The sequence below is a fragment of the Micromonospora sp. NPDC093243 genome, assembly GCF_044753725.1.
In the GTDB taxonomy this organism is placed as follows: Bacteria; Actinomycetota; Actinomycetes; order Mycobacteriales; family Micromonosporaceae; genus Micromonospora.
Window position 1 is genome coordinate 427,267 of the sequence record NZ_JBIVNT010000002.1, and the last position, 113,101, is coordinate 540,367.

At 72.5% G+C, this 113,101-nt stretch carries 103 protein-coding genes and 1 tRNA gene (1 of these 104 cut by a window edge); 57 read left to right on the forward strand and 47 right to left on the reverse strand.

Going from position 1 to position 113,101, the window contains the following annotated elements; translation table 11 throughout:
• From ACIP9D_RS06785 to ACIP9D_RS06845, 13 genes are all read left to right on the forward strand, one after another.
• Window positions 1–435 carry the 3' portion of an NADH-quinone oxidoreductase subunit C gene (locus tag ACIP9D_RS06785; protein WP_350868089.1) on the forward strand. 303 nt of this gene lie to the left of the window's left edge, so only the last 435 of its 738 coding nucleotides appear in the window; its start codon lies beyond the left edge, outside the window; it ends in the stop codon at window positions 433–435.
• Window positions 432–1,760, forward strand: coding sequence for an NADH-quinone oxidoreductase subunit D (locus tag ACIP9D_RS06790; RefSeq protein WP_350868087.1), 1,329 nt, complete (start codon window positions 432–434; stop codon window positions 1,758–1,760). Before ACIP9D_RS06785 ends, ACIP9D_RS06790 begins: the two co-directional genes overlap by 4 nt.
• Window positions 1,757–2,914 (forward strand): NADH-quinone oxidoreductase subunit NuoE, encoded by a 1,158-nt coding sequence (gene nuoE, locus ACIP9D_RS06795; RefSeq protein ID WP_350868085.1) that lies wholly within the window; start codon window positions 1,757–1,759, stop codon window positions 2,912–2,914. Before ACIP9D_RS06790 ends, nuoE begins: the two co-directional genes overlap by 4 nt.
• Window positions 2,911–4,227: an NADH-quinone oxidoreductase subunit NuoF gene (gene nuoF / locus ACIP9D_RS06800; RefSeq protein WP_350868083.1), complete on the forward strand. Its 1,317-nt coding sequence runs from the start codon at window positions 2,911–2,913 to the stop codon at window positions 4,225–4,227. Before nuoE ends, nuoF begins: the two co-directional genes overlap by 4 nt.
• Window positions 4,227–6,734 (forward strand): NADH-quinone oxidoreductase subunit G, encoded by a 2,508-nt coding sequence (locus ACIP9D_RS06805; RefSeq protein WP_350868081.1) that lies wholly within the window; start codon window positions 4,227–4,229, stop codon window positions 6,732–6,734. The genes nuoF and ACIP9D_RS06805 overlap by 1 nt, the downstream gene beginning before the upstream one ends.
• Window positions 6,731–8,083 carry an NADH-quinone oxidoreductase subunit NuoH gene (gene nuoH, locus ACIP9D_RS06810; RefSeq protein ID WP_350868080.1) on the forward strand — a complete coding sequence of 451 codons (1,353 nt, stop codon included), beginning with the start codon at window positions 6,731–6,733 and terminating at the stop codon, window positions 8,081–8,083. Before ACIP9D_RS06805 ends, nuoH begins: the two co-directional genes overlap by 4 nt.
• Window position 8,084: 1 nt before the next feature.
• On the forward strand, window positions 8,085–8,726 hold the full coding sequence (gene nuoI, locus ACIP9D_RS06815) for an NADH-quinone oxidoreductase subunit NuoI (RefSeq protein ID WP_350868078.1): 642 nt from the start codon (window positions 8,085–8,087) through the stop codon (window positions 8,724–8,726).
• The gene (locus ACIP9D_RS06820) at window positions 8,723–9,493 is read left to right on the forward strand and encodes an NADH-quinone oxidoreductase subunit J (RefSeq protein ID WP_350868076.1); all 771 of its coding nucleotides are present in this window, start codon (window positions 8,723–8,725) and stop codon (window positions 9,491–9,493) included. The genes nuoI and ACIP9D_RS06820 overlap by 4 nt, the downstream gene beginning before the upstream one ends.
• A gap of 58 nt (window positions 9,494–9,551) precedes the next feature.
• Window positions 9,552–9,869, forward strand: coding sequence for an NADH-quinone oxidoreductase subunit NuoK (gene nuoK, locus ACIP9D_RS06825; protein WP_350868074.1), 318 nt, complete (start codon window positions 9,552–9,554; stop codon window positions 9,867–9,869).
• 11 nt (window positions 9,870–9,880) lie between these two features.
• Entirely contained in the window at window positions 9,881–11,839 is a 1,959-nt protein-coding gene (nuoL, locus tag ACIP9D_RS06830) for an NADH-quinone oxidoreductase subunit L (RefSeq protein ID WP_350868072.1), read from the forward strand.
• A gap of 64 nt (window positions 11,840–11,903) precedes the next feature.
• Window positions 11,904–13,439, forward strand: coding sequence for an NADH-quinone oxidoreductase subunit M (locus tag ACIP9D_RS06835; protein WP_350868070.1), 1,536 nt, complete (start codon window positions 11,904–11,906; stop codon window positions 13,437–13,439).
• A complete protein-coding gene (nuoN, locus tag ACIP9D_RS06840; RefSeq protein WP_350868069.1) occupies window positions 13,436–14,989 on the forward strand; it encodes an NADH-quinone oxidoreductase subunit NuoN in 1,554 nt (517 codons plus the stop codon). The genes ACIP9D_RS06835 and nuoN overlap by 4 nt, the downstream gene beginning before the upstream one ends.
• A 151-nt stretch (window positions 14,990–15,140) precedes the next feature.
• Entirely contained in the window at window positions 15,141–16,214 is a 1,074-nt protein-coding gene (locus ACIP9D_RS06845; protein WP_350868067.1) for a polyprenyl synthetase family protein, read from the forward strand.
• 143 nt (window positions 16,215–16,357) lie between these two features.
• On the opposite strand, the gene ACIP9D_RS06850 is transcribed toward ACIP9D_RS06845, so the two are convergent.
• Window positions 16,358–17,539, reverse strand: coding sequence for an MFS transporter (locus tag ACIP9D_RS06850; protein ID WP_350868065.1), 1,182 nt, complete (start codon window positions 17,537–17,539; stop codon window positions 16,358–16,360).
• A gap of 154 nt (window positions 17,540–17,693) precedes the next feature.
• Here ACIP9D_RS06850 and ACIP9D_RS06855 point away from each other — a divergent pair, with 154 nt between their 5' ends.
• The gene (locus ACIP9D_RS06855) at window positions 17,694–18,476 is read left to right on the forward strand and encodes an IclR family transcriptional regulator C-terminal domain-containing protein (RefSeq protein ID WP_350868063.1); all 783 of its coding nucleotides are present in this window, start codon (window positions 17,694–17,696) and stop codon (window positions 18,474–18,476) included.
• Between the two features lie 81 nt (window positions 18,477–18,557).
• Here ACIP9D_RS06855 and ACIP9D_RS06860 read toward each other — a convergent pair whose 3' ends face one another.
• Window positions 18,558–20,687 carry a PhoX family phosphatase gene (locus tag ACIP9D_RS06860; RefSeq protein ID WP_350868061.1) on the reverse strand — a complete coding sequence of 710 codons (2,130 nt, stop codon included), beginning with the start codon at window positions 20,685–20,687 and terminating at the stop codon, window positions 18,558–18,560.
• A gap of 252 nt (window positions 20,688–20,939) precedes the next feature.
• On the opposite strand from ACIP9D_RS06860, the gene ACIP9D_RS06865 reads away from it, so the two are divergent.
• Window positions 20,940–21,434 (forward strand): sigma-70 family RNA polymerase sigma factor, encoded by a 495-nt coding sequence (locus tag ACIP9D_RS06865; RefSeq protein WP_350868814.1) that lies wholly within the window; start codon window positions 20,940–20,942, stop codon window positions 21,432–21,434.
• Window positions 21,431–22,120, forward strand: a complete 690-nt coding sequence (locus ACIP9D_RS06870; RefSeq protein ID WP_350868059.1) for a zf-HC2 domain-containing protein — start codon at window positions 21,431–21,433, stop codon at window positions 22,118–22,120. Before ACIP9D_RS06865 ends, ACIP9D_RS06870 begins: the two co-directional genes overlap by 4 nt.
• Before the next feature lie 12 nt (window positions 22,121–22,132).
• Here the strand turns inward: ACIP9D_RS06870 and rarD are convergent, their stop codons facing one another.
• The 4 genes from rarD to eccE all read right to left on the reverse strand — a co-directional run bounded on the left by rarD (window position 22,133) and on the right by eccE (window position 26,074).
• Window positions 22,133–23,068: an EamA family transporter RarD gene (gene rarD, locus ACIP9D_RS06875; RefSeq protein WP_350868057.1), complete on the reverse strand. Its 936-nt coding sequence runs from the start codon at window positions 23,066–23,068 to the stop codon at window positions 22,133–22,135.
• Window positions 23,065–23,577 carry a GNAT family N-acetyltransferase gene (locus tag ACIP9D_RS06880; RefSeq protein ID WP_350868055.1) on the reverse strand — a complete coding sequence of 171 codons (513 nt, stop codon included), beginning with the start codon at window positions 23,575–23,577 and terminating at the stop codon, window positions 23,065–23,067. Before ACIP9D_RS06880 ends, rarD begins: the two co-directional genes overlap by 4 nt.
• Window positions 23,578–23,668: 91 nt before the next feature.
• On the reverse strand, window positions 23,669–24,055 hold the full coding sequence (locus ACIP9D_RS06885) for a phage holin family protein (protein ID WP_350868053.1): 387 nt from the start codon (window positions 24,053–24,055) through the stop codon (window positions 23,669–23,671).
• A 108-nt stretch (window positions 24,056–24,163) separates the two neighbouring features.
• Window positions 24,164–26,074 carry a type VII secretion protein EccE gene (gene eccE / locus ACIP9D_RS06890; protein ID WP_350868051.1) on the reverse strand — a complete coding sequence of 637 codons (1,911 nt, stop codon included), beginning with the start codon at window positions 26,072–26,074 and terminating at the stop codon, window positions 24,164–24,166.
• 200 nt (window positions 26,075–26,274) lie between these two features.
• Between eccE and ACIP9D_RS06895 the strand changes: the two genes are divergently transcribed.
• Together ACIP9D_RS06895 and ACIP9D_RS06900 are read left to right on the forward strand one after the other, a co-directional pair.
• Window positions 26,275–26,595, forward strand: a complete 321-nt coding sequence (locus ACIP9D_RS06895) for a WXG100 family type VII secretion target (protein WP_350868050.1) — start codon at window positions 26,275–26,277, stop codon at window positions 26,593–26,595.
• A gap of 32 nt (window positions 26,596–26,627) precedes the next feature.
• Entirely contained in the window at window positions 26,628–26,921 is a 294-nt protein-coding gene (locus tag ACIP9D_RS06900; RefSeq protein ID WP_350868048.1) for a WXG100 family type VII secretion target, read from the forward strand.
• Window positions 26,922–27,124: 203 nt separating this feature from the next.
• On the opposite strand, the gene mycP is transcribed toward ACIP9D_RS06900, so the two are convergent.
• Window positions 27,125–28,387 (reverse strand): type VII secretion-associated serine protease mycosin, encoded by a 1,263-nt coding sequence (gene mycP, locus ACIP9D_RS06905; protein WP_350868046.1) that lies wholly within the window; start codon window positions 28,385–28,387, stop codon window positions 27,125–27,127.
• Between the two features lie 153 nt (window positions 28,388–28,540).
• On the opposite strand from mycP, the gene ACIP9D_RS06910 reads away from it, so the two are divergent.
• Together ACIP9D_RS06910 and ACIP9D_RS06915 are read left to right on the forward strand one after the other, a co-directional pair.
• Window positions 28,541–31,543, forward strand: coding sequence for an SseB family protein (locus ACIP9D_RS06910; RefSeq protein WP_350868044.1), 3,003 nt, complete (start codon window positions 28,541–28,543; stop codon window positions 31,541–31,543).
• On the forward strand, window positions 31,540–31,905 hold the full coding sequence (locus ACIP9D_RS06915) for a hypothetical protein (protein ID WP_350868043.1): 366 nt from the start codon (window positions 31,540–31,542) through the stop codon (window positions 31,903–31,905). The genes ACIP9D_RS06910 and ACIP9D_RS06915 overlap by 4 nt, the downstream gene beginning before the upstream one ends.
• Before the next feature lie 33 nt (window positions 31,906–31,938).
• Here ACIP9D_RS06915 and ACIP9D_RS06920 read toward each other — a convergent pair whose 3' ends face one another.
• From ACIP9D_RS06920 to acs, 6 genes are all read right to left on the reverse strand, one after another.
• Window positions 31,939–32,871, reverse strand: coding sequence for an alpha/beta hydrolase (locus ACIP9D_RS06920; protein WP_350868041.1), 933 nt, complete (start codon window positions 32,869–32,871; stop codon window positions 31,939–31,941).
• 152 nt (window positions 32,872–33,023) lie between these two features.
• The gene (locus ACIP9D_RS06925; RefSeq protein WP_350868039.1) at window positions 33,024–33,509 is read right to left on the reverse strand and encodes a hypothetical protein; all 486 of its coding nucleotides are present in this window, start codon (window positions 33,507–33,509) and stop codon (window positions 33,024–33,026) included.
• Between the two features lie 123 nt (window positions 33,510–33,632).
• Window positions 33,633–36,059: an immune inhibitor A domain-containing protein gene (locus ACIP9D_RS06930; RefSeq protein WP_350868811.1), complete on the reverse strand. Its 2,427-nt coding sequence runs from the start codon at window positions 36,057–36,059 to the stop codon at window positions 33,633–33,635.
• Between the two features lie 324 nt (window positions 36,060–36,383).
• Complete coding sequence (locus ACIP9D_RS06935) at window positions 36,384–38,690, reverse strand: immune inhibitor A domain-containing protein (RefSeq protein WP_350868037.1); 2,307 nt, start codon at window positions 38,688–38,690, stop codon at window positions 36,384–36,386.
• A gap of 392 nt (window positions 38,691–39,082) precedes the next feature.
• The gene (locus ACIP9D_RS06940; protein ID WP_350868035.1) at window positions 39,083–41,875 is read right to left on the reverse strand and encodes an immune inhibitor A domain-containing protein; all 2,793 of its coding nucleotides are present in this window, start codon (window positions 41,873–41,875) and stop codon (window positions 39,083–39,085) included.
• 267 nt (window positions 41,876–42,142) lie between these two features.
• Window positions 42,143–44,134, reverse strand: coding sequence for an acetate--CoA ligase (acs, locus tag ACIP9D_RS06945; RefSeq protein WP_350868033.1), 1,992 nt, complete (start codon window positions 44,132–44,134; stop codon window positions 42,143–42,145).
• A 177-nt stretch (window positions 44,135–44,311) separates the two neighbouring features.
• On the opposite strand from acs, the gene ACIP9D_RS06950 reads away from it, so the two are divergent.
• Entirely contained in the window at window positions 44,312–45,058 is a 747-nt protein-coding gene (locus ACIP9D_RS06950; RefSeq protein ID WP_350868031.1) for an oxidoreductase, read from the forward strand.
• Between the two features lie 55 nt (window positions 45,059–45,113).
• Here ACIP9D_RS06950 and ACIP9D_RS06955 read toward each other — a convergent pair whose 3' ends face one another.
• The 6 genes from ACIP9D_RS06955 to ACIP9D_RS06980 form a co-directional block, all read right to left on the reverse strand.
• A complete protein-coding gene (locus ACIP9D_RS06955; RefSeq protein WP_350868030.1) occupies window positions 45,114–45,746 on the reverse strand; it encodes a TetR/AcrR family transcriptional regulator in 633 nt (210 codons plus the stop codon).
• A complete protein-coding gene (locus tag ACIP9D_RS06960) occupies window positions 45,641–46,978 on the reverse strand; it encodes a methyltransferase (protein WP_400449602.1) in 1,338 nt (445 codons plus the stop codon). Before ACIP9D_RS06960 ends, ACIP9D_RS06955 begins: the two co-directional genes overlap by 106 nt.
• A gap of 128 nt (window positions 46,979–47,106) precedes the next feature.
• Window positions 47,107–48,003, reverse strand: a complete 897-nt coding sequence (locus tag ACIP9D_RS06965; protein WP_350868028.1) for a hypothetical protein — start codon at window positions 48,001–48,003, stop codon at window positions 47,107–47,109.
• A gap of 359 nt (window positions 48,004–48,362) precedes the next feature.
• Entirely contained in the window at window positions 48,363–49,166 is an 804-nt protein-coding gene (locus tag ACIP9D_RS06970) for an HAD-IB family hydrolase (RefSeq protein WP_350868026.1), read from the reverse strand.
• Window positions 49,167–49,631: 465 nt separating this feature from the next.
• Window positions 49,632–50,924: an MFS transporter gene (locus tag ACIP9D_RS06975; protein ID WP_350868024.1), complete on the reverse strand. Its 1,293-nt coding sequence runs from the start codon at window positions 50,922–50,924 to the stop codon at window positions 49,632–49,634.
• Window positions 50,921–51,460 (reverse strand): helix-turn-helix domain-containing protein, encoded by a 540-nt coding sequence (locus tag ACIP9D_RS06980; RefSeq protein ID WP_350868022.1) that lies wholly within the window; start codon window positions 51,458–51,460, stop codon window positions 50,921–50,923. The genes ACIP9D_RS06975 and ACIP9D_RS06980 overlap by 4 nt, the downstream gene beginning before the upstream one ends.
• Before the next feature lie 311 nt (window positions 51,461–51,771).
• On the opposite strand from ACIP9D_RS06980, the gene ACIP9D_RS06985 reads away from it, so the two are divergent.
• From ACIP9D_RS06985 to ACIP9D_RS07020, 8 genes are all read left to right on the forward strand, one after another.
• The gene (locus tag ACIP9D_RS06985; RefSeq protein ID WP_350868020.1) at window positions 51,772–52,218 is read left to right on the forward strand and encodes a glutaredoxin domain-containing protein; all 447 of its coding nucleotides are present in this window, start codon (window positions 51,772–51,774) and stop codon (window positions 52,216–52,218) included.
• A gap of 191 nt (window positions 52,219–52,409) precedes the next feature.
• Entirely contained in the window at window positions 52,410–53,513 is a 1,104-nt protein-coding gene (gene ssd / locus ACIP9D_RS06990) for a septum site-determining protein Ssd (protein WP_350868018.1), read from the forward strand.
• A complete protein-coding gene (locus ACIP9D_RS06995) occupies window positions 53,510–54,721 on the forward strand; it encodes a TadA family conjugal transfer-associated ATPase (RefSeq protein WP_350868016.1) in 1,212 nt (403 codons plus the stop codon). Before ssd ends, ACIP9D_RS06995 begins: the two co-directional genes overlap by 4 nt.
• A 572-nt stretch (window positions 54,722–55,293) precedes the next feature.
• Window positions 55,294–55,962: a hypothetical protein gene (locus tag ACIP9D_RS07000; RefSeq protein ID WP_400449480.1), complete on the forward strand. Its 669-nt coding sequence runs from the start codon at window positions 55,294–55,296 to the stop codon at window positions 55,960–55,962.
• Window positions 55,962–56,813 (forward strand): type II secretion system F family protein, encoded by an 852-nt coding sequence (locus ACIP9D_RS07005; protein WP_400449482.1) that lies wholly within the window; start codon window positions 55,962–55,964, stop codon window positions 56,811–56,813. The genes ACIP9D_RS07000 and ACIP9D_RS07005 overlap by 1 nt, the downstream gene beginning before the upstream one ends.
• 27 nt (window positions 56,814–56,840) lie before the next feature.
• Window positions 56,841–57,008 carry a DUF4244 domain-containing protein gene (locus ACIP9D_RS07010; protein WP_076470820.1) on the forward strand — a complete coding sequence of 56 codons (168 nt, stop codon included), beginning with the start codon at window positions 56,841–56,843 and terminating at the stop codon, window positions 57,006–57,008.
• Entirely contained in the window at window positions 57,005–57,373 is a 369-nt protein-coding gene (locus tag ACIP9D_RS07015; RefSeq protein ID WP_350868014.1) for a TadE family type IV pilus minor pilin, read from the forward strand. Before ACIP9D_RS07010 ends, ACIP9D_RS07015 begins: the two co-directional genes overlap by 4 nt.
• Window positions 57,370–57,759 carry an Rv3654c family TadE-like protein gene (locus ACIP9D_RS07020; protein ID WP_350868013.1) on the forward strand — a complete coding sequence of 130 codons (390 nt, stop codon included), beginning with the start codon at window positions 57,370–57,372 and terminating at the stop codon, window positions 57,757–57,759. The genes ACIP9D_RS07015 and ACIP9D_RS07020 overlap by 4 nt, the downstream gene beginning before the upstream one ends.
• Window positions 57,760–57,853: 94 nt before the next feature.
• On the opposite strand, the gene ACIP9D_RS07025 is transcribed toward ACIP9D_RS07020, so the two are convergent.
• The 3 genes from ACIP9D_RS07025 to ACIP9D_RS07035 form a co-directional block, all read right to left on the reverse strand.
• On the reverse strand, window positions 57,854–58,432 hold the full coding sequence (locus ACIP9D_RS07025) for a hypothetical protein (RefSeq protein ID WP_350868011.1): 579 nt from the start codon (window positions 58,430–58,432) through the stop codon (window positions 57,854–57,856).
• Window positions 58,433–58,680: 248 nt separating this feature from the next.
• Window positions 58,681–58,887, reverse strand: coding sequence for a hypothetical protein (locus ACIP9D_RS07030; protein ID WP_350868009.1), 207 nt, complete (start codon window positions 58,885–58,887; stop codon window positions 58,681–58,683).
• A 113-nt stretch (window positions 58,888–59,000) separates the two neighbouring features.
• The gene (locus tag ACIP9D_RS07035; RefSeq protein ID WP_350868007.1) at window positions 59,001–61,394 is read right to left on the reverse strand and encodes a DEAD/DEAH box helicase; all 2,394 of its coding nucleotides are present in this window, start codon (window positions 61,392–61,394) and stop codon (window positions 59,001–59,003) included.
• 140 nt (window positions 61,395–61,534) lie between these two features.
• On the opposite strand from ACIP9D_RS07035, the gene ACIP9D_RS07040 reads away from it, so the two are divergent.
• The 6 genes from ACIP9D_RS07040 to topA all read left to right on the forward strand — a co-directional run bounded on the left by ACIP9D_RS07040 (window position 61,535) and on the right by topA (window position 69,567).
• Window positions 61,535–61,891 carry an STAS domain-containing protein gene (locus ACIP9D_RS07040; protein WP_350868005.1) on the forward strand — a complete coding sequence of 119 codons (357 nt, stop codon included), beginning with the start codon at window positions 61,535–61,537 and terminating at the stop codon, window positions 61,889–61,891.
• Window positions 61,888–62,325, forward strand: coding sequence for an ATP-binding protein (locus tag ACIP9D_RS07045; protein ID WP_350868003.1), 438 nt, complete (start codon window positions 61,888–61,890; stop codon window positions 62,323–62,325). The genes ACIP9D_RS07040 and ACIP9D_RS07045 overlap by 4 nt, the downstream gene beginning before the upstream one ends.
• A 328-nt stretch (window positions 62,326–62,653) precedes the next feature.
• Window positions 62,654–65,014, forward strand: coding sequence for a sodium-translocating pyrophosphatase (locus ACIP9D_RS07050; protein WP_350868001.1), 2,361 nt, complete (start codon window positions 62,654–62,656; stop codon window positions 65,012–65,014).
• Window positions 65,015–65,139: 125 nt separating this feature from the next.
• Entirely contained in the window at window positions 65,140–65,682 is a 543-nt protein-coding gene (locus ACIP9D_RS07055) for a hypothetical protein (protein ID WP_350867999.1), read from the forward strand.
• Window positions 65,673–66,458 carry a hypothetical protein gene (locus ACIP9D_RS07060; protein WP_400449488.1) on the forward strand — a complete coding sequence of 262 codons (786 nt, stop codon included), beginning with the start codon at window positions 65,673–65,675 and terminating at the stop codon, window positions 66,456–66,458. Before ACIP9D_RS07055 ends, ACIP9D_RS07060 begins: the two co-directional genes overlap by 10 nt.
• Before the next feature lie 298 nt (window positions 66,459–66,756).
• A complete protein-coding gene (topA, locus tag ACIP9D_RS07065) occupies window positions 66,757–69,567 on the forward strand; it encodes a type I DNA topoisomerase (RefSeq protein WP_350867997.1) in 2,811 nt (936 codons plus the stop codon).
• 57 nt (window positions 69,568–69,624) lie between these two features.
• On the opposite strand, the gene ACIP9D_RS07070 is transcribed toward topA, so the two are convergent.
• From ACIP9D_RS07070 to ACIP9D_RS07085, 4 genes are all read right to left on the reverse strand, one after another.
• Window positions 69,625–70,125, reverse strand: a complete 501-nt coding sequence (locus tag ACIP9D_RS07070; protein WP_350867995.1) for a MarR family transcriptional regulator — start codon at window positions 70,123–70,125, stop codon at window positions 69,625–69,627.
• Between the two features lie 106 nt (window positions 70,126–70,231).
• Entirely contained in the window at window positions 70,232–71,863 is a 1,632-nt protein-coding gene (locus ACIP9D_RS07075) for an anibiotic ABC transporter (RefSeq protein ID WP_350867993.1), read from the reverse strand.
• Window positions 71,860–72,759 (reverse strand): ABC transporter ATP-binding protein, encoded by a 900-nt coding sequence (locus tag ACIP9D_RS07080; protein ID WP_350867991.1) that lies wholly within the window; start codon window positions 72,757–72,759, stop codon window positions 71,860–71,862. Before ACIP9D_RS07080 ends, ACIP9D_RS07075 begins: the two co-directional genes overlap by 4 nt.
• Before the next feature lie 95 nt (window positions 72,760–72,854).
• Window positions 72,855–74,171: a D-arabinono-1,4-lactone oxidase gene (locus ACIP9D_RS07085; protein WP_350867989.1), complete on the reverse strand. Its 1,317-nt coding sequence runs from the start codon at window positions 74,169–74,171 to the stop codon at window positions 72,855–72,857.
• A gap of 225 nt (window positions 74,172–74,396) precedes the next feature.
• On the opposite strand from ACIP9D_RS07085, the gene ACIP9D_RS07090 reads away from it, so the two are divergent.
• Window positions 74,397–74,972 (forward strand): TetR family transcriptional regulator, encoded by a 576-nt coding sequence (locus ACIP9D_RS07090; protein WP_350868806.1) that lies wholly within the window; start codon window positions 74,397–74,399, stop codon window positions 74,970–74,972.
• A gap of 203 nt (window positions 74,973–75,175) precedes the next feature.
• On the opposite strand, the gene ACIP9D_RS07095 is transcribed toward ACIP9D_RS07090, so the two are convergent.
• Window positions 75,176–76,384: an amino acid deaminase/aldolase gene (locus ACIP9D_RS07095; protein WP_350867987.1), complete on the reverse strand. Its 1,209-nt coding sequence runs from the start codon at window positions 76,382–76,384 to the stop codon at window positions 75,176–75,178.
• 148 nt (window positions 76,385–76,532) lie between these two features.
• Here ACIP9D_RS07095 and tmk point away from each other — a divergent pair, with 148 nt between their 5' ends.
• From tmk to ACIP9D_RS07125, 6 genes are all read left to right on the forward strand, one after another.
• Complete coding sequence (gene tmk, locus ACIP9D_RS07100; RefSeq protein ID WP_350867985.1) at window positions 76,533–78,875, forward strand: dTMP kinase; 2,343 nt, start codon at window positions 76,533–76,535, stop codon at window positions 78,873–78,875.
• A complete protein-coding gene (locus tag ACIP9D_RS07105; protein ID WP_350867983.1) occupies window positions 78,875–80,113 on the forward strand; it encodes a DNA polymerase III subunit delta' in 1,239 nt (412 codons plus the stop codon). The genes tmk and ACIP9D_RS07105 overlap by 1 nt, the downstream gene beginning before the upstream one ends.
• A 141-nt stretch (window positions 80,114–80,254) precedes the next feature.
• Complete coding sequence (locus tag ACIP9D_RS07110; protein ID WP_350867981.1) at window positions 80,255–80,584, forward strand: YbaB/EbfC family nucleoid-associated protein; 330 nt, start codon at window positions 80,255–80,257, stop codon at window positions 80,582–80,584.
• 1 nt (window position 80,585) lies between these two features.
• A complete protein-coding gene (locus tag ACIP9D_RS07115; RefSeq protein WP_350867979.1) occupies window positions 80,586–80,891 on the forward strand; it encodes a hypothetical protein in 306 nt (101 codons plus the stop codon).
• Window positions 80,891–81,577, forward strand: a complete 687-nt coding sequence (locus tag ACIP9D_RS07120) for a hypothetical protein (protein ID WP_350867977.1) — start codon at window positions 80,891–80,893, stop codon at window positions 81,575–81,577. Before ACIP9D_RS07115 ends, ACIP9D_RS07120 begins: the two co-directional genes overlap by 1 nt.
• A 320-nt stretch (window positions 81,578–81,897) precedes the next feature.
• The gene (locus ACIP9D_RS07125) at window positions 81,898–82,734 is read left to right on the forward strand and encodes a regulatory iron-sulfur-containing complex subunit RicT (protein ID WP_350867975.1); all 837 of its coding nucleotides are present in this window, start codon (window positions 81,898–81,900) and stop codon (window positions 82,732–82,734) included.
• Window positions 82,735–82,866: 132 nt separating this feature from the next.
• Here ACIP9D_RS07125 and ACIP9D_RS07130 read toward each other — a convergent pair whose 3' ends face one another.
• A complete protein-coding gene (locus ACIP9D_RS07130) occupies window positions 82,867–84,654 on the reverse strand; it encodes a metallophosphoesterase (protein ID WP_350867973.1) in 1,788 nt (595 codons plus the stop codon).
• A 144-nt stretch (window positions 84,655–84,798) separates the two neighbouring features.
• Between ACIP9D_RS07130 and ACIP9D_RS07135 the strand changes: the two genes are divergently transcribed.
• Window positions 84,799–84,872 (forward strand) — tRNA-Thr (locus ACIP9D_RS07135).
• A 17-nt stretch (window positions 84,873–84,889) separates the two neighbouring features.
• On the opposite strand, the gene ACIP9D_RS07140 is transcribed toward ACIP9D_RS07135, so the two are convergent.
• The gene (locus ACIP9D_RS07140; RefSeq protein ID WP_400449494.1) at window positions 84,890–85,393 is read right to left on the reverse strand and encodes a tyrosine-type recombinase/integrase; all 504 of its coding nucleotides are present in this window, start codon (window positions 85,391–85,393) and stop codon (window positions 84,890–84,892) included.
• A gap of 361 nt (window positions 85,394–85,754) precedes the next feature.
• Between ACIP9D_RS07140 and ACIP9D_RS07145 the strand changes: the two genes are divergently transcribed.
• A complete protein-coding gene (locus ACIP9D_RS07145) occupies window positions 85,755–86,249 on the forward strand; it encodes an NUDIX domain-containing protein (RefSeq protein ID WP_210779583.1) in 495 nt (164 codons plus the stop codon).
• A gap of 476 nt (window positions 86,250–86,725) precedes the next feature.
• Here ACIP9D_RS07145 and ACIP9D_RS07150 read toward each other — a convergent pair whose 3' ends face one another.
• Window positions 86,726–87,079 (reverse strand): hypothetical protein, encoded by a 354-nt coding sequence (locus ACIP9D_RS07150; protein ID WP_350867970.1) that lies wholly within the window; start codon window positions 87,077–87,079, stop codon window positions 86,726–86,728.
• A 173-nt stretch (window positions 87,080–87,252) separates the two neighbouring features.
• Here ACIP9D_RS07150 and ACIP9D_RS07155 point away from each other — a divergent pair, with 173 nt between their 5' ends.
• The gene (locus ACIP9D_RS07155) at window positions 87,253–87,633 is read left to right on the forward strand and encodes a VOC family protein (protein WP_350867968.1); all 381 of its coding nucleotides are present in this window, start codon (window positions 87,253–87,255) and stop codon (window positions 87,631–87,633) included.
• Between the two features lie 50 nt (window positions 87,634–87,683).
• Complete coding sequence (locus tag ACIP9D_RS07160) at window positions 87,684–88,067, forward strand: hypothetical protein (protein ID WP_350867966.1); 384 nt, start codon at window positions 87,684–87,686, stop codon at window positions 88,065–88,067.
• Here ACIP9D_RS07160 and ACIP9D_RS07165 read toward each other — a convergent pair whose 3' ends face one another.
• A complete protein-coding gene (locus ACIP9D_RS07165) occupies window positions 88,068–88,256 on the reverse strand; it encodes a hypothetical protein (RefSeq protein WP_350867964.1) in 189 nt (62 codons plus the stop codon).
• Between the two features lie 411 nt (window positions 88,257–88,667).
• Between ACIP9D_RS07165 and ACIP9D_RS07170 the strand changes: the two genes are divergently transcribed.
• Window positions 88,668–89,123, forward strand: a complete 456-nt coding sequence (locus tag ACIP9D_RS07170) for a hypothetical protein (protein WP_350867962.1) — start codon at window positions 88,668–88,670, stop codon at window positions 89,121–89,123.
• Here ACIP9D_RS07170 and ACIP9D_RS07175 read toward each other — a convergent pair.
• On the reverse strand, window positions 89,116–89,577 hold the full coding sequence (locus ACIP9D_RS07175) for a hypothetical protein (protein ID WP_350867960.1): 462 nt from the start codon (window positions 89,575–89,577) through the stop codon (window positions 89,116–89,118). The two genes, ACIP9D_RS07170 and ACIP9D_RS07175, sit on opposite strands and share 8 nt — an antisense overlap.
• A gap of 111 nt (window positions 89,578–89,688) precedes the next feature.
• Between ACIP9D_RS07175 and ACIP9D_RS07180 the strand changes: the two genes are divergently transcribed.
• Window positions 89,689–90,066, forward strand: a complete 378-nt coding sequence (locus ACIP9D_RS07180; protein WP_350867959.1) for a nuclear transport factor 2 family protein — start codon at window positions 89,689–89,691, stop codon at window positions 90,064–90,066.
• A gap of 38 nt (window positions 90,067–90,104) precedes the next feature.
• Here ACIP9D_RS07180 and ACIP9D_RS07185 read toward each other — a convergent pair whose 3' ends face one another.
• From ACIP9D_RS07185 to ACIP9D_RS07200, 4 genes are all read right to left on the reverse strand, one after another.
• On the reverse strand, window positions 90,105–91,061 hold the full coding sequence (locus tag ACIP9D_RS07185) for an alpha/beta fold hydrolase (RefSeq protein ID WP_350867957.1): 957 nt from the start codon (window positions 91,059–91,061) through the stop codon (window positions 90,105–90,107).
• 32 nt (window positions 91,062–91,093) lie between these two features.
• On the reverse strand, window positions 91,094–92,575 hold the full coding sequence (locus ACIP9D_RS07190) for an MFS transporter (RefSeq protein ID WP_350867955.1): 1,482 nt from the start codon (window positions 92,573–92,575) through the stop codon (window positions 91,094–91,096).
• Window positions 92,572–93,198, reverse strand: a complete 627-nt coding sequence (locus ACIP9D_RS07195) for a helix-turn-helix domain-containing protein (protein WP_350867953.1) — start codon at window positions 93,196–93,198, stop codon at window positions 92,572–92,574. The genes ACIP9D_RS07190 and ACIP9D_RS07195 overlap by 4 nt, the downstream gene beginning before the upstream one ends.
• A gap of 73 nt (window positions 93,199–93,271) precedes the next feature.
• Window positions 93,272–93,889 carry a pyridoxamine 5'-phosphate oxidase family protein gene (locus tag ACIP9D_RS07200; RefSeq protein ID WP_350867951.1) on the reverse strand — a complete coding sequence of 206 codons (618 nt, stop codon included), beginning with the start codon at window positions 93,887–93,889 and terminating at the stop codon, window positions 93,272–93,274.
• 157 nt (window positions 93,890–94,046) lie between these two features.
• Here ACIP9D_RS07200 and ACIP9D_RS07205 point away from each other — a divergent pair, with 157 nt between their 5' ends.
• From ACIP9D_RS07205 to ACIP9D_RS07215, 3 genes are all read left to right on the forward strand, one after another.
• Window positions 94,047–94,553 carry a DUF2231 domain-containing protein gene (locus ACIP9D_RS07205; RefSeq protein WP_350867949.1) on the forward strand — a complete coding sequence of 169 codons (507 nt, stop codon included), beginning with the start codon at window positions 94,047–94,049 and terminating at the stop codon, window positions 94,551–94,553.
• Between the two features lie 76 nt (window positions 94,554–94,629).
• Entirely contained in the window at window positions 94,630–95,175 is a 546-nt protein-coding gene (locus ACIP9D_RS07210; protein ID WP_350867947.1) for an Hsp20/alpha crystallin family protein, read from the forward strand.
• A gap of 5 nt (window positions 95,176–95,180) precedes the next feature.
• The gene (locus tag ACIP9D_RS07215; protein WP_350867945.1) at window positions 95,181–96,302 is read left to right on the forward strand and encodes a glycosyltransferase family 9 protein; all 1,122 of its coding nucleotides are present in this window, start codon (window positions 95,181–95,183) and stop codon (window positions 96,300–96,302) included.
• 7 nt (window positions 96,303–96,309) lie between these two features.
• On the opposite strand, the gene ACIP9D_RS07220 is transcribed toward ACIP9D_RS07215, so the two are convergent.
• Together ACIP9D_RS07220 and rfaE2 are read right to left on the reverse strand one after the other, a co-directional pair.
• Complete coding sequence (locus tag ACIP9D_RS07220; RefSeq protein WP_350867943.1) at window positions 96,310–97,188, reverse strand: glycosyltransferase family A protein; 879 nt, start codon at window positions 97,186–97,188, stop codon at window positions 96,310–96,312.
• On the reverse strand, window positions 97,185–99,068 hold the full coding sequence (gene rfaE2, locus ACIP9D_RS07225) for a D-glycero-beta-D-manno-heptose 1-phosphate adenylyltransferase (RefSeq protein WP_350867941.1): 1,884 nt from the start codon (window positions 99,066–99,068) through the stop codon (window positions 97,185–97,187). Before rfaE2 ends, ACIP9D_RS07220 begins: the two co-directional genes overlap by 4 nt.
• Before the next feature lie 167 nt (window positions 99,069–99,235).
• On the opposite strand from rfaE2, the gene ACIP9D_RS07230 reads away from it, so the two are divergent.
• Both ACIP9D_RS07230 and ACIP9D_RS07235 read left to right on the forward strand, forming a co-directional pair.
• Window positions 99,236–99,778, forward strand: coding sequence for a type 1 glutamine amidotransferase domain-containing protein (locus tag ACIP9D_RS07230; RefSeq protein WP_350867939.1), 543 nt, complete (start codon window positions 99,236–99,238; stop codon window positions 99,776–99,778).
• A gap of 183 nt (window positions 99,779–99,961) precedes the next feature.
• Window positions 99,962–101,638 (forward strand): MDR family MFS transporter, encoded by a 1,677-nt coding sequence (locus ACIP9D_RS07235; protein WP_350867937.1) that lies wholly within the window; start codon window positions 99,962–99,964, stop codon window positions 101,636–101,638.
• Window positions 101,639–101,872: 234 nt separating this feature from the next.
• Here ACIP9D_RS07235 and ACIP9D_RS07240 read toward each other — a convergent pair whose 3' ends face one another.
• A complete protein-coding gene (locus ACIP9D_RS07240; protein ID WP_350867935.1) occupies window positions 101,873–102,364 on the reverse strand; it encodes an NUDIX domain-containing protein in 492 nt (163 codons plus the stop codon).
• A gap of 83 nt (window positions 102,365–102,447) precedes the next feature.
• Here ACIP9D_RS07240 and ACIP9D_RS07245 point away from each other — a divergent pair, with 83 nt between their 5' ends.
• A complete protein-coding gene (locus ACIP9D_RS07245; RefSeq protein ID WP_350867934.1) occupies window positions 102,448–104,097 on the forward strand; it encodes a fatty acid--CoA ligase in 1,650 nt (549 codons plus the stop codon).
• Between the two features lie 180 nt (window positions 104,098–104,277).
• Here the strand turns inward: ACIP9D_RS07245 and ACIP9D_RS07250 are convergent, their stop codons facing one another.
• The 7 genes from ACIP9D_RS07250 to ACIP9D_RS07280 form a co-directional block, all read right to left on the reverse strand.
• Entirely contained in the window at window positions 104,278–105,291 is a 1,014-nt protein-coding gene (locus ACIP9D_RS07250; protein ID WP_350867933.1) for an NADPH:quinone reductase, read from the reverse strand.
• 153 nt (window positions 105,292–105,444) lie between these two features.
• On the reverse strand, window positions 105,445–106,098 hold the full coding sequence (locus ACIP9D_RS07255) for an HAD family phosphatase (protein ID WP_350867931.1): 654 nt from the start codon (window positions 106,096–106,098) through the stop codon (window positions 105,445–105,447).
• 75 nt (window positions 106,099–106,173) lie between these two features.
• Entirely contained in the window at window positions 106,174–106,998 is an 825-nt protein-coding gene (locus ACIP9D_RS07260; RefSeq protein WP_350868804.1) for an SCO6745 family protein, read from the reverse strand.
• Window positions 106,999–107,183: 185 nt separating this feature from the next.
• Complete coding sequence (locus ACIP9D_RS07265; RefSeq protein ID WP_350867930.1) at window positions 107,184–107,840, reverse strand: FKBP-type peptidyl-prolyl cis-trans isomerase; 657 nt, start codon at window positions 107,838–107,840, stop codon at window positions 107,184–107,186.
• A gap of 136 nt (window positions 107,841–107,976) precedes the next feature.
• Window positions 107,977–108,615 (reverse strand): DUF4241 domain-containing protein, encoded by a 639-nt coding sequence (locus ACIP9D_RS07270; RefSeq protein WP_350867928.1) that lies wholly within the window; start codon window positions 108,613–108,615, stop codon window positions 107,977–107,979.
• Window positions 108,616–108,727: 112 nt separating this feature from the next.
• Entirely contained in the window at window positions 108,728–109,072 is a 345-nt protein-coding gene (locus tag ACIP9D_RS07275) for a thioredoxin domain-containing protein (RefSeq protein ID WP_350867926.1), read from the reverse strand.
• Window positions 109,045–109,434 carry a MerR family transcriptional regulator gene (locus ACIP9D_RS07280; protein ID WP_350867925.1) on the reverse strand — a complete coding sequence of 130 codons (390 nt, stop codon included), beginning with the start codon at window positions 109,432–109,434 and terminating at the stop codon, window positions 109,045–109,047. Before ACIP9D_RS07280 ends, ACIP9D_RS07275 begins: the two co-directional genes overlap by 28 nt.
• Before the next feature lie 119 nt (window positions 109,435–109,553).
• Here ACIP9D_RS07280 and ACIP9D_RS07285 point away from each other — a divergent pair, with 119 nt between their 5' ends.
• Window positions 109,554–109,946, forward strand: coding sequence for a PPOX class F420-dependent oxidoreductase (locus tag ACIP9D_RS07285; RefSeq protein WP_350867924.1), 393 nt, complete (start codon window positions 109,554–109,556; stop codon window positions 109,944–109,946).
• Between the two features lie 4 nt (window positions 109,947–109,950).
• On the opposite strand, the gene ACIP9D_RS07290 is transcribed toward ACIP9D_RS07285, so the two are convergent.
• Window positions 109,951–110,973, reverse strand: coding sequence for a Ku protein (locus tag ACIP9D_RS07290; RefSeq protein ID WP_350867922.1), 1,023 nt, complete (start codon window positions 110,971–110,973; stop codon window positions 109,951–109,953).
• A gap of 85 nt (window positions 110,974–111,058) precedes the next feature.
• Between ACIP9D_RS07290 and ligD (ACIP9D_RS07295) the strand changes: the two genes are divergently transcribed.
• Both ligD (ACIP9D_RS07295) and ligD (ACIP9D_RS07300) read left to right on the forward strand, forming a co-directional pair.
• Window positions 111,059–112,000 (forward strand): non-homologous end-joining DNA ligase, encoded by a 942-nt coding sequence (gene ligD, locus ACIP9D_RS07295; protein WP_350867920.1) that lies wholly within the window; start codon window positions 111,059–111,061, stop codon window positions 111,998–112,000.
• Window positions 111,990–112,904 carry a non-homologous end-joining DNA ligase gene (gene ligD / locus ACIP9D_RS07300; RefSeq protein WP_350867918.1) on the forward strand — a complete coding sequence of 305 codons (915 nt, stop codon included), beginning with the start codon at window positions 111,990–111,992 and terminating at the stop codon, window positions 112,902–112,904. Before ligD (ACIP9D_RS07295) ends, ligD (ACIP9D_RS07300) begins: the two co-directional genes overlap by 11 nt.
• Window positions 112,905–113,101: the final 197 nt, after the last annotated feature.

Genomic DNA, 113,101 nt, shown 5'->3' on the forward strand with positions numbered 1-113,101 from the left:
ACCCTGCACGTCCGCCCGGAGCGGATCGCCGAGGTCTGCCAGGTGATGCGGGACGATCTCGCGCTCCGCTTCGAGCTCTGCTCCTCGGTCTCCGGCGTCGACTACCTCGGCGCCGACGCCCGCCGCCTGCACGTGGTCTACCAGCTCACCTCGATGACCTACCGGCGTCGGGTCCGGTTGGAGGCGGCCGTCCCCGCGGAGGACCCGCACCTGCCCAGCGTCACCTCGGTCTACCCGACGGCGGACTGGCAGGAGCGGGAGGCGTACGACATGTTCGGCATCGTCTTCGACGGCCACCCCAACCTGACCCGGATCCTCATGCCGGACGACTGGGAGGGGCACCCGCAGCGCAAGGACTATCCGCTCGGCGGCGTACCCGTCGAGTACAAGGGCGCCGAGATCCCGCCGCCGGACCGACGGAGGTCGTACCAGTGACCACTTCGAACTACGCGACCGAGCGCGAGACCAGCGAGGGTCGGGTCTTCACCGTCACCGGTGGCGACTGGGACAGCGTCGTCTCCGGCACCGACCCGATCAACGACGAGCGGATCGTCGTCAACATGGGTCCGCAGCACCCGTCGACGCACGGCGTGCTCCGGCTGATCCTGGAGCTGGAGGGCGAGACGGTCCGCGAGGCCCGCTCGGTCGTCGGCTACCTGCACACCGGCATCGAGAAGAACCTCGAATACCGCAACTGGGTCCAGGGCAGCACCTTCGTGACCCGGATGGACTACCTCTCCCCGCTGTTCAACGAGACGGCGTACGCGCTGGCGGTGGAGAAGCTGCTCGGCATCACCGACGAGATCACCGAGCGGGCCACCACCATCCGGGTGCTGATGATGGAGCTGAACCGGATCTCCTCGCACCTGGTCTGGCTGGCCACCACCGGCATGGAGCTGGGCGCGATCTCGATCATGCTGTACGGCTTCCGCGAGCGGGAGTACATCCTCGACATCTTCGAGAACATCACCGGCCTGCGGATGAACCACGCGTACGTGCGGCCGGGCGGCGTGGCGCAGGACGTGCCGGACGAGGCAATCGCCAAGATCCGCAAGTTCCTCACCATGATGCCGAAGAAGCTCAAGGAGTACGAGGACCTGCTCTCCGGTCAGCCGATCTGGGTCGAGCGGACCAAGAACGTCGCGGTGCTCGACGTGACCGGCTGCGTGGCGCTCGGCGTGACCGGCCCGGTGCTGCGCTCCGCCGGCCTCGCCTGGGACCTGCGCAAGACCATGCCGTACTGCGGCTACGAGACGTACGAGTTCGACGTCCCGACGCACCCCGACGGCGACGTGTGGGGCCGCTACCAGGTCCGGCTCGCCGAGATCCGCGAGTCGCTCAAGCTGGTCGAGCAGGCGGTGGACCGGCTGGCCAAGCCGGGACCGGTGATGGTCGCCGACCGGAAGATCGCCTGGCCGGCGCAGCTGGCCATCGGCGTCGACGGGATGGGCAACTCGCTGGAGCACGTCGCCAAGATCATGGGTCAGTCGATGGAGTCGCTGATCCACCACTTCAAGCTCGTCACCGAGGGCTTCCGGGTCCCGCCGGGCCAGGTGTACGTCGGCATCGAGTCGCCCCGCGGCGAGCTGGGCGTGCACGCGGTCTCCGACGGGGGCACCCGGCCCTACCGGGTGCACTACCGGGAGCCGAGCTTCGTCAACCTCCAGGCCCTTCCGGCGATGGCCGAGGGCGGCCTGATCGCCGACGTGATCGCCGGTGGCGCCTCGCTGGACCCCGTGATGGGTGGTTGTGACCGATGACCGTTTTCACTGAAGAGACCCGGGAGCGGGCGCGCGAGATCATCGCGCGCTACCCGGCCGACCGGTCCCGCTCGGCGCTGCTGCCGCTGCTGCACCTGGTGCAGGCCGAGGAGGGTTACGTCTCCCCGGCCGGGGTGGAGTTCTGCGCCGAGGTGCTGGGCCTGAACAAGGCCCAGGTCGGCGCGGTCGCCACCTTCTACACCATGTACAAGCGCAAGCCGACCGGTGACTGGCTGGTCAGCGTCTGCACCAACACCATGTGCAACGTGCTCGGTGGCCAGCAGGTCTACGACACCCTCGCCGAGCACCTCGGCGTCGGGCACGACGAGACCACCGCCGACGGGTCGATCACCCTGGAGCACGCCGAGTGCCTGGCGGCCTGCGACTACGGGCCGGTCATGACCGTCAACTACGACTTCTTCGACGGCGTGGACCCGCAGACCGCGGTCGGCGTGGTCGACGAGCTGCGCGCGGGCGGCCGCCCGATGCCGACCCGGGGCGCCCGGCTCTGCACGCTCAAGGAGATGGCGGTGCAGCTCGCCGGCTTCGCCGACGAGCGCGAGGGCGCGGTCGCCGACGGCGGGCCGGGCGAGCCCACCCTGCGCGGCCTGCGACTGGCCCAGCAGCACGGCATCTCGGTGCCGGGCTTCGACCCGAAGACCCCGATCCGGAGCAAGGCCGAGGCCGACAAGGCCGCCGCCGAGGCCAAGGCCAGGGCAGAGGCCGCGAAGCCGGCACCGGCCGCCGCGGTGGCCAAGGGCGGCGACGGCGCCGCCACCCCGACGGGTACGCCGGGCAACGCCGGTGCCGGCGAGCCGGCAGCCCCGGAGCGGGCCACCGGCAGCACCACCCGCGACGTGAAGGCCCCGGACGACAAGTCGCCGGAGATCCGGGCGGCCGAGACGCGGCAGCCCGACGCCTCGACCGCCGTGGCGGACGCCCCCGGCACCAAGGTTCCGGTGGACACCACCGCCCCGGCGTCCCGGGACGCGCAGGCGGCGGAGGCCGCCGGCACGGCGGCGAACCCGCCGGCCGGCGACGGCAAGCCCGCCGGCGACGAGGCCGGGGCGCAGGAGCGCAACCTCAACGAAGCGTCGGCGGACACCGGCGGCGCCGGCCCCGCCGGAGCGAGCGAAACGGGGGTCCAGAAGTGACCACTCCTCGGCCGGAGACGCTGGCCAAGCTGACGCCGGTGCTGACCAAGCGCTGGCTGTCGCCGGACGCCTGGCGGATCGGCACCTACGAGAAGCTCGACGGCTACGCGGCGCTGCGCAAGGCGCTCAAGGCCCACCCGGACGACCTGATCCAGCTGATCAAGGACTCCGGGCTGCGCGGTCGCGGTGGCGCCGGCTTCCCCACCGGTCTCAAGTGGGGCTTCATCCCACAGGGCGACGGCAAGCCGCACTACCTGGTGGTCAACGCCGACGAGGGCGAGCCGGGCACCTGCAAGGACCTGCCGCTGATGACGCACGACCCGCACTCGCTGGTCGAGGGCGTCATCATCGCCTCGTACGCGATCCGGGCCAACCGCGCCTACATCTACATCCGCGGCGAGGCCGTGCACGCCGCGCGGCGGCTGCGCAACGCCGTGCAGGAGGCGTACGCCAAGGGCTACCTCGGTACGAACATCCAGGGCACCGGGTTCGACCTGGAGCTGGTGGTGCACTCGGGCGCCGGGGCGTACATCTGCGGTGAGGAGACCGCGCTGCTGGACTCGCTGGAGGGCTTCCGGGGTCAGCCCCGGCTCCGCCCGCCGTTCCCGGCGACCCACGGCCTGTACGCCAGCCCGACGGTGGTCAACAACGTCGGCACCATCGCCAGCGTGCCGTACATCGTGCTCGGTGGCGCCGACTGGTGGAAGAGCATGGGCACGGAGAAGTCCTCCGGGCCGATGATCTACTCGCTCTCCGGCCGGGTCGCCAACCCCGGCCAGTACGAGTGCTCGATGGGCGTGACGCTGCGCGAGCTGCTGGAGCTGGCCGGCGGGATGCAGCCGGGGCACAACCTGCGGTTCTGGACCCCGGGTGGCTCGTCGACCCCGCTGCTCGCCGCCGAGCACCTGGACGTGCCGCTGGACTTCGAGGGGGTGGCGGCGGCCGGCTCGATCCTGGGCACCACGGCCACCCAGATCTTCTCCGACCAGGACTGCCCGGTCTACGCGACGTACCGGTGGCTGGAGTTCTACCACCACGAGTCGTGCGGCAAGTGCACCCCGTGCCGGGAGGGCAACTACTGGATGGTCCGGGTGTACCGGCGGATCCTCTCCGGTCAGGGCACCCACGAGGACCTGGACACCCTGCTCGACACCTGCGACAACATCCTGGGCCGCTCGTTCTGCGGTCTGGGTGACGGTGCGACCAGCTCGGTGACCTCGTCACTGCAGTACTTCAAGCAGGACTACCTCGATTACATCGAGGGGCGCACGGCGCCGAAGCTGTCGGACAAGCAGCTGGTGGGAGCCCACTAATGACCGACGTAGTTAAGCCGACCGAGACCGTCACGCTCACCATCGACGGCGTCGAGGTCACCGCCCCCAAGGGGGCGCTGCTGATCCGGGTCGCCGAGCAGCTGGGCACCGAGATCCCCCGATTCTGCGACCACCCGCTGCTGGCTCCCGCCGGCGCGTGCCGGCAGTGCCTGGTCGAGGTGGAGGGGCAGCGCAAGCCCGTCGCCTCCTGCACCCAGACCGTCGCCGACGGCATGGTGGTCCGCACCCAGCTCACCTCCCCGGTCGCCAAGAAGGCGCAGGAGGGGGTGATGGAGCTGCTGCTGCTCAACCACCCGCTCGACTGCCCGATGTGTGACAAGGGCGGCGAGTGCCCGCTGCAGAACCAGGCGATGTCGACCGGCCGCACCGACTCCCGGTTCCACGAGCACAAGCGGGAGTACCCGAAGCCGCTGCCGATCAGCAGCCAGGTGCTGCTGGACCGGGAGCGCTGCGTGCTCTGCCAGCGGTGCACCCGGTTCTCCGAGGAGATCGCCGGCGACAAGTTCATCGACCTGATGGGCCGGTCCTCCGCCGAAGAGATCAACATCTACCGGGACGACGCGTACGGCGAGGAGGGCGACGCCGGCGACGTGCCGTTCAACTCGTACTTCTCCGGCAACACCGTGCAGATCTGCCCGGTCGGCGCGCTGACCGGCGCCCAGTACCGCTTCCGGGCCCGCCCCTTCGACCTGGTGTCCAGCCCGAGCGTCTGCGAGCACTGCTCGGCCGGCTGCGCGCAGCGCACGGACTGGCGGCGGGGCAAGGTGCAGCGCCGGCTGGCCGGCGACGACCCGGCGGTCAACGAGGAGTGGAACTGCGACAAGGGGCGGTGGGGCTTCCAGTACACCCGCGCCTTCGACCGGATCAACACCCCGATGGTCCGCGACCAGCAGACCGGCGAGCTGCGTGAGGCGTCCTGGAGCGAGGCGCTCACGGTGGCCGCCGAGGGGCTGCGCGCCGCCCGGGACACCGGGCGGGGCACGGCGGTGCTCACCGGCGGTCGGCTGACCGTCGAGGACGCCTACGCGTACGCCAAGTTCGCCCGGGTCGCGCTGAACACCAACGACATCGACTTCCGCGCCCGGCCGGTCTCCCGCGAGGAGTCCGACTTCCTGGCCAGCTCGGTCGCCGGCGTCACCGACGTGACCTACGCCGACGTCGAGAAGGCGCCGGCGGTGGTGCTGGTCGGGCTGGAGCCGGAGGAGGAGTGCCCGATCCTCTTCCTGCGGCTGCGCAAGGCGTACCTCAAGAAGACGCTGACGGTCTACGCGATCGCGCCGTTCGCCACCCGGGGCCTGGAGAAGCTCGGCGCCAAGCTGGCCCGGGTGGTGCCGGGCGAGGAGGCCAGCGTGCTCGCCGAGCACGCCACGGTCGCCGAGGCGCTGAGCACCGAGGCCGCCATCCTGATCGTCGGTGAGCGGCTCGCCGAGGTGCCGGGTGGGCTCTCCGCCGCCGCGGACATCGCCCGGCGTACCGGCGCGAAGCTGGCCTGGGTGCCGCGGCGCGCGGGTGACCGCGGCGCGGTCGACGCCGGTTGCCTGCCGAACCTGCTTCCCGGCGGGCGCCTGGTCACCGAGCCGGCCGCCCGGGCCGAGCTGGGCGAGATGTGGGACATCGCGGCCGGGGTGATCCCGAGCCAGGCCGGCCGGGACACCGACGGCATCCTCGCGGCGGCCGCCAACGGTCAGCTCGGCGCCCTGGTGGTGGCCGGGGTCGACCCGGCCGACCTGGCCGACCCGCGCCTGGCCGAGCAGGCCCTGGACGCGGTGCCGTTCCTGGTCAGCCTGGAGCAGCGGCTCAGCGCGGTGGCCCGCAGGGCGGACGTGGTCCTTCCGGTCGCCCCGGCGGTCGAGAAGGCCGGCAGCTTCGTGGACTGGGAAGGCCGGCTGCGCACCTTCGACGCCGTGCTGCAGACCGCGGCGATGACCGACGGCCGGGTGCTGGACGCGATCGCCGCGCAGCTCGACGTGCGGCTCGGCACCGCCGACGTGCTCAGCGTCCGGCGCGAGCTGGGGGCCCTGCCGCCCACCCGGACCGAGCGCCCCGCCGCGCCGTCGGTGGCTCCGGTCACCGTGCCGCACCCGGGCGCCGGCGAGGCGGTGCTCTCCACCTGGCACCAGCTGATCGACCTGGGCAGCCTCACCGACGGCGACGAGCACCTCGCCGGCACCGCCCGCCCGCCGGTGGCCCGGCTGGGCAAGGGCACCGCCGAGGCGCTGGGCGTCGCGGACGGCGACCCGGTCACGGTCGGCACCGACCGGGGCGCCCTGACCCTGCCGGCGGCCATCACCGAGATGCCCGACGGCGTGGTCTGGCTGCCGACCAACTCACCCGGCGCCACCGTGCGACGCAGCCTCGGCGCGACGTCCGGCGCGGTGGTCCGGATCTCCGTTCCCGCCCCGACCGCGGCCGTGCCGGCCAACCGGGTGGCGGCGGACGAGGCCGGTCTTCCGGGTCCGCTCCTCAACTCCGGGGGTGTCCAATGAACGCGCTCTACCTGGCGCAGGACCCGACGCTGGCCGACTTCGGCAAGGACCCGTGGTGGCTCGTCGTGGGCAAGGTGCTCTTCGCCTTCGTCTTCGCGGTGCTGGCCACCCTGCTCGGCGTCTGGTTCGAGCGGCGCGTGGTGGGCTACATGCAGGTCCGGCCGGGCCCCAACCAGGTCGGCCCGTTCGGCCTGCTGCAGACCCTCGCCGACGGCCTGAAGATGGCCTTCAAGGAGGACATCCTGCCGCGGACCGCGGACAAGGTCGTCTACTTCTTCGCGCCGACCATCTCGGTGATCTGCGCGGTCACCGCGCTGTCGGTGGTGCCGTTCGGCCCGATGGTGAGCATCTTCGGCCACTGGACGCCGTTGCAGGTCACCGACGTGTCGGTGGCGGTGCTGGTGCTGCTGGCCTGCTCCTCGATGGGCATCTACGGCATCGTGCTCGGCGGCTGGGCCTCCGGCTCCACCTACCCGCTCCTCGGCGGTCTGCGCTCCAGCGCCCAGATGATCTCCTACGAGGTCGCGATGGGGCTGAGCATCGTGGCGGTGTTCATGACCGCCGGCACGATGAGCACCAGCGGGATCGTCGCCGCGCAGGGCGACGGCACCCAGCTGTCCATCTTCGGCACGCAGATCCCGGCGCCCGGCTGGTACGCGATCCTGCTGCTGCCGAGCTTCATCATCTTCTTCATCGCCACCGTCGGTGAGACCAACCGGGCGCCGTTCGACCTGCCCGAGGCGGAGTCCGAGCTGGTCGCGGGCTTCATGACCGAGTACAGCTCGCTGAAGTTCGCGCTCTTCATGCTCTCCGAGTACGTGTCGATGGTGACCATGTCCGCGGTCACCACGACGCTCTTCCTCGGCGGCTGGCGGGCACCCTGGCCGATCACCCTCTGGGAGGGCGCCAACTCCGGTTGGTGGCCGATGATCTGGTTCTTCGGCAAGGTGATCCTGCTGGTCTTCGTCTTCGTCTGGCTGCGTGGCACGCTGCCCCGGCTGCGCTACGACCAGTTCATGCGGCTCGGCTGGAAGGTGCTGCTCCCGATCAACCTGGTCTGGATCCTGGTGCTGAGCGGGCTGCGCTCGATCGAGGACTGGGACACCAAGGGCAGGCTGACGGCGGTCGGCATCGCGGCCGGCGTACTGCTGATCGCCACGCTCTTCTGGCCGACCCGCCGGCCGCAGCTGAAGCCGAGCGTGCAGGAACAGGTCGACAGCCGGCCGCACGGGAGCTTCCCGCTGCCGCCGATGGATCTCCAGGTACCACCGAGCCCGCGCATCACGCGCGTGGTCGCCGAGCGGGAGCCGGCCAACATCGCCGCCGGCTCCGACCCCAGGGAGGTGTGACGTGGGCGCGATTACCGGAACGTTCAAGGGCTTCGGGGTCACCTTCTCGCACATGTTCAGGAAGGTCGTCACCACCGACTACCCGTTCAAGCCGCCGGTGTCGGCGCCGCGCTACCACGGGCGGCACATCCTCAACCGGCACCCGGACGGGCTGGAGAAGTGCATCGGCTGCGAGCTGTGCGCCTGGGCCTGCCCGGCCGACGCGATCTACGTCGAGGGTGGCGACAACACCGATCAGCAGCGTTTCTCGCCGGGTGAGCGGTACGCCAGCGTCTACCAGATCAACTACGCCCGGTGCATCTTCTGCGGGCTCTGCATCGAGGCCTGCCCGACCCGTTCGCTCACCATGAGCAACGAGTACGAGCTGGCCCGGGACAACCGGCAGGACCTGATCTTCACCAAGGAGCAGCTGCTCGCGCCGCTGCTGCCGGGGATGGAGCAGCCTCCGCACCCGATGCGGCTGGGTGAGAGCGAGAAGGACTACTACGTCGGCTCGCTGACCAACCCGGGCACCTCGGCCGGCGCGGAGCGCTCTCCGATGAGCCCCGGCGGGTACGCGGTCGAGGAGCACCCCGGCGTGACGTTCCCGGGCGCCGAGCAGGCGGCCCAGCGGGCCGAAGCGGGCAAGGGAGGCTCGGCATGACCACGCAGACGGTGCTCGCCGCGGCGGGCTCGGTGCCCACCGGCGAGGCGGTCACCTTCTGGATCCTCGCCCCGCTCGCGCTGCTCGGCGGGATCGGGATGGTCGCCGCCCGCAACGCCGTGCACTCGGCGCTCTGGCTGGTGCTGACCATGCTCTGCCTCGGCGTGTTCTACGTCCTGCAGGCGGGGCCGTTCATCGGCATGGTGCAGATCATCGTCTACACCGGCGCGATCATGATGCTCTTCCTCTTCGTGCTGATGCTGGTCGGCCGGGACGCGTCGGACTCGCTGATCGAGACGCTGCGCGGGCAGCGGACGGCGGCGCTGCTGCTGGCGCTCGGCTTCGCCGGCCTGGTCGGCACGGGCCTGTACCGGGGGGTCGAGGGCGTCAGCGCGGTCGGCCTGGCCACGCCGAACGCCGACGGGAACGTGCAGGGCATCGCGCGGCTGCTCTTCACCAAGTACGTCTTCGCCTTCGAGCTGACCTCGGCGCTGCTGATCACCGCGGCGGTCGGCGCGATGGTGCTGGCGCACATCGAGCGGCGCAAGGAGGACAAGCTCGACCAGCCGGCGACGATGCGGGCGCGCTTCGCCCCGGGCAACTACCCCGGTCCGAAGCCCGGCCCCGGCGTCTTCGCCACCTCCTCCTCGGTGGCCACCCCGGCCCGGCTGCCGGACGGCCGGCTCACCGAGCGCAGCACCCCGGCGATCCTGCCGGTACGCGAGCTGACCGCCGAGGAGACCTCGCTGAAGGGCACGGACCGGTGAGCACGAGGAGTGCAGCGAAGCGGAGCCCCGCAGCCGCGAACGGAAGGCAGGCCCAGTAATGGAGAAGTTCTTCTCGGTCGAGCCGAACTACTACCTCGTCCTCGCCGCGGTGCTCTTCACCATCGGCGCCGCCGGGGTGCTCATCCGGCGCAACGCGATCGTGCTGTTCATGTGCGTCGAGCTGATGCTCAACGCGGCCAACCTGACCCTGGTCACCTTCAGCCGGATCAACGGTGACCTCAACGGCCAGATCATGGCGTTCTTCGTGATGGTGGTGGCGGCCGCGGAGGTCGTGGTCGGTCTCGCGATCATCATGTCGATCTTCCGGACCCGGCGCTCCGCGAGCGTCGACGACGCCAACCTGCTGAAGTACTGAGGGGTCCTGCGGTGGGAGAGAATCTGACGAACGCCCCGGTCGAGCCGGCGGGGGCCGTCACCTATGCGGTCGCGGACGGTCTGCTCGGCAGCGTCTGGCTGCTCGTGGCGATTCCGCTGATCAGCGCGGCGATCCTGCTGCTGCTCGGCCGACGCGCCGACCGCTGGGGGCACTGGCTCGGGGTGGCCGCCATCGGCGCCTCGTTCGTGCTGGGCCTGACCTACTTCTTCCAGCTGCGCGGGCTGGAGAACAAGTCGGTCGAGCTGAGCCTCTGGGACTTCATCACGGTCGGTGACCTGCGGGTGGACTTCGGTCTGCTCTTCGATCCGCTGGCCGCGGTCTTCGTACTGCTGATCACCGGGGTGGGCTTCCTGATCCACCTCTACGCGGTCGAGTACATGGCGCACGACGCGGGCCGCCGGCGCTTCTTCGGCTACTTCAACCTGTTCGTCGCCGCCATGCTGCTGCTGGTGCTCGGCAACAACTACGTGATGCTCTACTTCGGCTGGGAGGGCGTCGGTCTGGCGTCGTACCTGCTGATCTCCTTCTGGTACGAGCGGCCGAGCGCCGCCACCGCCGGCAAGAAGGCGTTCCTGATGAACCGGGTCGGCGACGCCGGCCTGGCGATCGGCATCTTCATCATGTTCGCCACCCTCGGCACCACCCAGTACGACGAGGTCTTCAGCGGCATCGGCGCGCTGGCCGGGCCCACCGTGCTGGTGCTCGGCCTGCTGCTGCTGCTCGGCGCGACCGGCAAGTCCGGCCAGTTCCCGCTCCAGGCCTGGCTGCCGGACGCGATGGAGGGCCCGACCCCGGTGTCGGCGCTCATCCACGCGGCCACCATGGTCACCGCGGGCGTCTACCTGATCGCCCGGTCCAACCCGATCTTCTCGGCCAACACCACTCTGCAACTCGTGGTGGTCAGCGTCGGTGCGCTCACCCTGCTGGTCGGCTGCGTCATCGGCGCGGCCAAGGACGACATCAAGCGGGTGCTCGCCTGGTCGACGGTGAGCCAGATCGGCTACATGTTCGTCGGCGTCGGCCTGGGCGGCGCGGCGTACGCGCTGGCCATCGTGCACCTGCTGGCGCACGGCTTCTTCAAGGCCAACATGTTCCTCGGCGCCGGCTCGGTCATGCACGGCATGAACGACCAGGTCGACATCCGCCGCTTCGGCGGCCTGTCGAAGTACATGAAGGTCACCTGGATCACCTTCATGATGGGCTGGCTCGCCATCATCGGCATGTTCCCGTTCTCCGGCTTCTTCTCCAAGGAGCCGATCATCGTGGCCGCGTTCGAGCGGGACGACTGGACGGCGTGGCTCTTCGGCGGCGCGACGCTGCTCGGCGCCGGGCTGACCGCGTTCTACATGACCCGGCTCTTCGTGCTCACCTTCCACGGGCCGAAGCGATGGACCGAGGAGATCGAGCACCCGCACGAGTCACCGGCGCTGATGACCATCCCGCTGATCCTGCTGGCCATCGGCTCGGTCGGGGCCGGCTTCCTGCTCTCCACCTCGGTGCCGGACTGGCTGACCGCCACCGCCGGCCTCGGTGGCGAGCACGGCGAGCACGCCCCGGTCCTCTCGCACGCGGTGATCACCACGCTCTCGCTGCTGGTCACGGTGCTCGGCGTCGGGCTGGCCTGGTTCCTGTTCCGGGGCGGCACGGCCACCGCGCCGCAGCCGGCCGGGGTGCTGGTCACCGCCGCCCGTCGCAACCTCTACACGGACGCCTTCAACGAGGCGGTCTTCGAGAAGCCGGGCGTCTTCCTCACCCGGGCGCTGGTCTTCCTCGACAACCGGGGCGTGGACGGGCTGGTCAACGGCCTCGCCGCGGCGGTCGGTGGTGGCTCCGGCCGGCTCCGGCGGCTGCAGACCGGCTTCGTCCGGTCGTACGCGACCTCGATCCTGACCGGCGCGCTGCTGGTGGTGGCGGCGTTCCTGGCCGTACAGGCGGGGTGGCTGGCGTGATCGACCTCTTCCCGGCCGCCCCCGCCGGCGGACCACGCAGTGACGACGGAGGTAAGGCCGCATAATGTCCAACTTCCCGTTCCTCTCGGTGCTGACCGTGGCGCCGCTGGTGGGCGCCCTGGTGGTGGCCCTCCTGCCACGCCACCGGCCGGAGCTGGCCAAGCAGGTGGCGTTCGTCTGGTCGCTGCTGGTGCTGGTGCTCTCGGTGGTCATGTGGGTCACCTTCAAGGTCGGCGGTGACCGCTTCCAGTTCCGCGAGTCGTACCCGTGGATCCCGAACTGGGGGGTCAGCTTCACCTTCGCGGCGGACGGCATCGCGCTGGTGATGCTGATGCTGATCACGGTGCTGGTGCCGCTGGTCATCCTGGCGTCCTGGCACGACGCCGAGTCGTCGAAGCGTTCGGTGCCGGTCTACTTCGCGCTGCTGCTCATCCTCGAGTGCACGATGATCGGCGTCTTCGCGGCCGCCGACGTCTTCCTGTTCTACGTGTTCTTCGAGGTCATGCTGGTGCCGATGTACTTCCTGATCGGCAGCTACGGCGGCCACCAGCGGCAGTACGCGGCGGTCAAGTTCTTCCTCTACTCCCTGGTCGGCGGCCTCTTCATGCTGGCCGCGGTGATCGGCCTCTGGGTGGTCGGCGGAAAGACCTTCGACTGGCAGGCGCTGTCGCAGGTGGACATCTCCACGGGCACCGAGCGCTGGCTCTTCCTCGGCTTCTTCCTCGCGTTCGCGATCAAGGCGCCGTTCTTCCCGTTCCACACCTGGCTGCCGGACGCCGGTGGCGCGGCCCCGGCCGGTGCTGCGGCGCTGCTGGTCGGCGTCCTCGACAAGGTCGGCACGTTCGGCATCCTGCGCTACTGCCTGCCGCTCTTCCCCGACGCGGCGAAGTGGTTCGCGCCGTGGGCGCTGGCGCTCGGCCTGATCGGCATCATCTACGCCGCGCTGCTGGCAGTCGGCCAGAACGACCTGAAGCGGCTGGTGTCGTACACCTCGATCGCGCACTTCGGGTTCATCGGGGTGGGCATCTTCGCCTTCACCACCCAGGCCGGCACCGGCGCCGTGTTCTACATGGTCAACCACGGTCTCGCCACCGGCCTGCTCTTCCTGGTGGTGGGCATGCTGATCGCCCGCCGCGGCTCGTCGCTGATCAGCGACTTCGGCGGCGCCGGCAAGCTGGTCCCGGTGCTGGCCGGCGTGCTCTTCTTCGCCGGTCTGGCCTCGCTGGCGCTGCCCGGCACCGCGCCGTTCATCTCCGAGTTCCTGGTGCTGATCGGCACCTTCACGGTGAACAAGCCGGTCGCGGTGATCGCCACGCTCGGCATCATCCTGGCCGCGGCGTACGTGCTGTGGATGGTGCAGCGCACCACCCAGGGGACGCTCAACCCGGCGCTCACCGAGGTCGACGGGATGCGTCGTGACCTCAACCTGCGCGAGAAGTTCGTCGTCGCACCCCTGATCGCGCTGATCGTGCTGCTCGGCTTCTACCCGAAGCCGGTCACCGACGTGATCAACCCCGCCGTCCAGGCGACCATGGACGACATCGGCAGGACCGACCCCGCCCCGTCGGTGGGCGGCACCGTCCAGGAGGCGGCAAAGTGACCGAGTTGAAACTGCCGTCGATCGACTACGCGGCGCTCGCGCCGACGTTGATCATGTTGACGGCCGCGCTCTTCGGCGTGCTGGTCGAGGCGTTCGTGCCTCGGCGGCTGCGGCACGTGGTGCAGCTGACCCTGGCGCTGCTCGCGGTGCTCGCCGCGCTGACCATGGTCGTGCTCAACGCCGACGACCGGCTGATCACCGCCGGTCAGGCGATCGCGATCGACGGGCCGACGCTCTTCCTCCAGGGCGCGATCCTGGTGCTCGCCGCGATGGCGCTGCTGCTGATCGGTGAGCGCACGGTGGAGCGGGGCGGGGCCTTCGTCGCCCAGGCGGCGGTGACCGCCGAGTCGGCCGAGGACCAGCGGCAGGCCGAGGGGAAGAACGGCGCCACCGAGGTCTACCCGCTGACCACCTTCGCGATCGGCGGCATGCTGATCTTCGTGGCGGCCAACGACCTGCTGACCATGTTCATCGCGCTCGAAGTCTTCTCGCTCCCGCTCTACCTGCTCTGCGCGCTGGCCCGTCGCCGGCGGCTGCTGAGCCAGGAGGCGGCGATGAAGTACTTCCTGCTCGGCGCGTACGCCTCGGCGTTCTTCCTGTTCGGGGTGGCCCTGATCTACGGCTTCACCGCCGGCACCCCGGGTCGGTCCGCCGGGGTCGACTTCGCCACCATCAACGCGGCGGTCGGCGATTCGCCGGCCAGCCCGGTGCTGCTCTTCGCCGGCATGGCGCTGCTCGCCATCGGCCTGCTGTTCAAGGCGGCCGCCGCGCCCTTCCACGTCTGGACGCCGGACGTCTACCAGGGCGCCCCGACGCCGATCACCGGCTTCATGGCGGCCTGCACCAAGGTCGCCGCGTTCGGTGCCCTGCTGCGGGTCTTCCACGTGGCCTTCGCGGGTGCCAGCTGGGACTTCACCCCGGTGCTCGGGGCGGTGGCGGTGCTGACCATGCTGGTCGGCGCGGTGCTGGCGGTGACCCAGACCGACATCAAGCGGCTGCTGGCGTACTCCTCGATCGCCAACGCCGGTTACCTGCTGGTCGGGGTGCTGGCGCCGTCGAAGGACGGCCTCTCCGGCACGATGTTCTACCTGGTCGCGTACGGCTTCTCGGTGCTCGCCGCGTTCGCGGTGGTGACCCTCGTCCGGGACGCCGACGGGGAGGCCACCCACCTGTCCCGCTGGGCGGGCCTGGGGCGGCGCTCGCCGTTCTACGCCGGGCTCTTCACCTTCATCCTGCTCGCCTTCGCCGGTATCCCACTGACCAGCGGCTTCACCAGCAAGTTCGCGGTCTTCGGGCCGGCGCTCGCGGACGGGCAGGGATGGCTGGTGATCGCCGGCGTGCTGACCAGCATGGTGCTGGCCTTCCCGTACCTGCGGGTCGTGGTGATGATGTGGCTCTCCGAGCCGGGCGAGTCCACCCCGACGGTCACCGTGCCCGGCGGGCTCACCTCGGCCGCGCTGATGATCGGGGTGGTGGCCACCCTGGTCCTCGGTGTCGCTCCGGCGCCGCTGCTCGACCTGGCCACCGGTGCCGCCGAATTCGTCAGATAGGCAACGCGCACGCCCGACGGGGGCTGGTACGCCACGGCGTGCCGGCCCCCGTTCCGTATCCGGTGCACCGAGCGGTGCGGGCACAGTGCGCCCCGGCGCAGCACGCATCCCCCGTCCGGGGCTGGTCGAACGGGTGTGGCATGGTTGAGGCGTGGTGAATCCGGCTGGCGAGCGTACAGGTGCCACCGGCTCCGGCGGTCGTCGGAGCCGGCAGAGCACGGGTCAGTTCGGGGCGCTCGGCCTCTATCTCGCCGATCCCCGGCTCGAGGCGTCCGTGCTGGCGCTGCTCGACGCCGTCGAGGTCGAGCTTCGGGCCAGTGTGGCCAGTGCCGATCCGTTCGTGACGGAGGCGGCCCGGCACCTGGTCGAGGCCGGCGGCAAGCGGTTCCGGCCGTTGCTGGTGGCGCTCGGCGCCCAGTTCGGCGATCCGACCGAGACGCGGATCGTGCAGGCCGCGGTGGTGATGGAGCTCACCCACCTGGCCACGCTCTACCACGACGACGTGATGGACGAGGCGGCCGTGCGCCGGGGGGCGCCGAGCGCCAACTCGCGCTGGACCAACTCGGTCGCCATCCTGGTCGGTGACTACCTCTTCGCTCGGGCCGCGGACCTCGCGGCCGATCTCGGCACCGAGGCGGTACAGCTGCAGGCGCGCACCTTCGCCCGGCTTGTGCACGGCCAGATCGCCGAGACCGTCGGGCCGCGCCCCGGCGACGACCGGGTGGCGCACTACCTCCAGGTGATCGCCGGCAAGACCGGCTCGCTGATCGCCACCTCCGCCCGGTTCGGCGGGATGTTCGGCGGCGCGTCGCCGGAGCACACCGAGGCGCTGGCCGGGTACGGCGAGACCATCGGCGTCGCCTTCCAGCTCTCCGACGACCTGCTCGACATCGCCTCGGAGTCGGTGCAGTCGGGCAAGACCCCCGGCACCGACCTGCGTGAGGGCGTACCGACGCTGCCGGTGCTCTACGCCCAGGCAGCAGACGACTCCGACGCCGCGTCCGTCCGGCTGCGGGAGATCCTCGCCGCCGGCGCGGTGACCGACGACGCCCTGCACGCCGAGGCGCTCGGCCTGCTTCGGGAGAGCCCGGCGCTCAAGCGGGCCCGCGAGACGGTGCGCAGCTACGCCGAGGACGCCCGCGCCCGACTCGCGCCGCTGCCGCACAACCCGGCCCGCCGCGCCCTCGAGTCCCTCTGCGACTTCGTAGCCGACCGCACCAGCTAACCCCCACCCCACCCCCGGGCCCTCCCGGCCCTCCCGCCAACACGCGGTGATCAAGAGAACCGCGTCAGAAACGATCTCCGCGATGACGCGTACCTCTTGATCACCGGGTAGGGGCGGGTCGCGGTGGGGCGGGGGTGGGTGGGTCAGGGGTGGGTGAGGAGGCGGCTGCCGGTGAGCATCAGGGCGGCGGCCAGCAGCATCGAGCCGGCGGCGGTGCTCCACATCGCGGGGTAGCCGGAGTGGGCGGCGAGCGCGCCCAGGCCCAGCGGGCCGAGGCACCCGCCCGCGTACACCCCGGTCTGGGTGATCGAGGTGGCGGCGGCCGGGGCCTGCGGGTGCAGCCGGACCACGGCGAAGTTCATCAGCCCCGGCCAGGCCCAGCCCAGGCCGAAGCCGAGCACGACGCCGGCCACCAGCGGCACCGGGCCGGCCACCGCGAGCAGCCCGAGCCCCGCCGCGCCGACCACCAGCATGCCGGCGATGAGCGCCACGTGCCCGCCCGACCGCCGGTCCGCCAGCCAGCCCGCGCCGACCCGGGCCGCGACGCACACCGCGCTGCCCAGGGTCAGGGTGAGGCCGGCGAGGCCAGGCGCGAGCCCGCGCCCGACCGAGGAGTCCACCACGAAGGTGCCCAGCGCGTTGGCGGCGGCCGCGGCCAGGGTCGCGGCCACCCCGATGACCACCAGCGCGCCCGTGCCACGACCGGCCCGAGCGCCGGTCGCCCGCCGGGCCGGGCCGGCCTCCCGCCGGGGTACGACGAGCAGGGCGGCCAGCGCGGCGCCGGCCGCGGCGACGAACGCCCAGCGCCAACCGGCGGTGAGCGCGATGGTCGGCACCGCCGCCCCGGCCAGCAGGGTGGAGACCGGGATCGCCGCCTGCTTGACCCCGAACGAGAGCCCCTGCCGCTGCGGCGGGACATGCCGGGCCAGCGCGGCGTTGCTGGCCAACTGGCCGAGGGCGTTCGCGATGCCGCCGAGCGCCAGCAGCCCGAGCAGCACCGGGTACGACCGGGCCAGCGCCGCCACGGCCAGCAGGATGCCGGCGGAGAGCAGGATGCCGGCGCGGGCCACCACCGCCGGCCCGTACCGCTCGGCGAGGACGCCGGAGGGGACCGAGGCCAACGCGCCCACCCCGAAGTAGAGCGACACGGCGAGACCGAGCCCGGCGGGGGAGAAGTTGAGGTCGTCGCCGAGCTGCACGGCGAGGCCGCCGACCAGGAAGACCGGCAGGACGCAGGCGATGGTGACCACGATGGCGCTGACGCTGGCCCGCAGGGGCCGGGTGGAAACGGTGTCCGGGGCGGGGGTGAGGGCGGTGTCGGTCATGGTCCGGCAAACCTACGCCGATCGCCTCGACAGCACGGAACGTGTCCGTGGCCGCACGAGCCGTTGATGACGATCTGGCATCCTCGACCCGAACAGTCGTTTCGCACCGGGCCTGTATTTCATATGGTGTAAGTCCCCGGCGGCGGAGGTGGTTGTGCGCGACCCCCTGGCGGAACCTTCGGACCTGATCCGCAGCGTCTCCCGCGCGCTACGAGTGCTCGAGTCGGTCGGTCGTGCCCCGAAGGGGCTGACCGTCAAGCAGATCGCCCGGCGGTGCGAGCTGACCGTCGCCACCACCTACCACCTGGTCCGCACGCTGGCCTACGAGGGCTACGTGATACGCCGCGAGGACGGCACGTACATCGTGGGGCTGGAGGTCGCCGACCGCTACCGGGAGCTGGTGACCGCGTTCCGCGGGCCGCCCGCGGTCGGGGAGACCCTGCGCCGGGCCGCCGCCGACACCGGCTACAGCCACTACCTGGGCCGGTTCGTGGGCGGCCAGGTGGCGCTGACCGCGGTCGCCGAGGGGCCGCGCTCGCCCTACCTGGAGGAGTTGGTTCCCGGCTTCGACGAGGGTGCGCACGCCACCGCCCTCGGCAAGGCCCTGCTCGCCACGCTCACCGCCGAGCAGCGCTTCCGCTACCTGCGCGAGTACGGCATGCGCCCGTTCACCACGGCGACGCTGACCAGCTCGGAGACCTTCGAGGCGGACCTGGCCGCCGGTGACCGGCGGGGCATGCAGCTGGAACTCGGGCAGTTCCGGCAGGGCGTGGCCTGCGCCGCGGTGCTGGTCAGCCCGGACAAGGACATGGAACGCCGGCTCGTGCTCGCCTGCGCGCTGCCGGCCAGCGAGATGATGACCTCGGCTCGGGTGGTGCGGGCCAAGCTGCTCACCGTGGCCCGGTCGGTCGCCGACGGCATCGCCGCCGAGCAGTGAGCCGGGAACGCCGCGAGGCCCTCCCCCGGGCTGGGAGAGGGCCCCGCGGTGGCGGTCCAGCGCCGGACCGCCGGAGGAACGTCAGCTACCCACCGGGCCGCCGTCGAGACGCCAGGTGACCACCACGCCCGGCTTGGCGAAGTCGCCGTCCGGCCACGTCGAGGCGGGCTTCTCCACCGAGGCGCCGGTGATCTCGCCGGGGTGCTGCACCGCGACGAAGACCGAGCGGTTGTCGCCGGTGATGAACGGGCCGCAGGTCTCCGCGCCGAGCGGCACGGTCAGGAACTGCTTCAGGTGACCCCGCTCCGGGCCCTCCAGGGCGGTCGCGAAGAGACCGTCGTTGCTGCCCAGCGCGTTGCCGTCGGTGGAGATCCAGAGGTTGCCGGTGGCGTCGAAGGCGACGTTGTCCGGGCAGGAGATCGGGGAGACCTTGGTCTTGTCGTACCCGGCGAAGTAGGTCGACGCGTCGGTCGGGTCGCCGCAGACGATCGGCAGCGACCAGGTGAACGACTCGGCGGTGTTGTCGCCGCGGTTCTCCACCAGCTCCAGGACCTGCCCGTGCTTGTTGGCGTTGCGCGGGTTCGCCTCGTCCGCCTTCGGGTTGCTGCCGACACCCCGGTTGGTGTTGTTGGTCAGCGCCACGTACACCTTGCCGGTGAGCAGGCTCGGCTCGACGTCCTCCGGCCGGTCCATCTTGGTCGCGCCGACCTTGTCACCGGCGAGCCGGGTGAAGGTGAGCACGTCCGCCGCGGTCATCCCGTCAACGTACGAGCGGTTGCCGCTGACCAGCTTGATCCAGCGACCCCGACCGTTGAAGGCGCCGTCCGAGGGGAGCTTGCCGGAGCCGTCGATCTCGCCGGCGCTGGTCTGCTCCAGCTGGGCGACGAAGAGCGTGCCGGACTCCAGCAGGGTCAGGTTGTGCTTGCGGGCGGCCCAGGAGTCGCCCTTCATGAACTTCTTGTCCGAGACGAACTTGTAGAGGTAGTCGAACCGCTCGTCGTCGCCCATGTACGCGACCACGTGGCCGTCCTTGGCGATGATGACGTTCGCGCCCTCGTGCTTGAACCGGCCCAGCGCGGTGTGCTTGCGCGGGCGGGCCTCCGGGTCGAACGGGTCGATCTCGACGACCCACCCGAACCGGTGCGCCTCGTTCGGGTGCTTGGCCAGGTCGAAGCGCTCGTCCGCGCGCTCCCACTTGCGGCTGCCGCTCGGGTAGCGGGCGGTGGTGGTGATGCCGTAGCGCTCCAGCTTCGGCTTCAGCTCCGCCGGAACGGCGTCCGCGCCCACGAAGTACTGGTTGAAGTTCTCCTCGCCGGAGAGCACCGTGCCCCACGGGGTCACGCCACCGGCGCAGTTGTTCAGCGTGCCGACGACCGTTCGGCCCTTCGGGTCGGCGGCGGTCTTCAGCCAGGCCGAGCCGGCCGCCGGGCCGGTCAGGTCGAACTTGGTGGCCAGCGCGGTGACCCGCCGGTTGTACGGCCGGCGGCCCTTGGCGACCGGTCGCCATTCGCCGGTGCCGTCGACCCGCTCCAGCTCCACCACGGACATGCCGTGCGCGGCCATCGCGATCCGCAGCTGCTCGACCGAGAGGTTGTCCAGGCCGGGGAAGCCGGGGAACATCAGGTCCTCGTTGGTGTACTCGTGGTTGACCACGAGCAGCGCCCGCTTGCCCTGCTTGTCCAGCGGCAGCACGCCGACGAAGTCGTTGTTGTAGCCGAACTGCTTGGCCTGCGCCGCGGCGGTCTGCCGGTGCACGTTGAACTCCGGCGCGCCGGGCACGACCTCGTCGCCCCACTTGATGACGACGGCGTGGTCGTAGCCGTTCGGCACCACCAGGGTGTCCAGCTTGTTCGGCGGGATCGGCTTGAAGGTCAGCGCGCCGTTGCCGACACCCTGGCCGGGCCGGCCCCAGCCAAGGGTCTCGGGCGCCGCCGGCGCGTCGCCGGGGGCGGCCATCGCGGGGGCCGCGCCGGCCAGCGCGCCGGCAGCCGCGCCACCGAAGCCGAGCACCAGCGCGCCGACCGCGCCGGCCCGGACAACACCGCGCCGGGTGACCTCGGTGCTCACCACGTCGCCGAAGTAGGCGTTGTCGGAGGTGTTCGGTACCGGGTGGTCGCAGGCGTTGCCGCAGCGGTAGAGGCAGGTCATGTTGTCACGGCTGCCGTGGCGGGTGGCGCCCAACAGCGGGAGCAGCCGGGGACGGTCGCTCATGGGGAGGAGCCTCCTGATGGGGGTTGGTGGCACGCTGGGCGTCCCGCCCGCGCGCGTACCTGCCGGACGCTAGGAGGGCGTGGTGAGCGATCGTCGGCGTCGATGTGAACCAGACGTGAACAGATCGCCGGCGAACGCCCGTTGACCTCCTGCTGAACCGTTCGGCGTGACCGCACGTATTCCCGGGCGTACGCCCCCGTCGGACTCGCGCCGAGAGCGAGGAGACCCGCCATCAGCGACCACGACGCCCAACTGCTCCGCGCCCTGCACGACGAGCATGCCGAGGCGCTGTACGCGCACGCCCTGCGGCTGGTCAACGGCGACCGGCAGCGGGCCGAGGACCTGGTGCAGGAGACCCTGCTGCGCGCCTGGCGACACCCCGAGTCGCTCGACCCGAGCCGGGGCTCCGTCCGCGCCTGGCTCTTCACCACCGCCCGCAACCTGGCCATCGACGCGTGGCGACGGCGGTCCACCCGGGTCGGCGAGGTCTACACCGACGAGCTGCCGGAGCCGCCGGAGGTGGTGGACGAGGCCGAGCGCGCGGTGGAGGCGTGGACCGTCGCCGAGGCGCTGAACCGGCTCAGTCCGACCCACCGTGAGGTGCTCGTCGAGTGCTTCTACCAGGGGCGCTCGGTGGCCGAGGCGGCCTCTCGGCTGGGGGTGCCGCCGGGCACGGTCAAGTCGCGCACGCACTACGCGCTGCGCTCACTACGGTTGGTCCTGGCGGAGATGGGGGTGACCGGATGACCCGCTGCGAGTTCGCGCACGACGACGGCGCGTACGTGCTGGGTGCGCTCGCCCCCGCCGAGCGGGCCGCGTACGAGCGGCACCTCGCCGGCTGCGCCGAGTGCCGCGAGGCGGTCGCCGAGATCGCGGTGCTGCCCGGGCTGCTCGGCCGGCTCGACCCGGCCGGGCTCGAGCAGTTCCTCCCGCCGCCCTCGGGTCCCTCGCTGCCGACGCTGCTCGACGAGGCCCGGCAGCGCCGCCGACGCGAGCGCTCGGCCGTCCGCCGCCGGTACGCGCTGACCACGCTCGTCGCGGCCGGGTTGGCCCTGCTGGTCGGCGTCGGCACGGCCGCCGTGCTGCCCCGCGAGACCGTGCCGCCGCCGGAGCAGGTGCGGATGGTCGCCATGCAGCCGGTCGCCGGGACGGTGCCGGTGCACGCCGAGATCGGTCTGACCGGCACCGACTGGGGGACCGAGGTGACCATGCACTGCGGCTACGAGCCGCGCACCGGCTACGGCAAGGCGTACACGTTCCGGCTGGTGGCGCACGGCCCGGACGGCGCGACCGAGCAGATCGGCTCGTGGCTGGCCGCGCCCGGCGACGACGTGCGGTTCAGCGGCGTCACCCGGTTCACCGACGCCGAGCTGGTCCGGCTGGAGCTGCTGCGCGCCGACGGCACGGCGGTGCTCAGCTACGACGTCCGCTGACCGGCCGGGGGGTCAGCGGGCGACGGGGACGGTGGCGGTCGCCGCGCGGCGGGCGGCGGCGGTGCTGGCGCGGGTGCGCCGGGCCTGGCGCAGCGCGTCCGCGGTGAAGATGATCAGGGCGAGCCAGACCAGCGCGAAGCCGCCCAACCGGGCCGGCGGCATCGGCTCGTGGAAGATCAGCACGCCGCAGCCGAGCTGGAGGATCGGGGCGAGGTACTGGAGCATGCCGAGGTTGGTCAGCGGCAGCCGGTTCGCCGCGCCGGCGAAGAGCAGCAGCGGAATCGCGGTGGCCGCGCCCGCCAGCACCAGCAGCGCCGTGTGCCCGGCCGAGGTGTGCCCGAAGGTGGCGTCGCCGGAGGCGGCGAGCCACCCGAGGTAGCCCAGCGCGGGGAGCGCCAGCACCGCGGACTCGACGAAGAGCCCCTCGGCGGCGGGCAGCCCGAGCCGCTTCTTCACCAGGCTGTAGCCGCCGAAGCTGACTGCCAGGGTGAGCGCCAGATAGGGCAGCCGGCCGTAGTCGACGGTGAGCACGGCCACGGCCAGGCCGCCGACGGCCAGCGCCACCCACTGCGCGGGGCGCAGCCGCTCGCGCAGCACCGTCACCCCGAGCAGCACGACCACCAGCGGGTTGATGAAGTAGCCGAGCGCGGTCTCCACCACCCGGTCGGAGTTGACCCCGTAGATGTAGGTGCCCCAGTTCACCGCGATCAGCGCCGCGGCGACGCCGATGCCGGCCAGGGCCCGGGGCCGGCGGGCGAGCGCCTGCAGGAAGCCGATGTTGCGCAGCGCGGCGAGCACCAGCGCCACGAAGACCACCGACCAGACGATCCGGTGGGCGAGGATCTCCAGCGGCCCGGCCGGCCGCAGCAGCTTGAGGTAGATCGGGAAGAAGCCCCAGAGCAGATACGCGCCGAAGCCGTAGAGGTATCCCAGGCGGGTCGGGGTCACGCCTCCACCGTAAGGGGCAACTGCCCCGTTCGTTCCTTTCCGGCAGGCGGCGTGACCGGCGTCACGGGCACCGCCGCCTCGCGCCGGTCCAGCTCCATCCAACGCTCCGCAGTCACCGGGGCGAAGCCGACCTTCGCGTACACGCCGTGCGCGTCGTTCGTGGCCAGCAGGATCCGCCGTACGCCGAGCCCGTCGAGGTGGTCGCGGACCGCGCCGGCCAGCCAGGTGCCCAGCCCGTTGCCCCGCTCGCCCGCGTCGACGAAGACGTCGCAGAGCCAGGCGAAGGTGGCCCGGTCGGTGACCACCCGGGCGACCGCCACCTGTGCGCCGTCACTCGGGCGGTACACGCCGTACGGGATCGAGCCGGCGAAGGCACGGGCCACCGTCTCCCGGTCCCGACCCAACGCCCAGTACGCCTCGGTGCTGAGCCAGCGGTGCACCCGGTCCAGGTCGAGCCGGGCCGGGTCGGTGCTGAGCAGGTAGCCGTCGGTGCGGGTCAGGGAGAACACCCCTGTGACGCTAGCCCTGGGCCCCCGGCACCGCGCCGGCCAATTCCCGGACTCTGGTCACCGCCCGCGCTCCGGCCCGCGCCGCGCCTAATCAGTCGCGGTCGAGGATGGCGCCGAGGACCCAGGTGACGACGCCGACGAAGAGCGCGCCCAGCACGGCGGCCGGCCAGAACCCGTCCACGTGGAACGGCAGCCCGGCCTCACCGGCGATCCAGCTGGTCAGCAGGAAGAGCAGCCCGTTCACCACCAACGCGATCAGGCCGAGGGTCAGCAGGTAGAAGCCGCAGCCGACGGTCTTGATGATCGGTTGGAGCACCGCGTTCACCACGCCGAAGATGGCCGCGACGAGGATCAGGGTGACGACCGCGTTGGTGGCGGAGTCGGTGTCCAGCGTGATGCCCGGGATCAGCAGGGTGGCCAACCAGAAGGCGAGCGCCGTGGTGGCCAGTCGGATCAGCAGACCCTTGAGAAAACCCATGGCGGGGATCGTGCCACGGACGGGTCACCGGCGGAACCCGTGGAGATCGACGAACCTGCGGTGATCGGCCGCCGGTCGCCGCTCGGGCGCGGAGCGTCGCGAACCCGGTCAGCGCCGGGACGGGCGACCGACGAGCTGCGACTCGATCGGGGTGACGGAGAGCAGCGCCCAGCGCAGCGCCCGTCGATTGACCACCGCGACCATGTCGTCGCGGATCCGGGTCAGCCACTCGGCGGAGTCGCCGAGCCCGAGCGCGGCGCCGGCCAACGCGGCCTCGCCCGCATCGAGGGGTTGGAGCACCGCCAGGTCCGCCCGGCTCAGCGCGTCCACGTCGGCCGGGGTCAGCTCGTCCCGTACCACCAGGGTGGACCGCCACGGCGGCCCCGGCTCCGGATCGGCCGGCACCGGACCCACGTCGAGGACTACCAGCAGCGGCCGCAGCGGTGTGCCCGGCGCGCCGGGGACCGGTCGGCCGGGCGGGAGCAGCGGGATCGTGCCACCGGGCGCGCCGACGCCCCGCACGAACGGCTCCCAGACGCGTGGGCGGGCGGTCTGCACCACCACCCTGGCGCCGGTGGCCATCGCGCGCAGGGCCACGAGCTGGGCGGCGGGCACCCCGCCGACCAGCAGCACCCGGGTGCCCTCGGGCCGGAACAGCCGGACGGTGACCGCGGCGCCGTGCCGGTTGGCGCCGAGCATCAGCCCTCCGCCGCCGGCGACGAGTTCCAGCCCGTCCAGGGCCGGCACGGGCTGGGCGTACGGGCTGGCCAGCGCCAGTGGCAGCGTGCCGGCCAAGCCGGGCACCTGCTCGCCGTCCAGCCGGCGAACCTCCGCGCCGAGGCCGGTCACCAGTTGACGCAGCGCCTCGGCGGCCAGCGACAGCTCTCCCGACGAGCCGGCGGCCAGGCGTACGGTCAGCTCGGCCGGAGCGGGCGCGGCGGCCGGATGCGGGCCGGCGCTGAGCGAGACGCTGGTGGCGGTCGCCGGCAGCGCCAGCATCCGGGTGATCAGCCGTCGTCCGCCGTCACCGCGCAGATCCGGCCACCGGGTCACCCGGAACGTGGTCTGGAACAGGTCGCCGGTGCGCACCGCCGACCAGCACTCCCGCAGCGGCAGGGCGTCGTGGTGGGCCAGCTCGTCGAGCGCCCGCAGCGCGGTGGCCGTACCCAGTGGACGGGCGGTGAGTGGCCCGAGCCGTCGGACGATCCGGCGCAGCGTGCCGGCGAGCGCCTGCCGCAACTCCTCCGCCGACCATCCGTCGACTCGCAGCGCCCGCACGGCGAGGAGCACCCGTTCCCGCCCGGCCAGCCGCCCATCGGTGAGCTGCCGGTACGACGTGCCGACGGTGCCGGCCGCTGTCGGTACCGGTGCCGGCGCGGCGGAGAGCAGGAGCTGGATCCGGATCGGTGGCCCGTCCGGGGTGGGCGGCGGGAGCAGCGCCGAGGGGGCGGGCAGCATGCGCGGGCCACCGCCCAGCAGGTCACCCGGGTCGCCGATCTCCAGCAGCGCCGTCACGCCGGTAGCGTCGTCCAGCATCGCGGCCGGACCGCCGACCACCTCGGCCGAGCGGACCACGGCACCCGGGTCGACCAGGTCGAGCAGCGCGGCCGGTCCGGCCTCCGCCGGCAGGAGCCGCCTACGGGTCAGGTAGGCGAGGGCGGTGCCGGACCATTCGAAGAGCCAGCGACCGCGCAGCCGCAGCCAGGCCAGCGTGAGCAGCAGCACGGCCGCCAGCAGCGCCGCCGCCAGCGCGGGTGCGCCCCGGCCGAGGGCGGCGAGCGGCAGCGCCACCGCCACCTGCGCGGCGACGATCTGGCCGGCACGGAACCCGGCCGGTCGGCGGGCGGTCCACTGTGGCGGCAACGCGGGCCGGGACGCGGTTGTCGGCCGCCCGGCGGGGACCGGGTCACGCCGGTCGGCCAGCTCGCCCGGCCGGCCTCCCTGGCGTGGGCCGCCGGTGGTCGTCGCCGTCACCGCGCCTCCCACCCGATCACTGGCAGCTACCTGGCTGCCGCACATGGTAAGCGAAGGCCGGGGGTCCGCGTTGTCCACAGGGGAGCGGGCGGGGTAGCAGAAGTGCTATCAGACGGCTACCGTCAGCCACGAGTTTCGCTGACCCCGCGCCCGCCGTGCGCATCATCCCCGGGCGCGAGCGGCGTGTTCCCCCGACGGGCGCGCCGACGGCCAGCCACGCACGACGAGACGAGGTGAGGTCCGGAGTGTCCCAGACCCAGGCGCAGGCCGCGGTGATGCAGCAGACCGCGGCGAAGTTCGAGCAGGTGGACCAGTCGCTGCAATCGATGCTGAGCAGCCTGATGACCGAGTTGGAGGTGTTGCAGCAGGCCTGGCGTGGCGCCGGCGGGCGGTCGTTCGAGCAGGTCAAGCAGCAGTGGGCGCAGGACCAGGCGGCGTTGCAGCGAGCCCTGCGGGAGACCGCCGGCGCGATCCGCACCGCCGGCCAGCACTACGACGCCTCGGACACCGAGGCCGCCGGCCGGGTTGCCGGCACCAACCGCGGCGGCATCCAACTGCCGCTCTAGAACGATCCGATCCAGGGGGAGGGAGATCGCAGGTGGACCACGGTGTGCTGGTCGTCAACTTCGCCGCGCTGCAACAGGCCGGCGCGGACATCCAGAAGGCGCTGAACGCACTCGAGTCGCAGCTCGGCCAGTTGGAGCGCGACGCCGCGCCGTTGGTGGCCGGCTGGGACGGCGAGGCCAAGCAGGCCTACGAGCAGCGGCAGTCGCGGTGGCGCTCGGCGTCGCAGGATCTGCAGGCCATGCTGCGCGACATCAAGCTCGCGGTGGACGACTCCGCGACCGACTATCTGGACACCGAGAAGAAGAACGTCGGTCTGTTCCAGTGAGCCCGGCGCGTGGGACGCCGCAGGGCGACCCGGTGCGGCGCTGAGCCGGATCAGTTGGTGGCGTCGGCCCGGGGACGGGCCGGCGCCACCGTCGTTCCGGCCGCTGCCTCCTGGTCGTCGGGAGCGCTCGGCGCGCTCGGCCGCGCGTCGACTGCTGGCCGGCCGCCGTGACGGCTGGCCGGCATGCCCATGACGCCGGTGGGTCAGCCGGGGTCGGCGGGCCGCCAGCGCCGCCGGCTGCCGCGCGGCAGCACGAGGGCGAGCAGCACGGCCGCACCCGCCGCCGCCGCACCGACCGTCGCCACCGTCATCGCCCGGTCCCGGGCCGCCGCCCGCCGGGCCTGCTGGGCCAGCCGCGCCGGGTCGGCCGGCTCGTCGGCCAGGGCGGCGACGGGGCGGGTCCGGCCGGTCACGCCGTCGGGCGTCTCGGTGACCGCCCGGTACGGGTTGAGCACGCCGGCGCCGTACCCACCGCCCGAGCCGGCCCCCGGCGCGGGATCGGCGGTGGCGACGATCCGTTCGGCCACCTGCGCGGCGGTCAGCTCGGGGCGGTACTGCCGGAGCAACGCCGCGGTGGCGGCGACGAACGGGGCCGCATAGCTGGTGCCCTCGGTCCGCTGGTGGCCCTGCCCGGGCGCGGCGGTCAACACGTCGCTGCCGGGGGCGACCAGGTCGACGTACGGGCCAATCTGGGAGAAGGACGCCCGGGCGCCGTCGGCGGCGATCGCCCCCACCCCCAGCACCCCGTCGTAGGCAGCCGGGTAGGGCCGGGGGTCGCCGCCCTCGTGCAGGTTTCCGGCGGCGGCCACCACCACCACGTCCCGGCCCAGCGCGTAGTCGACCGCGGACCGGACGGCCGGATTGTCCGCGTAGAGCACGACGGAGAGGTTGAGCACGTCGGCGCCGTGGTCCACCGCCCAGCGGATGCCCCGGGCGAACTCGGCGGCGCTGACCGTACGCCCCGACTCCCGGCCCTGGACCACCTGCTGCTCGCTGACCCGGACCGGCAGGATCCTGGCCCCCGGGGCCAGGCCCCGAAACGCGACGCCGGTGCGAGGCGCCGCCGCGATGATGCTCGCCACGCCGGTGCCGTGGCCGGCACAGTCCCGGGTGCCGTCCCCACCCCGGTCGAGCAGGTCCGTGCCGTCGAGCAACCGACCGGCGAGCTGCGGATGGTCCCGGTCCACGCCGGAGTCGACGACTGCCACCGTCACTCCCGCACCGGTGGCGAGCGGCGCCAGCCGCTCCGGCGCGTACCGCTGCTGCGGCCAGGGTGTTGCGGCGACGGCCCGGACGGGGGCCAGCGGCGTCGAGCAACCCGGCGCCATCAGCACCGTGCCGGCGCTCGCCGAGGCCGGTCCTCGGGTGGTCGCGGTGGCCGGATCCCCGCCCCTGACGACGGGTGCGCCGGTCAGCAGTGCGGCCGTCAGCACCGCCAGGACGAGGCGCGTCATCGACCCGGACATCGACGGCCTCCGTATCGTGTCGGCTCCGGGACGCGATGTTATCGCCTCGCCGACGAGCCGGCCGACCGGCGGCGTCCTCGCCATTGTGATCTTGTTACTACCTTGTAGGTTGTAGGCGATGCCTGTGGCCTGTTCCCGGAAGGAGAGGTGGCCGTGACCGAATGGGAGCCGGCCACGGAGGCCGAGGCGGCGATGCGGGACGCGCTACGCGCCAACGACCAGGAACTCTACTTCCGCATTCTGGCCCGGACCGAGCTTCTCCTGCCGGTCTCCACCCCGGCCGTCGGGCAGACCCCGGCGGGCTGGGGCACCTGGACCACCGGTGGTCGCACCCACGTGCTCGCGTTCACCTCCAGCGGCGCGCTGCGGGCGTGCCTCGGAGAGAACTCCGGCGCCAGCCGCCGGGTGCCATACCCCGAACTCGCCGCCGGCTGGCCCAATCCCGAGTGGTGGCTGGCGGTCAACCCCGGTCTGCCCGTCGAGGGCTACCTCCCGGCGTGGTTCGTCGCCCAGCTGTCCCGCGGCGACGTGCGGCTGCCCGGCCGGACCCTGGGCGCCCGGGCTCGGCTGGAGCGGGCGGAGACGTTGGCCCGGGCTCGTGCCGCCGGAGCCCAGCCGGGCCGGGACGCCCAGGCGGGGCCGTCCGCCGGCGGACCGGACGCCGGCCCGCCCGGCCGGACCTCCCCGGGTGGTGCCGTGCCCGTACCCGGCAGCGGCACCCCGGCGGCCGTCGGGTTTCCACCCGCGCCGGCCGCCGCCGCACTGTCGCGCCGTCCGGCGGAGGCGGCGCCGGAAGCCGACGCGACCCGTCCGGGCGCGGGGCGCGCTCAGCCTGACCGGGCGCAGCCGAGCGCCGGTGGCGGAGAGCCCGGTCACCCCGCTGGCCGGCCCGTCGCGCCGCGGTTCGCCCCGCGCGACACGCCCCCGGACCGGCCCGGTCCCGGGTCGGCCTGGCCGTCGTCGGCGTGGCCCGGGCGGACCGCCGATTCCGGCGGACCGTCGCCCGCCAACGGGCGAGTCGCCTCGGTCGGCAACGCCCGCGCCGGGGGCGAGGAGAACGAACCCGGGTCGCGGCAGTCCTTCTTCGAACCGTCGTCCGGGCGCGGCGCGGCGTCGTACCGCGAACCGGCCCGTCCCGGCGACCGGGCGGCGCCCCCATCCCGGTTCGGGCGCAGCGACCAGCCGTTTCCCCGACGCCGCCCGCTGGACGCGCCGTTGGGTGAGGAGCCCACCCGGGCCTTCTTCGCCCCCAACCGCGAGCCGACTCCGACGCCGAGGCCACCGGCGGACGAGCCCCGGGCGGCCCGATCCGCGCCCGGCATCGAGACGACCCAGCCGCTGCCACGTCCGGGCCCGCCGGCCGACGAGGCCACCCGCGCGTTCAGCGTCCGCACCCCGTCGGCCGGGCAGCCCGCCTCGACCGGCCGTCCGCCGGCCTGGGAGCGGGACGGGGAACTGACCCAGCCGTTGTCGTATCGCCGCGCCGAGCCGGCGGAGGAGCTACCACCGTCCATCGCGGAACCGGTCTCCGGTCCGCCCGCGCCGCGCCGCGGCTTCACGCCCATCGTCATCGAGGGCACGATCATCGAGTCCCGGGTGCTGTCCGATCCGCCGGACGCGCCCCCGACGCCCGGGCCGGTCCGGGCACCGGTTCCCGACGACAGCGACCGTTCGCGGCCCGGCGCCGGGCCGGCCGGCAGCGCGAACGGGCGCGGCGGTGCCGACAACGACCGATGGGCCGGCGCGGCAGCGACCGGCGCGCCGAGCGACGCCACGACCGACCTGTGGGGCGCAGCCCGTGCGGGAGGCCCGGGCGCCGAAGCTGCCGGCGTCGCCGGCACCGAGGCCGACGGCGGGGGCGGAACCGGCCGCAGGGGCGAGGCCGTGGAGGCCGACCGGTGGGCCGCCCTCCGCGGTGACCACACCATCGGCGGCGATCTTGGTGCCACCGGCCCGGCCGGCACCGGCGCCTCGGTCGGCTCCCCTCGTCCAAGCGACCCGACGACCGGGTCCGGGGCCGACCTGTGGACACCGCGAGCAGACCGGGCGCCCGCCCCCGCCCACACCGAGCCCGCTGTCCCGCCGGCCGGACCGGCCGACGAAACGCCGCAGCCCGCCGCGGCGGCCGGAGTCGGCGGAGCCGCGGACAAGGCCCCGGAGGGCCGCCTGCCCGTGGAGGAGCCGGCGTTCGACTTCCAGCCGGCGAACGCGGTCGAGGAGGACCTGCTCGGCGCGACGGGCGCCGGAAGCACCGACACCTTCCTCTCGACGCTGCTGCTGGCCCGGGTGCTGCTGCCGGTGTCGCCGGACTCGGCCCCCGGCAGCCGGCCCGGTGAGCCCGGCTTCGTGTGGCGCACCCAGGAGCTGGACGGGGAGACCTTCGTGGTGGTCTACACCTCCCCGGAACGGCTGGCGGAGCAGACCGTCGGCGAGGTGGCGACGGTACCGGTCAAGTTCGTCCAGCTGATCCGCCGCTGGCCGGAGGAGAACTGGTCGTTCGCGGTCAACCCGGGCACCCCGGTCGGCGCCAAGCTGCCCGGTGAACAGATCGTCGGGCTGGCCAACTGGGCCGCCGAGGTCGGCCTGGGCGACGACGGGTACGCCGAGGAGGCACCCGCCGCGGCCGAGCCCGCCCAGCGGCCCCGCCACACGCCGAAGGCCGTCGACCCGACCCGCCCGATCCTGATGCAGAAGGCGATCGCCGCCAGCCAGCTCGCCTACTACCTGGAGCGCGGCTACGACCGCGTCTCCGGCTTCGTGCACCGGGCCAACGAGCTCGCCCACCTCACCACTCCGGCCCAGCTCTACGACGCGCTCGGCCTCGGCTACCCCGAATCACCGTTCTCCCGGGACGCCGAGGAGGTCTACGTGCTGCGCTGGCCGGCGCACCGGCCGAGCCTCTACCGGATCCCCTACGGCGGGCAGAACGAGCCCGCCATGCGGGCGATGGAGGGCTGGGTCATCGAGCGGGCCCCGTTCCGGGGCAACGGGTTCGCCCCCGGCGAGAGCAGCGACGTGGTGGCGGAGTTCAAGGTGGACAGCGCCCGGCTGCCGCACGGTGCGGAGCTGTGGCGGATCGGTGCGGACGGCACCGAGCGGGTGGTCGCGACCCTGGACACCGACGCCCTGCTCTGGCGGGAGGTCGGTGCGGCGTGACTCGCGACGGCTTCGTGGCCCGCTGGCGCGGCCGGGAATACCAGGCCAGCCCGGACGGCGACGACATCCGCCTCTACCAGCCGGAACCCGCCGAGGGCTTCGAGGAGGTCCGGCCGGGTCGGTACGTGCGGGTGCTGCCGGCGGTCGAGGTCGAGGATCTGGTGTACGTGCGCACCACCTGCACCTGGCAGGGGCAACCGTTCATCGTGCTCGGCGAACACGACGGCTGGCTGCGGGTGGAGTACACCGGTGGCCGCTGGCCGGTGGCGCAGGCGATGCGGCTGGAGGTGTTCGACTTCGGCGTCTACCAGGGTTGGGCGCCCGCCGCCGAGGTCACCGACCTGCGTGAGCGGCGGCTGTAGCGGACGACCCGCGCTGCGACCTGGCCGGGCCGGTCAGGACTTCGTCCAGCGCAGCACCTCGCCGAGCACCACCTCGGGCGCCTCGACGTGCGGGAAGTGCCCCACCCCGTCGAGCAGCCGCCACTCGTACGGGGCGACGACGTAGCGCCCGGAGCCCTGGGCGGTACGCGGCAGCGAGGCGAGGTCGACCGCGCCGTGCAGTTGCAGGGTCGGCGTGATCAGCGGCTTCTGCATCAGCCGGACGAAGCGGTAGCCGTGCAGCCGCAGCACCGAGCGGAACGCCCACCGGTAGCCCTCCAGCGCGCAGAACGCCGCCTGCGGGATCCGCATCGCCTCCCGGCAGCGCTGGGCGTACGCCGCGAAGTCCGGCCCGGCCACCCAGTCCGGCCCGCCCCAGCGGCGCAGGTACTCCTCGACGGCCGCCGCGCCGTCCCGGGTCAGCACGTGTTCGTAGCGGGGCAGCTGGAACTTCAACGTCGGCGTGGCGGCGGCGAACTGTCCGCGCGGATCGGCGAAGATCGCCGCGCGCAGCCGCAGCGGGTGCGGCGCGCCGAGCACCACCAGCCGACGGACCAGGGCCGGGTGGAACGAGGCGACCGTCCAGGCGACCATGCCGCCGGCCCCGGAGCCGACCAGGGTGGCCGAGCGCTCGCCGAGGGCACGGATCAGCCCGGCGATGTCGGCGGCGAGCGTGTAGCCGTCGTACCCCCGGGGTGGCTTGTCGCTCGCGCCGTAACCGCGCAGGTCGACGGCGACCGCCCGGTAGCCGGCGTCGGCGACGGCCGGCAGCAGCTCGTGCCACGCCCACCAGTGCTCCGGAAAGCCGTGCAGGAAGAGCACCATCGGCCCGGCGCCGGCTTCGACCACGTGGAACCGGCTGCCGTTCGCCCCGACGAACCGGTGCGTCCAGGGCCCCTCGGTGAGGACGCAGGACTCGTCGACGGTTCCGCCGTGCTGGTCGGTCATGGTCCCAGCCTAGGACCCGGCACCTCGCGGCGGTGCGGGCCGTCAGGTGAGGGGCGCAACGGCCGTCGCGCGCGCCGGCCGGGCGGGGCGACGGGATCCGGGCCGGAGGCGGTGTGCCGGCCGCGTGAACGCGGCGCGGGAGGCCGGGGCGGTCAGTCCGACACGATGCTCATCGGGATGCCGGGGCCGCAGGCGATACGGGCCAGGGTGGGGGTGAGTCGGAGCGTGACGAAGCTGCCGGGGCGCAGCTCACCGGCGTTCGGGCCGTGCAGCGCGTACTCGGTGCCGTCCTCGGCCACCAGGCCGTAGCAGGGGCCCCGGCCACCGCGGGTGATGTGCCCGCTGACCAGGCTTGCGGGTCGCAGGTCGGTGGGCGGGCTCGGCTTGACGGCCGGCGGACGCAGGGTGGGCAGTTCGGTGGCGGACATCGGCGGCCGTGCCGGCGAACCGGTCGACTCCGGTACCGGCGGGCCGGTCGGACCGGGCGTCGGACCGGTGGCCTGCTCCGGGGTCGGCGTGGCGCTCGCACTCGCGGTGGGGGAGGTGGCCGGCGGGGCGGTCGTACCCGCATCGTCGGAGCGGGCACAGGCGGTCAGCGCCAGCACCGGCAGGAGGACGAGGACACCCCGGGGAGACATCAGCACCTCCCTTCGACGCCGCGCCGGTCGCCGCAGTTCCGGGGCCGGCAGAACTTGCTGCGGGGCGGGAACGACAACGGCGCCCGGGAGAACCCGGGCGCCGCCGTCGTCACCGTTGACGAATCAGGAAATGCGGATCTTCATCGAGGTGCCGTCCTGCTCCAGGACCTTCACCTTGACACCGGCTGCGGGGAGCTTGACGCCGTGGTTCGGCAGCTCCTCGTAGAAGTACTTCTTGGTGTCGTCGAAGAGCGGCTCCGCGTCCTGGCCGCGGATGTACTGCGGCTGGCTGTTCAGGTGCAGGGTGAACGAGTCGGCCTTCTTCAGGCTGAACGGCGCGTCGTACACCTGGACCCGGGCCCGCCACGGCTGACCGGTGAGGTTGTAGATCGGGCGCGGGTGCGCGTCGATGTACAGGTTGCGGCCCTCACCCGGGTGGCCGCCCGGGTTGGTCGGCGACACCGGGGCGGTGTTGTTGTCCGCCCAGCGGGTGTTCCAGTACGAGATGAGCAGGCCCTCCTGGTACGCGTAGTGGTCCACCCAGTCCGGGCGGGTGTTCGCGTAGCCGAAGAAGTACGGGCCGGTCTTCAGGTACTTGTCGTACGAGACGTACGACCGGTTGCCCGCGATGTAGTAGTTGTCGAAGAGGCGGGTGTAGGTCGCCCCGACCACCTGCCAGCCGTCAAGCGCCCAGCCGGCGTCGGTCTCGGCGCCGTCGCTGAACACCGTCTGGCCGTCGGCCGTCACGGTGATCGCGTCACCGAAGAAGCCGCCCTCGGAGACGCCACCGTCGGTGACGTAGTGCAGGCGGACCTGCGCGACCTTGCCGGCGAGCGAGGTCAGCGGGATGTTGATGTCCGCCCACGCGCCGTTGCTGCTGCCGTCGAGGGCCGGGCGGTCGGCGCCGTCGACGCCGATCGGCTGGCCGTTGACGGTGCCGTCCAGGTCGGTCCAGGTCTGGCCGCCGTCGGTCGACCCCTCGAAGTAGAGGTAGTCGTAGCCCTCTTCGATGCTGTACTTGCCCTTGAGCGACAACGCCGCCGACGACTTGCCGGTGAGGTCGAACGTCCTCGTCATGCTGTTGTTGAGGTCGTCCTCGTTGCCCGAGAAGTACTGCTTCGAGCCCGCGAACGGGGCACCGTAGTTGAAGGTGTACTCCCGTTGGGGCAGCACCACCACCACACCCTGCGCCTTCTTGGAGTTGTACTCCTGCGGGCCCAGGTCGAGCGTGCGCTTCTGCCCCGCGACGACCACCTCGTAGTCGAGCCAGCCGAGCTGGAGCTTGTTCCACGCGCCCAGGTCGCCACCACGGTCACCGATACCGGGGTCGTTCTTGGCGCCGAGCCGGCTCTGGGCCATCAGGGTCCAGTGCTCGTTGCTGTTGTCCGCCGGTCCGTAGTCGTCCGGCAGGCCCAGGTCGTGGCCGTACTCGTGGTAGAAGACGCTGCGGCCACCGTTCTCCGGCTGGATCGTGTAGTCACGGATCCAGACGCCGGTGTTGCCGATCTCGGTGCCGCCGATCGGGAAGTTCGGCGGGCCGACCGGCGAGCTGTTGAACGCGGACCAGCGGTGGCTCCAGATGGCGTCCTCACCCTGGTGCGGGTCACCGTCGGCCTGGTCGCCGCCGGAGTGGACGATCTGGAAGTGGTCGATGTAGCCGTCCGACTCGTTGAAGTCGCCGTCGCCGTCGTAGTCGAACCGGTCCCACTGGTCGTAGGACTTCATGTCGGCGGCGATCTGCGCGTCGGTGCGACCCTTGGCCTTCTGGTCGGCGACCCACTGGTTGGCGGCGTCGCGGATCAGCAGCCAGGTGTTCGAGCAGACGTTGTCGCCGCAGACCGCCGGGTCGCCGGTCGGGTCGTTGTCGGCCTTCGGGTCGTCGGAGCGACCGTAGCGGGCCTCGTTGTAGGGCACCTTGACCCAGTCGGAGACCATGCCGTCGACCGTGTAGCGGCCCGAGGACTGGGCCTCGTAGTACTGCTTCAGCGACTCGTCGCCCGGGTTGGTGCCGAAGTAGAGCTGGCGGAAGTGCTCCGGGCTGAAGTCCGGCTGCCAGACGGTGGAGTTGTCCACCGCCCGGTTGGGCTCCGGGATCTGGTTGTGCAGCGGCCCCTCGAAGGTGGTCGGCCCGGCGATGTCCGGGTTCATGTCCTTGTCCGGGTAGGACGGGTGCCGCTGGTCGCCGAACTCCGCCAGGATCACGAAGATCTTGTCGGTGCGCTCGCGCTTGAGCTCGACGTACTGGTCCTTCTTGCGCTCGTTGCCGGTGAAGCTACGGGCGGTCGGGCCCGTGCCGGTCGTCTCGCCGACCTTGACGACCGTGCTTCCGTTGCGCTCGATCGGCTTGCTGCGCCCGCTCAGTACGTCACTGAGCCCCTCTTGGCGCAGTTCCCGGCGCTTGTCTTCCAGCTTGTCGGGGAGTTCGTCCTTCAGCGCCTGCGGTTCGGCTGCGGAAGGAGCTGCTGCCGGCAGTTTGGGCTGGGGCGCCGCCGAGGCGGACGGGCCGAAAGCCAGGCCTGTCGCCGTCAGTGAGAGCCCGAGCAGACCCACTGCGACTCTGCGCACGTGGTACCTCCGGTGTGAGGGAACCGGCCCTACGGGGGTACGGACCGGTGGAGATCGATCCCACAGGTGGGACCAATGGTGAACATAGACACTGGCGGGACGGGTGGGAAGATGGACGCGTCGATTTGTTGCAAGATTTTGTTTGCTCCGTCGTCAGCCGTCACACCCCGAGCGCTCCATCAACGTTCGTGAGCAGGGTCGGGCCGGAACGCGCGCACGTGCAGCGGTGCATTTCGATCAAATGGTTCGAGGACCGAAAAAGTGGGGCCGGCGGCGTCTCCGCCACCGGCCCCACGATTGATCGATGGATCAGTTGGTGACCTTCACGACCATGTCGTCGGTCGGGTTGGTGCCCTGCTTGAGGATCTCGATCCGGGTGCCGGTGCCGGCCACCTTCACCGAGTTCTGCTCGTTGTTGGCGGCCCAGTACTGGCCCGCCTTGGTGTCGTCGAACACCGCGTTCGGCTTCAGCTGCGGCACGGTGATCGCCACCCCGTTGAGGCGGAACGTCTGCGCCGGCTTGGTGTAGAGGCTGAACGTGCCGTCGTAGCCGTTGCGCCGGTTGGTGATGGTGCCCTGACCCTTCACCTTGATCGCCTCCGGGCGGACGTCAACCGGCAGGTTGAGGCCGTAGCCGGGGTGCGCCGAGGTGTTGTTGTCGCCGTACGCGTAGTTCACGTACCAGACCAGCATGCCGGGCTGGTTCGAGAACCGGTCCACGAAGTCCGGCCGGGTGGTGCCGTAGCCGAAGTTGTAACCGCCGGTCCGCAGCGCGTCGTCGTATCCGAAGTAGGTCCGGTTCTCGGCGATGTAGAAGCGGGGGTAGACGTCGGTGACCGAGCCGGCCATCCGGGTGAAGCCCTTCGCGCTCCACTCGGCGGCCTGGGTCTCCGCGTCGTCGGTCCACGCGGCCGTGCCGTTCCTGGTCAGCGCGATGTTGTCCAGGAACGCGCCGGCGAAGTGCACGCCGCCGTCGGTCGCGTAGCGGTAGCGGAACTGCACGGTCTGCCCGGCGTACGCGGACAGGTCGTAGGTCAGGTCCACCCAGTTGCCGTTGCTGGAGCCGTCGATCCCGGTCTCACCGGCGTCGACCAGCGAGTTGGTGAGCGAGGTCCAGCTGGTGCCACCGTTGGTGGACACCTCGGCGTAGAGGTAGTCGAAGTCCTCTTCGATGTCGTACTGGGCCTTGGCCGTGATCGACGCGGTGGTCGCCCCGGTCAGGTCCAGCGTGCGGGTCAGCGAGTTCTTCAGGTCGTCCGCGCTGCCGCCCCACCACTCGTACGAGCCCGCGAACGGGGTGTTGTACTCGGTGGTCTGGGTCTGCGCCGGCAGGCTGACCACGACCGCCTGGGCCTTCGGCCCGTCGTTGTCACCGGCCGGGCCGAGCGTCACCTGGGTGGTGCCGCTGTCCTCCTCGACCACGCTGTGGTTCAGCCAGCCGAGGAAGAGCTTCGACCACGGGTCCATGTAGCCCGGGGTCGACCCGATGTCGTCGGTGCCGTGGCTCAGCCAGGAGCCCGAGGACATCAGGCTCCAGAAGCCGACGCCGTTGTCGCCGCCGTCGGTGTCGTAGAGGTCCGGCAGGCCGAGGTCGTGGCCGTACTCGTGGGCGAACACGCCCAGGCCGCCGTTCTCCGGCTCGGTGGTGTAGTCCCGGATCCAGAGGCCGGTGTCACCGATCTGTACGCCGCCGGAGAGGTTGCCGGCCGGGCCGGCGACGCCCTCCAGGTTGGTGAAGGCGCCCCAGCGGTGCGACCAGATGGCGTCCTCGCCCTGGGCGCCGCCGCCGGCCTCCTCGCCCTCGCCCGCGTGCACCGCCTGGAAGTGGTCGATGTAGCCGTCGGGCTCGTTGAAGTTGCCGTCCCCGTCGAAGTCGTACCGGTCCCAGACGTCGAACTGGGCCAGGTACTCCTTGATCTGGGTGGCGGTCTTGCCCGCGGCGACCTGGGAGTCGTACCAGGACGTGGCGCTGTCCTTGATGAAGTTCCAGGAGCCGTCGGCCTCGGAGATGGCGTTGCTGCCGTACCGGGCCTCGTTGTACGGCACGGTGACCCAGTCGGTCACGTCGCCGCCGACGGTGTAGCGGCCACCGGACTGCGTGAGGTAGAAGTCGCGGAACGACTCGCCCTCGCCGTAGAACATGTCCAGGTAGTGCTCGCGGTGGAAGTCGGGCCGCCACATCGTGCTGTTGTCGTCGGTGGCGTTGCCGTCCCAGTTGCGGTCCGGCTCGGGGATCTGGTTCACCACCGGGCCGGCGGCGCCACCGGTACGCGGGTCGGTCTTGTCGCCGAAGTTGACCAGCATGGTGAAGATCGGGTCGACCTTCGGAGCCTGCTGGTACTCGACGAACAGGTCGTCCTTGACCTGGATGACGTTCGAGCCGTTGCGCTTCTGCAGCTTGGCCTTGCCGGTGAGCAGGTCGGCGATGGCCTGCTTGCGGAGCTCCCGGTGCTGGTCCGCCTTCGGGTCAGGCAGGTTGTCGCGACCGTGCTTCGCCTTGTCGGATCCGGGGGTCGGGCCTGCCGCCGGGGCGCCGGAGGCCGGCGTCGCCACGACTCCCGCCGCCAGCAGCGCGGCCGTGGCGGTGGCCAGACCGGCTGTGACTCGTCTCCTCAAAGGTCTCCTCCTTTGTGGATCTGTTACATGACAATGCGTTGCCGAAGCCATCACTGTCATGAGATGCGTCACTCACCCTGGCAGAGCGTTGAACGAATGTCACGAGTCAATTGTTCGATCGCGCTCGACATTCTGGGATGTTTTAGCAGGACAAGTCGGTCCAAACAGGCCGTAGCCTTAGGCAACTGTTCACGTTACGTTTCGATCACGATCACGCAGAGTAGTGGGGATTATGGAGTCCCCAATGGGGAGCGCCACCGCCGCTGAGATCGTCACATTCGCGAGCTACGGCGTTCGGCGCGGGGACCGGCCCGGACGGCGGACGGCCCGCCCGAAGCGATTGCTTCGGACGGGCCGCCCGTTGACCACCCGTCGCAAGGACGGGTGCGCGGTCAGTTCCTCGCCGGCGTCACGTAGATCGTCGCGGACGAGTTGTCCCGCTTCGCCTTCTTGATCGTGAGCGAGACCCCGAAGTTGACGCCCTGGTCACCGGGGTTGCCGGTGCCCAGCACGATCACGCCGCCGCCCAGGGTCACCCCGTAGAACTCCGGCGCGGGCGTGCCGTCCGGGTTGGTGACCCGGGTGGTGTACGGCGCGTTGTTCCGCGACGGCAGCACCACCGAGGCGTCGCTGTCCCGGGCGTACGCCGCGCCGTCCCGCATCTCGATGCCCGGGTACCAGCCCTTGGCGTCCGTGAACGCCTTCACCGGGGGCTGCGAGCGGAACTTGGTGCAGTAGGCGCTGTACGGCTCACCCGCCGCCTCCAGGCACTCCGTGAAGGGGTACGTCGAGTTCAGCGAGAACGCCGCGTTCGACGACTGCGGACGGCTGGGCAGGTTGTCCGTCACCGACGGGTCCTTCACCGCGGCCTGGCCGGTCCGCCGGTACGGGTCGAAGTGCGAGTCGACGATGAGCAACCCGCCCTTCGCGCCGTAGCTCGGCAGCGCGGTGAGCTGCCCGGTGACGTGGTTGACGTCGCCGAGCGCGGTGTCCCGGTACCAGACCAGCATGCCCGGGGCGTTGTACGCGATCCGGTCGACCTTCCACGCGTCGCGCGAGTAGATCGTGTCGTAGGCGTACTTCAGACCCTTGTCGAAGCCGTCGAAGTTGCGCCACTCCGCCAGGTAGTAGTGCGCCTGGGTCATGGTGCCGCTGTCGATGTTCCAACCGCCGCCGGTGGTGTCGACCCAGGTGCCGCCGGTGGCCGTCCAGCCGTTGGCGCCGCCCTCGACGTCGTCGGTCCAGGTGGTGGCCCCGCCGCCGGTGACCGAGAAGTCGTCGGCGAACCAGCCGCGCTCGACGAACGCCTCGTCGGTGGCCTGACGCAGCCGCAGCTGGATCGTCGTCCCGGCGTACGCCGACAGGTCGACGTAGTCGTGCCGCCAGCCGTCGGTGCTACCGGTCAGGCCGTACTTCTTGCCGCCGAAGTCGTTCATCCGGCCGTTCGGGTCCGGGTAGTTGTCCGGCGTGGTGACCACGTTGCCGGCCTCGTCGTAGACCTTCTGCTCGGCCCAGGTGGTGCCACCGTCGGTCGACACCTCGACGAAGCCGTAGTCCCAGTCGGCCTCGATGACGTAGTTGTTCCACATCCAGAACTTGGCGTCCGCCGCCGCGGGCACCGCCACCGAGCGGCTCAGCTTGACGTCGGCCCAGTCCTGGTCGTTGCCGCTGTGCCACATGTTCGCGCCGCTGTGCGGCGTGGCCAGCGTGATCACCTTGTCCGGCAGGTCGACCTTGATGCCGTCCTCGGTGCGGACCGGGGTGCGTGAGGTCTGCCCGAGCTCCACCGTCCGCGCCCGGGAACCGGGGGCCACGGTGAGCGGGTCGGCCCAGCCGAGCACCCACTTGTCCCAGATGCCCATGTGGGTCGGCAGCGCCTGGAAGATCTCACCCGAGTGCGAGCCCGAGGCCATCAGGTCCCAGAAGTCCACGTCGGAGTCGGCGTTGCCGGAGGTGTCGTAGAGATCCGGCAGGCCGAGGTCGTGACCGAACTCGTGGGCGAAGACGCCGACGCCGGCGTCCTCCGGCTGCACGATGTAGTTCGACACCTGGAGGTTGGTGCCCGGGATGGCGAAGCCGCCCGGCACCGAGGAGGAGTGCGCCCAGACCGCGTAGACGCCCTGCGCGCCGCCGCCGCTGGACTTGCCCTTGCCGGCGTGCACCAGCACCAGGTGGTCGATCACGCCGTCCGGCTCGAAGAAGTTGCCGTCGCCGTCCCGGTCGCCCTGGTCCTCGATGTCGTAGTCGGCCCACGGGAAGTTCGGGTTCGTCTGTGCCAGCGTGGTGATCGCGTCGGTCGCCAGACGGCCGGCACCGGCCGGGTTGTCCGGGTGGCCGTTCATCGACTGCTGGCGGCCGGCGACCCAGTTGCCGTTCTCGTCCTGGAAGCAGCGGTTCGCCGCGTACCAGGCCTCCGAGTGCGGAACCGTGATCCACGGGCTGGCCTGCCCGTCCACGGTGTACGCGCCCTTGGACATCTCCAGGTACATGTTGTGCATGGTGCGGCCGGACAGGTCGATGCCGCGCTTGCCGTCCGGACCCTTCAGGTCCTTGCGCACCCGCTCGGTGATGCCCGTCTTGGTGTAGAGCATCTTGTCGTAGTGGTTGGGCGAGAAGTTCGGCACCCACATCGAGTTGTTGTCCTCGTACCCCAGGTTGGCGGGGTTCGGGATGTTGTTGTGCTTCGGCCCGTTCTGCACCGTGCCCGGCACGCAGGTGCGGTCCTCGAACACCGTCCTCGGCACCATGACGTCGGTGAAGTCGTCGTTGGCCTGGTCGTTGAACTCGACCAGCAGCGTCAGCAGCTTCGCCGTCTGGGTGCTGGGGGCCTGCTTGATCTTCCGCGGGTTCTGCTTGGTCCGGATCGACTTGGCCTCGATCTTGGCCAGCTCCCGGGCGGTCACCGGGTTGCCGCGCGCGTACTTGCGGTCGAACGCCCGCGCCTCGTCAGGCGGCGAGGTGTAGACGCCGTCCTTGCCCTTGACCTCGCGGCCGCCGGTGTCCGGCTGCACCTCGGGCTCGGCGTAGTTGATGTAGTGCTCATCGGCCCCGATGACCGCGCGCGGGGCCGCGGTCGTCTGGGCCGCGGCGCTGCCGGTCACGGTCAGTGACGTGGCCGCGAGAGCAACGGCGGGCAGCGCGACGAGTAGGCGCCGGCGTGCCCCGGACTGGGGTTTTTTGTTCATGCCACTCCATTTCTCGGGCATGGCAAAGGAGGACGTCGGCCGACCGATCGAGAGAGTGATGCCCGTCGAACCGGCTCGACGTGCGTGAACCTAAATCAGAACCGACCGGAGCGACAGGGGTCAAAGCTCGCCTATGTCCGTTCAGCTTCTCCCGGCTCCCCCGACCGACCGATATGACAGTCGGCAACCATCTGGGTGGGCGGCCGTAAGACGTGACGGAGGGTGGCGGTCCACCGGACCGCCACCCTCCGAGGTGTACGTCTGCCGTCAGTCCTCGTCGGACTTGCCGCCGCTCATACCCGCCGAGATCAGCTCCATCACCGAGGAGTCCTGGAGCGTGGTGACGTCGCCCAGCGACCGGTGCTCCGCCACGTCGCGCAGCAGCCGGCGCATGATCTTGCCCGAGCGGGTCTTCGGCAGCTCGGCCACCAGCATGATCTGCCGGGGCTTGGCGATCGGCCCGAGGGTCTTCGCCACGTGGTTGCGCAGGTCCGCGATGAGCTGCTCGCCCGCCTCGCCGGCGGTGTCCGCGCTACCCCGCGGGATGGCGAACGCGACGATCGCCTGACCGGTGGTCGGGTCGGTCGCGCCGACCACCGCCGCCTCGGCGACCGAGGGGTGCGAGACCAGCGCCGACTCCACCTCGGTGGTGGAGATGTTGTGACCGGAGACCAGCATGACGTCGTCGACCCGGCCGAGCAGCCAGATGTGCCCGTCGTCGTCCTTCTTGGCCCCGTCGCCGGCGAAGTAGACCCAGTCGCCGCCCGACCCGCCGGCGCCGGCGCCGAACCGGGACCAGTACGTCTCGATGAACCGGTTGTCGTCACCCCAGATGGTGCGCAACATCGACGGCCACGGCTCGCGGAGCACCAGGTAACCGCCGCCACCGTTGGGTACCGACTGGCCCTGGTCGTCCACCACGTCGCCGACGATGCCCGGCAGCGGCGTCATCGCGCTGCCCGGCTTGGCCTCGGTCACGCCCGGCAGCGGGGAGATCATGATCGCGCCGGTCTCGGTCTGCCACCAGGTGTCCACGACGGGGAGCTCACCCCGGCCGATGTGCTGCCGGTACCAGATCCACGCCTCCGGGTTGATCGGCTCGCCGACGCTGCCGAGCAGTCGCAGCGAGGAGAGGTCGAAGCCGGCCGGGATGTCCTCGCCCCACTTCATCATGGTGCGGATCAGCGTCGGCGCGGTGTAGAGGATCGTGACCTTGTACTTGTCGACGATCTCCCAGAACCGGCCCTTGTGCGGCGTGTCCGGCGTGCCCTCGTACATCACCTGGGTGGCGCCGTTGGAGAGCGGTCCGTACACGATGTAGGAGTGCCCGGTGACCCAGCCGATGTCGGCCGTGCACCAGTAGACGTCGGTCTCCGGCTTCAGGTCGAACACCGCGTGGGTCGTGTACGAGGCCTGGGTCAGGTAGCCGCCGGTGGTGTGCAGGATGCCCTTCGGCCGTGCCGTGGTGCCGCTGGTGTAGAGGATGAAGAGCGGGTGCTCGGCGTCGAACGGCTGCGCGGTGTGCTCCGGCGAGGCGGTCTCCACCGTCTCGTGCCACCAGCGGTCCTTCGCGGACCAGGCGACGTCCTCGCCGGTGCGGCGGACCACCAGCACGTGCTCGATCGACGGGCAGTTCGCGACCGCCTCGTCCACGGTCGGCTTCAGCGCCGACGGCTTGCCCCGCCGGTAGCCGCCGTCCGCGGTGATCACCAGCTTGGCGCTGGCGTCCTGGATCCGGTTGGTCAGCGCGTCGGCCGAGAAGCCACCGAAGACCACGCTGTGCGTGGCGCCGATCCGGGCGCAGGCCAGCATCGCGACCGCGGCCTCCGGAATCATCGGCATGTAGATGGCCACCCGGTCGCCCGCGGTGACGCCCAGCTCGGTCAGCGCGTTGGCCGCCTGGCAGGTCAGCGTGTGCAGGTCGGCGTACGTCAGCGTGCGGGTGTCACCCGGCTCGCCCTCCCAGTGGATCGCCACCCGGTCGCCCCGGCCGGCCTCGACGTGCCGGTCCAGGCAGTTGTACGCCACGTTCAGCTCACCGCCGACGAACCACTTCGCGAACGGCGGATTCGACCAGTCCAGCACCTGGTCCCACTGCTTCGACCAGGCCAGCCGGTCGGCCTGCCGCTCCCAGAAGGCCAGCCGGTCGGCCGCGGCCTCGTCGTAGGCGTCGGCCTTGACATTGGCCTCGGCGGCGAGTGCGGCTGGCGGGGGGAACTGGCGCGTCTCGTTCAGCAGATTGGCCAATGCCTCGCTCATCCGTGACTCCTCGTCGCTCGGGGTGACCTGCGTCTTGTCTGGGGGAGAGGTTAGTCCGGCCGGTCGGCGTGGGCGACCGCCGCCCGCCCGTACCGCGCCGAGCGGCCCCCGGCGCGCGCCAAGCTGCACGACGGCCCGGTCGACGTGGCCGGCGGGCCGGGTCGCTAGCGTGACGGGGTGACCACCGACCCGCTCGCCCCGCTGCTCGCGCTCGCCGACATCACCCCCGCCGTCGAGCGCGCCCGCGAGCGCTTCGACCAGGCGCTGCGGCACCGCGCGCTGCGCCGGCACGGCGGCCAGGTCGCCGCCGAGGTCAGCCTCCGCTCCGCGGTGGCCAGCGCGGCCCTGGAGGGGTACCCGCGCGAGCGCGAGGCGGTGCGCGCCGGCACCGTCACCGACCCCGTCGTCCAGGGCGCGTTGCGGGTCGCCGGCGCCCTGCCCGGGTTGACCGACCTCTGGCCGAAGGCGCCGCGACAGGCGCTGGCCCGGCTGCACGTGCTCGCCGCCCGCGACGTCGTAGCCGAGCCGGAGCTGGGGCGGCCGGTGACCGACCCGGTGGTCGGCGCCCGGCTGGACGGCCTGGCCGGGCTGGCCGCCGGCGGCACGAAGGTCCCGCCGTTGGTGCTCGCCGCCGTGGTGCACGGCGAACTGCTGAACCTGCGCCCCTTCGCCGGGCCGTCCGGGGTGGTCGCCCGGGGCGCCGCCCGGCTGGTGCTGCTGTCCAGCGGGTTCGACCCGCGCGGCCTGCTCGCCGTCGACGTCGGCCACCACGAGCGCGAGCCGGAGTACGTCGGCTCGGCAGGTGCCTTCGCCACCGGCACCCCGGACGGGCTGCGCTCGTGGCTGCGGCACTACATGAGCGCCGTCGAGGTGGGCGCCGACCAGCTCACCCAGATCGGCGACGAGATCCTGGCCGAAGCCTGACCAGGCGCACAGCTCGGTACGGGCCGCCTCGCGCGGCGCCGGCGGCTGGGGCGGGTCAGCTCCGGCGTGCCGCCCTGGTGATCTTTGCCTGCAGCGCCCGCCGGGCGATCGGGCCGAGGTCGTCCACGATCTCGATGAGTACGGCGAGCTGGTCGAGCGCCGACATTGCCCGCTCCATCCCGTCCCGGTCCACGCCGCCGTAGAGCTCCAGCCCGACGAACGCGGCGGAGACCGCGCGGGCAAGGCCGGCGACGTCGGCGATCTCGGCGAACGGGGATCCGGCCAGCAGCCGACGCAGGACCGACTCGATCTCGTCGACCCAGAGCTGGAGGGCGGCGCCGGTGGGGGCGGCGAGCCGTTCGTCGCTCTGCGCGCCGGCGAGCATCTGGGCCAGGAACGAGACGTTGCCCAGTTCCTGCTCCTGCTCGTGCAGGGCGCGCCCCACGTCGAGCAGCTCCCGCAGCGAGCGGACCTCGGCCAGCCGCGTCGACCAGTGGGCGACCCGTTCGGCGGTGCCGGCCTGGCAGGCCGCGGTCAGCAGGTCGTCCACGCTGCCGAAGTGGTAGAAGACGAGGGCCTGGTTCACTCCGGCGGCTGCCGCGATGGTGCGGGCCGAGACTCCGGCGATGCCGTGCTCACGGATCGCGGCGATGGCGCCGTCGAGCAGCCGTTGCTTGGTGTCGGACATCCCTCTCCTCGCCGCCTCGCCGGGTGCGGCGGTGCGATCATCGCATCGGTCACCAGCTGCGCGAGCCAGTCGATCCCCGGCAACCGTAGTGTCCAGCCCACCAGGGCCCAGCCGAGGTCGACGTGCTCCAGCGCGCAGGCGACGGCGGCCACCCCCCGTTCCGTGTGGCCGTCGCCGCCCGCGTACTCCGCCCGCCACAGCAGCCGTGGATGCTCCGCGGCGGGCGCGATCGTGAGGTTCACCGGCCGCCGACGTTCGAGGAACCTCCGTGTCGCCTCGCACGGTCCGCAGTCGTCGTCCAGCCACAGGACGGCCGGCGTGCCGGGGTACGGCCGCCAGCGCGGCCACCAGTTCCGGACCTGCCGCCGGTATCCCTGCCAGCGCTGCCCGTACCGGCGGTCCAGGTCGTACTCCTCGTGCGGACGCGCCACCGCCGCACCGAAGGCGACGATCACCACGGCGGCCGCCGCGAGGGCGAGGCTGCGGGTGACCGCGGCGGTGAGCAGCGTCAGGGCGACCGCGCCGACCTGCATGGGGTTGGCCAGGTAGGAGTACGGGCCGGTGGTGACGAGTCGACCAGGCGGATCCCACGGGTACGGGGTGCCACCGCCGCGAGCCGAGAACTCGCGTACCGCGGCGAGCGCCGGCACCGCGACCAGCAGGGCCACCTGCGCGAGGAGCACCAGCCGGGTCGCCGACAGCCCGGTGAGCGCCGCCCAGGAGTCGTCGCCGAGCTCGAAGGCCAGGGTGGGTACGAACCACAGCAGGAGGGCGGTGAAGAGACCGAGCTGGAGGAGGGTCCGCGTACGCAGGTGCCGCCGGTCGGCGCTGAACCGGCCGAGCAGCTGCGCCGGCAGGGCCACGGCGAGGAGCCCGACCACCTCCCCGACCAGCCAGTGCGGCCCGAGCCGGACCAACGGATGCAGCGCGGGCATCGCCACCGCGTCGAGCCAGAGCAGTAGGCCGAGCGCGACCGGCACGGGGAGCACCCGGCGTAGCAGCACGGGCAGCGGGCCCCAGAGCGCCGCCCAGCCGATCCAGAGGTCGACCGGCATGCCCCGGTAGGCGCCCCGCACCGAGGCGAAGGCGAACCAGCCGGTCGCCCGCGCCACGTCGTTGAGGGCGACCACGCCGACCGCGGCGGCCACGAAGGCCAGCAGCGCGGCCGCGCGCGCGTCCTGACGGCGGTCCAGCCGTGCGACCGTCCGGGCGTCCTGGCGGCGGTCCAGCAGCGCGACCGTCCGGCCGTCCCGGCGGCGGTCCAGCAGCGCGACCGTCCGGGCGTCCTGGCGGCGGTCCAGCAGCGCGGCGGCGAGCACCGCCAGCAGCGGCACCGCCAGGCTGAGGTGGCGTGCCGCGGTCACCGCAGCGCCATCATGTCCAGCAGGTGCTCGACCCCCTCGCCGAGCAGCGCGTCCTGGAGCGGGCCGAAGTACCAGGACGGGTCGAGGCCACGCTGGTAGTCGACGGTGACGCGGACCTCCGTGTGGCCGGCGTCGACCGCCCGCCAGCGCAGGTCGGCGTGCTGCCAGGTGAACCAGCGGCCGGTGATGGAGCTGTCCTCGACGAACCGGAAGGCCACGTGCCGCGGTTCGCTGGTCTCGACCTGGGCCAGCAGATGGCCGCCCGGCCCGTGTGCGCTGCCGTGGTAGCCGAACATCCAGCGGTCGCCGGGGGCCAGCCCGTCGCCGCTGACCTGGCGGGGCGTGGGGACGCCCAGCAGCCGCAGCGGTACGGACCGGACCGGGGCTGGTCGGGGGCCGGCGGCGAGGCGGGTGGCCACCTCGCCGGCGGGGAGCGCGATGACCCGGACGACCTCGACCGACTGCTCCGGGTCGAACCGCGGGCCGATGCCGCTGCCCTCCAGCCCGGGCAGGAGCAGCAGCGGCACCGCGACCACCGCGTACGTGCGCGAGGAGCGGTTGACCAGGCGGATCAGGGCCGTGGTGCCGTGGGCCACCGCGTACACCAGAGGCGAGGCCAGGACGACGCAGATGGCGCCCTCGTGCAACGCCACCGCCGCCAGCAGCAGGGCGATGGTGGTGACGACGAAGACCCGGCCGTGCGCGGTCCGGCCGGGGCTCAGGGCCAGCGCCGCAGCCAGCAGCACGGGGAGCGCCACAAAGAGCAGGGCGCTGTCGGCGCGGCCGTCGCGGACCGCGGCCGCGAAGACCACCAGGCCGAAAAGCCCGATCAGGCCGGCCAGGATCCAGTTGGCCGTGGCGCGTCGTGGGCGCGGGTCGTTCTGCTCCGACATCGGTCCTCCCCGTTTGAGCGGTCGCTCAAACGGAGGATAGGAGGAATTGAGCGAGTGCTCAATAGCGCGGGCGTGCGAGTGCCCGCGGCAGTGGAAGGGCTGCGGACGCCGCCGAGGGCCGGGGTCGGCGACGGTGCGGCGATGGTGCTGCCGCGAGGATCTCGGTCGGTGACCGCGGCGCGTTGCGGCGTCAGGCGGCGTGGACCGTCAGACGGTGCAGGCTCTCAGGCGGTGCGGACGCCAAGCGGTGCGGTCAGTCGGCGCGGGTCCAGGCGGTGCGGACGCCAAGCGGCGCGGTTCGTCGGCGCGGGTCCAGGCGGTGCGGGCCCGGGCGGTGCCGATGTGCGGCGGCGCGGGTGTCAGGCGACCGGGGCGGAGCGGGTGCGGCGGTGCCGGCCGTACCAGGCGATGCCGATCGCCACCCCGACGCCGACCGCCGCAGCGGCCGCGGCCACCGGGACGGCCGGGCGCTCGCGCAGCCGCCGGCCCAGCGGGATCGGGTGCCGGAACTCGAGCACCGGCCAGCCGTTCTCCGCCGCCAGCTTGCGCAGTTGGCGGTCCGGGTTCACCACGGTCGGGTGGCCCACGCACTCCAGCAGCGGGCGGTCGCTGTACGAGTCGGAGTAGGCGTACGAGTCGGCGAGGTCGTAGCCGCGCGCGGCGGCCAGCTCGTTGACGCCTTCGACCTTGCTCGGGCCGGCCGCGTAGAACTCGACCTCGCCGCTGTACCGACCGTCCTGCACCGCCATCCGGGTGGCGATCACGTCGGTCACCCCGAGCAGCTCGCCGATCGGCCGGACCATCTCCTCGCCGGAGGCCGAGACCAGCACCACGTCCCGGCCGGCCGCCTGGTGCTCCTCGATCAGCGCGGCCGCCTCGGCGTACACGTACGGGTTGATCAGCTCGTGCAGCGTCTCCGCGACGATCTGGCGGACCTGCTCCACCTGCCAGCCCTTGCAGAGGGTGGCCAGGTAGTCCCGTGTTCGGGCCATGGTCTGCTCGTCGGTGCCGCCCAGCCGGAACATCAGCTGCGCGTACGCCGACTTGACCACGTCACGCCGTGTGATCAACCCGTCCCGGTAGAACGGCCGACCGAACGCCAGTGCGCTCGACTTGGCGATGACGGTCTTGTCCAGATCGAAGAAAGCGGCACCTCGGCCCACGGCGCGAAAGTCTATCCGGATGGTCTATGGTCGGCGGGTGCCCGGGGTCCGGTGATCTCCAGACCAGCGGGCCGACCCGATCACTTCTGCTGACGGTGATCGCGATCACACTCTGCGAAACAAATTCGCAGGGAGTGGAGTGAACACCACTCGACGTAACAGGTCTGCTCAGGCAGACTTGTCCGTACGACGAGCATGCATATGTCGCACAACAGGCAGACCCTCAGCGGTTGCACCCCCCGTGACCGCTGAGTTGGTTCGGCTCGACCCCCCCGGAGCCGAACCTCCCGACGACCCCCGTCTCCCCCCGACGGGGGTCGTCCCTTTCCGGGTCCAGCATTGAGGCCCAGGTCACAGCTCGCCTCCATCAAGGCGTGGTGGCTAACGACAGCAACGCTGACAGCAACCGAGCGGGACGGCGGCACGCCTTTTCAGTCGTGACTTCGAAGCTGCTGGCTGCACCGATCAGGCAGAGATGACGGCATCTCTCACCCGGGCGGGGCCGCTGTCCTCTGCCGGACTCTCACGGTCGGAAGAAGCACGTAGCGCCGCCTCGACCCGGCGGTTGCTGGTCATGGTCGCCGTGACGGCGGTCATGGCGAGGAGGGTGCCGGCGGCGGTGTAGAGCGGTGTGCGTACGTCATAGGTGGTGGCCAGCCAACCGCCGAGGAGGGCGCCGAGCGGAGCGGCGCACATGGCGAGCATGCGGGAGGTGGAGGCGACCCGGCCCATCAGGTGGCCGGGGACGATCGCCTGTCGGAGAGAGGGGCCGAGCACCATCGTGGCGCCCATGCCCGCTCCGCAGACGGCGAGCGCGAGACCGGCGACGTACGGGTTCGGGGCGGCGGCAAGACCCAGGATGGCGAGTCCCTCGACCGCGGCCGTGCAGGTGAGCGCGGTGCCGGTGCCGAGTCGTCGGCCGAGGAACGAGGCGATGCCCGCGCCGAGCAGGCCGCCGGTGGCCTCTGCCGTGAGGAGCAGGCCGAAGCCGAAGGTGCCGATGCCGAGACGGTCGTGCGCGAAGAGGGCGAGTACGGTCTCCACGGCGAGGAAGGCGATGTTCCCGACCGCCGGGCGCAGTGCGAGGCCGAGCAGCAGCCGATCCCGGAATACGTACGAGGCACCGGCCCGCGCCTGCCGCAGCAGCGACTCACGGACCTGCGGTACGGACCGGGTTACGGCAGGCAGCGACCGTACGAGCAGTGCGGAGAGCGCGAACGACACCGCGTCGGCGAGCAGCGGAACCGACCGCCCGAGCGCGAGCAGGGCACTGCCCGCAGGCGGCCCCGCGAAGCCGGACGCGGCGGTCTGGGCGCCGCGCAGGCGGGAGTTGGCGCGCTCCAGGAGCGCGGGGTCGCGGCCGAGCAGATCCGGCAGGTAGGCCGTGGCGGCCGTGTCGAAGAAGAGTCCGCCGAGGCCGAGCAGGAAGGCCACGGCCGCGAGCAGTGGAACGTTCAGCATGTCGAGCGCGGCCGCCGCCGCTGGTATCGCGAGCAGCACCGCACGTGCTGAATCCGCGACCCACATCGTGCGCCGGCGGTCCCAGCGGTCCACCAGCGCACCGCCGAGCACCCCGAAGAGCAGCCACGGCAGCGTTCCGGCGGCCGTGACGACGGCGAGCGCCATCGGATCCCGCGTCACCATCAACGCGAGCAGCGGCAGCGCGGCGTGCGTTACCCCGTCACCGAGCGAGGAGATCGTCTGCGCAGTCCACAGCCGTCCGAACCCGGTCGGCAACTTTCGGGCGTCTGGGGTCACTTGGCGCCCCCTTCGGCCTGCTCGCGCCGCGCCGGGTGGAACAGTGCGAAGACGAGTGACGCGTCCGGCAGCGACGGATCCGACAACTCCCGGTACTCGTCCGCCAGTGCCTGCAGCCGCGCCCCCAACTCCGCGAACTGCTCCTCGGTGAGCCGCAGGTGCGCCATCCGTACGTGCCGCTCACCATCCAGCGGTGCTGCCTCCAGGTCCGCCACCGCATGCCGCATCAGCACGTCCGGCCCTCCCTCGCCCGGATCCGGCAGCGCAATCGTCCGCGCGGCCATTGCGTAGTACCGCTCGGTGACCCCTCGGATCTTCCGCGTTCGTACCACCTTCACCAGGCCGGCCCGTTCGAGCAGCCGTACGTGGTAGCTGGAACTTCCCTTCGCGAGGCCCGCCCGCTCGGCGATCTGCGTGATCGTCGCGGGCTCGAAGCGGAGCATGGCCATGATCCGGTGACGGGTGAGGTTGGAGACGGCGCGTAGCTGCTCGTCAGTGGTGACGTGAAGCGTCTCGGGAAGATCATCGGTAGACACGCGACCAATGGTCAACAACTCTTGACCATTGCGCAAGGGGGTTCCCTCCTGTCTTGCCGGATCGAAGGACGCGAAAGGCCGATTCCGGGCGGGGATTACTCCATAGGGGAGCGCCCAAAATGGGTAGATACTGCCGAACAGGGTGCGTGCTCAGTGAACAGGGTCACACCTGGCCGGACGGCGATGGACGTGGTGCACAGAGCTTGTAAACCAGGCGCCGGGTCCAGCAATGAAGCCACGTCACAACCCCCACCGGCCGGCCGGCAGCCGCCCCGGGCCGCCGGGGCGACCGGCGGGTAGCGTCCGGCGGCATGCTGCGTAGTTGGAAGCTGACGGGCATCGCGCTGGCCTGCGGGGCGGTCGTGGCGGGCACCCTGTTCGCGACGGGCTCGACCCAGACCGGCGCCGTTGAGCTGCTGGTGTTTCTCGGCTTGGCGGCCCTGCTGTCGCCACTGGTCTTTCCGAGGTCAGTCGACGCCGCCCAGGCGCAGGAGCGCAGCGCGGGTGACGGTCGAGTGATCATCTATTGGCGGCCCGGCTGCCAGTACTGCCTACGGCTTCGCGCCCGGCTGGGTCGGAATGCGCGGCAGGCGTACTGGGTCAACATCTGGAGCGATCCCGCCGGTGCGGCTGCGGTCCGGGCGGTGACGGGGCGCGACGAGACGGTGCCGACCGTCGTGGTCGGTGGAGAATCCTTCGTCAATCCCGACCCGGGCTGGCTGCGCGACCGGATGCGCGCCCTCGGTGGCCGGAGCTAGCGTCGTAGGCCGGCAAATTACCTGCTGGGAGGGGGTTCGGGGGGTCGGCGGCGCATAGCAGATCGACTGGTCCGGCGGGCGTTGTCCACAGCTGGCTGAGTTGTCCACAGGGGGCGGCAGGAGGGCGGTAGGCGGGGCGGAACGCGAGCAGGGTCTCGGTCAGCACCCGAGCCCGACCGCTGGAGGCCGCGATGCCACCCCGTACCGCCGTTCCATCACCCACCCGCCGACCGCTGGTCGTCACCGCCGACGGCGAGCTGCTCGACGACCTGCTCCGGCTCGCCGCTGCCGGCGGTGCCGAGGTGGAGCTGGCACCCGACCCGGCCGCCGCACGGACCCGCTGGCTGCCCGCGCCGATCGTGCTGGTCGGCGCGGACCAGGCCCAGCCCTGCCTGCGCGCCCGGCTGCCACACCGGCCCCGGCTGGTGCTGGTCGGCCGCTCCGGGGAGCTCGATCCCGGCTGGCAGGTCGCCGAGCTGATCGGCGCCGAACACGTCGCCACGCTGCCGGCGGCCGAGCCCTGGCTGGTCGACCGCCTCGCCGAGCACGGCGCCGACCGGCCGTCCGGCCCCGGAGCGCGCATCGTCGCGGTGCTCGGTGGGCGGGGCGGCGCCGGGGCGAGCGTCCTGGCCGGTGGCCTCGCGGTCACCGCGGCCCGCACCCGGCTGCGCACCCTGCTGGTCGACGCCGACCCGCTCGGCGGCGGGCTCGACCTGGTGCTCGGCTGGGAAGAGTTGGAGGGGCTGCGCTGGCCGGCGCTCACCGACGCCGACGGCCGGGTCGACGCCCCCGCGCTGGTCCGGGCCCTGCCGAACCGGGGCGACCTGGTGGTGCTCTCCTGGGACCGGGGCGACCTGCTCGCCCTGCCGGCACCGGCGATGGCCGCCACCGTCGACGCGGCGCGGCGCGGGCGGGATTTCGTGGTGGTCGACCTGCCCCGGCAGCTCGACGACGCCGCGGTCATCGCGTTGCAGGCCACCGACCAGGCGTTCATCATCGTCCCCGCCGAGCTGCGCGCCACCGCGGCTGCGGCTCGGGTGGTGGCCGCCGCTTCGCCGCACTGCGCCGACCTGTCCGTCATCGTCCGCGGGCCGGCTCCCGGTCGGCTCAAGGCGACCGAGGTGGCAAGGGCGCTCGGGCTCCCGCTGGCCGGCGCGCTCCGGCCGGAGCCCGGCATCACCCGCGGGCTGGAGCGCGGCGAGGCGCCGGCCGCATCCGGTCGCGGCCCGCTGGCGGTCCTCTGCCAGCGGATCGTCGCGGAGTTGACCGGCGTGCCCGCTGCGGGTGCGGCGTGACCGGGCGGCCGGACGGCGACGGGCTCTCCGCCCGGGTACGGCAGCGGATGGCCGCCGCCGCGACTCCGGTCACCCCGGCGGCGATCGTCTCCGCGGTACGGGCCGAGCCCGCCGCGGCCGTCCTCGGCGACACGGCGGTGCTGCGGATGGCCGACCGGGTACGCGACGAACTCGTCGGCGCCGGCCCGCTCGCCCCGCTGCTGGCCGACCCGGAGGTGACCGACGTGCTGGTCAACGGCACGCGGGTGTGGGTCGACCGGGGGCAGGGGCTACACCAGGTGGCGGTGCCGGTGGGCTCGGTCGACGACGTACGGCGGCTGGCCCAGCGGTTGACCGCGAGCGCGGGGCGGCGGTTGGACGACGGCTCCCCGTACGCCGACGCCCGGCTCGCCGACGGCACCCGGCTGCACGCCGTTCTGCCGCCGGTGGCGACCGACGGGCCCTACCTGTCACTGCGGACCTTCCGGCAACGGCCGTTCACCCTCGACGAGCTGGTGCAGCACGGCACGGTGCCCCGACCGGTGGCGCCGCTGCTCTCCGCGGTGGTCGCGGCACGGCTCGCCTACCTGGTGACCGGTGGAACGGGATCGGGCAAGACCACGCTGCTCAACACGCTCCTCGGGCTGGTGCCGGCGACCGAGCGGATCGTGCTGGTGGAGGACGCGGCCGAGCTGCAGCCGAAGCACCCGCACGTGGTGGGGTTGCAGGCGCGTACCGCCAACGTGGAGGGCTCCGGCGTGGTGAGCCTGGCCGACCTGGTCCGCCAGGCGCTGCGGATGCGACCGGACCGACTGGTGGTCGGTGAGTGCCGGGGCGGCGAGGTGGTCGACCTGCTCGCTGCCCTGAACACCGGACACGACGGTGGAGCCGGGACGCTGCACGCCAACGCTCCGTCCGACGTGCCCGCCCGGCTGGAGGCGCTCGGCATGCTCGGCGGGCTGCCCCGGGCCGCGCTGCACGCGCAGGTGGCCGCCGCGCTCCAGGTGCTGCTGCAGGTACGCCGGGGTGATCGGGGCCGGGTGCTGGAGGCCATCTGTCTGCTGCTGCCCGAGGGGCCGGAACGCCTGGTCACCGCGGTGCCCGCCTGGGTGCGCGGACGCGGCCTCGGTCTCGCCGGGCGGGCGCTCGCCGCGCTGCTGCGGGATCGGGGCGTACCGGTGCCGCCGATCCTCTGCGAGCCCTGGCCCGGTTCGGCCGGCCCGGCATGAGCGGCGGGCTGTGGCTGGCGGCCGCGTTCCTGCTGGTCGCGGCCGTCCTGGTGGGCTGGCCACTGCACAGCGCGCGGGCCCGCCGCCGCGCGTTGGTCGCGACGATGCGGCCGGCCGAGCCTCCCGAGCCTTCGCGGACGTGGCGGGCGGCGAGCGGTGACGGTGGCGGCCGGCCGAGCAGGTCGGGTCGGCGCGCCGACCCGGCTGCGGAGGATCCCCTCGTCGGCTGGGTCGCGGAGCTGGGCCGAGCCCTCGACGTTTCCGGCCCGCTGGGTGATCGCGATGGTTCCGCGCACCGCACGGCGGCGACGACCGGACCCGGCGGCGATCCTGCCCGGGCTGGCGGAAACCGCCGCGCGCCCGCGATCGAGCGGGACGTCGACACCCGAGTGCCGTGGCCGTCTGGCGGATCCCCCCGACGGTCGCGCCCGCCGGGCCCGTCGCGTCCGCCGGGACGACGGGACAGCCGTGGGCCGGCCGGGCTCGGCGGGACGCCGGCCGCGAGCGTCTCGGTACAGCACCGGCCGACCGTCGCCACCCCGGCGGCGCGGCCGGACCGTCCCGGATGGTCGATGCTGTTGACCGGATCGCCGAGGCGCACGCTGTTCCTGGCCGGTCTGACCGGAGCCGGGGTCGGTGGTTTGCTGGCCGGGCCGGTCGCCGCGGCGGCACTCGCCGGCTACGGACTGCTCGGCGTCCGGGCGGCCGTCCGGTGGCAGGTGACCCGTTCGGTGGAGCGAGCCCGGCGTCGCCGGTTGGACCAGCTCGCCGGTCTCGCTGCGGACCTCCGGGCCGGGCTGCCGGTGCCGGCGCTCGGCGGCGCCGCGACAGCCCCGACTGTCGAAGGTGCGGACCAGCCGGTCGCTCATGTCGCGACAGCGGGGCGTCCCGAGCCCGGGGGCCGGCTCGATCGGCTCGCGTCGGCGGCGGTGCGTCTCGCCGACCGTACCGGCGCGCCGTTGGCGGAGTTGCTGGAGCGGATTGAGGCGGACGCGCGGTCGACCGACCGGGGACTGGCCGCCGCAGCAGCACAGGCGGCGGGCGCCCGGGCCACCGCGTGGCTGCTGGCAGCCCTACCACTCGGTGGCATCGGGCTCGGCTACGGCATCGGGGTGGATCCGGTGCGGGTGCTCCTGCACACCCCGATCGGTGCGGCCTGCACGCTGCTCGCGGTCGCCCTCCAGGCGGCCGGGTTGTTCTGGGCGGAACGGCTCGCTGGTACTCCCGGCGGGGCCGACTGATGCTCCGAGCGGCCGTCGCCGCCGGCTGCCTGGTCGCGGCGGCCCTGCTCCTCACCGTCACCGGCCGTCGACCGCTGCACCGGCTGCGCGTCCCCGACGGCGGGGCGCGGGCGTGGAGCGGCGCGCCCCCGTCGGACGGCGCGCGCCCGTGGAGCAGCGGGCGGTCGGGGGAGGGCGGGCGGTCGTGGGGCGGCAGCGTCGCGGCTGCCGGCGGGCCGGGGGCGCAGAACGGTGCGCCTCCCGGCCGGCAGCGTCGGCGGCCGGACGTGATCCGACTCGCGGCCGCGCTGGGCGGCGTGGCGGTGGCGGTGGTCGTCGGCGGCTGGCCGGGTCTACTCGCCGCGGTACCCGCCGCGCTGATGCTCGACCGGTTGCTCCGGCGGATCGAGTCACCCGCCGTCCGCAACCGGCGCCTGCGCGAGGGCGCCGACCTGCCACTCGCCGCCGACCTGCTGGCGGCGGCTCTGCGGGCTGGCGCGCCGGTGGACCGCTCGGTGCTCGCGGTGGCCGAGGCACTGGACGGCCCGCTCGCCGAGCGGCTCGGGCGGGTCGGCCGGACGCTCCTGCTGGGCGGCGGTCCGCAGGAGGCGTGGTCCGCACTCGACGGGGTGCCGGGGGCGGAGCGCCTGGCGGCGGCCGCGTACCGCTCGTCGAACAGTGGCGCCGCGCTGGCCGGCGCGCTCACCCGGCTCGCCGACGACCTGCGTGCCGATCGGGCCACCGCCGCCGAGGCGTCGGCCCGCCGGGCGGGCGTGCTCATCGTCCTGCCACTGGGGCTCTGCTTCCTGCCGGCCTTCATTCTCGCCGGCCTGGTGCCGGTGATCGTCGCCGTCCTCGGCGACGTGCTCTGAGAACCATCGAGGAAAGGGGTACGGCTCGTGCGCAAACTTCTCGCCCGCCTCCGCGGGGACGCCGGAATGAACACCGCCGAGTACGCCGTCGGCACGCTCGCGGCGGTGGCCTTCGCCGGCATCCTGCTGAAGGTGCTGACCTCCGGGAACGTGCAGTCCGCGTTGACCGCCGTCATCGACCGGGCGCTCAAGTGAGCCGGCGCCGGCTGGCCGGTCGCGACCGGGGGTCGTTCACCGCCGAGTTGGCGGCCGGCCTGCCGGCGCTGCTGCTGCTCCTGCTCGCCGGGCTGACCGCGGTCAACGCGGTCGACGCCCGGGCTGGCTGCCTGCACGCGGCTCGGGAGGCGGCGCTCGCCGCCTCCCGGGGCGAGGACGGAGCGTCGGCGGGGGTCCGTGCGGCCCCACCCGGGGCGGAGGTCGCGGTGGCGGTCGACGGCGAGCGGGTGCGGGCGACCGTACGGGCACCGGTCCGGGCGCTGGGTGCGCGGCTGCCCCGGATCACCGTGTCGGCCACCGCCGTCACCGCCGTCGAGCCCGGCACCCCCGGAGTGCGCCCGTGAGCAGGCCCCCGCGCTGGCCGGCGCTGCCGTCGGGCGGCGGGGATGCGCAGCGGGGCGGAGCCAGCGTCTGTCTACTCGCGGTCGGGTTGGTGTTCGTGCTGGCCGGAGCGTTCGGGGCCGCCGTCGGCGCGGCCCGGACGGCCGTCCAGCGGGCCGGCGTCGCGGCCGACTTCGGTGCGCTCGCCGGTGCCGGCCGGGCGCTCGACGGCGACGTCGCCGCCTGCGCGCTGGCCGCCGAACTCGTGGGCCGCAACGGCGGTCGGCTGGTCGCCTGCCAGCTCGACGGCCTCGACGTGCTGGTCACCGCGGAGGTCACGGTCACACCACTGCCTGGCCTGACCCGGGTCGCGACGGCCACCGCCCGAGCCGGCCCGGTACGCGGGTGACGGGGTGCGGGTCACCGCGACTTCCGCATGATCGGGTCGTCCGACCGGGTGGCCCGGGACGTGGACGGCGTGGTCGGCGTCCCGGGCCGGCGGGTCAGCGGGCCTGGAGGGCGTCGAGGGCGACGGCCATCGCGATGACCAGGCGCCGGTCGATCTGCGGGTGCTGGATCTCGACCACGTACCGGTCGCGCAGGCCCCACTTCTTCACCACCGTGAAGACCGGCTGACCGCCGGCGGTGAAGTCGAAGTGGTAGGGCAACCAGGAGAGCGAGTCCACGAACCGGCGCAGCAGCGCCACCGGCATGCTGCGCTCCTGGCCGGTGACCTGCGGGAGCCCGTTCTGCTCCACGTGCCAGGTGGAGCGGAGCAGGGACTGGGCGAAGTCCTTGCGGAACAGGCCGATCGGGTTGCCGGCGGCGTCCGTGACGTCGTACGTGGCGCCGAGGTCGAGGCGCTGGCGGGCCTTGAAACCGAGCAGCGGCTGCTGCTTCGAGTCGTCGGTGTAGATGGTCACCTGCTCCTTGAAGGCGAGCCGCTTCTGCTGGGCGAACGCCAGCATCTCGCCCTCGGAGCCGTCCGGCGCCACCGCGTGAACCTGGTACTGGTTGACCATCATCCGCAGCCGCTGGCGGATATGGAACTGCTGCTGAGCCTGCAAGTTGTCGAGCTGCATCTGTTCTCCTCCGGGGATGGGTGCGGGCCGGAGTCTCGCACAGCGCGGTGCTCGGCGCCGCCCGCGCGCGCCGTGCCGCCGCCCGCGCGCGCCGTGGCGGCCGCGGACGCACCGATCATCCACCCGCAAGCCCCCGTACCGGCCGTGACCTGCCGACCCGGGCCAGCCAGCCGGCGTCGGCCGCGCTCCGTCGTCGAACGGATGCGCGGCGGGCAGGACTCGTCGACCGCGTGAATCGGCGAGTGGGGTCAACGGCCGCCGTCGACGGTGACGCGCAGGGCCCAGCCGTTGAGCACCTGGTGGATGCCGCGCAGTCGCTCGTTGATCTGCTCCAGCCGTTCCGCCTGGGCCAGGGCGGCCAGCGCGGAGCCGAGCGCGATCTGCTGGTCGGGGGTGAGGTTCTCCTGGTCGATGCCGTAGAGCAGATCGACGGTCTCGGCGATGGTGTCGGCCACGACTACCTCCTCAGGGGGCGGCGGTCACAAGAGGGCGCACTTACGTCGATGGAAGCGCTCCCACGCCATTGTGCCCGGTCCGGCCCGAACTCATGCATCGCAGAAGAGCGGTGTCAGGACGGCAGGTTGGCCAGCACCACGTCCAGCACCCGGATCGCGTCCGGCTTCGAGAGCGGGTTGTTGCCGTTGCCGCACTTCGGCGACTGCACACAGGAGGGGCAGCCGGTCTCGCAGCCACACTCGGCGATCGCGTCCCGGGTGGCCCGCAGCCAGCCCGCCGCGGTGCCGTACGCCCGCTCGGCGAAGCCGGCCCCGCCCGGGTGTCCGTCGTAGACGAAGACCGTCGGCGCCTCGGTGTCCGGGTGCAGGGCGGTGGAGAGCCCACCGATGTCCCACCGGTCGCAGGTGGCCATCAGCGGCAGCAGCCCGATCGCCGCGTGTTCGGCCGCGTGCAGCGCGCCGGGCACGTCCGCCGCCTCGACGCCGGCCCGGGCCAGCGACTCCGGCGACAGGGTGAACCAGACCGCGACCGTGCGCAGCTCCCGGGTCGGCAGGTCCAGCGGCCGGGTGTCGATCACCTCGCCGGTGGCGATCCGCCGCCGCTGGTACGAGACCACCTGGCTGGTCACGTCCACCTCGCCGAGGAACATCCCGACCGGCCCGGCGTCCAGGTACGAGCGCACCGACACCACCGAGACGTTGGTGACGTCCCGGGCGTGGGTGGACCAGTCCGGCTCCTCGGCGTGCACCAACGCGCAACCGTCGGCCAGGTCCAGTTCGTCCACCACGTACGAGACGCCCTGGTGCAGGTAGACCGCGCCGGGATGGAGCATGAAGTGCGACGAGCCGCCGTCCACCGTGCCGAGCAGCCGGCCGGTGGCCGACTCCACCACCACGACCGGAGCCCCGCCCTCGCCGCGCAGGTCGACCTCGGGTCGCTCCCGGTGCCGCCAGTACCAGCCGGTCGGCCGCTGCCGCAGCGCCCCCGCCGCCACCAGCTCGTCGACCGCCTCCTTCGCCCCGTCGCCGAAGAGCGCCAGGTCGGCCGGGGTGAGCGGCGCCTCGACCGCGGCGCAGGCCAGCTGCGGGGCGAGCACGTACGGGTTGGCCGGGTCGAGCACGGTCGCCTCCACCGGGCGCCCGAAGACCGCCTCCGGGTGGTGCACCAGGTAGGTGTCCAGCGGGTCGTCCCGGGCGACCAGCACGGCGAGCGCCTCCTGCCCGGAGCGCCCCGCCCGGCCGGCCTGCTGCCAGAGCGACGCCCGGGTGCCCGGGTAGCCGCAGATCACCACCGCGTCCAGGCCGACCAGGTCGACCCCGAGCTCCAGCGCGTTGGTCGAGGCCAACCCGAGCAGGTCCCCGTGCAGCAGCGCCCGTTCCAGCTCCCGCCGCTCCTCGCGCAGATAGCCGGCGCGGTAGGCGGCCACCCGCTCGCCCAGCCCGGGCACCGCGTCGTCGAGGGCCCGGCGGGCGTTGGCCGCCACCACCTCGGCGCCCTTGCGGGAGCGGACGAAGGCGAGCGTGCGTACCCCCGCGGCGACCGTGTCGGCGAGCAGGTCGGCGGTCTCCCGCAGCGCCGACCGGCGGACCGGCGCCAGGTCCGCCGTCTCGGCGGAGGTGTCGGCCGAGGGCAGCAGCGGCGGCTCCCAGAGCGCGAAGGTCACCCCGCCGCGCGGCGAGGTGTCCTCGGTGACGGCGGCCACCGGCAGGCCGGTGAGCCGGCCGGCCGCCGTCGCCGGGTCGCCCGAGGTCGCGGAGGCCAGCACGAAAACCGGGGTGCTGCCGTAGCGGGCGCACTGCCGGCGCAGCCGACGCAGCACGTGCGCGACGTGCGAGCCGAACACCCCCCGGTAGGTGTGGCACTCGTCGATGACCACGTACGTGAGCCGGCGCAGGAAGCCCGTCCACTGGGCGTGCCCGGGCAGGACGCCGTGGTGCAGCATGTCCGGGTTGGTGAGCACGAACCGCGAGTGCCGGCGGATCCACTCCCGCTCGGCGCGTGGCGTGTCGCCGTCGTAGCAGGCCGGGCGTACCCCCTCCAGCTCCAGCTCGGCGACGGCGCGCAGCTGGTCCGCGGCGAGCGCCTTGGTCGGCGCCAGGTAGAGCACGGTGGCCCGAGGATCGGCGAGCAGCGTGGCCAGCGCCGGCAACTGGTACGCCAGCGACTTGCCGGAGGCGGTGCCGGTGGCCACCACCACGTGTTGGCCGTCGTACGCCAGGCTGGCCGCCTCGGCCTGGTGCCGCCACGGCGCGACCACGCCGCGCCGGGCGAACGCCGCGCGCAGCTCGGGCGGGGCCCACTGCGGCCACGGCGCCGGCACGCCCGGTCGGGCCGGCACCCGCTCGACGTGGGTGACCGGGTCGGCGGCGGCGCGGGCGCGCAGCCGGTCCAGCAGGTCGGCCGGGGCGGGCTCGGGCCCGGGACCTGCGGTTGCGGTGGCGGCCGACGACGGCTTCAGGTCGTGGCGCGGCGCCAGGCGCGCCGAGCTGAAGCCGTCGGAAGTCACGTCCTGCACTCTCGCACTGGTGTTCGGAGATGAAAAGTCGGGGCCCGGGGTAAAGGGGGAGCCGGCGCCGGTGACCACAGCGTCCGCCAGCGGTAGTGGTTAGATGCCCAGAGAGTTTACGGCTCGCGCGAGGAGGACCGATGGAGCTGTCGCTGGCGACCCGCACCGTGGGCGAGCACACGGTGCTCGAGGTCGGCGGTGAGGTGGACGTCTACACCGCCCCGCGGCTTCGCGAACGGCTCCTCGAACTGATCGACGGTGGCGCGCGGCACGTCGTGGTCGACCTCGGTCGGGTCGACTTCCTCGATTCCACCGGGCTGGGCGTGCTGGTCGGCGCGCTGAAGCGGCTGCGCTCGGCGGGCGGCTCGTTCGCGCTGGTCTGCGACAAGGAGCCGCTGCTCAAGATCTTCCGGATCACGGCGCTCGACCAGGTCTTCCCGTTGCACCCCACGGTCGACGCGGCGGTCGACGCCGACGCGACCGGCGCCGGCGCGTGATGGCCACGGTCCGGCTCTCCTTCTCCCCGGCGCCGGTGCACGTGCGTACCGCCCGGTTGGTCGGCGTCGCCGTCGCCCGGCGGGCCGGGGTCCGCGAGGACCTGCTCGACGAGGTCCGCCTCGCGATCGGCGAGGCGTGCACCCGCGCGGTCGCCCTGCACCGTCAGTACGGCCTGGCCGACCCGGTGCTGGTGGAGATGTCCGACGCCGGGCAGTACGCCGTCCGGGTGGTCGACCGCGCGCCGATCGAGGCGGGCATCGGCCTCGCCGCGCTGCCACCGGACGAGTTGGCCAACGAGTCGCTCACCGACGAGGCGCTCACCACCGGCGTGGGCTTCGCGCTGCTCGCCGGCTTCGTCGAGGACCTCCAGGTCCGCCCGGTCGACGAGGGCATCGGCACCGAGGTGCGGATGGTCTGGCCGGTAGGCCGCTGACCCGTCACACAGCCCGTCGCACCGCACAGGCCGCGTTCCCTCTCAGGGGGCGCGGCCTGCATCGTATGGACCCGCTCCTATATCAGATTTCGGTTCATAACACAGCGACGAAGATCATCGGCGGGGGGTGCACCCTCGGTGTGACCTCGGACACTGCGGAGGGCTACAGTACCCGGGTTGTCTGCAAGTGATCCATCCCGCAGCCAGCGGGAACGGGTGTTCGTCGCTCGTCCGCTGGGTGGGCTCGGCGGGCGCTTGCGAGTCCGCATCCAGGCGCCGGTCGGTGCGTCTCCACCGGCCGACGCGTGTTCGGTACAGGAGGACACAGATGTCCAAGACCTTGGCCGCCGACGTTGGCGAGCTTTCCCTTACCGGAGCCAATGTCACGTACGTCGTCATCGCCGCGGTGATCGCGCTGGTGGCGCTCGTATTCGCCGCCGCCCTCACCAGGACGGTTCTGGCGGCCGGCAAGGGCACCGCGAACATGCAGGAGATCTCCGGGGCCGTCCAGGAGGGCGCCTCGGCGTACCTGCTCCGACAGTTCCGCACCCTGGCGATCTTCGTCGTCGTCGCGGTGATACTGCTCTACCTGCTGCCGGTGCACGACACCGACGGCAGCGAGACCGCCGTGAAGATCGGCCGGTCGGCCTTCTTCGTGGTCGGCGCGCTCTTCAGCGCCTTCATCGGCGGCGCCGGCATGTGGCTGGCCACCCGCGCCAACCTGCGGGTCGCGGCCGCCGCCCGGGAGCGGCAGGGCGGCCGGGAGGCCGCCATGAGGATCGCCTTCCGGACCGGCGGCGTGGTCGGCTTCCTCACCGTCGGGCTCGGCCTCTTCGGCGCCGCGCTCGTCGTCATCCTCTTCCGGGGGGACGCGCCGACCGTGCTGGAGGGCTTCGGCTTCGGTGCCGCGCTGCTCGCGATGTTCATGCGGGTCGGCGGCGGCATCTTCACCAAGGCCGCCGACGTCGGCGCCGACCTGGTCGGCAAGGTCGAGCAGGGCATCCCGGAGGACGACCCGCGCAACGCCGCCACCATCGCCGACAACGTGGGCGACAACGTCGGTGACTGCGCCGGCATGGCCGCCGACCTCTTCGAGTCGTACGCGGTCACCCTGGTCGCCGCGCTGATCCTCGGTCGCGCCGCGTTCGGCGAGGACGGCCTGGTCTTCCCGCTGATCATCTCCACGATCGGCGTCCTGGTCGCGATCGTCGGCGTCTTCATCACCCGGCTGCGCAGCTCCGACCGCAACGGCCTGACCGCGATCAACCGGGCCTTCTACCTCTCCGCGGTGATCTCCGCGGTGCTGGTGGCGATCGCCGCGTACGCGTACCTCCCGGCGACCTTCGCCGAGCTGGAGGGCGGGCTCACCGACGTCGACCGCAACCCGCGGCTGGTGGCCATCGGCGCGGTGATCATCGGTATCGTGCTGGCCGCCGCGATCCAGGCGCTGACCGGCTACTTCACCGAGACCAACAAGCGCCCGGTGCAGGACATCGGCAAGAGCTCGCAGACCGGCGCGGCGACCGTCATCCTCGCCGGCATCAGCGTCGGCCTGGAGTCGGCTGTCTACTCGGCGCTGCTGATCGGCGCCGGCGTGTTCGGCGCGTTCCTGCTCGGCGGCTCCTCCATCACGCTCTCGCTCTTCGCGGTCGCGCTGGCCGGCACCGGCCTGCTCACCACGGTCGGCGTGATCGTCGCGATGGACACCTTCGGGCCGATCTCCGACAACGCCCAGGGCGTCGCGGAGATGTCCGGCGACATCGACGAGCACGGCGCCCGGACGCTGACCGAGCTGGACGCGGTCGGCAACACCACCAAGGCGATCACCAAGGGCATCGCGATCGCCACCGCGGTGCTCGCCGCGACGGCGCTCTTCGGCTCGTACACCGACACGCTGCGTACCGCGTACGCGGACGCCGGGGTGGGCGACGTCGGGTCGGAGATCCTGAACTCGCTGAACGTGGCGAACCCGCGCAACCTGGTCGGCCTGATCATCGGTGCGGCGGTGGTCTTCCTCTTCTCCGGGCTGGCCATCAACGCGGTCTCCCGCTCGGCCGGCGCGGTCGTGATGGAGGTCCGCCGGCAGTTCCGTGAGCTGCCCGGCATCATGGACCGCACCCAGCGTCCGGAGTACGGCAAGGTCGTCGACATCTGCACCCGGGACGCCCAGCGCGAGCTGATGACCCCCGGCCTGCTGGCCATCCTGGCGCCGATCGCGGTCGGCTTCGGCCTCGGCCCGGGGGCGTTGGCGTCGTACCTGGCCGGTGCGATCGGGGCGGGCACGCTGATGGCGGTCTTCCTGTCGAACTCCGGCGGCGCCTGGGACAACGCCAAGAAGCTGGTGGAGGACGGCGCGTACGGCGGCAAGGGCTCCGAGTCGCACTCCGCGACCGTCATCGGTGACACCGTCGGCGACCCGTTCAAGGACACCGCCGGCCCGGCGATCAACCCGCTGATCAAGGTGATGAACCTGGTCTCGCTGCTGATCGCGCCGGCCGTGGTGGCCTGGAGCGTGGGCGACGACCGGAACACCGGCCTGCGGATCGGCATCGCGGTGGCGGCCACCCTGGTCATCGTCGCGGCGGTGATGTTCAGCAAGCGCAAGGGCGTGGCGATGTCCGACGCGGATGCCGGCGACGGCACCGGATCGGGCAGCCCCGGCCAGCAGCAGGAGACGGTTCCGGCCTGACCCGGACGGCACGGAGTCCCCGGCCGGCGCCCGTCGCCGGCCGGGGCTCCGGGCACCCACGCCGGGCCCGCGGTGGGGAAACCTGAGCGGTGCCACCCCTCGACAGACGCCGTACGCTGCAACGCATGCGTACGTGCCGGGCGGCTGCTGCCGGAAAGCTCACGGTGGTCCTGGCCACGCTCGTTCTGGTCGTCTCCGGCTGTGGCGGCGGCCCCAGCCCGCGGGCCTGGGCGGCCTCGGTCTGTTCCGCGCTCGCTCCGTGGCGCTCGGAGATCAGCAGGTTGACCAGCAGCACCGACCAGCAGATGACCGCGCAGACCACCCCCGCGCAGGCCAAGGAGAACCTGGTCCGCCTCTTCGGCGGCGCCGAGGAGGCCAGTGAGACGGCGCGGCGCGAGGTCGAGAAGGCCGGCGTACCGGAGACCGACCACGGCGAGGAGATCTCCGCCGGCTTCCGCTCCTCGCTGGGGAAGATGCGGGACGCCTACGGCCGGGCGCGGGACACCATCGACGGGCTCAGCACCGCTCAGGCCAGCACCTTCTACGACGGGGTCAAGGCCGCCGTGGACACCCTGAACAAGGAGTACGACGCCGGTGCGCTCGACACCAATCGGCTCAAGTCGGAGGAGCTGAAACGGGCCTTCGACGAGGTGCCGGAGTGTCGCTGAACGGGCTCGGCGACCAGTCGGGAGGAGAACTGCTCCCGGCGCTCTTCCCGGTGCCCGACCCCGATCCGGCCTCGACTGCCCGTGCCGGCCGGCGCGGACGGCGTACCGCGCCCGTCGGCACCGACACGCCGGCGGCCGCAGCCGGCGGGGAACCCGACCCGACTCGTGACCTGTCGGGCCCGCCGGAGACCGCCGAGGGCCGGCAGTTGGTCTTCTTCGGCGCGGAGACGGCCGAGCCGAGCGTCGCCGACCTGGTCGGGCTGCTGGCGGGGCCGGGCGAGGTGGTCCGGATGGGCGGCACGGCCCGGCTCTCGGTGGTGGTCGACGCCGCCTGGCGGGTGCACGTCCTGGTGGCCGAGCTGGCCCAGCGGGGTTTGGCGGCGAGCTGGGAGCCGACCGAGGACGAGCGGCACGCGGTACGCACCTCGTACACCCGCACCTTGAAGCCGCTCGCGATGGCCTGGCTGCGCGGGGCGGCGAAGCGGCCACCGGCCGGCTTCCATCTCAACGGCCGGCGGCTGCGGCTCTGGTTGGCCGCGGCCGGGGTGGCCGAGCCGCCCGGGTTCCTGCTCCGGCTGGGCGCGGCGGACCAGCAGTGCTGGGAGCCGGTCGGCCGGGCGCTCGCCGCGGTCGGCCTCGCCGGCGACCTGCTGGCGCCGGAGCTGGGCGGTCCGGCGTACCTGATCACCGGGCGGCGCCGGCTGCGCCGCCTCGCGGAGCTGGTGGGGGATCCCCCGCCGGCCGCCCCGGCGCCGGCCTGGCCTGCCCTGTCCTGACGACGCCGGGAGGTGTCAGGTCGCGGACAGCCGAGGGACGATAACGGCAGAAAACGGGCGGGTGGGACCTCGGCCGACGGTCCGCCATCATCACAGTGGCCCGCTTCCGGCCCTACCCACGGTGTACGGTGGCGCCGTCCGGCAGGTCGATCCCTGTCGGGGCGGTTTGCCGCCCGCGAAACCCGAAACGCGGACGGCGCGTTACGTTGGACATCCGGGCCGTCGGGGTCCCGGGGGCCGAATGCGGCCCGAACCGGACGCCGAGCGGTCGCGAGCAGGAGTGAGGTCGGGGAGAGACGTGCCAAGCAACGCTGGAACCACCCGTCTGGTCATCGTCGAGTCACCGGCGAAGGCCAAGACGATCTCGGGCTACCTCGGCCCGGGGTACGTCGTGGAGGCCAGCTTCGGGCACGTCCGCGACCTGCCGCGTAACGCCGCCGACGTACCGGCCAAGTACAAGGGTGAGTCGTGGGCCCGGCTCGGGGTGGACGTCGACAACGGCTTCCACGCGCTCTACGTGGTCTCCGCCGACCGGAAGCAGCAGATCAGCAAGCTGGTGAAGCTGGCCAAGGAGGTCGACGAGATCTTCCTGGCGACGGATGAGGACCGCGAGGGCGAGGCCATCGCCTGGCACCTGGTGGAGACGCTCAAGCCCAAGGTGCCGGTCCGACGGATGGTCTTCCACGAGATCACCAAGCCGGCGATCCAGGCCGCGGTGGCCAACCCGCGTGAGATCGACCGGGACCTGGTCGACGCCCAGGAGGCCCGGCGCATCCTCGACCGCCTCTACGGCTACGAGGTCTCGCCGGTGCTGTGGAAGAAGGTCATGCCGAAGCTCTCGGCGGGCCGGGTGCAGTCTGTGGCGACCCGGATCGTGGTCGAGCGGGAGCGGCAGCGGATGGCCTTCCGCACCGCCGAGTACTGGGACATCCTGGCCACCCTGGCCGTGCGGAACCCGGGCGAGGGGCCGCGGGCGTTCAACGCCACCCTGATCGCGCTCAACGGTGACCGGATCGCCACCGGCAAGGACTTCGAGCCGACCACCGGCCGGGTGAAGCCCGGGGCCGGCGTCGTGCACCTGGACGAGAGCGGCGCCCGTGGGCTGGCGGCCCGGCTCGAGGGGCGGCAGTTCACCGTCACCCGGGTCGAGGAGAAGCCCTACCGCCGCCGCCCCTACGCGCCGTTCATCACCTCGACCCTCCAGCAGGAGGCGGCCCGCAAGCTGCGCCTCTCCTCGCAGCAGACGATGCGCACCGCGCAGCGGCTCTACGAGAACGGCTACATCACCTATATGCGGACCGACTCGGTCAACCTGTCGGAGACCGCCATCTCGGCGGCCCGCCGGCAGATTGTCGAGCTGTACGGCGAGCGCAGCGTGCCGCCGGAGCCGCGCCGCTACACCGGCAAGGTGAAGAACGCGCAGGAGGCGCACGAGGCGATCCGTCCGGCGGGGGACAACTTCCGCACCCCGGGCGAGGTGGCCAAGGAGCTGTCGGCCGAGGAGTTCAAGCTCTACGAGCTGATCTGGCGGCGGACCATCGCCTCGCAGATGACCGACGCGGTCGGCTCCAGCGTCTCGGTGCGCATCCGCGCGGTCTCCTCGGCGAGCGAGGAGGCCGACTTCGGCGCGACCGGCAAGACCATCACCGACCCCGGCTTCCTGCGCGCCTACGTCGAGTCGAGCGACGACGAGAACGCCGAGGCCGAGGACGCCGAGCGGCGGCTGCCCACCCTGGTCAAGGACCAGCCGCTGACCGCCGACGAGCTGGCCGCGCAGGGGCACCACACCCAGCCGCCCTCGCGCTACACCGAGGCGTCGCTGGTCAAGGCGCTGGAGGAGCTGGGCATCGGCCGCCCGTCCACGTACGCCTCGATCATGCAGACCATCCAGGACCGCGGCTACGTGAACAAGCGCGGCCAGGCGATGATCCCGACCTTCCTGGCGTTCGCGGTGATCGGGCTGATGGAGCGGCACTACCCGCGCCTGATCGACTACGACTTCACCGCCAGCATGGAGAACGAGCTGGACGAGATCGCCGGCGGGGACCACGCCGCGGTCGACTTCCTCACCTCCTTCTACTTCGGCAGCACCAACGGCACCGGCGACCAGGCCATCGCGCACGCCGGCGGGCTGAAGAAGCTGGTCACCGAGAACCTCAGCGAGATCGACGCGCGCAGCGTCAACTCGATCCCCCTCTTCACCGACGACGAGGGCCGCGAGGTCGTCGTCCGGGTCGGCCGGTACGGGCCGTACCTCCAGCGGGCGGTGCCCGGCGAGCAGCCGACGCCGGCCGCCACCGGCGAGGGCGAGGAGGGCGGCGGCCAGGGCGACCGGGCGCCGATCCCGGAGGGCCTGGCCCCGGACGAGCTGACCCCGGAGAAGGTGCACGAGCTGTTCCTCGGCGGCAGCGGCGAGCGCAAGCTCGGCGACGACCCGGGCACCGGCGAGCCGATCGTGCTCAAGTCCGGCCGGTTCGGCCCGTACGTCTCCAGCGGCGAGCGCAAGTCCTCGCTGCTGCGCTCGCAGACGCCCGACTCGCTGACCCTGGAAGAGGCGCTCAAGCTGCTCAGCCTGCCCCGGCTGATCGGCGTCGCGCCGGACGGCGTCGAGGTCTTCGCGAACAACGGGCGCTACGGCCCGTACGTCAAGCGGGGTGAGGAGTTCCGCTCGCTGGACTCCGAGGACAAGATGTTCACCGTCACCCTGGACGAGGCGCTGGCCCTGCTGGCCGCCCCGAAGACCCGCCAGCGCCGGGCCGCCGCGCCGCCGCTGCGGGAGATGGGCGTCGACCCGCTGACCGAGAAGCCGCTGGTCATCAAGGACGGCCGGTTCGGCCCGTACGTGACCGACGGGGAGACCAACGCGTCGCTGCGGCGCGCGCAGACGCCGGAGGCGTTGACCATCGAGGAGGCCTCCGAGATGCTCGCCGAGAAGCGGGCGAAGGGGCCGGCGCCGCGCAAGAAGGCGGCGGCGAAGAAGGCGCCGGCCAAGAAGGCCGCCACCAAGAAGACCGCGGCGGCGGCGAAGTCCACCGCGGCCATGAAGACCACCACCGCCAAGGCGACCGCCGCCAAGAAGGCGACCCCCCGCAAGGCGCCGGCGGAGTAGCCCCGTCGAGGCGTGGCGCACGGCCGGCGTTGCCCGGCCGCGCACCCGCCGTGCGGGTCAACCGGCCCGCTGCGACCGCTGCCGCTCCTCGCGGGTCTTCTCCCACCGCTCCGCGGCGGCGCTCATCTCGTCCTGGACGAAGAGGAAGAAGTCCCGCAGCTCGGCCAGTCGGGCACCGGCCGACGACTCCTCCTCACCGACCGCCACCACACCCTCGTGGACGACGTCGGCGAACCTCGTGTAGATCCCGCTGCGGATCATCGAGGTGTACGTGTGGGACTCGGCCGCCTTGTAGAGGTCGCGGCGGGATCCGGGGGCCGGCTCGCGTACCGCCATGCCGACGTGGATCAGGTAGCGCACCGCCCCGGAGACGGCGGCGGGGCTGACTCCGAGCCGCTCGCTGATCTGCGCCGCGGTCAACCCGGGTTCCTCGGCGACCAGGAGCGCCGCGAGCACCCGCGAGGGCATCCTGGGCACGCCCATGTCGCTGAAGGTGAGGGCGAAGTGCTCGACGAAGCGTCGTACGGCTTCCTCGTCGCGGTGGCCTGCGGGTTGCATCAACTTATCTTTCACTACTTTCTGAATTTCTTGTAACGATCGTTCCGGACGGCGGCGCGGTCGGCTCGAAACCGGCCGCGCCGCGAACGGAGTCACCCGCCGGGGTTCACGAGGCGAGGTTACGTCGGCGGAAGAGGATCAGCCCCGCCCCGCCCAGTGCCAGGGCGACGGCGGACATGACCACGATCGGCGCCGCCGTGGCGTCGGCCGGCGCCGCCGGGATGTGGCTGAACGGCGAGATCTCCCGCACCGCCTCGGGCACGCCGAACAGGGACCCGTACGGACCCAGGACGAAGGTGAGGGCGAAACCGAACCAGGTCAGCCCGACCGAGATCCGCGGCACGAGCCCGAAGAGTGCCACGGCCAGCCCGGCCAGGGTCAGCACCGCCGGCAGTTGCAGGTACGCGGTGCCGGCCAGGTGCCCCGTCTGGCCGCCGAGATCGTCGACGCTCGCGCCGTACACCAGGCCGATCGAGGCCGCGGCGAGCCCGAGCATGCCCACGGCGCCGGCCGTGGCGATCACGACGTGGCTGCCCAGCCAGGTCAGCCGGCCGGTCGCGGTGGCGAGCACCGCCTCGGCCCGCCCGCTGGCCTCCTCGGCCCTCGCCCGCAGCAGCGCCTGGACCAGGAAGCCGGCGACCAACACGCCGATGGTCGCCATCATCGCGGCGAAGAAGGCGTCCATCACCTCGTGTCCGCCGCCGCCGGCGAGGTCGTCGAGCCGTCCCGCCACGTTCTCGTTGGCTGCCAGCTGATCCTTGACCGCGTTGGCTATCGAGCCGACGAGCAGCCCGAACGCCGCGATCGTCACCGCCCAGCCGAGCACGGTGCCACGTTGCAGCCGCCAGGCCAGACCGAGCGGGCTGAGCAGCGCGGTGGACGCCCGAGCCGGTCCAGGTCGGTCCGGGAGCAGGCCCATGCCGACGTCGCGCCGCGCGGTCAGGGCGAAGGCCGCCGTTGTCATGATCCCGAGGAGCGCGAGCGGCAGCGCGAGGACCCACCACCGGTCACCGGCGAAGGGCCGTATCTGCATCGTCCAGCCGATCGGGGAGAGCCAGGAGGGCCAGGCGCTGCTCATGGTGTAGCCGTCCGGCCGCACCTCGCCGAAAGCGTCGGCGAGGCCGCGGATCAGATAGCCGGTGCCGACCGCCGCGGCGGCGATCCCGTTGGCGGCGCGCGCACCCTGGGTCAGCTGCGCGACGACGGCGGCGATAGCGGCGAAGGCGATGCCGGCGGCACCGACCCCGGCGCCGGCGGCGAAGGACCCGGCGACAGGTTCGCCGTTGCCGGCGAAGGTGAGTCCGATCAGCGTCGCGAGCGCGACATTGGCACCCACCACGACGATCAGGGCGGCGGTCAGGCTGGCGTGCCGGCCGACGGCCGTCGCGCCGATCATCTCGGCGCGTCCGGTCTCCTCGTTCTGCCGGGTGTGCCGGACGACGGCGAGGGTGCTCATGAAGCCCGCCATCAACGCCAGGAACGCCAGGATCCCGAAGACGGTCATCTGGCCGTCGCTGGTGCCGGTGGGCGCGGCCCGGAACATCAGCAGTCCGGGCGTGTCGACGGCCACGCGCAGGACGGCGAGCCGGTCGGCCTCGGTCGGGTACTGCGTGTCGATCGCCGAGCTGGCGAAGGCGCCGAGCGCGGCGGTGCTCAGGATCCAGACCGGTAGCTGCACGCGGTCGCGCCGCAGCGCGAGGCGGGCCAGCCGGGTCGTTCCGGTGTAGGCGCTGCTCATCGCACACCTGCCAGCTCGTCGCCGTAGTGCCGAAGGAAGAGCTCCTCCAGTGAGGGCGGGGCGCTGGAAAGGGCGCGAACCTCGAACCGGGTGAGGTACTCCAGCGCACGGTTCAGCTCGGCGCCGTCGACGGCGAACGTCGCGTGGGTGGCCGACACGTCGGCGTCGTGTACGCCGGGCAGCGTCGCCAGCCCGTCGATGGGCAGCGTCGTCTCCACCGTGACCGTGGTGCGGGTCAGGTGCCGCAGCTGGGCGAGCGTCCCACTCTCCACCGTCCGGCCCTGCCGGATGATGCTCACCCGGTCACAGAGCGCCTCCACCTCGGAGAAGATGTGGCTGGAGAGCAGAACGGTCCGGCCCTGCTGCTTCACCTCGCGTACGCACTCCTGGAAGGCCGCCTCCATCAGTGGGTCCAGCCCCGAGGTCGGCTCGTCGAGGACGTAGAGCTCGACGTCGGAGGCGAAGGCGGCGACGATCGCCACCTTCTGCCGGTTTCCCTTCGAGTACGTGCGGGCCCGCTTCGACGGGTCGAGCTGGAACCGTTGGAGCAGCTCGTCCCTGCGCTGCTTGTCCAGGCCGCCCCGCAGCGACCCGAAGAGGTCGATCGCCTCTCCGCCGGTCAGGTTCGGCCACAGGTTCACGTCGCCCGGCACGTACGCGAGACGTCGGTGCAGGTCCACCGCGTGGCGCCACGGGTCGCCGCCGAGCAGATTGATCGTGCCGGCGTCCGCCCGCAGCAACCCGAGCAGGACGCGGATGGTGGTGGACTTCCCGGAGCCGTTCGGGCCCAGGAAGCCGTGCACCTCGCCGGTGTCGACGTGCAGGTCCAGTCCGTCGAGGGCGCGCGCCCGGCCGAAGGTCTTCACCAGGGCGGAGACGGAGATAGCACTAGTCATGCCCCGAACGCTACGCCGGCTTCACAGAATCGTGAATTCTCTGAACCGTATAAATCTCGTTAAAATCCGGGCGGCTACCGGAGGCAGACCGGCGTTCAGCCGCCGAGGGTGCGGGTCAGGTATGGGTTGGTGAAGACGCGGTCCGGGTCCAGTCGGTCGCGTACGGCCAGGAAGTCCGACCAGCGGGGATACGCGGGAGCGAGGGACGCCGCGTCGCGCCCGTGCAGCTTGCCCCAGTGCGGCCGACCGCCCAGCTCCGCGGCGACCCGTTCGAAGGCGGTGAAGTACGGCTCGTACGGCATCCCGACGTACTGGTGGACGGCGAGGTAGACGGAGTCCCGGCCGTAGCCGTGCGAGAGCCAGATGTCGTCGGCGGCGGTGAACCGCACCTCCACCGGAAAGAGCACCTTGAACGGCAGCCCGTCCACGATCCGCCGGAGCGCGTCCAGTGCCTCGCCGAGCGCCGCGCGCGGCAGCCCGTACTCCATCTCCACGAAGCGGACCCGGCGCGGGGTGCAGAAGACCTGGTCGGAGCGGCCGGTGTAGCGGCGTTCGGTGAGCGCTCGCGCGGAGACCGCGCTGATTCCGGGGGCGAGGGCGGGCACCGCGCGGCCGAGCCGGCAGGCGCCGGCGAAGACGGTGTTGGCCAGGAACTCGTCGTCCAGCCAGCCGCGCAGCCGGGACAGCGGGCGGTCGTGGGTGGGCACCCGGTCGTTGGTCTTGACCTGCACCCGCGAGGTGTACGGAAACCAGTAGAACTCGACGTGGTCGTGCGCCTCGATCAGCTCGGGCAGCTCGGCCAGCACCGTGGCCAGCGGGGCCGGCCGCTCGTGTGCGTGCAGCACGAACGCGTCCTCGCAGCGCAGCGTCACCTCGACCAGCACGCCGAGCGCGCCGAGCGAGACCCGGGCGGCGGCGAAGACGTCGGGATTCTCCTCGGCGGAGCAGCGCAGCACCTCGCCGGTGCCGGTGACCAGGGTGAGGGCCTCGACGAAGGTCGACAGGCAGCCGTACCCTCCGCCGGTGCCGTGGGTGCCGGTGGAGATGGCCCCGGCGACGGTCTGCGCGTCGATGTCGCCGAGGTTGGGCAGGGCGAGGCCGTGCCGGGCGAGCAGTTCGTTGAGCGCACGCAGGGTGATGCCGGCCGGTACGGTGACGAGCCGGCGTTCGGCGTCCACCCGTACGCCGGTGTCGAGCGCGGCCAGCTCCATCCGCTGGTCGTCGGCGAGGGCGATGGCGGTGAACGAGTGCCCGCTGCCGGCGACGCGGATCCGGTTGCCGGCGGCGCGGGCGGCCCGGACCGCCTCGGTGACGTCAGCGGTGCGGGCGGGGCGCAGGATGGTGGTGGCGGTGCCCCGCTGGTTGCCGGCCCAGTTGGACCACGGGACGGTGGACGGTGCGGTGCCGACCATGCGCACTCCTCGACATGAATATGAACTGACTTCATATCAGGAACGTTGTTGCTGGTAAATACCGCAACTGAGGTCCGCTCGTTGTACCGGTAGTCACGGACTCGTGACGTGCAGATATGTTCATCCGTCGAAGGGGGGTGGCGCCGAGTGTCCACACCAGCCGCCACGACCGGGCCGCTGCGCCGCGTACCGGTGCAGGGTCGAAGTGTCGCGCGGGTCCAGCGAATGCTGGACGCCTGCGCCGAACTCGTCGACGAGGTGGGGTACGAGGGGCTGACCACGACCTTGCTCGCCGAGCGTGCCGAGGTGGCGATCGGGTCGGTCTACCAGTTCTTTCCGGACAAGCGGGCGATCGTGCAGGCGCTGACCCTGCGCACGATGGAGTCCTACCTCCAGCGGCTCGACGAGCGGTTCGCGTCGGACGACATGACCCACTGGTGGGACGGCGTCGACGCGGGCATCGACGAGTACATCACGATGCACCGCACCGTTCCGGGATTCCGTACCCTGCACTTCGGCGACGTGGTCGACCTGCACCTGCTCGACGAGCAGCGGGACAACAACGGGGTGATCGCGGACCAGTTGGCCCGGGTGCTCACCGAGCGTTTCGGGCTGACCGACGTCCCCGAGCTCCGTTTCCACCTGGAGATCGCGGTGGAGGTGGCCGACGCACTGATCAAGCTTGCGTTCCGCCGCCGAGCCGAGGGCGACGAACGGGTGCTGCTCGAGGCCAAGGCGTTGATCCGGGACTACCTGCACCGCCAGGTGGACGCCCCGGCCAACGCCAGCAAGTCCGGCTGAGCCGCAGCTCGCCGCCCGCTAGGGAGCGGCGGCAGCGAACGGCCCGGGGTGCGCCGGGCGGTAGCGAACGGCCCGGGGTGCGCCGGGCAGTGGGGAACAGCGCCCGGGGTGCGCCGGGCGGTGGTGCGCAGGATCGACGGCCCGGGGTGCGCCGGGTGGCGGAACAGCAGGAACGCCTCCCCGGGGTGCGCCGGGCCGGCCAGTCAGAGGAAGGCGTGGCCCTCGCCCCGATAGGTGGGCACGGTCGCCACGACGGCATCCCCCTCGACCAGGTGCAGCTCGTTGACGTGCTCGCCCAGTTCACCCGCCTTCGCGTGCCGGAACCACACCCGGTCGCCGACCCGGAGCGTCGCCGCGGCGGCGCCGGCCAGCGGGGTCTGCACCTCGCCGGCCCCCTCGGCGCCGAGCAGCGTCAGCCCAGCCGGCAGCACCGGCCGGGGCTGCCGGCTGGCCGCCGCCGGGCCGGAGGCGATCCAGCCGCCGCCGAGCACGGTGGCCAGGTCGGGCGCCGGCCGGCGGACCACCGCACAGGCGAAGTATGCCGCCGGCGTGGGCCGCCAGGCACGGTACGCGTCGAAGAGCGTCGGACCGTACAGGCCGGATCCGGCGGTGACCTCGGTGACCGCGGGATCCGCGCAGGTCGCCGCCACGCTGCCGGTGCCGCCGCCGTTGACGAACTCCAGGTCGGCGTGCTCGCGTACGGCGGCCACCGCCGCTCCCCGGCGGGCCACCAGCTCGCGGTACGAGCGGCGCTGGGCCAGCCGGATCGCGCGGCCGAGCAACGCCTGCCCGGGCGGCGCGTCGCCGAGGCCGGCGATCTGTGCCTCGTACGCCATCAGCCCGACCAGCCGGAAGCCGGCGCGGCCGGCGACGGTGGCGGCGAGCGCGCCGGCCGCCCGGGCGCTGTGCACCGGTGAGCGACGCACCCCGACGTGCACCCGTCCGCCCAGGGGTCGCCAGGAGGCGTCCAGGTCGAGGCAGACCCGCAGCTCCGCCCGCTGGCCGGGGGAGCGCACGGTGTCGATGAGGTCCAGTTGGTCGGTGCCGTCGACCATCAGGGTGACCGCCCCGGCGAGCGCGGGATCGGCGGCGAGTTCGCCCAGCGCCCCCCGGTCGACGGTGGGGTACGCCACCAGCACGTCGTCGGCCACACCGGCCCGGACCAGCCAGATCGCCTCGGGCAGGGTGAACGCCATCACCCCCCGCCAGCCGCTCCGGCGCAGCGCCCGGCTGATCAGCTCCCGGCTGCGTACCGATTTGCTGGCCAGCCGGACCGGCTTGCCGGCGGCGAGCCCGGCCAACGCGCTCGCGTTGGCGTCGAAGGAGGTCAGGTCGACCACCGCGTACGGCGGGTCGAGGTGGGCGGTCGCCCGGTCCAGGCGCTCGCGAAGTTTGTCGCTTTCGGTGGCCACGTGTGCACGCTAACTGTCCGGCGGTCAATGCGAAACACCCTCGCGTACGCCTGGGTGCGGCCGATGGCCCCGGCGGCCTAGGCTCGGCGAGCAGGAGAATGTCACGGGTGGGGCGGCCCCCCACCGGGTCTAGAGTGTTGCACCGGGGATGCCCAGCGATGGGCCGGCACGTGGAGGTACGGCCATCGAAAGCCAGAACAACGGCGAGTCGTCCGGCGTGTCGCCGTCCGACGGCCAGCCCGCGGAGCGGGTGGGACAGATGGGAAGCACCTCGGGTCCGCTGGGCAGCGCCGCGGGGCAGATCGGTGGTGCGGCCGGCCAGTCCGGCGCCGGATCGCCCCCGCCGGCCGGCAACCAGACCGACCGCTCCGGCCTCACCGCGATCCGCTCGGTGCTGCGCATCCGGCCGTTCCGGCGGCTCTGGATCGTGCTCGGCGCCGCCTCCTTCGGTGACTGGCTCGGCCTGCTCGCCACCTCGGTCTTCGCCGCCGCCCAGGTGCAGGGCAGCACCGCCAAGGGCGCGGCCTTCGGCGGCCTGATCGCGATCCGGTTGCTGCCGGCGCTGGTGCTCGGCCCGGTGGCCGGTGTCCTCGCCGACCGCTTCGACCGGCGCTGGATGATGGTCATCTGCGACCTGCTGCGCTTCGTGCTCTTCGCCTCGATCCCGCTCTACGCGCTCACCGGGGCCAGCGGGGCGCTCGTGGTCACCTGGGCCCTGATCGCCACCTTCCTGATCGAGTCGATCACCCTGCTGTGGATCCCGGCCAAGGAGGCCGCGGTCCCCAACCTGATCCCGCGCGCCCGGCTGGAGACCGCCAACCAGCTCACGCTCATCACCACGTACGGCCTCACCCCGATCGCGGCGGCCATCGTCGCGGCGGTGCTGGACCGCAGCGTGCGCGGGCTGGTCGGTGGCGACCTGCCGAACTGGGCCGAGCCGGCCCAGCTCGCGCTCTGGGTCAACGCCTTCTCCCGGCTCGCCACCGCGCTGGTCGTCGCGTTCGGCATCAAGGAGATCAGCCGGGCGCAGGCCGCCCAGCGGGACCGCACCGAGCAGAGCATGACCAAGCAGTTCGCCGAGGGCTGGCGGTTCATCTCGCAGACCCCGCTGGTCCGGGGCCTGGTGCTCGGCATCTTCGGCGCGTTCGCCGGTGGCGGCATCGTGATCGGCACCGCCCGGTTCTTCGCCAACTCGCTCGGCGCCGGTGACGCCGCCTTCTTCCTGCTCTTCGGCGCGATCTTCATCGGCCTGGCGCTCGGCATCGGGCTCGGCCCGATGGTCGTCAAGGAGATGTCCCGGCGTCGCTGGTTCGGCATGAGCATCGTGCTGGCCAGCGCGGCGGTGATGACCCTGGCCTTCGCCATCCACCTGTCGATGGCGATCGTCGGCGCGGTCCTGGTCGGCGCCGGCGCCGGAATGGCCTTCCTGGCCGGCACCACCCTGCTCGGTGGGGAGATCGCGGACGAGGTGCGCGGTCGGGTCTTCGCGGTGGTGCAGATCGGCACCCGGCTGGTGCTGATCCTGGCGATCGCGCTGAGCAGCCTGCTCGCCGGCGTCGGCGGCTCCCGCAAGCTGGAGATCGCCGACCTCGGCCTCTCGATCTCGTCCACCCGGTTGCTGCTGCTCGCCGCCGGCGCGGCCGGCATCTTCGCCGGGATCAGCGCGTTCGGGCAGATGGACGACAAGAAGGGCGTACCGGTCCTGGCCGACCTCTGGGGCTCGATCCGGGGTCGTCCGCTGATGCCGGCCGAACCCTTCGTCTCCAACGGGCTCTTCGTGGTCTTCGAGGGCGGCGAGGGCGCGGGGAAGTCCACCCAGCTGGCGCTGCTCGCCGAGCGGCTGGGGCAGAAGGGCCGGGAGGTGGTGGTCACCCGCGAGCCGGGCGCCACCGCGGTGGGCGAGCGGATCCGCTCGCTGGTGCTGGAGAACTCGGGCGACGAGGCGCCGTCGCCGCGCGCCGAGGCGTTGCTCTACGCCGCCGACCGGGCCCACCACGTGGCCACCGTGGTCCGCCCGGCGCTGGTCCGCGGCGCGGCGGTGATCAGCGACCGGTACGTCGACTCCTCCCTGGCGTACCAGGGTGCCGGGCGCACGCTTCCGGTCGACGAGGTCTCCTGGCTCTCCTCCTGGGCCACCGGTGGGCTCAAGCCCGACCTGGTGGTGCTGCTCGACGTCGACCCGCAGACCGGCCTGTCCCGGGTGTCGGCCCGCAACCAGGACGCCGACCGGCTGGAGGCCGAGTCCGTCGCGTTCCACGAGCGGGTCCGGTACGCGTTCCTCGACCTCGCCGCGGCCGACCCGAAGCGCTACCTGGTGCTCGACGCGTCCCGCCCGGCAGAGAAGATCGCCGAGCTGGTGGCCCGGCGGGTCGAGGATCTGCTGGGCGACCCCGCCGGCATCGTGCACCCCCGGCCGGCGCAGGGACCGGACACCTCGGTGCAGCCTGAGTTATCCGACGCGGAGCTGGTGACGATGGAGCATCGGACCTGATGTCCGACGTCTTCGCCGACCTGGTCGGCCAGGACGAGGCGGTTGCCACGCTGCGCCGGGCCGCCGCCGCGGCGGCCGCCGTGCTCCGGCACGCCGCCGATCAGCCGGCGCTCGCGCTCACCCCGGCCGGGCCGGCCGGTGGCGCCGACCCCGGTGCCGGCATGACCCACGCCTGGATCTTCACCGGGCCGCCCGGCTCCGGGCGTTCGGTGGCGGCGCGCGCGTTCGCCGCCGCGCTCCAGTGCGCGTACGGCACCGGCTGCGGCGAGTGCCCCGGCTGCCACACCACGCTGACCGGCACCCACGCCGACGTCCGGCTGGTGGTGCCGGAGGGGCTCTCCATCGGCGTGAACGAGATGCGGGCGCTGGTGCTGCGCGCCGCCAGCACCCCGTCCGGCGGGCGCTGGCAGGTGGTGGTCATCGAGGACGCCGACCGGCTCACCGAGGCGGCCGGCAACGCGCTGCTCAAGGCGATCGAGGAGCCGCCGCCGCGCACCGTCTTCCTGCTCTGCGCCCCGTCCACCCACCCGGACGACATCTCGGTGACGATCCGGTCGCGCTGCCGGGTCGTACCGCTGCGGCAGCCGCCGGCCACCGCGGTGGCCGAGGTGCTGGTCCGGCGGGACGGCATCGCGCCCGACGTGGCGCAGTGGGCGGCCGCGGCCGCCCAGGGGCACGTCGGTCGGGCCCGCCGGCTGGCCCGCGACCCGGAGGCGCGCAAACGGCGCGAGGCGGTGCTCGCGGTCCCGCGCCGGTTGACCGGGGTGGGTGCCGCGTTCGACGCGGCGTCCGCGCTGATCGAGGCGGCCGAGGCGGAGGCCGAGGCGTCGGTGGCGGAAGCCGACGCCAGCGAGCGGGCGGCGCTGGAGACCGCGCTCGGCGCGGGCGGCACCGGCCGGGGCGCCGCCGGTGCCATCCGAGGTGCCGCCGGGCAGCTCAAGGACCTGGAGAAGCGGCAGAAGTCGCGGGCCACCCGGGCCCAGCGGGACGCCCTGGACCGGGCGCTGGTCGACCTCGCCGGCTTCTACCGGGACGCGCTCACCATCGCGCTGCGCGCCCCGGTCGAGCCGGTGCACACCGACACCGCCGCGCTCGCTGGCGCCGGGGCGCAGAAGTGGGACGCCGAGGGGGCGCTGCGCCGGCTGGAGGCGGTGCTGCAGTGCCGCGCCGCGATCGAGACGAACGTGAAGCCCCGGATCGCCGTCGAAGCGATGATGCTCGCCCTCTGGCGGGGCTGACCCCCGTCCGGCCTGCGGTCCCGCTTGCCGGACCGGTCATCCACAGGCATCGACAGCCTCGATTGGCGTGCGGTACGGTCCGGAGGCCGCGGTGACGGCGGCAGCACGCTCAGTGATGATCAGTCCGGGAGGAGCCCGCGGATGCCACGGGGGGAGATCGACGAGGCCTGGATCGAGGAGGCGGTGCGGCGCTACCGCCGGATCGAATCCCTCCAGGCCGAGTTCGACCAGGCGGTGTCCACGGTGGAGGTCACCGTGCGGTCGCCCGACGGCCTGGTCGAGGTGGTGGTGACGGCCGGCGGCCGGATCACCGACGTCCGATTCCTCGGCCCGCTGCACACCCGCAACCCCCGCGACGTGGCCGGCTCGGTGCAGGCCGCGGTCACCGCCGCCGCCGACGCGGCCGAGTGGGCCCGGGAAAAGCTGCACAACGAGACCTTCACCGCCTACCGACCGCTCGCGGGAGCCTGACATGGACGCCCTGCGCGCCCTCGCCGCGCGCCTCGACCAGGCGAGCGCCACGCTCAGCACGCTCTCCCACACGGTCACCGCCGCCGATCCGGCCCAGGCCGCCTTCGGCGTCGACGCGCCCGGGCGTCCGGGTGAGGTCGGCCGGGCGCTGCACCGACAGTGGATGACCGCCACCGATCACCGGGCCCGGGAGGCCCGCGCGGCCGCCGGTCGGCTCAGCGCAGCCGCCGCCGCGATCCGGGAGGCGGCCGACCGCTACACCGATGCCGACCGGGGCGCCCGGCGGCGGCTGGGCGGGGAGGCGTGATGGACGCCCTCGACCGACTGGCCGAGCCCGGCCTGGATCTGTTGCGCCGGGTCGACACCCTGCTCGCCGCCGGCGCCCCCGAGTCGCACCGGGTCTGGCCGCTGCTGCGCCGGATGCAGGTGCTGCCGGGTGATGCCGTCCGCGCCTTCCTCGACCTGCACCCCGCGCCGCTGGCCGGTGCCGGGCACGCGGTACGCCGGCTGGTCCGCGGCTACGACGACGTCTCGGCCACGCTGGCCGATCCGGTGCTCTGGTCCGGGCCGGGCGCTGAGGCCTACGGGCAGGCGCGCACGGCGCTGCTGCACCACCTCGAGGAAGGTCCGGAGAGCCTGGTCGGCCGGCTGGAGTCCACCGCTGGCTACGCCGACGCGTTGGCCGACTGGGTGGAGGGCAGCCGACTGACCCTGGCCCGGGCGCTGGCCGACGTGCTCCGCTCCGCCGAGGCGGTGGCGGTGGTCGCCGCCACCTCGATGTCGGCCGGGTCGGTGGGCAGCTCGGGCCCCGCCGGGCCGGGGGTGGCCGAAGCGGCCGAGATCGCCGCCCGGGTGCTGGCGGTGCTCTGCGTCGCCTACGACGGGGCGGAGACGCTGCTGCGGGAGTGGGCGCCGAGCCTCGCCGAGTCGACGTGGCGGCCGTCGGTGGTCGGCCGGTCCCGCTACGACGCCCCCACCCGCGTCGGCTGGTAGCGGCGCGGTCGGCTGGTAACCGTGCGGCGTTCGCGCCCCGGACAGTCCACGGCGCCGCGCTCGGGCGCCCGGTCGACCGGGCACCGGCTGCGACGCCGTGGACTTCCCCCTGCACCCCCCGCAGGTCTGCCTCCACTCAACGCCTCCGCCGGTCGTTTGTCGCCCATGCCGACCCGGATTCAGCCGTCCGGGCGAGGATCAATGGCACGACGGGCTGGCCGGTGGGTCGGTCAAGTCGACCGATGTGAATGGCTGCACGGTGTAGTCGTTCGGCGACGCCCGGCCGGCCGGTGGCCGGGGATCCGTCGTAGGGTGGGGGCATGGGCATGCTCTGCGCGGTCAGCTTCAACCGGTACGGGCGCCTCTACTACCTCGACCCGGGTGAGCTGCGTCCGCAGGTCGGCGACAAGGTGCTGGTGCCCACGGACGACGGGCCCGAGGTGGCGGAGTGCGTCTGGGCCGCGCAGTGGGTCACCGAGGAGACCGACGGCTTTCCCAAGCTGGCCGGCCTGGCCGGCGAGGACGACCTGCACCGCGACGAGGCGCTGCGCCGGCGCAAGGCCGAGGCGAAGGTGGCTGCCAAGCGGCTGATCCGGGCGCACGGCCTGCCGATGAAGGTGGTGGCCGTCGACCACGTGCTCGGCGCCGACGACGGCGGCGAACGGAGCACGATCTACTTCACCGCTCCGCACCGGGTCGACTTCCGCTCGCTGGTCCGCGACCTCGGCGCGACCCTGCACTGCCGGGTCGAGCTGCGCCAGCTCTCCGCGCGGGACTCGGCCCGGGTGCAGGGCGGCATCGGCTCCTGCGGGCGGGATCTGTGCTGCGCCACCTTCCTCACCGACTTCGAGCCGGTGACCATCCGGATGGCCAAGGACCAGGACCTGCCGCTCAACCCGCTGCGCATCTCCGGCGCGTGTGGCCGGCTGATGTGCTGCCTGAAGTACGAGCACCCGCTCTACCAGCGCTTCCAGGAGTCGGCCGCGCCGATCGGGGCCCGGGTCTCCACGCCCGAGGGCGACGGCCGGGTGGTCGGGCACAGCGTCCCGCGGGACTCGGTCACCGTCCGGTTGGACGCCGACGGCTCCCGCTGCTCCTGCTCACGCGCCTCCGTCTGCGCCCCCCGCCAAGCCCACGACCAGCACTACACCCCCTAACCCCCGGTCCCCTCCCGCACCCCACCCCACCCTCCCGCCGGCCCACGCCGTTGATCATGAAGTTATTGCCAGCCGGATCGGCGTGTCGACGCAATAACTTCATGATCAACGGGGGTGGGTGGGGGTGGGGGGTTAGGTGAGGGTGATGGGGGGTTCGGCCAGGTGGGGGGTCAGCGGGGTCTTGGGGGTCAGCCAGGAGGACGTCGGGGACTGGTTGGGGTTGACCTGCCAGTCGCGGGCGACCCGGTCGACGGCGACCGGGTAGATGGTCAGCGTGCCGTCGGGGTCGATCCGCATTCGCAGGAACGCTTTCGAGTCCTCAATGCCCTGACCGGCGAAAAGCTCGTTGACGTTCACCCCGAGGGCGCTGGCGACCAGCAGGTACGCCGCCACCAGTTGGCTGGCGACCAGCCCGCTCACCGGCCCGTAGAGCACCGCCGCGGCGACCGCCGGCAGCGGCCACGGCCAGTCGTAGAAGGGCAGTTGCAGCCAGGCCCAGGTGCCGGCCGCGCCCAACCCGACCTGGGCCAGCCCGTGCCCGACGCCGAGGATCCAGTGCCGGGCGTGCCGCTTGCCGCCGGCGTTGGGTGGCTTGGCGAAGAACGCGGCGCCGAGCAGCGTCACCACCAGCATCAGCACCAACGGCACGCTGAACAGCCGCTGCTCGGTGGTGCCGACCCGGTTCGCCGCCACCCCGGCCATCGCCAGCATCAGCAACGTGTGCAGGGTGCCGAGCAGGGTGGTGAAGCCCGGGTTGCGCAGCGGCAGTCGGGGGAAGATGCCCCAGCCGTACCGCCGGGAGCGGGCCGCGTCCGGGTAGCGGGCGACCAGGTCGTACGGGCGGGTACGGCTGGACCGGCGGGCCAGGGTGTCCTTCGGGGGTACCTCGATCCGCTCCGGCAGCTTGTGCGTCGGGTAGAGGTAGGCGCCGCCACTGCCACAGGTGACCAACTGCCGGTCCGGGCCGGCGTACCGGGCGTAGTGGTGCAGGTCGCCGGAGATCAGCAGCCGGACCTGCGCGCCGGTGGGCGAGATGATCGTACGGATGAAGTAGTCGATCGAGTCGTACGCCGTGGGGTGGTCGGCGGCCTTGACCCAGGTCGGCGCCGGCACCGCCAGGATCACCCGGCTCTGCGGCCCCAGCTTCTCGGCGACCGTGTCGAAGTAGGCCAGCTGCGGATCGTCCAGGTATGAGCCGGACTGGTCGTCCAGGCCGAGCAGCCACCAGTCGGCCGGCAGCTCGACGGCGAAGTAGGAGCGGGACTGGCCGGTGCCCCAGCCACCGAAGTGCCGGTCCCGCGAGCGGACGAAGAGCCGCAGGAAGGCGGTCAGCCCGTCGTACCAGTCGTGGTTGCCGGGCACCGCGAAGAGAGTGGGGCGCTCGGGCGGGCTGACCGGCAGCGCCGCCTGGTAGGGCCCCTTGCACCGGTCCTCGTACGCCTCGTAGGCCGCCGACGGATAGACCTGGTCGCCCCCCATCACCAGGGTCTGCGCGCGGGGCAGCCGGTGCCCGTCGACCTCCAGCTCGGGCTGGGCGAGCAGGTACGCCACCGAGTAGGTGGCGTTGAAGCCGTCGCCCAGGTCGGCCACGTAGTCCAGCCACAGCCCGCCGTCCGGCCCGACCTGCCGCTCGATCCGGGCGTCGAGGGAGTTCTGCAACTCCCGCTTGTCCAGGTACGCCCCGAAGAGCATCGCCAGCAGGGTACGGATGCCGGTGCTGATCAGCAGGAACGGCGCGAGCCACGGCACCGGCCTGCGCGGGGTGAAGCCCAGCTCCAGCGGGTCGGTGGTCCGCGGCCGGCGGGCCGCCCGATCGCCGGCCGGCTCGCTGGCGCTGCCCGGGACGCCCGCCGATCTGCCGGCGGACGGGTCCTCGGGATGCGCGGCCGGCTCGTCGGGGCGGGGGTGATCATCGGTCACCCGCCGCAGCGTAGTCCCGACCGGGCACGAACGCTGTCCGGCGAACGACGGAACGCACCCGATGTCCGGCTTGCCGGCCCGGCCGCGCCCCGGGGGTATCCGGTTCGGCCCGGGTCGGGGTGTGCCGTACACTTGACGATCGTTGCCGCCTTAGCTCAGTCGGCTAGAGCGACGCACTCGTAATGCGTAGGTCGACGGTTCGATTCCGTCAGGCGGCTCGGTACAGAAGCCCAGGTCAACGACCTGGGCTTCGCCGTTTCCCAAGGTCGACAGCCTCGCCGCCGGCCGTGCCAGTCCGCAAATCGTCCGCATCCCGCGCCGCGACCGCCTCGTCCAGCCGGTTGGCAACAGCGTCCAGGTCGTCACCGAACAGCCCCGCGTACACGTCCAGCGTCATCGACGCCGAGGCGTGCCCAAGCATCCGCTGCACCGCCTTGACGTTCGCACCCGCCGCCACGGCCAGACTCGCGGCCGTGTGCCGCAGATCGTGAGGAGTCAGCCCAGCCAGCCCGACCGACGCCGCTGCCGGCGCGAAGACCCGCGACCGGAAGTTGGTGTTACGCAGCGGCCCGCCGTTCGGAGCGGTGAACACCAGCTCGTCCCGGCGCTTGCCGGCGACGTGCGCGGCCAACTCGTCGACGAGGAACCGCGGAATCGGCACCGAACGGCGCTGATGGTTCTTCGGCGTACCCTCGACCAGCTCTCCGCCAACCTCGGCGAACGCCACGGCGACCGTCACCCGACGCCGCAGGAGATCAAGGCGGCCCGCAAGGCGGGCCGCGCCGGCCCGGCCCCGGCCTGCTGGCGACCTCCGGCCGGCATCGGCCGGGCCGGCCGGCCACGCTGACGGACGACCAAGATTCGAAGACCTCGGGGCTCCGCCCCGAACCCCGACCCTCCTCAGAGATGCCGCCACGGATCACCTCGCCGGGCACCACAAGGGCTACCAGCCTCCCCGGACGGGGCCAAGGTCGTTCGTCCGGTAGGGCGCTCCACCTTGACCCCGTCCGGGGAGGCTGGACGGTCTTCGACTGCCCGACGAGGAGATCCGCCGCTCCGTGGTTAGCGCGGCAACGCCACGCTTCTGGTTTGATCACCGGATGGGTTATGTCGGTTCCTACACCTGGCAACTTCGACAGTTGGTCGGGTCTCGACTGCTGCTCATGCCCGGAGCACAGGTCGTTCTCCTCGACGCGGCTGAGCACGTCTTGTTCCAGCGACGTCGTGATTCGGGTTTGTGGGAAATACCGGCAGGGGCAGCCGAGCCAGGAGGAAGCTTCGTCGGTACCGCGATCGATGAGGTCCGAGAGGAGACCGGACTCATAGTCGACAGCTCCGATCTCGCTGCCTTCGGTTGCCTATCTGAGCCGGATGCTCACGTCATCACCTATCCCAACGGGGACCGGATGCACTGCTTCGCCATGTGCTTCGAAGCGCGACGATGGTCAGGCGTGATCGAGCCGGAGAGCACGGAGGTGCTCGAAGTGGCTTTCGCTGACCCCGCAACGCCACCCGGCCCGCTGCAAGCACAGACCCGAGTTGTCCTGGAAATGCACGCCGCGTATCGCCTGACTGGCCGGTTCCAAGCCAGGTGACGCCTGGACTCACGGGCCATCGGTGGGCCAGTAGCCATGGCATCCATCGGGCACGAGCGGGCGCGAGAGGCAAACGGGTAGGCCCCTGGGTGCAGGCGTTTCGGGCATCACGACCAGTTGAGCACGCTCTTCCAGACTGGCGCTCTGCGCCATTTCGACAAGCGAGCAGTCCGCATCTAGTCCGCAAGAGGTCGACGGACGACGGGGGAGTGGTGGGAGATGTCGAGAGGCATTTCCGCTGCTAGACCCCCATCTGCCCAAGTCGACGGGGCGGGCAATTTGATCTCGTAATGCGTAGGTCGACGGTTCGATTCCGTCAGGCGGCTCGGTAAAGAAGCCCAGGTCAAACGGCCTGGGCTTCGCCGTTTCTCGAGGTCGATCACGTCGCCGCCGGTGGGTCCCGTCCGGGAGGCTGGTAGGTCTACAACTGCCCGATGAGAAGATCGGCTGTATTCGCCCCTAGCGGTACCGCCAGGTCACCAGTCCTCGCAGGGGAAGTGCGTCGACCGCACACAGTCGTGGTTCAAAAGCAGCATCACTCGGAACCGTCCGCTGTTGGCCAGCTGGTCGAAGAATCTCATGCCGAGCTCGGCCGTCCCGTCGGGGTTCGACACGTCCAGACAGAAGGGATGACTGCGGAAGGGCTCCTCGGGGTCGGGTTCGGTGTTGAGCCAGACTGCGAAGTTCTCTCCCCATCCGAAAAAGTGCCGCCAATCTCCCGTTCTTTCCACAAGTTCCACGCCGAGGGTCCCTGCGACCACCGGCGCGAACTGTTCCAGTGGCGGCAGCTCGCCCGCCTGGGTCACCCCGAGAAGCAACGTCGTGTCCATGAGCACGTCACCGTACATCTCGTAATGCGTAGGTCGACGGTTCGATTCCGTCAGGCGGCTCGGTACCGAAGCCCAGGTCATCGGCCCGGGCTTCGCCGTTTTCGAGGTCGAACGCGCCCCTCGCCTGGCGATATGGGTTGACCTGTTCGCGGGGCCGGCGCGAGGCTGACCGGATGGGGACTGTCATCCGAAACTTCGCGTTCGACTGCGCCGACCCGTACGAACTGGCGCACTTCTGGGCCAAGGTCTTCGACTGCCCGGTCGACCCCCAGCTCAAGCCGGACGACGAGGAGGTGGCCGTCGAGCCGCCTGGCGGCACCAGGCTCTACTTCCAGCGGGTGCCGGAGCCGAAGAGCGTCAAGAACCGTACGCACATCTGCCTACAGCCGGAGGTGCTCCGCGATCAGGAGGTCGAGCGCGTCCGAGCCCTCGGTGCCACCATCGTCGCTGACCACCGTGATCCGGACGGCAGCGGCTGGGTCGTGATGGCCGACCCGGAGGGCAACGAGTTCTGCGTGCTACGCAGCGAGGCCGAGCGCCAGGCAACCGCATAGGCCGTCCGGGCTGGCCGCCGCATATCAAGGGCAGTTGATACCTTCGCGCGATGGCGAACCGCAATCCGCTAGCGGCCCTGTTCCTCGCGGCGCTTCTCACCGCCTGCTCCGGCACCGCCTCGCATGAGGAGCAGCTGGATTACCTGCGCGAGATGGCTCAGCACGGGGCCGAACTGCATGCCGCGAAGAAGAGCGAAGGATCCGCCGGCGATCGGGAAGAGTGCGCTGGCGCCTACGAATCGATCTACGACGGACCGTCCGGCCACGCCGCGCCCCAGGTCGAGGACTACGCCAAGAGGCTTGAGTTGCTGAAGAGCGGCGAGAGGCTGTTCGTCGAGAGCTGCGTGAACGGGATTCCGTCGCCGGTAACTGAGGGAACCCTCGCCGTGCGCCAAGGGTCCCCGCTTGTGCACACGGTGAAGCCACCAGCCTGATCAGACCTTGTCCTTGAGATTACCGTCGGCGCGGCGCCGATCTGCGTCCCGAATCCCGTGGCGGACAGCCAGGCGTATCACGAGGTAGAGGACGACCAGCGCGACGATCCAGGGGGCCACGCCGGAGAGCAGATCCATGACGGGAGAGCCCGGCGACGACATGGCTGCGAGCGGAATTTCCATGATCACGACTGGCAGAGTAGGCAGCGTCAGGTGTGTCAGCTACCCCTTCAGGGGCGAGCCGTGCCGCCATCCGTGCAGCTGAGCCCGCCGGCACGGCCGGATCTCACCGGGCGCGACGGGCCGGCCACGCGTACGGCCGGCCGGGCGCTCTGATCACCTGGCTGCGGGTTCGGACCTCGCACGCCGGATGACACCAGTCTCGCCGTGATCATTTGAGATATCGTGCGCCCTCGACGACCAGAGACGAGGAAGTGACGCATGGCGGGGACAGGGGCGAAAGGTGCCGGGCGACGCACGGCCGGCGCAGGGCTGCTGGCCCTGGTGTGCCTGCTGACGGCGAGCGGCTGTTCGCGACTTGCCGACACCGTCGAGCGGACGGCGGCAGGGCCGTCGACATCGCCCTCGCCGCTCGTGGCGATGCGTCTCGACAAGCCGGAGAAGCTGCTGGGCACCTGGCCCGAGTCGATGAGCCGGCAGCTGCGCGCGCAGCCCGAACAGAACATGGGCACCTTCAAAGAGCTTCTCGACGGCGAGCCGACCAGCGCGGTCGGCACCGCGTACACCACCGCCGACGGTCGCTACACCGCTCTCGTCAGCGGCGTGTCCGGGACGGTGACGGATCCCAAGGCGACTCTGGACACCGTCTTCGCAGCCCTGCCGAGGCTGTCCGGTGTCAAGCCGACCCGGCCCGGGCCGATGGGCGGCGAGGCCCGCTGCGGCAAGGGTGAGACGCAGGGCGTCAACATCGAGGTCTGTGCGTGGGCCGACCAGCACAGCATCGGCATGGTCGCCTTCCTCGGTTTCCCATCCGGCGGCAGCGCCGACGACATGTTCGTGCGGGCGCGTGCCCAGCTGGAGCACCCGGTCAGCTGAGCGCGCCGGCGCGGAGTTGCACCTGGTCGTCCTGCCACTCCTGACGAGACCCGGGTGGCGGCATCTCCACTCCGGCGATGCCGGCGGGGGACGAGAACTCCCGACGAAGCTGGTCGATCATCTGCTCGGCTCGCTGTCGGATCGCGGGGGAGTTGTCGGGGCCGTCGAGGCTCAGCCCCAGCACCGCGGTGCCGTCGTCGGTGATCGTGATCATTGCCCATGGGTGTTGCCGGCTGCGCAGGTAGAGCGTGAACGCGTCGCGGCCGGTCCAGCGGAGATCGGCCAGGGCCGCCGCGTCGGCCTCGGTCGGCGGGCCGGCGACGTAGGTGCGGGTGAAGGCGGACAGCCGATCGTCACCGGGGTCGTCGGTGTCGACGTAGCGGTCGATGAACACCTGCAACACCTCGGGGGTGGGTTGCGCCACCCACACGTAGACGTCCCAGCAGAGTGACACCAGCTCAGAGTAGGTGGGAACCAGGCGGTGCACGAGTGGTCGTCGAGGTGAGGTCACCAGCCTGGCGCCGCGCGTCCGTAACTTGTCGGTGGGACCGGCCACGATGTGCCGATGGAGCCAAGGACGATCGTTCAGGAGTTGTGGGATCGCATGCAGGCCCGCGACTGGGGCCGGCTCGGCGAGTTGCTGGCCGACGACCTGGTGGTGGAGTGGCCGGTCAGCGGCGAACGGATCGTGGGCCCAGCGAACTACGTGGCCGTCAACGCCGAATATCCGGAGGGATGGTCGATCGACGTCCTGCGGATCGTGGCGGAGGGCGAGGTCGTGGTCTCCGAGGTGGAGGTCCCGCACGAGACCATGGGGGTCTTCCGGGTGGCGTCGTTCTGGACGGTGCGCGACGGGAAGGTCGTCGCGGGCCGGGAGTACTGGACGAGTCTCGGGGCGGACCCGTCGCCGCAATGGCGTGCCGCCTACGTGCAGCGGGTGTGACCACGCGCCGTCGACCAGGCGGGGCGGCCGGTGAGCCGTCAGTGCCGTGTGCCGGGCGCGCCACAGTGGCGTCGCAGCCAGGTGACGACGAGTTCGTCGAAGCCGGGCGCCCGTACGCCGGGTGTGTAGTGGCCGTTGCTCACCTGGGCCGGTCCCTCGCCCGCGTAGATCCGGATGTTGTGGTCGGCGTGCGGAAAGACCACGATGTCGTGCTGCGCGGCGGGCAGGGTGTCGGCGATGACCCGCACACTGTCCTGCACCGGGACCAGCAGGTCGTCGGCGCCGAAGATCGCCAGCAGCGGGCAGCGCAGGGCGCCGAGCGCCGGCGCCGGGTCATGGTCCGCGATCCCGGCGAGGAATCCGATCGATCGGGGTGTCGTCCCGGCGAGCAGCCGATACCAGGCGGCGGCGTGCCAGCGTGCCTGCTCGGCGTGCACCCGGGCCGGGTCGTCGCCCGCCCGGACCCGCCGGACCTGGTCGTGCAGCAGCGCCACCGCCTGCCGCACATCGGCCTCGGTGAAGCCCTCGGCGGGGAGTTGGTGGCGCAACCGGTGCTCCTCCTGGGCGAGCACGTTCACGCCTGGACCGGAGACGCTCACCACTGCCGCCACCGTGTCGTCCGCCGACGCCGCGAGTTGGGCCACCCAGCCGCCCTGGCTGCCGCCGATCAGCGCCACCGCGTCCGGCAGCACGTCCTCGCGTACGCGCACTGCCCGCACCGCGGCTGTCGTCTCCTTGGCCCGGTCGGCGATGGTCTGTCCGGTCCAGTCGCCGGTCGAGGCCCCGGAACCGGGCTTGTCGTACGCGAAACTGGCGAAGCCGGCGGCGGCGAGCCGGGTGGGCCACGCGCCCTGGTCCCGTCCACCCGGACCGGAGCCCTCCACGAACACCACCGCCGGATACGGGCCCGGCCACGGTGGTCGGACGTAGTCGCCGACCAGCCTGGTCCCGTTGTTGTCGAAGGACAGCTCCGTGGTCACCGGCGTGAAGAGCACACCGTCAACATAGTCATGCCCGTCGTTGTGGGTCAGTACGCCGCTTCGGGCAGGTCGCGCAGGCGGCGGGCCGGCGAGAAGATCACCCAGAGCACGCCGGCCAGCGCGCCCACCGTCGCGATCCAGAGCGCCTCGCGGATGCCGAGGGCGGCACCGAGGGCACCGCCGATCAGGGCTCCGATCGGTCGGATTCCGTAGTTGATGGTGCGCCGCACACCGGTTGCCCGGGCCAGGAGCGACTCGGGGGTGAGCGCGGTCTGCACCGAGCCGGTCACGATGTCGAGCATCATCACGCCCACCGCGCAGAGGAGCTCGGCGGTGAAGAGCATGCCGAGCACCAGTGGCGTCGGGCCGTCGGCCAGCGGCACGAGCACCAGCGGCGCCGGGAAGAGCACGAAGCCGGCCACCATGGTCGGCCCGATGCCGAACCGGCGGGTCAGCCGGCCGGTGACCGCCGCGCCGAACAGGCCGCCCACCGCGCCCGCACCGAGCACCAGGCCGAGCAGGCCGGGCGAGAGGTGCAGCTCGCGGGTGGCGTAGAGCACGAAGAGCGCGGCGAACATGAAGTTGAACAGGTTGACCGTGGTGGTGCCGAGCACGATCGCCCGCATCATCGGCGTCCGGGCGATGAACCGGAGGCCCTCGGCGATCCCCAGGCCGGCACCGCGGGCCGGCGCCGGCTCCGTCGGCCGGATCCGCCCCAGAAAGTACGCGGACCAGACGTACGACAAGGCGTCGGCGACCAGGGCGATCGGCGCGGAGAGCAGCTGCACCAGGAGACCGCCGATGCTCGGCCCGGCCACCAGGGACATCGCCCGGCTGCCGTTGATCAGCGTGTTCGCCTCGACGTAGTCCCGGCGCTGCACCACGGAGACGAAGAGCGGTCCGCGGGCGACCTCGAAGAGCACCGCGAGAGTGCCCATCGCGAAGGCCACGCCGTAGAGCTGGGGCAGGGTGAGCAGGTCCATCAGGTAGGCCGCGGGGATCGTGGCCAGCAGCAACGCCCGGCCGAGGTCACTGATCACCATGACGCGCCGCTTGTGCGGGAACCGGTCCACCCATGCCCCGGCGAGCAGCGAGAAGAGCAGGTTCGGCGCCAGCAGCGCGGCGGTCAGGTAACCCATCTGTGCCGGCCCCGCGTCGGTGATGAGCACGGCCAGCAGCGGCAGGGCGAGGGTGGAGATCTCGTCGCCGAAGTAGGACACGGTCTGCGCCGACCAGTACCGGCGGAACGTCCGCTCGCGCAGCAGCCTCGGCAGCCGGCCGCGCCGGATCGCACCACCGGGCCGGTCGGACCCGCCCGCCGGGGCGGTGCCGGCCGGGTCGTCCGGTGGGGTGCCGCCGCCGGGGCCACCCGCCAGCGTGGTGCCGGCCGGGTTGCCGGCGGCGGCACCGGGCGGGGTGCGGTCGGCCAGGCTGCCGGGCGGGGCGTCGTCGGCCGGTCCGCGGGGCGGGACGGTGGGCGGAGCGGCGGCGGTGCCGGCGAGCGGCGCGCCGGGCAGGTCACCGCTCATCGGGCTTCACCCGACTCGGTCGTCGCCTCGTCCGACGCGGCGGGGGTGTCGCCGGACGACGGCGGCGAGAGCACCGCGAGCTGGATCATGCTGACCCGGCGCCAGCCGGCCGGCCGCCGGGTCGGGTCGGTGATCCGCTCGTCATACGTGGCGAGCAGGGCGTCGACCCGCTCCTTCAGCTCGGCCAGCTCGTCGGCGGTCAGGTAGAGCGACTGGTCGCTGAAGCCGGTGACCGCGCGCCAGGATGTCGGTTCGTCGGCTCGCCGGGCCAGGAACTCCTCGGCCTGTCGGGTGTAGAGGGCGAGCTGAGCGGCGTTCAGTTCGTCGGTGGCCGCCCGCATCCGCGGGTCGTCCGAGTCGTCGTCCCAGGAGGTGCTGCGCGCGGTGGCCCGCCACGGCCGCTCTCGGGCGTCGGCGCCGGGAGCCCGCTCGGCGAGCCCGTACTTGGCGAGCTGGCGGAGGTGGAACGAGCAGCTCGCGACGCTCTCGCCGAGTTGTTCGGCGGCCCGGGTGGCGGTCATCGGGCCCTGCTGGCGGAGCAGGCCGATGAGGGTCATCCGCAGTGGGTGCGCGTAGCCGCGCAGCGCCTTCGGATCGGTCAGCTTCAGCCGGGGCAGCGTCATATGCTAAAGCTATCTTTAGAAAGATAACTTTAGCAAGTGCGCGAGCGGCGCCAGCCGACCCGCTCGGACCGGATCAGGCGTAGATGTTCTTGGCGTACTCCGGGCCGTAGTGCCGCTCCAGGTCGGCCAGGCTCTCGGCCGGGGCCTCCACCTCCTTGATCAGGCGGGCCCGCGACGGCAGTACGTCCGGCTGCCAGGTCTCCGGCTGCCAGAGCTGGGAACGGAGGAACGCCTTGGCGCAGTGGTAGAAGATCTGCTCGATCTCCACCACGATCGCCAGGATCGGGCGGTGGCCCTTGACGACCATGTCGTCGAACCAGGGCGCGTCGCGGACCAGCCGAGCCCGTCCGTTGATCCTCAGCGTGTCGGTGCGCCCGGGGATCAGGAAGATCAGCCCGACGTGCGGGTTCTCGAGGATGTTGCGGTAGCCGTCCGCCCGCCGGTTGCCCGGTCGCTCCGGCACGGCGATGGTCCGATCGTCCAGCGCCAGGGCGAACCCGCCGGGGTCCCCCTTCGGCGACACGTCGCAGCTGCCGTCCGCACCCGCGGTGGCCACCAGGCAGAACGGCGACGCTGCCAGCCAGTCCAGGTCCCGCTGGTGTAGCCGCGTGCGTTCCTTGGCAACCGCCCGCGCGTGCGGCGTGCCCAACAGCTCGCGCAGCTCCTCTTGCGAAGTGATCTCCACCGTCACGTGATCCTCCCCGGGGCGTTGACCGTGGTGGTGGGACCACCGTGCGGTGGGCCCGCCCGCCAGCCTAGGAGAGCGTGACCAGGGCGAGGTTTGTCCCTCGGAGCCGGGGGTACCGCCTCACCCGACGCGCCGCGGACCCGACCAGTGGAGGCCGGAGATGGAGAGCCGACTCAAGGTGCTTGGCCATCCCGTCCACCCGATGCTGGTGATGTTCCCGGTCGCCCTGCTGGCCACCGCGGTCCTCTTCGACGTGATCGACACCGTCGGCGGCCCCGACGTCCTCGGCGAGGTCGCGTACTGGAACATCGCGGTCGGCCTGGTCGGCGGCCTGCTCGCCGCGGTGGCCGGCACGTTCGATCTGCTGGCCATTCCGACCGGCACCCGCGCCAAGCGGGTGGCGCTCACCCACGCCGCCGCGAACCTGGCGGTGATCCTGCTCTTCGCCGCGGTCTGGGCGGTCCGGCTCAACGCCGACTCGCAGGCCGCCGGCGGCGCGCTGATCGCCATCGAGGTCGTCGCCCTGGCGATCCTCGGCGTCAGCGCCTGGCTCGGCGGTGAGCTGGTCGACCGGCTCGGGGTGGGCGTCGACGCCGAGGCCGGCCTGGACGCACCCAGCTCGCTGCGGCCCACCGCGGCCGCCCAGCGGATCGGAGAGATGCCATGAGCGAGCGTAGTGAGCGAATCATCGGGCACCGGGCGGCCGGTTCTCCTGCCGTGGCCGACCGAACGGAGGCGTCGGCATGAGCGAACAGGGTGGCGGCGGATTCGGCCGGGGCTGGCGGAGTCGGCAGCAGAGCTGGGACCCGATGGGCGAGCTTCAGTCGCTCCGCACGGAGCTGCGTCGCCTGGTCGGCGCCCGGTCCGGCCCGCCCGAGGTGGAGCTGACCGAAACCGCCGAGGGCTGGGAGGTCATCGTCCGGCTGCCCGGGGTGGCGCCGGAGGAGGTGGCGGTCGAGTTGGACGACCGGGAGCTCTGCGTGCGGGCCCGCTCCGAGGCGGAGGTCAACGCCGACCAGGGCATTCCCGGTGGCTTCGAGACCCGAGGCTTCGAATACCGGGTCGACCTGCCGTCGCGGGTGGACCCGAACGCCATCGACGCGGTGATGGACCATGGTCTGCTCCGCGTCCGGCTGCCGCGCGCCGCCCGGCCCAGCACGCGCACCATCACGGTCGGCCGCACCGGGCCCCGCACCACGGGCAGCGGTACGCCGATGCCGGCTGATCCCGCCGCGGACCGGGAGCTGCACCGCCCGGACACCGCCGCCGGCGAGATCGACCGGCCGTAGCGGGAGTGGTCGCGCCGTCCCTGCTCGGCCCGGTCGCCGAGCCCGTGCCCGACGTGGCACGGATCGCCGTGCTGCGCGCCAACGCGCTCGGCGACTTCATCTTCGTGCTGCCGGCGCTCGACGCGCTGCGCGCCGCGTACCCCCAGGCGGAGATCGTGCTGATCGGCGCGCCCTGGCACGCGAAGCTCTGGCGCGACCGGCCCGGCCCGGTCGACCGGGTGCTGGTGGTGCCGGCGGCCGACGGCATTCGCCGGCCCGAGCCGGACGAGCCACCCGCCGCGATGGCGGACTTCCTGGCCGCGGCCCGCGCCGAACGTTTCGACCTGGCGTTGCAGGTGCACGGCGGGGGCGCGAACTCCAACCCGCTGATGGCGTCGTTCGGCGCCCGGGTCACCGCCGGGTTGCGCGCCGAGTCCGCGCCCCCGCTGGACCGCTGGACCCGGTACGTCTACTACCAGCACGAGGTGATCCGCTATCTGGAGGTGGCCGCGCTGGTCGGCGCCCCGGCCACCACCATCGTGCCCACGCTGGCCGTCACCGCCGCCGACCGGGCGGAGGCGGCCGAGGTGCTCGGCCCCGTGCGGCAGCCGCGGGTGGCGCTGCACCCGGGCGCGACCGACACCCGCCGGCGCTGGCCCGCGGAGCGGTTCGCCGAGGTCGCCCGGGAGCTGGTCGGCGACGGGTACGAGGTGCTGGTCACCGGCACACCGACCGAGCAGGAGGTGGTGGACCAGGTGGTCGCGGCGGCCGGGGTGCCCCTCCGGCCGCAGGTCGGCACGCTCAGCCTGGGCGGGCTGGCCGGTTGCTTCGCCGACTGCGCGCTGGTGGTCTCCAATGACACCGGCCCGCTGCACCTGGCCGCGGCGGTCGGCGTCCGGACGGTCGGCGTCTACTGGGTCGGCAACCTGATCAACAGTGGCAACCCGCTACGCGCCCGGCACCGCCCGATCACATCGTGGACGGTGCACTGCCCGGTCTGCGGGGTGGACTGCACCCCCGGCATCTACCCGCACCGGCCGGGCGACGGCGAGTGCCCGCACCGGGACTCGTTCGTCACCGACGTACCGGTGATCGAGGTGCTGGAGGCCGCCCGGGAGCTGCTGCGCCCAGAGCCCGGCGCGCCCTGAGCCGGCCTCACGCCGGCTGTGGGGCGTCCTCGTCGGCGAGCACGACCTCCCACGCCTCCACGTCCCGCTCGGTGACGGTGGTCGGCGACTCCAGGTGGTACGCCCCGCTGGGCAGCACGCCCGCGCCGCCGTGCCGGGCCAGCACCGCGAGCTGGGCGGCCACGTCCTCGCCCTGGTGCCGCTCCTGCACCCGCCGCCAGAACTCGAAGCCGCCCGAGTCGACCAGCTTCGCCCGGTCGTAGAGCACGCAACCGCCGACCCAGGAGACCTTGTACGCCCGCCAGGCGCCAGGGGGCAGGGCCAGCTTTCCGGTGACGTGCAGCAGGTTCGCCGCCGAGTGGATCCGCGCCCGGTTCCACTCGGGGGTGCCCGGTCGGATCCGCTCCGGCACGGGTGGGTCGATCCACTCCTCGTAGTGCCCGTGCGTCTCCGGTCGGACGTCGTCGCGATAGGAGAGACCGTGCACGGCGTTGCCCACGAACCCGCAGCCGAGTTCGGTCAGGGCGGTCACCAGCCGGTGCAGCGTTCCGGGTTCCAGCCAGACGTCGTCGTCGACGAAGAGCACGTAACGGGCGGTCGAGGCGGCCAGCAGGTAGGCCCGGTGCTCGGCCAGCCCGCGTCGGGGCAGCCGGCGGGTGAGCAGCACCGGGTGACCGCGGTGTCGCAACGCGCGGGCCATCGTGGCAGCGGCCGGGTGGGCGTACGCCGGTTCCCCGTCGGACTGGTCGCTGACCACCACGCCGAATCCGGGCACCCCGTCCTGCGCGGCCAGCCCGGCGAGGGTGACCGCCAGCTCGGCGGGGCGGTTCCGGGTCGGGATCAGCACGTCGACCAGCCGGTCGGCGCGGAACTGTTCCGGATCGCCCGGGTCGAGCGGCCGGTTCACGACGGCTTGCTGGTCAACGACGAGTCCGGTTCCCGCTCCTGGCTGTGCGCGCGGATCCGCTCGATGATCTGCGAGGTGGAGCGGTCCGGCACGTAGCCGAGGGTGCGGACCTGGCCGCCCAGCCGGCGGACCAGCGGCGCCTCCGGCACCATCTCCGGCGGGTAGTCGCCGCCCTTGACGTAGACGTCGGGGCGGACGGTCTCGATCAGCGTGGCCGGCGAATCCTCCTCGAAGACCACCACGTGGTCCACGCAGGAGAGCGCCGCGAGCAGAGCCGCCCGGTCCTCGACCGGGTTCACCGGGCGGTCCGGCCCCTTCAACCGGCGGACGCTGCCGTCGGCGTTCACCGCCACCACCAGCAGGTCGCCGAGCGTACGGGCCTGCTCCAGGTAGCGCACGTGCCCACGGTGCAGCACGTCGAAGCAGCCGTTGGTGAAGACCACCCGCCGGCCGGAGCGCCGGTGCTCGTCGACGATCGTGGCGAGTTCCTCCGGACCGACCACCGCCGGGCTCCCGGCGTCCTCGTTCGGGATCTCCAGCGCGCTGAGCAGGTCCTGCCGACGGCAGACACAGGTGCCGGTGTCCGAGACGGTGATCGTCGCGGCCAGCTGGGCGAGCTGGGCGGCCGTCGGCAGCGGCGCGTCCGCGGCCAGCGCCAACGTCATCGCCGCCAGGTACGCGTCCCCGGCCCCGACCGCGTGGCTGGCCGGCACGGGGGTGCTGTGGCTACGTCGCGGCTCGCCGTCGGCCCCGCCGACCACCGCGCCCTCGGTGTCCAGGGTCACCGCCACCACGTCCGCGCCGGTGTGCGCGCGCAGCTCGGCCAGGCGCGACTCGGCCAGCACTGCCCGGTTGACGCCCTCGCCGGCGGTCGCGTTCACCGTGACTCCGGCGCCGGTCACGCTCAGTCCGTCACCGGTCATCGCCACCCGGCCCTCGCCGGGTGTCGGCTCGCCGGTGGGCCCGATCCGGTCGGCCCGAGCCGCGCCAGCGGTCGGATCCGCGCCGACCACGCCGTCGAGGCTGCCGGCCCCGGTGACCGCCGGGTCGTCGGGGCCCGCCGACGGGTCGTGCTCGCGGAGAGCCCGGGCGCCGGGTGCGGCTCCGACGGTCAGCTCCGATGGACCGTCGGCCGGGTCGTGGTCCGGGTGATCGAGGTGCAGCTGACCGCCGGCGGTACGCGGGGCGGAGCCGCCCGCGCGGGCCAGCAGCCGGGTCGCCTCGGCGAAGCTCGGGGTCACCACGGTCGGGGCGAGGCCGCGCCAGTCGGCGAGGTCGTGCGCGTCCAGCGCGACCGTGGCGTAGCGCTCCCGGTGGGCGACCAGCCAGGCGCGCACCGGCGCGGGCAGCGCGCCGAGGCCGTAGTCGCAGACGACCAGGGTGGGCGGCTCCCCGCCGGCGGCGGCGCGCAGCTCCTCGGTGGCGCAGTCCAGGGCGGTGAGCAGTCGGGCGACCCCGTCCGCGTCGAGCGCGTCGTCGGGCTCGCCGGAGTCCTCCCGGAGCAGGATCTGGTTCCCGGCCAGCATCCGTCGCTTCACCGGCGTGGGTCGGCCGGGCTGGTTGACGGTGCGGTCCCAGACTCCGGCCCGGTCCAGGCAGTCGTGGACCTCGTCGCCGGCGACGTCGGCGCCGACGGGGGCGACCAGCGCCGCCAGCCCACCGAGCGCGGCCACGTTCACCGCGGTGTTCGCCGCCCCGCCGGCCGCGGAGATTCGCCGGCGGAGGGTGAGCACCGGGGCGGGCGCCTCCCGGCAGAGCCGTTCGGACTCCGCGAACCGCCACTCGTCGAGCATGGCGTCGCCGATGACCAGGACCGGCCGTCCCCGCCAGCTGTCCACGACCGTGGCGAGCCGGCGCTGTTCCGCTGCTGCTCCTGCCATGCCCTGCCGGATCCCCCGGGCCTGGTGGGTCAAACCTGGCCGCCCGTCGACCCCGGTCGATCCCGCCGTCGATCGGCGGCTGGTGGTCGGCGTCACCGCTTGTCTGGTTTCGCCCGGTGCCGCCCGGGAAGGAATTCGGTCATACCCCGGGAGAGAGGAGCAGCAAGATGGCAGCGACGACCCTGCGCGGCAAGCGGATCGCCTTCCTCGCCGCCGACGGCGTGGAGGAGGTCGAGTACGTCCAGCCGCGCGAGGCGGTGGAGAAGGCCGGCGCCTCGGCGGAGCTGATCTCGTTGAAGCCCGGCTCGATCCGGTCCTTCAACCACCTTGACCCCGCCAAGCCGTACGACGTGGATGTGACGGTGGCCGAGGCGGACGCCGGTGGCTACGACGCCCTGGTGCTGCCCGGCGGGGTGGCGAACCCCGACTTCCTGCGCGGCGATGAGGACGCGGTCCGCTTCGTCCGGGCGTTCTTCGACGCGGGGAAGCCGGTCGGTGTGATCTGCCACGGGCCGTGGACGCTGATCGAGGCCGACGTGGTGCGAGGCCGGCGGATCACCTCCTGGCCCACCCTGCGTACCGACCTCGTCAACGCCGGCGCGACCTGGGTGGACGAGGAGTGCGTCACCGACGGCAACCTGACCAGTAGCCGCAAACCCGACGACCTGCCCGCCTTCTGCCAGAAGATCACTGAAACCTTCGCCGCCTGACCCCGTCGATCATGGAGTTGGCCGCCCGACCCGCCGGCCACGGGCTGCCCGACACCGCCGCCGGCGCGTCGTCCTGACACCGCCGGCGGCGTGCCGCCAACTCCATGATCGGCCCCGTTACGCGGTGGGCGGGTTTTTCCCGGTCTCGGCGCATGTTCCGCGAGGGTCGGGAAAGAAGGCGAGATGACCACCGAAGCCTCCGCCGCGCCGGTGCTGAACCGCCAGCAGATCCGGCTGCTCATGATCGGCCTGATGACCGGCATGCTGCTGGCCGCCCTCGACCAGACCATCGTCGGTACCGCCCTGCCGACCATCGTCGGCGAGCTGGGTGGGATCAACCACTACTCGTGGGTGGTGACCGCCTACCTGCTCGCGTCGACCGCGTCGACCCCGCTGTACGGCAAGATGGCCGACCTGTACGGACGCCGACCGGTCTTCCTCTTCTCGATCGGCGCGTTCCTGGTCGGTTCGTTGCTGGCCGGGCTCTCGCAGAACATGACCCAGCTGATCCTCACCCGGGGCATCCAGGGCCTGGGCGCCGGTGGTCTGATGACGCTCGCGTTCACCATCATCTCGGACGTGGTCTCACCCCGGGAGCGGGGCCGCTACCAGGGCCTGTTCGGCGCGGTCTTCGGCATCTCGTCGGTGGCCGGCCCGCTGGTCGGCGGGTACTTCGCGGAGACCAACTGGCGGTGGATCTTCTACATCAACGTGCCGCTGGCCATCCTGGCCATCGTGGTCTGCTACCACGTGATGCGACTGATCCCGTTCGAGCGCCGCAACCACGCCGTCGACTGGGTCGGCGCGGGACTGCTGGTGGCCGGGGTCAGCTCGCTGTTGCTGGCGCTGAGCTGGGGCGGCAACGAGTACGCCTGGGGCTCCGGTGTGATCATCGGGCTCTTCGCCGCCGGTGCGGTGCTCGGCGTGCTCTTCCTGCTCCAGGAGTCGCGGGTCGCCGAGCCGATCCTGCCGCTGCGGCTGTTCCGCAGCCGTACCTTCGCACTGGCCAACAGCGGCGGTTTCGTGCTCGGTCTGGTGATGTTCGGGTCGATCATCTTCATCCCGCTCTACCTGCAGATCGTCAAGGGCGCCTCGCCCACCAAGAGCGGTCTGCTGATGCTGCCGATGATGGCCGGCATCATCTTCACCTCGATCCTCACCGGCCGGGCGATGAGCCGGATCGGGCGGTACAAGTGGTTCCCGGTGGCCGGTTCGGTGGTGCTGCTCGCCGGCATGCTGCTCTTCACCCGGTTGCACGTGGACACGTCGCTCTGGGAGGCGTTCGCCTACATGGTGGTGATCGGCGTCGGGCTGGGCCTCTGCATGCAGTCGCTGATCCTCGCGGTGCAGAACGCCGTCGCCGTACGCGACCTGGGCGCGGGCACCTCCTCGGCGACCTTCTTCCGGTCGCTCGGCGGCTCGTTCGGGGTGGCGATCCTCGGCACCGTGCTCTCCTCGCGGCTCAACGGCGCGCTGGCCGACCGGCTGCCGGGCGCGATCGCCCAGCTGCCACCGGACCAGCAGGCCGCGGTGCGGGCGAGCGGCGGCGCGAACATCTCGATCAACGACCCGGCGACCATCATGGCGCTGCCCGGGCCGGTCCGGGCAGCGATCCAGAGTTCCTTCGTCGAGGGGCTGCACCTGGTCTTCCTGACCGCGGGTCTGATCGCCACCCTGGCCGTGCTGGTCACGCTCGCGATGCCGAACGCTCAGCTGCGCGGCACCGGCCCGGAGGGCGCCACCGGCGGCGCCGACCCGCTCGGCGGCAAGGCCCCCGCCGCCGGGGGCAAGCCGCTCACCAAGGAGTCGAAGGACGAGGCCATCGCCGACATGGAGGCCAAGTCCCAAACCATGATCTAACCGCCCCGCGTGCCGGCCCAGGCCGTCCCGGCCCAGGCCGTCCCGGCCCAGGCCGTCCCGGCCCAGGCCGTCCCGGCCCAGGCCGTCCCGGCCCAGGCCGTCCCGGCCCAGGCCGGGACGGCCTGGTGATCCCGGCCTGTTGATCAAGAGCTTTGCGTCAGGATCCGGTGCCGGACTGACGCAAAGCTCTTGATCACCGGGAGGTCGGGGGGGTTGGGCGGGAGGGGGTCGGGGTTATTTGAGGATGAGGCGGTTGGTTTGTTCGAAGACGTCCAGGTCGGCGAGGGTCTCGTGGACGGAGGCCGACAGCGGGGCCGGGAACTGCTCGCGGTGGAAGAAGGCCGCGTCGGTGGTCTCGTCGGTCACCCGGGCCAGCGTGCCGTCCCACTCCTCGACCCGGAACGCGGTGGTGAAGATCTGGTAGGTGTGGCCGTACATGTTGGTGTGGGTGCGGTCCGGGCCGGTGTAGAGGGCGAACGCGCACACCCGCAGCGCCCGCAGGCCGGTCTCCTCGCGGACCTCGCGTACGGCACAGTCGGCGATCGACTCGCCCAGCTCCATCGCGCCGGCCGGCATCGCCCACTGGCCGTTGTCCGAGCGCCGGATCAGCAGCACCCGACCGGCGTTGTCCCGCACCACCGCCCGGGCCCCGACGAACATCAGCGTCCGGTCCCCGGCGAGCGCGCGCAGCTGCCCCACGTACGAGTCGGCCCAGGAGATGCTCATCCGGACAATTTACGAGCCGCGGCCGGGACCGGGCGGATTTCCGGGGTTCCCAACATGTGACCGGCGACACTAGCTTGTGACCCATGCGTAGCACGATGATGGACGCCCCCCTCCAGGTCGCCCGGATCCTCGAACACGGCGCCACCGTGCACGGCACCGCCGAGGTGGTCACGTGGACCGGCGCCGAACCCCGCCGGATGACGTACGCCGAAGTCGGCCGCGACGCCGCCCGGCTCGCCCACGGATTGCGCGCCGAGTGCGGCGTGACCGGCGACGAGCGGGTCGCCACCTTCATGTGGAACAACAACGAGCACCTGGTCGCCTACTTCGCGGTGCCGAGCATGGGCGCCGTGCTGCACACTCTCAACCTGCGGCTCTTTCCCGACCAGGTGGCCTACATCGCCAACCACGCCGAGGACCGGGTGGTGCTGGTCGACACCACGCTGATCCCGCTGCTGGCCCGGGTGATCGGCCAGATGACCACGGTGCGGCACGTGGTCGTGGTCGGCGGCGGCGACCCCGCCCCGTTGGTCGAGGCGGCCGGTGACCGGATCGCCGTGCACCACTGGGACGCGCTGCTCGCCGGCCGCCCCGAGACCTACGACTGGCCCGAGGTGGACGAGCGCGACGCCGCCGCGCTCTGCTACACCTCCGGGACCACGGGCAACCCGAAGGGCGTCGCCTACTCGCACCGGTCGATCTATCTGCATTCGCTGCAGGTCTGCATGCCGGAGGGCTTCGGCCTCGGGCCGACCGACCGGGAGCTGGCCATCGTGCCGATGTTCCACGCGATGTCCTGGGGGCTGCCGTTCGCGGCCTTCCTCTCCGGCGCTTCGCTGATCATGCCGGACCGGTTCCTCCAGGCCGCGCCGATCGCCGAGATGATCGCCGCAGAGCGGCCCACCCTGGCCGGGGCGGTGCCCACCATCTGGACCGATCTGCTGGCCTACCTGGACAGCCACGAGGTGGACACCTCGTCGCTCAAGGAGGTCATCGTCGGCGGCTCCGCCTGCCCGCCGTCGCTGATGCACGCGTTCGCCGAGCGGCACGACATCCAGGTCATCCACGCCTGGGGGATGACGGAGATGTCCCCGCTCGGCTCGGTCTCCCGGCCGCCGGCCGGCGCGACCGGTGACGAGGCCTGGCGCTACCGCTACACCCAGGGCCGGGTGCCGGCCGGGGTCGAGGCGCGGATCGTCGGGCCGTCGGCGGAGCCGCTGCCCGCCGACGGCGCGTCCGTGGGGGAGCTGGAGGTCCGCGGCCCGTGGGTGACCGCGCGGTACGTCGGCGACGAGACGCCCGAGGAGGAGAAGTTCCGCGACGGCTGGCTGCGCACCGGCGACGTGGGCACCCTCTCGGCGGACGGCTACATCACGCTGACCGACCGGGCCAAGGATGTCATCAAGTCCGGCGGTGAGTGGATCTCCTCGGTGGAGCTGGAGAACGCGCTGATGGCGCACCCGGCCGTGCTGGAAGCCTGCGTGGTGGGGGTGCCGGACGAGCGCTGGGACGAGCGGCCACTGGCCACCGTCGTGGTCCGCGAGGGTGCGACGGTCAGCGCCGAGGAGCTACGCGACTTCCTCTCCGCCTCGGTGGCCCGCTGGCAGCTGCCCGAGCGCTGGGCCTTCATCGACGCGGTGCCGAAGACCAGCGTCGGCAAGTTCGACAAGAAGGTCGTCCGTTCGCGGTACGCCGAGGGGGAACTGGCCGTCCGGGAGCTGACCGCGCCGTAACGTTTTTCTGCGGGCTGTCGCCTGTTGGGTAGGAGCACTCCTGAAGACGTTCCTCCCCAGGGGCGGCCCCGGCGTTCGCACCGCGCCGGGGCCGCCCGTTCCATGCGGGGTTACCCGCAATGCCATTATTGCGAGAGTTGTTCGCCTACGTCCCGATGACGCGAAATCTTCTCGTCCGGGTCACTGGTCGCTGGTGCTGATCAGGACCTTCCCGACCACGGAGTTCTCCACGGCCTGGTGCGCCGCCGCGGCCGCGGAGAGCGGGTGGTGGTGCAGCGGCAGCCCGGCGTCCTCGCCGACCCGGATGCCAGCCTGGGCGGCGGCCGCGGCCACGTCGACGACCGCCTGCGCCTTGGCCGCCTTCGGCACGGTGTAGACCATCACGAACTGCCAGCGGGCGTTCGGCCTCATCAGATCGCGGACGGGCAGGGTCACCTCGGTTCCGCCGTCGTTGGCGTAGACGCAGACCGCACCGCCGTGGCGCAACACCTGTACGTCGGTGGTCGCGTTCTTCGCCGGCGCGACCTCGACGATCGTGTGCACCCCGTCGGGGGAGATCTTTCGGACCTCCTCGACCACGTCCTGCTCCCGATAGTTGATCACGAAGGAGGCGCCGGCCGCCGCCGCCAGCTGCGCCTTCTCCGCGCTGCTCACCGTGGCGATCACGGTCGCGTCGGCCCACCGGGCGAGCTGGATCGCCGCATTGCCCACCGCGCCGGCCCCGCCCTGGACCAGCACCGTGTGATCGGTCAGCGCACCGGCGCGCAGCGCATCCGGCATGTACTCGCCGGCGGTCAGGCAGCGGTGCGCGGTGAGGAACGGGATGCCGAGGCAGGCGCCCAGGTCGAACGAGGCGTCGCCGAGGCGCACCGTGTGCCGGACCGGGACCACGGTGTACTCGGCTGTGGTGCCCCACGGGCGCTGCCAGGCCGCCTCCCAGATCCAGACCCGCTCGCCGGTCAACTCCTGTTCGACGCCCTCGCCGACCGCCTCGATCACCCCGGCGCCGTCCTGACCGGGGATCTGCCAGCCGGCCGGCAACGGGGACTGCTGCCGGGCCTTCCAGTCCGTCGGGTTCACCCCGGAGACGGCCATCCGGACCAGGACCTCGCCCGGCCCGGGCTCCGGCACCGGCCGGTCGACCAGCTGGAGCACCGACGGGTCGCCGTTGCGCTCGTACACGATCGCCTTCATCGCGGTCTCCTCACTCCCGACGCACTCCGGGGCCGGAAGGGCGTCGTCGGCTGCGGTACCCGACCGCACCGGGCTCATGCCGATCTTCGCTGCTCCGGAAACCGGACAACCAGGCGACCGGCGGACGGCAGGCGGCAGCGGGGACGACCCGGATCAGCCGAGCCGGTCGACGGTCTCCGGGGTCAGCTCGTCGATCGAGCCGAGAGTGACCGCGGCGAGCGCCGCCGCGTCCGGATCCAGCGGGTACGAGCCGTGCGGCACCGCCACCACCCGCATGCCGGCGGCGGCCGCCGAACGCACCCCGTTGGAGGAGTCCTCCACGGCGACGCACCGGGCCGGATCGACCTTGAGCCGCCGCGCCACGGCGAGGTAGACGTCCGGCGCCGGCTTGCCGCGCTCGGTCTCCTCGGTGGAGAGCGTCGCGCCGAACGCGTCGGTCAGCCCGGTGGCGGTCAGCGTGGCCGCGATCAACCGGGTGGGCGAGGAGCTGGCCAGCCCCAGCGTCCACCGCGCGGCCAGCCGGCGCACCACCCGGTCGGCGTCGTCGATCAGCGGTACGTGCGCCGCGTAACGCCGGGTCATCTCGTCGACCACCTCGACCGCCACCTGCTCGGCGGTACGCGACACGCCCAGCTCGTCGCTGAGGTACCGGGCCCACTCGCCGGTGCTCATCCCCATCAGCCGGCGCTGGCTGTCCGGCTGCCAGGTGCCGCCGTGGGTCGCCACGTACGCTCGCCGGACCTCCTCCCAGACCGGCTCGGAGTCCACAATCACGCCGTCCAGGTCGAAGACCACCGCATCCGCCACGTGCCCCATCCTGCCCGACCGCGGGCCGCCGGTCAGCCGGGCGGGCCCGGGCGGACCCGGCGGGGTGGCGCGGGCTCAGGCCGGCAGTGCGGGCAGGCCGATCGGGCTCTGCGCCGGGATCACCGAGTGGCAGCGCCGGGCGACCGGTTCGAGCAGCTCGCGCAGCCGGTCGGTGCGGTCCGCGCCGAGCGCCTGCCACGGTCGGGCGGCCGCGGCGTCGGTGGCGTCCTCGACCGCCTGGAAGCCGACCCGCCCGCGTTCGGTGGGCTCGCCGTCGGGGGTGAGCCAGCCCCGGGAGCGCAGCCGGTCGCGCGCGGCGGCCCACTGCTCCTCGGTCCAGCCCCGCCCGAGCAGGTGTTGGGCGGGGATGTCGAGCGCGACCCGCCAGGTCAGCGCCTCCACCGGGTCGAGGTCGGCGGCGACGAGGGCGGCGATGTGCCCGTCGCCCCGGTGCTCGCGCAGCGTCGTGGCGGCCTGCCAGAGCCGGGCCAGCGGGTATTCGCCGGCGGGCAGCGCGGCGTTGGCGGCGCCGAGCACCCGGCCGGCGTTGTCCGCCGCGCCGGCCGCCGCCTCGAGCAGGTCGGCCGCCTCGGTGAGGTGCTCCTCGGGCAGTTCGTAGGTGAACTCGGCCAGCGCCTGCACCGCGCCGGTGAGCCGGGCCCGCAGCGCCTCCTGCGGGGTGGCCAGCCGCCAGACGGCCGGCAACGCCCGGGTCACCATCGGCGGGGCGAAGGTGAAGAAGGCGGCGATCACCGGGGCGGCCTCGGTCGGGCCGAGCGGAGCGGCCCGGCCGGCGAAGTAGCCCCGCCAGTAGCCGCGCAGCCCGACCGCCTCAAAGGCGGACCTGGCCCGGGGGTGGAAGTAGGTGACCGCGTGCACCGGCTCGTAGTGCGTCCACATCAGTCGGGCGGTGCGCCCAGGTTCGTCCAACGCCGTCACGTGCACCTCCGGGTTCGCATCCGGGTACACCCTGGACGGTGGGACCATCCAGGGTGACCACGAACCTACTGGGTGTGTGTGACGGGTCGGAAGCCCTCTGTTGGTCAACCGCATCGCGGGAAGTTGACCAACCGGGGCGGTTCGACCTACTGCGCGGCCAGCACGTCCACCACGAAGCGCAGCGGACCGGCCGGCCGGCCGCCCGAAGCGTCGTTGCCGTATGCCAGCTCGGCCGGGATGTCGAGCTGCACCCGGCTGCCCACGGTGACCCCGACCAGGCCCTGGTCCCAGCCCTTGATGACCTGCCCGACGCCGATCGGGAAGCTGGCCGGCTGGCCGGTGTTCCAGGACGCGTCGAACTCCTTGGCATCCTTGTAGAAGACGCCGACGTAGTTCGTGGTGATCGTCTGGCCGGCCTTCACCGCCGGCCCGGTGCCCTTGATCAGCGGGGTGACGGTCAGCTTCTTCAGCTCGCCCTTGCCGGCGGTGACCGTCGGCTTGGTGCCCAGCGCCGGGTCGGCGCCCTCGGGCAGCTGCGGGGCGGGCGGCGCGCCGGGCGACGCGGCGGCGTCGTCGGCCGGAGCGGTCGCCGACGGGGACGCGTCGGCCTGCGGCGCGGCGTCGTCGTCGCCCCCCTGGCCGACGATCACGAAGACGGTGACCAGCACCGCCACCACGGCCAGGCCGGCGAGCCCGCCCAGCCACGCCTGCCGGCGGCGCTTCGCCTCGGCCGCCTTCTGCGCGGCCAACTGGGCGGCCAGCCGCCGCTCCGACTTGGTCCGGTTCTGCGTACGCTCGCTCACGGCGTCGACTCCCTGCTGCGAAGGTGTGGCCGGCCCGGGGCCGGGGGGAAAGTCGACGCACACGGTACCCGCCCGGACGCCAACCGTGCCCTCCCCGGACCAGTGTTGATCACTGGGCGCGTCGCGGGAGCCCCGCCTATCCCGGCACCACCATGAAGTCGGTCACGAACGAGGTGACTCGGCCGTCGGCGGACCGGCCGATCCAGGTGCCGTAGCAGCCGTCGCCCCAACCGGAGCTGACCGTGACGACGTTCGCGCCGGTCGCCTCGTCCAGCACCGCCGTGATCAACCCTGGCACCGGCGCCGTCGGCAGCTCATCCGGGATGAAGACCTCCTCGACCTGGTCGTACTCCCAACCTTCCAGCACGCTCAGCGCCGCCGGGTCGGCGAGCGTGCCGGTGCCGGCGTCCACCCCGTAGCCGAAGTAGTCGTCCGCGCCGAGGGTCGACACGTCCTGGTCGTCGACGAGCGCCAGCTCCCAGCGGACCGTCGGCTCGTCCGAGACCACCAGCTCGAGCGCGGCCACCCGCCGGTCCACCTCGGCATCGTCGCGGAGCACCGCGGCCACCCACGCCCGGGCCGGGTAGCTGCCGGGGGCGACCGTGACGGTGAACGGCTCGGCCTCCGGGCAGACCAGCGGGTCACAGCCCACCACCCGGCCGGTCGGCAGCACGATGTCGCCCACCGGGTACGCCTCGACCACGTACGCGCCGTGCTCGTCGGCGAAGCGGGCACCGGGCGTCAGCAACCGGTCCAGGTCAGGGGTGTACGGCATCGGGGTCTCCTCCGGTGGCGGATGGCCGGCGGAGCGTACCCGGAGGGGGCGACCGGCCCGCGGCCGGAACCGGACAGCCGGCGCGCCACGGGCCGGGCCGCTCCCCGGCTCCTCACGCCTCCAGGTGCCGCTCCAGCGCCGCGCGCAGGTGGTTCTTCGGCCGGGACCCGACGATCGAGCCGGCCAGTTCACCGTGGCGGAAGATCAACAGGGTCGGCAGCGACATGACCTGGTAGCGGCGGGTGGTCTGCGGGTTCTCGTCCGAGTTGAGGGTGGCGATGCTCAGCCGCCCGGCGAACTCCCCGGCCAGCTCGGCGAGGCTGCGGGAGATGGCGTGGCAGGGCGGGCACCACTCCGCCCAGACGTCGAGCACCACGGGCCGGTCGGCGCCGAGCACCGTGCTGGCGAACGTCTCGTCGGTCACCGTGATCAGGGCGTGTTGCGCAACCTCAGGCATGTTCTCTCCCGTTCGGCGATGGCGTGGGCGAGCTGGTCCCGCAGCTCCCGCCGGACCGTGTGCAGCCGGTCGATGCCGGCGTCGACCTCGGCGAGTTTGCGGCGCAGCACCGCCACGGAATCCGGGCAGACGTGCCCGGAGGTGTTGCCGGCGCGCAGGCAGGCGACGAACGGTCGGATGTCGTCCAACCCGAATCCGACCGCGAGCAGCGCCCGGATCTCGCGTACGACATGCAGCTCCGCCTCGTCGTAGACCCGGTAGCCGTTTGCCGAGCGGGCCGGGCGGACCAGCCCGTGCGTCTCGTAGTAGCGCAACGCCCGGGTGCTGGTGCCGGCGCGTTCCGCCAGTTCACCGATGAGCATCGGACCTCCCTCGCCGCTGGCGTCGCGTCCGACGCTAGACCTTGCCGTCGGCGTCAAGGCAAACCCCGAGTTGGCCCGGGACGCCGGTGAGCCGGTCGCCCCGCCGGTAGATTTCGGCCATGGCGATCCTCACCGACGACGACCTGGCCCTGCTGGCCGAGCCCCAGCTCGCGCACGTGGCGACCATCGAGGCGGACGGCAGCCCGCACGTCACGCCCGTCTGGGTGGACACCGACGGCGAGCACATCCTGTTCAACACGGTCAAGGGACGGGTGAAGTACGAGAACATCCGCCGCAACCCGGAGGTCGCGATCTCCGTGGTCGACAAGGCCGACGACTTCCGCACGCTCTGGGTGAAGGGCACCGCCGAGCTGGTGCCGGGCGACGCCGACGCGCACATCGACCGGATGGCGAAGAAGTACCTCGGCGAGGACACCTACCCGTTCCGCCGGGAGGGCGACGAGCGGGTGATCGTCCAGGTCACCCTGACCGAGAAGCTCGGCCGGGGCTGAGCAGTCAGGCGGTCTTGCGGGCCGTCTTCTTCGCCGCCGTCTTCTTGGGCGCGGCCTTCTTCTCGGCCTCGGTGGTCTTCTTCGCGGCGGTCTTCTTCGCCGCCGCCTTCTTCGGTGCGGCCTTCTTCTCGGCGGTCTTCTTGGCCGGCGCCTTCGCCGCCTTCTTCTGCGCGGCGGCCTTCTGGGCGGAGCGGGCCGACGAGATCGGGGTCGGCTCGGCGCCGCCGCCACCGCGGGCCGGCTCCTCGCCGCGCGCCGCCCGGGCCCGCTCCACGGACGCCTTCAGCGCGGCCATCAGGTCCACGGCCGCCGCCGGGGCCTCCTCGACCTCCTCCGGCTGGACCACCTCCCGGCCCTCGACCTTGGCGTCGATGACCTCCTGCAACGCCGCCCGGTAGTCGTCGGTGAAGGCGTCCGGCTCGAAGTCGCCGGCCATCGAGTCGATCAGCGAGCTGGCCATCGCCAGCTCCGGCGGCCGGACCTTGAGGTCCTCGTCGAGGAAGCCGAAGTCGGGGGTACGCACCTCGTCGGGCCAGAGCATGGTGTTGAGCAGCAGCACGCCCTCGCGGACCCGCAGGGTGGCCAGCTGTTCCCGCTGGCGCAGCGCCACCTTGACGATGGCCACCCGCTCGGAGTCGGTCAGCGCGTCCCGCAGCAGCACGTACGGCTTGGTCGCCGCGCCGTCCGGCTCGAGGAAGTAGGCCTTGTTGTAGAGGATCGGATCGACCTGCTCGGCCGGGACGAACTCCAGCACGTCGATCGCGTGCGAGGTGGTCAGCGGCAGCTCGGCGAAGTCCTCGTCGGTGAGGATCACCATCTCCCCGCCGCCGATGTCGTAGCCCTTGGCGATGTCGTCGTAGGTGACCTCTTCGCCACAGACGGAGCAGGTGCGCTTGTAGCGGATCCGGCCGCCGTCCTCCCGGTGCACCTGGTGGAACCGGATGTCCTTCTCCTCCGTGGCGGAGTAGAGCTTGACCGCGATCGAGACCAGCCCGAACGAGACCGCTCCCTTCCAGATGGCGCGCATGCTGGCTCCTCTCCCCGCGTAATGACCAGGATCGCAAACGATCGAAGCGGGCGCGAGGACTTCCGCCGCGAACTACAGTCATTGGGTGCCCGGCGCGCCGCTCAAGCCGATGCTCGCGATGACCGGGCAGCTCCCGGCGGGCGCCGGCTGGGCGTACGAGTTCAAGTGGGACGGGGTCCGCGCGCTCGCCGACATCTCCGGCGGTGGACAGCACCTCTACGCCCGCTCCGGCGTGGAGATCACCGCCGCGTACCCGGAACTGGCGTCCCTACGTGACCAGGTGGGCGACGCGCTGCTCGACGGCGAGGTGGTGCTGCTCGGCGAGACCGGGCAGCCCTCGTTCACCGCCCTGGCCGAGCGGATGCACGTGCGGGACCGGAACAAGGCGGCCCGGCTGGCGGCCGTCATGCCGGTCACTTACATGATCTTCGACCTGCTCCGGCTGGACGGCGAGGACCTGACCGGCTGGCCGTACGAACGCCGCCGGGAGGCCCTGGACGGCCTGGCGCTGGGTGGCGCCCGGTGGGCGGTCCCGCCGGTCTTTCCCGACGGTCCGGCCACCTACCAGGCCGCCGGGGAGCACGGCCTGGAGGGGGTGATGGCCAAGCGGGTCGGATCGGTCTACCGGCCCGGGGTGCGCTCGCCGGACTGGGTGAAGGTCAAGCTGGAGGTGACCGGCGACTTCGTGGTCGGCGGCTGGCGGCCGGGCGCGCGCCGGATCGGCGGGCTGCTCGTCGGGGTGCCCCGCCCGGACGGGCGGCTCACCTACCGTGGCCGGGTCGGTGGTGGGATCGGCGCGGCCATCGAGCGGCAGCTCCTCGCCGAGTTGGAGCCGCTGCGCGCCCCCGGCTCGCCGTTCGCGGGCGACGTGCCCCGCGAGGATGCCCGGGGCGCGATCTGGGTAACTCCCCGGGTCGTGGTGGAGGTGAAGTACGGCCAGCGCACCCCGGACGGGCGGTTACGGTTCCCCCGGGTGCTCCGGCTGCGACCGGACAAACCACCCGAGGAGGTCGATGATGCCGGCTGACCGGTTGCGGGTGGACGTGGAGGGGCGTTCCCTGGAACTGTCCAACCTGGACAAGGTGCTCTATCCGGGCGCAGGGTTCACCAAGGGTGAGGTGATCGACTACTACACCCGGATCTCGCCCGTGCTCCTGCCGCACCTGCAGGATCGGGCGCTGACCCGGATCCGCTTCCCCAACGGGGTCGACGGCAATTCGTTCTTCGAGAAGAACAAGCCGGCGGCGACCCCGGACTGGGTCCGGACCGAGACGCTGCCCGCGCCGGGGTCGAGCAAGGGGCGGGAGACCATCGACTATGTGGTCTGCGACGAGTTGCCGACCCTGGTCTGGTTGGCGAACCTCGCCGCGTTGGAGCTGCACACGCCGCAGTGGAAGGTCGGCCAGCACCCGGACATGATGGTGGTCGACCTGGATCCGGGGGCGCCCGCCGGGCTGAAGGAGTGCTGCGCGGTCGCGGTGCTGATGCGTGACCGGCTCGCCGACGACGGCATCGACAGCTATCCGAAGACCTCCGGCAAGAAGGGGATGCAGCTCTGCTGCCCGGTCGCCGGCACCCAGTCCGCCGACGACGTCTCCGCCTACGCCCGGCGGATCGCCCAGGAGCTGGAGCGGGCGCACCCGAAACTGATCGTGTCGAAGATGGCGAAGAACCTGCGCCCCGGCAAGATCTTCATCGACTGGAGCCAGAACAACGCGGCGAAGACCACGGTGGCGCCCTACTCGCTGCGGGCCCAGGCGGCGCCGTCGGTGTCGACGCCGCTGACCTGGGACGAGGTCGAGGCGGGCGCGGCGGGCAAGCGTCCGGCGACGAAGCCGTACACCGCCACCGAGGTGCTCAATCGGGTGGAGAAGTCCGGCGACCTGCTCGCTCCGGTGCTCGACGGCGGCCCGGAGTTGCCGGCCCCCTGAATTCCGTTCTCGGCACCGTGCCGCCCGGTCGGAGCGAAGCGCTCAGGTGACGCAACGTGTGGCTACGGATCGTGGTCGCAGAGCAAAGGGGCCGGAGCGAGTGGGTTGGCGGTCCGGCGAGGTCGCGCTGCGTGACCGGCGAGGCGCCCCTATCGTCCCGAACTTCCCGGCCGCCAGCGCGGCCGGGTCGTCGGCGT

What these genes read in the sequence shown, in the direction of transcription:
- ACIP9D_RS06835 (WP_350868070.1), top strand. Translation starts at nt 11,904, where the DNA reads ATGTCCAACTTCCCGTTCCTCTCGGTGCTGACCGTGGCGCCGCTGGTG.
- acs (WP_350868033.1), bottom strand. Translation starts at nt 44,134, where the DNA reads ATGAGCGAGGCATTGGCCAATCTGCTGAACGAGACGCGCCAGTTCCCC.
- ACIP9D_RS06965 (WP_350868028.1), bottom strand. Translation starts at nt 48,003, where the DNA reads ATGTCGGAGCAGAACGACCCGCGCCCACGACGCGCCACGGCCAACTGG.
- ACIP9D_RS07160 (WP_350867966.1), top strand. Translation starts at nt 87,684, where the DNA reads ATGGCGAACCGCAATCCGCTAGCGGCCCTGTTCCTCGCGGCGCTTCTC.
- ssd (WP_350868018.1), top strand. Translation starts at nt 52,410, where the DNA reads ATGCCACCCCGTACCGCCGTTCCATCACCCACCCGCCGACCGCTGGTC.
- nuoH (WP_350868080.1), top strand. Translation starts at nt 6,731, where the DNA reads ATGAACGCGCTCTACCTGGCGCAGGACCCGACGCTGGCCGACTTCGGC.
- ACIP9D_RS06920 (WP_350868041.1), bottom strand. Translation starts at nt 32,871, where the DNA reads ATGACCGACCAGCACGGCGGAACCGTCGACGAGTCCTGCGTCCTCACC.
- ACIP9D_RS07090 (WP_350868806.1), top strand. Translation starts at nt 74,397, where the DNA reads ATGCTGGACGCCTGCGCCGAACTCGTCGACGAGGTGGGGTACGAGGGG.
- ACIP9D_RS07055 (WP_350867999.1), top strand. Translation starts at nt 65,140, where the DNA reads ATGCGTACGTGCCGGGCGGCTGCTGCCGGAAAGCTCACGGTGGTCCTG.
- ACIP9D_RS06860 (WP_350868061.1), bottom strand. Translation starts at nt 20,687, where the DNA reads ATGAGCGACCGTCCCCGGCTGCTCCCGCTGTTGGGCGCCACCCGCCAC.
- ACIP9D_RS07120 (WP_350867977.1), top strand. Translation starts at nt 80,891, where the DNA reads ATGGACGCCCTCGACCGACTGGCCGAGCCCGGCCTGGATCTGTTGCGC.
- tmk (WP_350867985.1), top strand. Translation starts at nt 76,533, where the DNA reads ATGCCCAGCGATGGGCCGGCACGTGGAGGTACGGCCATCGAAAGCCAG.
- ACIP9D_RS06870 (WP_350868059.1), top strand. Translation starts at nt 21,431, where the DNA reads ATGACCCGCTGCGAGTTCGCGCACGACGACGGCGCGTACGTGCTGGGT.
- ACIP9D_RS07110 (WP_350867981.1), top strand. Translation starts at nt 80,255, where the DNA reads ATGCCACGGGGGGAGATCGACGAGGCCTGGATCGAGGAGGCGGTGCGG.
- ACIP9D_RS06985 (WP_350868020.1), top strand. Translation starts at nt 51,772, where the DNA reads ATGCTGCGTAGTTGGAAGCTGACGGGCATCGCGCTGGCCTGCGGGGCG.
- rfaE2 (WP_350867941.1), bottom strand. Translation starts at nt 99,068, where the DNA reads ATGGCAGGAGCAGCAGCGGAACAGCGCCGGCTCGCCACGGTCGTGGAC.
- ACIP9D_RS07155 (WP_350867968.1), top strand. Translation starts at nt 87,253, where the DNA reads ATGGGGACTGTCATCCGAAACTTCGCGTTCGACTGCGCCGACCCGTAC.
- ACIP9D_RS06850 (WP_350868065.1), bottom strand. Translation starts at nt 17,539, where the DNA reads ATGACCGACACCGCCCTCACCCCCGCCCCGGACACCGTTTCCACCCGG.
- ACIP9D_RS07000 (WP_400449480.1), top strand. Translation starts at nt 55,294, where the DNA reads ATGCTGTTGACCGGATCGCCGAGGCGCACGCTGTTCCTGGCCGGTCTG.
- ACIP9D_RS07025 (WP_350868011.1), bottom strand. Translation starts at nt 58,432, where the DNA reads ATGCAGCTCGACAACTTGCAGGCTCAGCAGCAGTTCCATATCCGCCAG.
- ACIP9D_RS07125 (WP_350867975.1), top strand. Translation starts at nt 81,898, where the DNA reads ATGGGCATGCTCTGCGCGGTCAGCTTCAACCGGTACGGGCGCCTCTAC.
- ACIP9D_RS07080 (WP_350867991.1), bottom strand. Translation starts at nt 72,759, where the DNA reads ATGACTAGTGCTATCTCCGTCTCCGCCCTGGTGAAGACCTTCGGCCGG.
- ACIP9D_RS07005 (WP_400449482.1), top strand. Translation starts at nt 55,962, where the DNA reads ATGCTCCGAGCGGCCGTCGCCGCCGGCTGCCTGGTCGCGGCGGCCCTG.
- eccE (WP_350868051.1), bottom strand. Translation starts at nt 26,074, where the DNA reads ATGTGCGGCAGCCAGGTAGCTGCCAGTGATCGGGTGGGAGGCGCGGTG.
- ACIP9D_RS07290 (WP_350867922.1), bottom strand. Translation starts at nt 110,973, where the DNA reads ATGCGCGCCATCTGGAAGGGAGCGGTCTCGTTCGGGCTGGTCTCGATC.
- ACIP9D_RS06805 (WP_350868081.1), top strand. Translation starts at nt 4,227, where the DNA reads ATGACCGACGTAGTTAAGCCGACCGAGACCGTCACGCTCACCATCGAC.
- ACIP9D_RS07205 (WP_350867949.1), top strand. Translation starts at nt 94,047, where the DNA reads ATGGAGAGCCGACTCAAGGTGCTTGGCCATCCCGTCCACCCGATGCTG.
- ACIP9D_RS07235 (WP_350867937.1), top strand. Translation starts at nt 99,962, where the DNA reads ATGACCACCGAAGCCTCCGCCGCGCCGGTGCTGAACCGCCAGCAGATC.
- ACIP9D_RS06925 (WP_350868039.1), bottom strand. Translation starts at nt 33,509, where the DNA reads ATGTCTCCCCGGGGTGTCCTCGTCCTCCTGCCGGTGCTGGCGCTGACC.
- ACIP9D_RS07245 (WP_350867934.1), top strand. Translation starts at nt 102,448, where the DNA reads ATGCGTAGCACGATGATGGACGCCCCCCTCCAGGTCGCCCGGATCCTC.
- ACIP9D_RS07070 (WP_350867995.1), bottom strand. Translation starts at nt 70,125, where the DNA reads ATGCAACCCGCAGGCCACCGCGACGAGGAAGCCGTACGACGCTTCGTC.
- ligD (WP_350867918.1), top strand. Translation starts at nt 111,990, where the DNA reads ATGCCGGCTGACCGGTTGCGGGTGGACGTGGAGGGGCGTTCCCTGGAA.
- ACIP9D_RS06885 (WP_350868053.1), bottom strand. Translation starts at nt 24,055, where the DNA reads ATGGGTTTTCTCAAGGGTCTGCTGATCCGACTGGCCACCACGGCGCTC.
- ACIP9D_RS07040 (WP_350868005.1), top strand. Translation starts at nt 61,535, where the DNA reads ATGGAGCTGTCGCTGGCGACCCGCACCGTGGGCGAGCACACGGTGCTC.
- ACIP9D_RS07275 (WP_350867926.1), bottom strand. Translation starts at nt 109,072, where the DNA reads ATGCCTGAGGTTGCGCAACACGCCCTGATCACGGTGACCGACGAGACG.
- ACIP9D_RS07230 (WP_350867939.1), top strand. Translation starts at nt 99,236, where the DNA reads ATGGCAGCGACGACCCTGCGCGGCAAGCGGATCGCCTTCCTCGCCGCC.
- ACIP9D_RS07180 (WP_350867959.1), top strand. Translation starts at nt 89,689, where the DNA reads ATGGAGCCAAGGACGATCGTTCAGGAGTTGTGGGATCGCATGCAGGCC.
- ACIP9D_RS07190 (WP_350867955.1), bottom strand. Translation starts at nt 92,575, where the DNA reads ATGAGCGGTGACCTGCCCGGCGCGCCGCTCGCCGGCACCGCCGCCGCT.
- ACIP9D_RS07150 (WP_350867970.1), bottom strand. Translation starts at nt 87,079, where the DNA reads ATGGACACGACGTTGCTTCTCGGGGTGACCCAGGCGGGCGAGCTGCCG.
- mycP (WP_350868046.1), bottom strand. Translation starts at nt 28,387, where the DNA reads ATGTCCGGGTCGATGACGCGCCTCGTCCTGGCGGTGCTGACGGCCGCA.
- ACIP9D_RS07085 (WP_350867989.1), bottom strand. Translation starts at nt 74,171, where the DNA reads ATGGTCGGCACCGCACCGTCCACCGTCCCGTGGTCCAACTGGGCCGGC.
- ACIP9D_RS07240 (WP_350867935.1), bottom strand. Translation starts at nt 102,364, where the DNA reads ATGAGCATCTCCTGGGCCGACTCGTACGTGGGGCAGCTGCGCGCGCTC.
- ACIP9D_RS07170 (WP_350867962.1), top strand. Translation starts at nt 88,668, where the DNA reads ATGCGTCTCGACAAGCCGGAGAAGCTGCTGGGCACCTGGCCCGAGTCG.
- ACIP9D_RS07285 (WP_350867924.1), top strand. Translation starts at nt 109,554, where the DNA reads ATGGCGATCCTCACCGACGACGACCTGGCCCTGCTGGCCGAGCCCCAG.
- ACIP9D_RS07210 (WP_350867947.1), top strand. Translation starts at nt 94,630, where the DNA reads ATGAGCGAACAGGGTGGCGGCGGATTCGGCCGGGGCTGGCGGAGTCGG.
- nuoE (WP_350868085.1), top strand. Translation starts at nt 1,757, where the DNA reads ATGACCGTTTTCACTGAAGAGACCCGGGAGCGGGCGCGCGAGATCATC.
- ACIP9D_RS06820 (WP_350868076.1), top strand. Translation starts at nt 8,723, where the DNA reads ATGACCACGCAGACGGTGCTCGCCGCGGCGGGCTCGGTGCCCACCGGC.
- ACIP9D_RS07145 (WP_210779583.1), top strand. Translation starts at nt 85,755, where the DNA reads ATGGGTTATGTCGGTTCCTACACCTGGCAACTTCGACAGTTGGTCGGG.
- ACIP9D_RS07105 (WP_350867983.1), top strand. Translation starts at nt 78,875, where the DNA reads ATGTCCGACGTCTTCGCCGACCTGGTCGGCCAGGACGAGGCGGTTGCC.
- ACIP9D_RS07260 (WP_350868804.1), bottom strand. Translation starts at nt 106,998, where the DNA reads ATGTGGACGCACTACGAGCCGGTGCACGCGGTCACCTACTTCCACCCC.
- ACIP9D_RS07250 (WP_350867933.1), bottom strand. Translation starts at nt 105,291, where the DNA reads ATGAAGGCGATCGTGTACGAGCGCAACGGCGACCCGTCGGTGCTCCAG.
- ACIP9D_RS07280 (WP_350867925.1), bottom strand. Translation starts at nt 109,434, where the DNA reads ATGCTCATCGGTGAACTGGCGGAACGCGCCGGCACCAGCACCCGGGCG.
- ACIP9D_RS07195 (WP_350867953.1), bottom strand. Translation starts at nt 93,198, where the DNA reads ATGACGCTGCCCCGGCTGAAGCTGACCGATCCGAAGGCGCTGCGCGGC.
- ACIP9D_RS07270 (WP_350867928.1), bottom strand. Translation starts at nt 108,615, where the DNA reads ATGCCGTACACCCCTGACCTGGACCGGTTGCTGACGCCCGGTGCCCGC.
- ACIP9D_RS07075 (WP_350867993.1), bottom strand. Translation starts at nt 71,863, where the DNA reads ATGAGCAGCGCCTACACCGGAACGACCCGGCTGGCCCGCCTCGCGCTG.
- nuoK (WP_350868074.1), top strand. Translation starts at nt 9,552, where the DNA reads ATGGAGAAGTTCTTCTCGGTCGAGCCGAACTACTACCTCGTCCTCGCC.
- ACIP9D_RS07115 (WP_350867979.1), top strand. Translation starts at nt 80,586, where the DNA reads ATGGACGCCCTGCGCGCCCTCGCCGCGCGCCTCGACCAGGCGAGCGCC.
- ACIP9D_RS06955 (WP_350868030.1), bottom strand. Translation starts at nt 45,746, where the DNA reads ATGTCCGACACCAAGCAACGGCTGCTCGACGGCGCCATCGCCGCGATC.
- ACIP9D_RS07050 (WP_350868001.1), top strand. Translation starts at nt 62,654, where the DNA reads ATGTCCAAGACCTTGGCCGCCGACGTTGGCGAGCTTTCCCTTACCGGA.
- ACIP9D_RS06940 (WP_350868035.1), bottom strand. Translation starts at nt 41,875, where the DNA reads ATGAACAAAAAACCCCAGTCCGGGGCACGCCGGCGCCTACTCGTCGCG.